The organism is Rhodopseudomonas boonkerdii (assembly GCF_021184025.1).
Classification (GTDB): domain Bacteria; phylum Pseudomonadota; class Alphaproteobacteria; order Rhizobiales; family Xanthobacteraceae; genus Tardiphaga; species Tardiphaga boonkerdii.
Map to the genome: position 1 here is coordinate 743967 of NZ_CP036537.1, position 115343 is coordinate 859309.

General features: G+C 62.6%; 105 protein-coding genes, 2 tRNA genes and 3 pseudogenes (2 of these 110 cut by a window edge). 68 read left to right on the forward strand and 42 right to left on the reverse strand.

The annotated features are described in order from the left end of the window. The 4 genes from E0H22_RS03495 to E0H22_RS03510 all read left to right on the forward strand — a co-directional run. Nucleotides 1-540 carry the 3' portion of a 2-hydroxychromene-2-carboxylate isomerase gene (locus E0H22_RS03495; protein WP_233024356.1) on the forward strand. The gene continues 81 nt to the left of window position 1, outside the view, so 540 of the gene's 621 nt are visible here — the last part of the coding sequence; its start codon lies off the left edge, out of view; its stop codon occupies nt 538-540. A 74-nt stretch (nt 541-614) separates the two neighbouring features. Beyond that, on the forward strand, nt 615-1091 hold the full coding sequence (locus E0H22_RS03500; protein ID WP_233024357.1) for a hypothetical protein: 477 nt from the start codon (nt 615-617) through the stop codon (nt 1089-1091). Between the two features lie 53 nt (nt 1092-1144). After that, a complete protein-coding gene (locus tag E0H22_RS03505) occupies nt 1145-1381 on the forward strand; it encodes a DUF6894 family protein (protein ID WP_233024358.1) in 237 nt (78 codons plus the stop codon). A gap of 32 nt (nt 1382-1413) precedes the next feature. Next, nucleotides 1414-1869 (forward strand): secondary thiamine-phosphate synthase enzyme YjbQ, encoded by a 456-nt coding sequence (locus E0H22_RS03510; RefSeq protein ID WP_430715210.1) that lies wholly within the window; start codon nt 1414-1416, stop codon nt 1867-1869. 68 nt (nt 1870-1937) lie between these two features. On the opposite strand, the gene E0H22_RS03515 is transcribed toward E0H22_RS03510, so the two are convergent. Further along, on the reverse strand, nt 1938-3587 hold the full coding sequence (locus tag E0H22_RS03515; RefSeq protein ID WP_430715211.1) for an MFS transporter: 1650 nt from the start codon (nt 3585-3587) through the stop codon (nt 1938-1940). Nucleotides 3588-4008: 421 nt separating this feature from the next. On the opposite strand from E0H22_RS03515, the gene E0H22_RS03520 reads away from it, so the two are divergent. Next, a complete protein-coding gene (locus E0H22_RS03520) occupies nt 4009-4680 on the forward strand; it encodes a response regulator transcription factor (RefSeq protein WP_233024361.1) in 672 nt (223 codons plus the stop codon). Nucleotides 4681-4695: 15 nt separating this feature from the next. On the opposite strand, the gene E0H22_RS03525 is transcribed toward E0H22_RS03520, so the two are convergent. The 8 genes from E0H22_RS03525 to E0H22_RS03560 all read right to left on the reverse strand — a co-directional run bounded on the left by E0H22_RS03525 (nt 4696) and on the right by E0H22_RS03560 (nt 16627). Further along, nucleotides 4696-8214, reverse strand: a complete 3519-nt coding sequence (locus tag E0H22_RS03525) for a PAS domain-containing hybrid sensor histidine kinase/response regulator (protein ID WP_233024362.1) — start codon at nt 8212-8214, stop codon at nt 4696-4698. A 129-nt stretch (nt 8215-8343) separates the two neighbouring features. Beyond that, a complete protein-coding gene (locus tag E0H22_RS03530) occupies nt 8344-8985 on the reverse strand; it encodes a DapH/DapD/GlmU-related protein (protein ID WP_233024363.1) in 642 nt (213 codons plus the stop codon). Between the two features lie 157 nt (nt 8986-9142). After that, on the reverse strand, nt 9143-9466 hold the full coding sequence (locus E0H22_RS03535; protein WP_233024364.1) for a GlpM family protein: 324 nt from the start codon (nt 9464-9466) through the stop codon (nt 9143-9145). Nucleotides 9467-9594: 128 nt separating this feature from the next. Next, nucleotides 9595-10824 (reverse strand): 5-aminolevulinate synthase, encoded by a 1230-nt coding sequence (hemA, locus tag E0H22_RS03540; RefSeq protein ID WP_233024365.1) that lies wholly within the window; start codon nt 10822-10824, stop codon nt 9595-9597. Between the two features lie 248 nt (nt 10825-11072). Continuing rightward, nucleotides 11073-12143: an MBL fold metallo-hydrolase gene (locus E0H22_RS03545; protein ID WP_233024366.1), complete on the reverse strand. Its 1071-nt coding sequence runs from the start codon at nt 12141-12143 to the stop codon at nt 11073-11075. Between the two features lie 256 nt (nt 12144-12399). Next, entirely contained in the window at nt 12400-13428 is a 1029-nt protein-coding gene (gene bioB, locus E0H22_RS03550) for a biotin synthase BioB (RefSeq protein ID WP_233024367.1), read from the reverse strand. A gap of 124 nt (nt 13429-13552) precedes the next feature. Then, on the reverse strand, nt 13553-15664 hold the full coding sequence (locus E0H22_RS03555) for a methyl-accepting chemotaxis protein (protein ID WP_430715259.1): 2112 nt from the start codon (nt 15662-15664) through the stop codon (nt 13553-13555). A gap of 243 nt (nt 15665-15907) precedes the next feature. After that, complete coding sequence (locus E0H22_RS03560) at nt 15908-16627, reverse strand: outer membrane protein (protein ID WP_233024369.1); 720 nt, start codon at nt 16625-16627, stop codon at nt 15908-15910. A gap of 400 nt (nt 16628-17027) precedes the next feature. Between E0H22_RS03560 and E0H22_RS03565 the strand changes: the two genes are divergently transcribed. After that, complete coding sequence (locus E0H22_RS03565) at nt 17028-17393, forward strand: hypothetical protein (RefSeq protein WP_233024370.1); 366 nt, start codon at nt 17028-17030, stop codon at nt 17391-17393. A gap of 5 nt (nt 17394-17398) precedes the next feature. On the opposite strand, the gene E0H22_RS03570 is transcribed toward E0H22_RS03565, so the two are convergent. Further along, nucleotides 17399-18304, reverse strand: coding sequence for a LysR family transcriptional regulator (locus tag E0H22_RS03570; protein WP_233024371.1), 906 nt, complete (start codon nt 18302-18304; stop codon nt 17399-17401). A 221-nt stretch (nt 18305-18525) separates the two neighbouring features. Between E0H22_RS03570 and E0H22_RS03575 the strand changes: the two genes are divergently transcribed. Beyond that, on the forward strand, nt 18526-19755 hold the full coding sequence (locus E0H22_RS03575; RefSeq protein ID WP_233024372.1) for a YbfB/YjiJ family MFS transporter: 1230 nt from the start codon (nt 18526-18528) through the stop codon (nt 19753-19755). 123 nt (nt 19756-19878) lie between these two features. On the opposite strand, the gene E0H22_RS03580 is transcribed toward E0H22_RS03575, so the two are convergent. Continuing rightward, nucleotides 19879-19953, reverse strand: a tRNA-Thr gene (locus E0H22_RS03580). 259 nt (nt 19954-20212) lie between these two features. Between E0H22_RS03580 and E0H22_RS03585 the strand changes: the two genes are divergently transcribed. The 15 genes from E0H22_RS03585 (at nt 20213) to E0H22_RS03650 (ending at nt 32142) form a co-directional block, all read left to right on the forward strand. Next, nucleotides 20213-20416 (forward strand): hypothetical protein, encoded by a 204-nt coding sequence (locus E0H22_RS03585; RefSeq protein WP_233024373.1) that lies wholly within the window; start codon nt 20213-20215, stop codon nt 20414-20416. Nucleotides 20417-20447: 31 nt separating this feature from the next. Then, nucleotides 20448-22139 (forward strand): FAD-dependent oxidoreductase, encoded by a 1692-nt coding sequence (locus tag E0H22_RS03590; protein ID WP_233024374.1) that lies wholly within the window; start codon nt 20448-20450, stop codon nt 22137-22139. Between the two features lie 12 nt (nt 22140-22151). Beyond that, nucleotides 22152-22460, forward strand: coding sequence for a UBP-type zinc finger domain-containing protein (locus E0H22_RS03595; RefSeq protein WP_233024375.1), 309 nt, complete (start codon nt 22152-22154; stop codon nt 22458-22460). 84 nt (nt 22461-22544) lie between these two features. After that, a complete protein-coding gene (locus E0H22_RS03600; RefSeq protein WP_233024376.1) occupies nt 22545-23048 on the forward strand; it encodes a hypothetical protein in 504 nt (167 codons plus the stop codon). Between the two features lie 252 nt (nt 23049-23300). Next, nucleotides 23301-24590: a UDP-N-acetylglucosamine 1-carboxyvinyltransferase gene (gene murA / locus E0H22_RS03605; RefSeq protein ID WP_233024377.1), complete on the forward strand. Its 1290-nt coding sequence runs from the start codon at nt 23301-23303 to the stop codon at nt 24588-24590. A 126-nt stretch (nt 24591-24716) separates the two neighbouring features. Continuing rightward, a complete protein-coding gene (locus E0H22_RS03610; RefSeq protein ID WP_233024378.1) occupies nt 24717-25160 on the forward strand; it encodes a DUF2948 family protein in 444 nt (147 codons plus the stop codon). 280 nt (nt 25161-25440) lie between these two features. Next, nucleotides 25441-26736, forward strand: a complete 1296-nt coding sequence (hisD, locus tag E0H22_RS03615; protein ID WP_233024379.1) for a histidinol dehydrogenase — start codon at nt 25441-25443, stop codon at nt 26734-26736. Then, the gene (locus E0H22_RS03620) at nt 26733-27230 is read left to right on the forward strand and encodes a UPF0262 family protein (protein WP_233024380.1); all 498 of its coding nucleotides are present in this window, start codon (nt 26733-26735) and stop codon (nt 27228-27230) included. The genes hisD and E0H22_RS03620 overlap by 4 nt, the downstream gene beginning before the upstream one ends. A gap of 3 nt (nt 27231-27233) precedes the next feature. After that, nucleotides 27234-27692 (forward strand): arsenate-mycothiol transferase ArsC, encoded by a 459-nt coding sequence (locus E0H22_RS03625; protein WP_233024381.1) that lies wholly within the window; start codon nt 27234-27236, stop codon nt 27690-27692. A gap of 142 nt (nt 27693-27834) precedes the next feature. After that, nucleotides 27835-28458, forward strand: a complete 624-nt coding sequence (locus tag E0H22_RS03630) for a Maf-like protein (RefSeq protein WP_233024382.1) — start codon at nt 27835-27837, stop codon at nt 28456-28458. Continuing rightward, on the forward strand, nt 28448-28630 hold the full coding sequence (gene yacG, locus E0H22_RS03635; RefSeq protein ID WP_233024383.1) for a DNA gyrase inhibitor YacG: 183 nt from the start codon (nt 28448-28450) through the stop codon (nt 28628-28630). The genes E0H22_RS03630 and yacG overlap by 11 nt, the downstream gene beginning before the upstream one ends. A gap of 146 nt (nt 28631-28776) precedes the next feature. Continuing rightward, nucleotides 28777-28852, forward strand: a tRNA-Phe gene (locus E0H22_RS03640). Between the two features lie 86 nt (nt 28853-28938). Further along, nucleotides 28939-30486, forward strand: coding sequence for a site-specific integrase (locus E0H22_RS03645; protein WP_233024384.1), 1548 nt, complete (start codon nt 28939-28941; stop codon nt 30484-30486). A gap of 144 nt (nt 30487-30630) precedes the next feature. Further along, nucleotides 30631-30891 carry a DUF6538 domain-containing protein gene (locus tag E0H22_RS26015; protein ID WP_430715260.1) on the forward strand — a complete coding sequence of 87 codons (261 nt, stop codon included), beginning with the start codon at nt 30631-30633 and terminating at the stop codon, nt 30889-30891. Between the two features lie 45 nt (nt 30892-30936). Further along, complete coding sequence (locus tag E0H22_RS03650; RefSeq protein ID WP_233024385.1) at nt 30937-32142, forward strand: site-specific integrase; 1206 nt, start codon at nt 30937-30939, stop codon at nt 32140-32142. A 156-nt stretch (nt 32143-32298) separates the two neighbouring features. Here the strand turns inward: E0H22_RS03650 and E0H22_RS03655 are convergent, their stop codons facing one another. Further along, entirely contained in the window at nt 32299-33246 is a 948-nt protein-coding gene (locus tag E0H22_RS03655; protein ID WP_233024386.1) for an ImmA/IrrE family metallo-endopeptidase, read from the reverse strand. Then, nucleotides 33246-33569 carry a helix-turn-helix domain-containing protein gene (locus E0H22_RS03660; RefSeq protein WP_233024387.1) on the reverse strand — a complete coding sequence of 108 codons (324 nt, stop codon included), beginning with the start codon at nt 33567-33569 and terminating at the stop codon, nt 33246-33248. Before E0H22_RS03660 ends, E0H22_RS03655 begins: the two co-directional genes overlap by 1 nt. Nucleotides 33570-33706: 137 nt before the next feature. Between E0H22_RS03660 and E0H22_RS03665 the strand changes: the two genes are divergently transcribed. The 4 genes from E0H22_RS03665 to E0H22_RS03680 are packed head-to-tail and all read left to right on the forward strand — an operon-like array spanning nt 33707 to nt 37637. Beyond that, nucleotides 33707-33949, forward strand: coding sequence for a DUF2188 domain-containing protein (locus tag E0H22_RS03665; RefSeq protein WP_233024388.1), 243 nt, complete (start codon nt 33707-33709; stop codon nt 33947-33949). Nucleotides 33950-33953: 4 nt separating this feature from the next. Beyond that, entirely contained in the window at nt 33954-35504 is a 1551-nt protein-coding gene (locus tag E0H22_RS03670; RefSeq protein ID WP_233024389.1) for a nucleotidyltransferase, read from the forward strand. Nucleotides 35505-35516: 12 nt separating this feature from the next. Continuing rightward, on the forward strand, nt 35517-36608 hold the full coding sequence (locus E0H22_RS03675) for an SAVED domain-containing protein (RefSeq protein ID WP_233024390.1): 1092 nt from the start codon (nt 35517-35519) through the stop codon (nt 36606-36608). A gap of 42 nt (nt 36609-36650) precedes the next feature. Next, a complete protein-coding gene (locus E0H22_RS03680; RefSeq protein WP_233024391.1) occupies nt 36651-37637 on the forward strand; it encodes a hypothetical protein in 987 nt (328 codons plus the stop codon). Nucleotides 37638-37649: 12 nt separating this feature from the next. On the opposite strand, the gene E0H22_RS03685 is transcribed toward E0H22_RS03680, so the two are convergent. Continuing rightward, complete coding sequence (locus E0H22_RS03685; protein ID WP_233024392.1) at nt 37650-38636, reverse strand: hypothetical protein; 987 nt, start codon at nt 38634-38636, stop codon at nt 37650-37652. A 374-nt stretch (nt 38637-39010) separates the two neighbouring features. Here E0H22_RS03685 and E0H22_RS03690 point away from each other — a divergent pair, with 374 nt between their 5' ends. Genes E0H22_RS03690 through E0H22_RS03700 form a run of 3 tightly spaced genes read left to right on the forward strand, consistent with a single transcriptional unit; the run spans nt 39011 to nt 44968 of the window. Next, nucleotides 39011-41398: a tellurite resistance TerB family protein gene (locus tag E0H22_RS03690; protein WP_233024393.1), complete on the forward strand. Its 2388-nt coding sequence runs from the start codon at nt 39011-39013 to the stop codon at nt 41396-41398. Next, on the forward strand, nt 41395-42744 hold the full coding sequence (locus E0H22_RS03695; RefSeq protein ID WP_233024394.1) for an ATP-binding protein: 1350 nt from the start codon (nt 41395-41397) through the stop codon (nt 42742-42744). Before E0H22_RS03690 ends, E0H22_RS03695 begins: the two co-directional genes overlap by 4 nt. Next, on the forward strand, nt 42713-44968 hold the full coding sequence (locus tag E0H22_RS03700; protein ID WP_233024395.1) for a DEAD/DEAH box helicase: 2256 nt from the start codon (nt 42713-42715) through the stop codon (nt 44966-44968). The genes E0H22_RS03695 and E0H22_RS03700 overlap by 32 nt, the downstream gene beginning before the upstream one ends. Nucleotides 44969-45076: 108 nt before the next feature. On the opposite strand, the gene E0H22_RS03705 is transcribed toward E0H22_RS03700, so the two are convergent. From E0H22_RS03705 to E0H22_RS03715, 3 genes are all read right to left on the reverse strand, one after another. Continuing rightward, nucleotides 45077-45856 carry a hypothetical protein gene (locus E0H22_RS03705; RefSeq protein ID WP_233024396.1) on the reverse strand — a complete coding sequence of 260 codons (780 nt, stop codon included), beginning with the start codon at nt 45854-45856 and terminating at the stop codon, nt 45077-45079. An 11-nt stretch (nt 45857-45867) separates the two neighbouring features. Beyond that, a complete protein-coding gene (locus E0H22_RS03710; protein WP_233024397.1) occupies nt 45868-47100 on the reverse strand; it encodes a hypothetical protein in 1233 nt (410 codons plus the stop codon). A gap of 199 nt (nt 47101-47299) precedes the next feature. Next, nucleotides 47300-47872, reverse strand: coding sequence for a DUF4339 domain-containing protein (locus E0H22_RS03715; protein WP_233024398.1), 573 nt, complete (start codon nt 47870-47872; stop codon nt 47300-47302). 156 nt (nt 47873-48028) lie between these two features. Here E0H22_RS03715 and E0H22_RS03720 point away from each other — a divergent pair, with 156 nt between their 5' ends. Next, entirely contained in the window at nt 48029-48289 is a 261-nt protein-coding gene (locus E0H22_RS03720) for a helix-turn-helix domain-containing protein (RefSeq protein WP_233024399.1), read from the forward strand. Nucleotides 48290-48410: 121 nt separating this feature from the next. Here E0H22_RS03720 and rnhB read toward each other — a convergent pair whose 3' ends face one another. From rnhB to E0H22_RS03735, 3 genes are all read right to left on the reverse strand, one after another. Further along, nucleotides 48411-49007: a ribonuclease HII gene (rnhB, locus tag E0H22_RS03725; protein WP_233024400.1), complete on the reverse strand. Its 597-nt coding sequence runs from the start codon at nt 49005-49007 to the stop codon at nt 48411-48413. A gap of 82 nt (nt 49008-49089) precedes the next feature. Continuing rightward, nucleotides 49090-49749 (reverse strand): metallophosphoesterase family protein, encoded by a 660-nt coding sequence (locus E0H22_RS03730; protein WP_233024401.1) that lies wholly within the window; start codon nt 49747-49749, stop codon nt 49090-49092. Nucleotides 49750-49828: 79 nt separating this feature from the next. Beyond that, entirely contained in the window at nt 49829-50179 is a 351-nt protein-coding gene (locus tag E0H22_RS03735; RefSeq protein WP_233024402.1) for a DUF2958 domain-containing protein, read from the reverse strand. A 20-nt stretch (nt 50180-50199) separates the two neighbouring features. On the opposite strand from E0H22_RS03735, the gene E0H22_RS03740 reads away from it, so the two are divergent. Next, nucleotides 50200-51551, forward strand: a protein-coding gene (locus tag E0H22_RS03740) for an IS3 family transposase (protein WP_151612149.1) whose coding sequence is annotated in 2 segments (ribosomal slippage) — nt 50200-50536 and nt 50536-51551 — 1353 coding nt in all. Because the reading frame shifts where the segments join, the coding sequence is not laid out codon by codon here. Nucleotides 51552-51700: 149 nt separating this feature from the next. Here the strand turns inward: E0H22_RS03740 and E0H22_RS03745 are convergent. The 5 genes and pseudogenes from E0H22_RS03745 to E0H22_RS03765 all read right to left on the reverse strand — a co-directional run. Beyond that, nucleotides 51701-52534, reverse strand: a pseudogene (locus E0H22_RS03745) (IS3 family transposase); the annotation flags it as partial. Further along, nucleotides 52476-52613 (reverse strand): annotated as a pseudogene (locus E0H22_RS03750) (IS3 family transposase); the annotation flags it as partial. The pseudogenes E0H22_RS03750 and E0H22_RS03745, both read right to left, overlap by 59 nt. A gap of 829 nt (nt 52614-53442) precedes the next feature. After that, nucleotides 53443-53934: a site-specific DNA-methyltransferase gene (locus tag E0H22_RS03755; RefSeq protein WP_233024403.1), complete on the reverse strand. Its 492-nt coding sequence runs from the start codon at nt 53932-53934 to the stop codon at nt 53443-53445. A gap of 208 nt (nt 53935-54142) precedes the next feature. Further along, a complete protein-coding gene (locus E0H22_RS03760) occupies nt 54143-54382 on the reverse strand; it encodes a class I SAM-dependent methyltransferase (RefSeq protein WP_233024404.1) in 240 nt (79 codons plus the stop codon). A 492-nt stretch (nt 54383-54874) separates the two neighbouring features. Further along, nucleotides 54875-55184, reverse strand: a pseudogene (locus E0H22_RS03765) (DUF736 domain-containing protein); the annotation flags it as partial. A gap of 214 nt (nt 55185-55398) precedes the next feature. Here E0H22_RS03765 and E0H22_RS03770 point away from each other — a divergent pair. Beyond that, nucleotides 55399-56433 (forward strand): IS110 family RNA-guided transposase, encoded by a 1035-nt coding sequence (locus tag E0H22_RS03770; RefSeq protein ID WP_024585279.1) that lies wholly within the window; start codon nt 55399-55401, stop codon nt 56431-56433. Nucleotides 56434-57329: 896 nt separating this feature from the next. On the opposite strand, the gene E0H22_RS03775 is transcribed toward E0H22_RS03770, so the two are convergent. The 6 genes from E0H22_RS03775 to E0H22_RS03800 all read right to left on the reverse strand — a co-directional run bounded on the left by E0H22_RS03775 (nt 57330) and on the right by E0H22_RS03800 (nt 65870). Further along, the gene (locus E0H22_RS03775) at nt 57330-58265 is read right to left on the reverse strand and encodes a DUF2493 domain-containing protein (RefSeq protein ID WP_151612158.1); all 936 of its coding nucleotides are present in this window, start codon (nt 58263-58265) and stop codon (nt 57330-57332) included. A gap of 337 nt (nt 58266-58602) precedes the next feature. Beyond that, on the reverse strand, nt 58603-59649 hold the full coding sequence (locus tag E0H22_RS03780; protein WP_151612160.1) for a DUF7146 domain-containing protein: 1047 nt from the start codon (nt 59647-59649) through the stop codon (nt 58603-58605). 154 nt (nt 59650-59803) lie between these two features. Continuing rightward, nucleotides 59804-61867 (reverse strand): ParB/RepB/Spo0J family partition protein, encoded by a 2064-nt coding sequence (locus tag E0H22_RS03785; RefSeq protein ID WP_430715212.1) that lies wholly within the window; start codon nt 61865-61867, stop codon nt 59804-59806. Nucleotides 61868-61996: 129 nt separating this feature from the next. Next, on the reverse strand, nt 61997-63193 hold the full coding sequence (locus tag E0H22_RS03790; RefSeq protein ID WP_151612164.1) for a DUF932 domain-containing protein: 1197 nt from the start codon (nt 63191-63193) through the stop codon (nt 61997-61999). A 1175-nt stretch (nt 63194-64368) separates the two neighbouring features. Next, a complete protein-coding gene (locus E0H22_RS03795; protein WP_233024405.1) occupies nt 64369-64953 on the reverse strand; it encodes a hypothetical protein in 585 nt (194 codons plus the stop codon). A 545-nt stretch (nt 64954-65498) separates the two neighbouring features. After that, nucleotides 65499-65870 (reverse strand): hypothetical protein, encoded by a 372-nt coding sequence (locus E0H22_RS03800; RefSeq protein ID WP_233024406.1) that lies wholly within the window; start codon nt 65868-65870, stop codon nt 65499-65501. A gap of 285 nt (nt 65871-66155) precedes the next feature. Here E0H22_RS03800 and E0H22_RS03805 point away from each other — a divergent pair, with 285 nt between their 5' ends. From E0H22_RS03805 to E0H22_RS03860, 12 genes are all read left to right on the forward strand, one after another. Next, entirely contained in the window at nt 66156-66578 is a 423-nt protein-coding gene (locus tag E0H22_RS03805) for a hypothetical protein (protein ID WP_151612168.1), read from the forward strand. 21 nt (nt 66579-66599) lie between these two features. Further along, a complete protein-coding gene (locus tag E0H22_RS03810; RefSeq protein ID WP_233024407.1) occupies nt 66600-67199 on the forward strand; it encodes a hypothetical protein in 600 nt (199 codons plus the stop codon). A 189-nt stretch (nt 67200-67388) separates the two neighbouring features. Continuing rightward, entirely contained in the window at nt 67389-68135 is a 747-nt protein-coding gene (locus E0H22_RS03815; RefSeq protein WP_233024408.1) for a hypothetical protein, read from the forward strand. A gap of 72 nt (nt 68136-68207) precedes the next feature. Continuing rightward, a complete protein-coding gene (locus E0H22_RS03820) occupies nt 68208-68900 on the forward strand; it encodes a hypothetical protein (RefSeq protein ID WP_151612174.1) in 693 nt (230 codons plus the stop codon). 68 nt (nt 68901-68968) lie between these two features. Continuing rightward, nucleotides 68969-70240: a hypothetical protein gene (locus tag E0H22_RS03825; protein WP_151612176.1), complete on the forward strand. Its 1272-nt coding sequence runs from the start codon at nt 68969-68971 to the stop codon at nt 70238-70240. A gap of 139 nt (nt 70241-70379) precedes the next feature. Continuing rightward, nucleotides 70380-71228 (forward strand): hypothetical protein, encoded by an 849-nt coding sequence (locus tag E0H22_RS03830; protein WP_151612178.1) that lies wholly within the window; start codon nt 70380-70382, stop codon nt 71226-71228. Further along, nucleotides 71221-71592: a hypothetical protein gene (locus E0H22_RS03835; protein ID WP_151612180.1), complete on the forward strand. Its 372-nt coding sequence runs from the start codon at nt 71221-71223 to the stop codon at nt 71590-71592. Before E0H22_RS03830 ends, E0H22_RS03835 begins: the two co-directional genes overlap by 8 nt. A gap of 17 nt (nt 71593-71609) precedes the next feature. Continuing rightward, nucleotides 71610-73361 carry a type IV secretion system DNA-binding domain-containing protein gene (locus E0H22_RS03840; protein WP_151612182.1) on the forward strand — a complete coding sequence of 584 codons (1752 nt, stop codon included), beginning with the start codon at nt 71610-71612 and terminating at the stop codon, nt 73359-73361. Between the two features lie 138 nt (nt 73362-73499). Further along, a complete protein-coding gene (gene mobF / locus E0H22_RS03845) occupies nt 73500-76130 on the forward strand; it encodes a MobF family relaxase (protein ID WP_151612184.1) in 2631 nt (876 codons plus the stop codon). Then, nucleotides 76120-76386 (forward strand): hypothetical protein, encoded by a 267-nt coding sequence (locus E0H22_RS03850; protein WP_233024409.1) that lies wholly within the window; start codon nt 76120-76122, stop codon nt 76384-76386. Before mobF ends, E0H22_RS03850 begins: the two co-directional genes overlap by 11 nt. A gap of 80 nt (nt 76387-76466) precedes the next feature. Then, on the forward strand, nt 76467-78131 hold the full coding sequence (locus E0H22_RS03855) for a recombinase family protein (RefSeq protein ID WP_233024410.1): 1665 nt from the start codon (nt 76467-76469) through the stop codon (nt 78129-78131). Between the two features lie 199 nt (nt 78132-78330). Then, the gene (locus E0H22_RS03860; RefSeq protein ID WP_151612040.1) at nt 78331-79692 is read left to right on the forward strand and encodes a tyrosine-type recombinase/integrase; all 1362 of its coding nucleotides are present in this window, start codon (nt 78331-78333) and stop codon (nt 79690-79692) included. A 306-nt stretch (nt 79693-79998) separates the two neighbouring features. Here the strand turns inward: E0H22_RS03860 and E0H22_RS03865 are convergent, their stop codons facing one another. From E0H22_RS03865 to E0H22_RS03915, 11 genes are all read right to left on the reverse strand, one after another. Continuing rightward, complete coding sequence (locus tag E0H22_RS03865; RefSeq protein WP_006023604.1) at nt 79999-83103, reverse strand: DEAD/DEAH box helicase; 3105 nt, start codon at nt 83101-83103, stop codon at nt 79999-80001. 11 nt (nt 83104-83114) lie between these two features. Beyond that, a complete protein-coding gene (locus E0H22_RS03870; RefSeq protein WP_151612042.1) occupies nt 83115-83351 on the reverse strand; it encodes a DUF2158 domain-containing protein in 237 nt (78 codons plus the stop codon). A gap of 277 nt (nt 83352-83628) precedes the next feature. Next, nucleotides 83629-84069, reverse strand: coding sequence for a ubiquitination-like system serine protease family protein (locus tag E0H22_RS03875; protein ID WP_006023606.1), 441 nt, complete (start codon nt 84067-84069; stop codon nt 83629-83631). After that, nucleotides 84066-85238, reverse strand: coding sequence for a ThiF family adenylyltransferase (locus E0H22_RS03880; protein ID WP_006023607.1), 1173 nt, complete (start codon nt 85236-85238; stop codon nt 84066-84068). The genes E0H22_RS03875 and E0H22_RS03880 overlap by 4 nt, the downstream gene beginning before the upstream one ends. Further along, entirely contained in the window at nt 85213-85959 is a 747-nt protein-coding gene (locus E0H22_RS03885) for a multiubiquitin domain-containing protein (protein WP_024338476.1), read from the reverse strand. The genes E0H22_RS03880 and E0H22_RS03885 overlap by 26 nt, the downstream gene beginning before the upstream one ends. 81 nt (nt 85960-86040) lie before the next feature. Beyond that, nucleotides 86041-89442: a UvrD-helicase domain-containing protein gene (locus E0H22_RS03890; RefSeq protein WP_006023609.1), complete on the reverse strand. Its 3402-nt coding sequence runs from the start codon at nt 89440-89442 to the stop codon at nt 86041-86043. 1 nt (nt 89443) lies between these two features. Further along, nucleotides 89444-90022 (reverse strand): hypothetical protein, encoded by a 579-nt coding sequence (locus E0H22_RS03895; RefSeq protein WP_006023610.1) that lies wholly within the window; start codon nt 90020-90022, stop codon nt 89444-89446. Next, entirely contained in the window at nt 90019-90876 is an 858-nt protein-coding gene (locus E0H22_RS03900) for a response regulator transcription factor (RefSeq protein WP_151612044.1), read from the reverse strand. Before E0H22_RS03900 ends, E0H22_RS03895 begins: the two co-directional genes overlap by 4 nt. Further along, nucleotides 90873-91952, reverse strand: coding sequence for a nucleotidyl transferase AbiEii/AbiGii toxin family protein (locus E0H22_RS03905; RefSeq protein WP_006023612.1), 1080 nt, complete (start codon nt 91950-91952; stop codon nt 90873-90875). The genes E0H22_RS03900 and E0H22_RS03905 overlap by 4 nt, the downstream gene beginning before the upstream one ends. Then, nucleotides 91949-92842, reverse strand: coding sequence for a DUF6088 family protein (locus E0H22_RS03910; RefSeq protein WP_233024411.1), 894 nt, complete (start codon nt 92840-92842; stop codon nt 91949-91951). The genes E0H22_RS03905 and E0H22_RS03910 overlap by 4 nt, the downstream gene beginning before the upstream one ends. 12 nt (nt 92843-92854) lie before the next feature. Beyond that, on the reverse strand, nt 92855-93484 hold the full coding sequence (locus E0H22_RS03915) for a DUF6088 family protein (RefSeq protein ID WP_151612049.1): 630 nt from the start codon (nt 93482-93484) through the stop codon (nt 92855-92857). 256 nt (nt 93485-93740) lie between these two features. On the opposite strand from E0H22_RS03915, the gene E0H22_RS03920 reads away from it, so the two are divergent. The 24 genes from E0H22_RS03920 to E0H22_RS04035 form a co-directional block, all read left to right on the forward strand. Beyond that, nucleotides 93741-94934: a DUF932 domain-containing protein gene (locus E0H22_RS03920; RefSeq protein WP_233024412.1), complete on the forward strand. Its 1194-nt coding sequence runs from the start codon at nt 93741-93743 to the stop codon at nt 94932-94934. Between the two features lie 151 nt (nt 94935-95085). Next, on the forward strand, nt 95086-96204 hold the full coding sequence (locus tag E0H22_RS03925) for a DUF3800 domain-containing protein (protein WP_151612051.1): 1119 nt from the start codon (nt 95086-95088) through the stop codon (nt 96202-96204). A gap of 187 nt (nt 96205-96391) precedes the next feature. Then, nucleotides 96392-98530 (forward strand): ParB/RepB/Spo0J family partition protein, encoded by a 2139-nt coding sequence (locus E0H22_RS03930; protein WP_006022620.1) that lies wholly within the window; start codon nt 96392-96394, stop codon nt 98528-98530. Between the two features lie 166 nt (nt 98531-98696). Next, nucleotides 98697-99110, forward strand: a complete 414-nt coding sequence (locus E0H22_RS03935) for a hypothetical protein (protein ID WP_006022619.1) — start codon at nt 98697-98699, stop codon at nt 99108-99110. 149 nt (nt 99111-99259) lie between these two features. Next, nucleotides 99260-103573 (forward strand): strawberry notch family protein, encoded by a 4314-nt coding sequence (locus E0H22_RS03940; RefSeq protein ID WP_151612053.1) that lies wholly within the window; start codon nt 99260-99262, stop codon nt 103571-103573. Next, nucleotides 103573-104610, forward strand: a complete 1038-nt coding sequence (locus E0H22_RS03945) for a DUF7146 domain-containing protein (RefSeq protein WP_192799970.1) — start codon at nt 103573-103575, stop codon at nt 104608-104610. Before E0H22_RS03940 ends, E0H22_RS03945 begins: the two co-directional genes overlap by 1 nt. A gap of 309 nt (nt 104611-104919) precedes the next feature. Beyond that, on the forward strand, nt 104920-105843 hold the full coding sequence (locus tag E0H22_RS03950; RefSeq protein ID WP_151612057.1) for a DUF2493 domain-containing protein: 924 nt from the start codon (nt 104920-104922) through the stop codon (nt 105841-105843). A gap of 55 nt (nt 105844-105898) precedes the next feature. Next, the gene (locus E0H22_RS03955) at nt 105899-106381 is read left to right on the forward strand and encodes a hypothetical protein (protein ID WP_024338474.1); all 483 of its coding nucleotides are present in this window, start codon (nt 105899-105901) and stop codon (nt 106379-106381) included. Nucleotides 106382-106559: 178 nt separating this feature from the next. Then, a complete protein-coding gene (locus tag E0H22_RS03960) occupies nt 106560-106727 on the forward strand; it encodes a hypothetical protein (RefSeq protein ID WP_006022614.1) in 168 nt (55 codons plus the stop codon). Between the two features lie 132 nt (nt 106728-106859). Next, on the forward strand, nt 106860-107300 hold the full coding sequence (locus E0H22_RS03965; protein ID WP_006022613.1) for a hypothetical protein: 441 nt from the start codon (nt 106860-106862) through the stop codon (nt 107298-107300). Nucleotides 107301-107881: 581 nt separating this feature from the next. Further along, complete coding sequence (locus E0H22_RS03970; RefSeq protein ID WP_006022612.1) at nt 107882-108205, forward strand: DUF736 domain-containing protein; 324 nt, start codon at nt 107882-107884, stop codon at nt 108203-108205. A 184-nt stretch (nt 108206-108389) separates the two neighbouring features. Next, nucleotides 108390-108644 (forward strand): helix-turn-helix domain-containing protein, encoded by a 255-nt coding sequence (locus tag E0H22_RS03975; RefSeq protein WP_006022611.1) that lies wholly within the window; start codon nt 108390-108392, stop codon nt 108642-108644. 101 nt (nt 108645-108745) lie between these two features. Beyond that, entirely contained in the window at nt 108746-109012 is a 267-nt protein-coding gene (locus E0H22_RS03980) for a DNA -binding domain-containing protein (RefSeq protein ID WP_151612060.1), read from the forward strand. 168 nt (nt 109013-109180) lie between these two features. Next, entirely contained in the window at nt 109181-109432 is a 252-nt protein-coding gene (locus E0H22_RS03985) for a transcriptional regulator domain-containing protein (RefSeq protein WP_233026125.1), read from the forward strand. Continuing rightward, nucleotides 109332-109898, forward strand: coding sequence for a DUF2285 domain-containing protein (locus E0H22_RS03990; protein WP_151612064.1), 567 nt, complete (start codon nt 109332-109334; stop codon nt 109896-109898). Before E0H22_RS03985 ends, E0H22_RS03990 begins: the two co-directional genes overlap by 101 nt. Before the next feature lie 139 nt (nt 109899-110037). Further along, nucleotides 110038-110319, forward strand: coding sequence for a helix-turn-helix transcriptional regulator (locus E0H22_RS03995; RefSeq protein WP_151612067.1), 282 nt, complete (start codon nt 110038-110040; stop codon nt 110317-110319). A gap of 18 nt (nt 110320-110337) precedes the next feature. Further along, nucleotides 110338-111498, forward strand: coding sequence for a replication initiator protein A (locus E0H22_RS04000; RefSeq protein ID WP_151612069.1), 1161 nt, complete (start codon nt 110338-110340; stop codon nt 111496-111498). Next, a complete protein-coding gene (gene parA, locus E0H22_RS04005) occupies nt 111495-112133 on the forward strand; it encodes a ParA family partition ATPase (RefSeq protein WP_151612071.1) in 639 nt (212 codons plus the stop codon). The genes E0H22_RS04000 and parA overlap by 4 nt, the downstream gene beginning before the upstream one ends. Beyond that, nucleotides 112130-112384 carry a ribbon-helix-helix protein gene (locus E0H22_RS04010; RefSeq protein ID WP_151612073.1) on the forward strand — a complete coding sequence of 85 codons (255 nt, stop codon included), beginning with the start codon at nt 112130-112132 and terminating at the stop codon, nt 112382-112384. Before parA ends, E0H22_RS04010 begins: the two co-directional genes overlap by 4 nt. Next, nucleotides 112381-112902 (forward strand): DUF2840 domain-containing protein, encoded by a 522-nt coding sequence (locus E0H22_RS04015; protein ID WP_151612075.1) that lies wholly within the window; start codon nt 112381-112383, stop codon nt 112900-112902. Before E0H22_RS04010 ends, E0H22_RS04015 begins: the two co-directional genes overlap by 4 nt. Then, the gene (locus E0H22_RS04020; protein ID WP_151612077.1) at nt 112899-113444 is read left to right on the forward strand and encodes a S26 family signal peptidase; all 546 of its coding nucleotides are present in this window, start codon (nt 112899-112901) and stop codon (nt 113442-113444) included. The genes E0H22_RS04015 and E0H22_RS04020 overlap by 4 nt, the downstream gene beginning before the upstream one ends. A 67-nt stretch (nt 113445-113511) precedes the next feature. Then, nucleotides 113512-113859 (forward strand): DUF736 domain-containing protein, encoded by a 348-nt coding sequence (locus E0H22_RS04025; protein ID WP_151612079.1) that lies wholly within the window; start codon nt 113512-113514, stop codon nt 113857-113859. 3 nt (nt 113860-113862) lie between these two features. Further along, nucleotides 113863-114636, forward strand: a complete 774-nt coding sequence (locus E0H22_RS04030) for a lytic transglycosylase domain-containing protein (RefSeq protein WP_151612081.1) — start codon at nt 113863-113865, stop codon at nt 114634-114636. A 244-nt stretch (nt 114637-114880) separates the two neighbouring features. Beyond that, a protein-coding gene (locus tag E0H22_RS04035; protein ID WP_151612083.1) for a relaxase/mobilization nuclease domain-containing protein crosses the window boundary here: on the forward strand, nt 114881-115343 show its beginning. It continues 1277 nt past the right edge of the window; 463 of the gene's 1740 nt are visible here — the first part of the coding sequence; it begins with the start codon at nt 114881-114883; the stop codon falls past the right edge of the window.

Below are 115343 nucleotides of genomic sequence, written 5' to 3' on the forward strand. Positions count from 1 at the left end.
AAGACCTATCATCTGAAGGTGAATTACAAGCCGGTGTTCCTGGGCGAATTGTTCGCCGAAACCGGCGGTCTGCCGCTTGGCAAACGGCACCCGGTGCGGCAGCGCTATCGCTTCCTGGAATTGCAACGCTGGCGCGAAAAGCGCGGGCTGGATTTCAAGTTGCAGCCAAAGAACTGGCCGTTCGACGGCCGCCTCGCCGATGGGGTCGTGATCGCAGCGGTCGAAGCGGGGCTCTATCCGGATGCTTTTCTGCGTAAGGCCTATGCGGCGGTGTGGGAGGGCGAGCAGAATCTCGCCGATCCCGCAGTGCTGGCGCGGCTGGCCGATGAGGCTGGGCTGCCCGGCCAGCAGCTGGTGGCGCGTTCGCCTGCGGCGGAAATCTCGGAGATCTATGAACAGAACCAGAAGGATGCGCAGGCGGGCGATGTGTTCGGCTCGCCGGCCTATGTGCTGAACGGCGAGGTGTTCTGGGGTCAGGACCGGATCGATTTGCTTGGCGATGCGTTGAAGTCAGGGCGCGCGGCGTTCAAGCAGCCTTAAGCTCGAACGTCTGGCGGATGAGGCGGCCGTCAGCTCATCCGCCCCACGGCACAGCGAGACAAGGGAGCGCAATGATGCGAACGACACATTCAGCGCCTCTCTTGTGTGCAATCTCTCTGCTCGGCATCAACGGCGCCGCTGCGCAATCGCCGCCTGACAGTGAGAACGGCCGTTACACATTGTCGGCGGTGAAGGATGGCGTGGTGCGTCTCGATACGCGCACCGGCATTGTCTCTAACTGCTCGGATAAAGGCAATGGCTGGGCCTGTTATGTAGTGCCTGATGAACGTGCCGCTCTCGATGCGGAAATCGGGCGGCTGCAGAAGGAGAATGAGGTGCTCAAGGCGCAGCTTGCAGCACGGAATGGCGCTGCGTCCGGCAAGAGTGGGGACGCGTTGCCCAAGCCGCAGCGCGACAGCGAGCGCAAGATCGAGATTCCGCTGCCAAGCGATCGCGACATGGACCGCATGATGAGCAGCATCGAAAAAGCGTGGCGGCGGTTGGTCGAGATGGCGGGACGGCTGCAGCGCGATTACGGCGGCAGGATTTGAACGCTTTGTTTGCGGCGATGTCCCGTGAATTGCAGGATCAAGAGGAGCTTCAGGTGCCTCGATATTACTTCGATCTGATCGATGGCAAGAAGGTGCCCGACACGGCGGGACAGGTGCTGCGTGATACAGGTGTCGCGATCCGTGTCGCCGATAAGCTGGCGCGGGACATCTACAAGATCCGGCCTGAGCTGCGCGACAGGGATTATGCGATCTCGGTGCGCGACGAGGCCGGAGACGAGGTGCATCGTGCCGACGTCGCCGCAGTGAATGCGTCGTACGGGCGCGACTGATCAGGTATGCCGCGACGATGACAGCCCCATCGATGAGCCGTAGTGAGCCCAAGTCCGTCACCGCCGATGCGGTGGCCACGTCGACATTGACCGTGCAGACCGTTGGAGCCGGCTTCATCGATCTGACGCGCGAGGCTGCGAAGTTTCTTGCGGACGTTTTCGCGCGCGATGGTTCGCTCACGCTGTTCGTCCGCCACACGTCGGCGTCGCTGACGATTCAGGAGAATGCCGATCCGTCTGTGCTGGTGGATCTGACGACCGTTCTCGACCGGATGGCGCCGCAGGCGTTTCCATGGACGCACGATGCCGAGGGGCCGGACGACATGCCGGCACATGTGCGGACCATGCTGACGGCGACGTCGCTGCATGTGCCGGTGCTGTCCGGGCGGATGGCCCTGGGCACCTGGCAGGCGATCTATCTCATCGAGCATCGCGCCCGGCCGCATGCCCGGGAGGTGGTGCTGCAATTCGTGGGGAAGGCGGGGTAGCCACTCCGGCAGAGGCAACAAAAAGGCCGCGGATTGCTCCGCGGCCTCGCTGCTTTCGTTGCTCGAGATCAGCGCGTGATATCGACGTCCTTGGTCTCCGGCAGGAAGATCGCGCCGACGACCACGGTGATCGCTGCGAAGATGATCGGATACCAGAGACCGGCATAGATATCGCCGGTGGAGGCGACGATGGCGAAGGCCGTCGCCGGGAGCAGGCCGCCGAACCAGCCGTTGCCGATGTGATACGGCAACGACATCGAGGTGTAGCGGATCTTGGTCGGGAACAGTTCGACCAGCATGGCCGCGATCGGGCCGTACACCATGGTGACGAACAGCACCAGGACGAACAAGAGGCCGATCACTGCTGCGACCTGCGGACGGAAGATGTCGAACGGATGCGACATCTTCACGATCTGCGCGTCACCCGCCTTCGGATAACCTGCCGCCTGCACCGCTGCGAGCACCTGCGGATTCGAGGTCTTGGCGTCGACGTAGGGAACATCCTTGCCGTTGACCACGACCTTGACCGGCGAGCCGGCCGGACCCGCGGTGGTCGCGTACTTCACCGAGGACGAGGCGAGATAGGCACGAGCCGTGTCACAGGGCTTGCTGAAGACGCGGGTGCCGACCGGATTGAACAGATCGCCGCACTGGGCGGGATCCGACACGACCTCGACCTTCACGGTTTCGATCGCCTTTTCCAGCGCCGGATTGGCGTTGGTGGTGATCATGCGGAAGATCGGGAAGAAGGTCAGCGCGGCGATCAGGCAGCCTGCCAGGATGATCGGCTTGCGGCCGATCTTGTCGGACAGGACGCCGAACACGATGAAGAAGCCGGTGCCGAGCAGCAGCGACCATGCGATCAGCAGATTCGCGGTGTAGCCATCGACCTTGAGGATCGATTGCATGAAGAACAGCGCGTAGAACTGGCCGGTGTACCAGACCACGCCCTGGCCCATCACGCCGCCGAGCAATGCGATGAGGACGATCTTGGCATTGCTCCAGTTGCCGAAGGCCTCGGTGAGCGGGGCCTTGGAGCCCTTGCCCTCGTCCTTCATCTTCTGGAACACCGGCGATTCGTTCAGGCGCAGACGGATCCAGACCGAAATGCCGAGCAGCACCACCGAGACCAGGAACGGAACGCGCCAGCCCCACTTGGCGAATTCGGCCTCGCCGAGGATCGTGCGTGTGAACAGGATCACCAGCAGCGACAGGAACAGGCCGAGCGTTGCCGTGGTTTGAATGAAGGAGGTGTAGTAACCGCGCTTGCCGGGCGGCGAGTGCTCCGCCACGTAAGTCGCCGCACCGCCATATTCGCCGCCAAGCGCCAGGCCCTGAGCGAGACGCAGGATGATCAGGATGATGGGGGCTGCGATGCCGATGGTGGCGGCATTGGGCAGGATGCCGACGATGAAGGTCGACAGGCCCATGATCAGGATGGTCACGAGGAAGGTATATTTGCGGCCGACGATGTCGCCGACGCGGCCAAACACGATGGCGCCGAACGGACGAACGATGAAGCCGGCGGCGAAAGCGAGCAGCGCGAAAATGTCGCGGGTCGCCTGGTTGAACATCGGCTGGCCGGTGGCGGGATCGATGACGCCGAAGAACTGGGCGCCGATGACGCCGGCGAGCGAGCCGAACAAGTAGAAGTCATACCATTCGAAAACGGTGCCGAGAGAGGAGGCGAAGATGACGAAGCGTTCGTCCTTCGTCATCCCCGCGGACTTCGCGGATGTAGCTGCCATGGTAGACATATGTGAATCGCTCCCCGAATGTGTTGCTGCAACTCTGTCGCTGCCGGTCTTGCCGACCGTCTCGCTCGCTGCGCTGAACTACGCCAGCCATTGCAGGGAGCGCCGGAATGCACGCTAACATTGCGCGGAAATCCGACCCAATACGACTTTAGACCTTCGACTTTCGGCGTTCCCCCCGGAGCTGTCCATGCGACGTCGCGGGCGAGGGACGGCGAAGGGGAGGATTTTGCGATGCACAACTCCATTCACCATTTTACCGCGTGGCAGCATTGTATGCTTGCATGGGATGTGCGACCGGGTGACATTGCAACCCTCAATGCGCTTTTGGTTTGGCTGCCTACCATGGCGGCCTCTAAGGCGGCTGCTGAAGTGACGGATCTTGATGACGGTACTCGCTCCCACACGTCTCATCATTGCCGACGACCATCCGCTGTTCCGCGGTGCGTTGCGGCAGGCGGTCAGCAGCGTGCTCCCGACCACAACCATCGAGGAGACGGGAACTTTCGAAGACCTCGCCAAGCTTCTGGAAGAGGATTCGGATGTCGATCTGGTCCTGCTCGATCTGTCGATGCCGGGCATTTCCGGCTTTTCCGGGCTGATCTATCTGCGCGCGCAGTATCCGGCGATTCCGGTGGTGATCGTGTCGGCGAGCGACGATGTCGGCACGATCCGGCAATCGCTGGATTTTGGCGCCTCCGGTTTCATTCCGAAGCGGTTCGGCGTCGATACGCTGCATGACGCGATCACGAAAGTCATGGACGGCGATGTCTGGGTTCCGCCGGATGTCGACATGTCTGCTGCAGCCGATCCGGAAATGTCGAAGCTGCGCGATCGTCTGGTGACGCTGACGCCGCAGCAGGTGCGCGTGCTGATGATGCTGTCCGAAGGATTGCTCAACAAACAGATCGCCTATGAGCTCGGCGTGTCCGAGGCGACCATCAAGGCGCATGTCTCCGCGATCCTGCAGAAGCTCGGCGTGGAAAGTCGCACGCAGGCCGTGATCGCCGCAGCGAAAATCGCCGGCGGTCCGTGGAAGCAGGACGTGGCGTCGTAGGATTTTGCGGGGCGCCTACTCCGCCGCCACCATCTGCTGGTTTCGCCATTGCCCGATCAGTGCCCGCAAGCTTGCCGGCTTCACCGGCTTGTTCTGCACGGCAATCCTGTCGTGCCGCGCGGCCGAGCGGACATGCGGGCTGCGATCGGCGGTGATCAGGATCGCCGGGATGTCCTTGCCAAAACGGCTGCGGATGGCGCGGATGGCGGCGATGCCGTTGCCGCGGTCGAGGTGATAATCGACCAGAACGCCGGTGAGGCGGCGGCCTGACGCCTGGATTTCGGCGATCGCTTCCATCGCCGCTTCGGGATCGGGCACGGCGATCACGTCCGATCCCCAGGCCTGCAGCAGCGTCTTCATGCCGTCGAGGATCGCCGGATCGTTCTCGATGCAGACGATCAGTGTGCCGGACATCGGCGCTTTCGCCAGCGGCGTTGAGGTCGTCACCATGGCGGTATGATTGATCGCCTGCGCGATGGGCACCGTGACCGAGAAGAGCGAGCCGCCGCTGCGGTTCGAATCCAGCGCGATGCCATGATTGAGCACATGGGCGAGACGCTTGACGATGGACAGACCGAGGCCGAGACCGCGTGCGATGCGGGCGCCCTGTTCCAATCGATGGAATTCTTTGAAAATCTCGCCGCGCTTGAGAATAGGAATGCCAACGCCGGTATCGTAGATGCCGATCCGCAGTGCCGAGCCGCGACGGTGACAGCCGACCAGCACGCGGCCCTTCGGCGTATACTTGATGGCGTTGGAAATCAGGTTCTGCAGCAGGCGGCGCAGCAGCAAACGATCGGATTCGACGGGAAGCGAGCACGGCACGAAGCGCAGCTCGATGCCTTTTGCCCGCGCGATCGGCGCATATTCGATCTCCAGCGAGCGCATCAGGTCGCCAATGCGGAACGAGGAAATCGCAGGCGTCATCGCGCCCGCATCGAGACGTGAGATATCGAGCAGCGCGCCGAGGATTTCCTCAATCGCTTCCAGCGATTCGTCGATGTTCTCGACCAGGCGTGCGTCTTCGCCGCCACGCTTGCGTTCGACAAGGCTGGTGACATAGAGGCGTGCCGCATTCAGCGGCTGCAGGATGTCGTGGCCGGCGGCGGCGAGGAAACGGGTCTTGGAAATGTTTGCCTCTTCGGCGTTGCTCTTGGCGCGTGCGAGCTCGCTGTTCAGGCGTGTCAGTTCCTCCGTGCGCTCGCGCACACGCTTCTCCAGCGTGGCGTTGGCCCGTTCCAGCGCCTCGGCGGCTTCGAAGCTCGGCGTGACGTCGGTGAAGGTGAGCACCAGGCCGCCGTCCGGCATCTTGTTGGCGCGCACCTCGATGACGAGATGGCGATCCTTCAGCCGTTCGAGATAGGGCATGCCCTCGGTGGTGTAGGCCTTCAGGCGCGTCTGCAGCCTGGCTTCGTAGTCGCCGGAAGGTGGCGCGCTATGGATGTCGATGAATTCGAGGATTTCCCGCAGGGGAATGCCGATCTGCACGATCTGCGGCGGCAAACCGAGAAGCTCGCCGAAGTGCTGGTTGGAGACGATCAGCTGCAGGTCGGGATTGAAGACCACGATGCCCTGGCGCACATGATTGAGCGCGGTCTGCAGGATTTCGCGATTGAAATGCAGCGCCGCATGGGAATCGTCGAGCAGCTTGAGAGCAGCTTTCGCCGACACGGTCCGCTTGCGCAGCAGCAGCGACATGACCACGCGCGACGATGCGGCGCCGATCGAGGAAGCGATCAGGTACTCGGCATGTTTCAGCAGTTCGAAATCGGCAGGCGCGGCCGGATCGAGATCGACGCGGCGACGGGTCGCGAAAGCATCGAACGATTCGCGGGCGCGGGTCTCGCCAATATACTGGGTCACCGTATTCTGGATGTCCTGCACGGTGACCGCAGTGCGCCAGCGCCGGAATGACGGTGTGATCGGCGTCAGTGCGTTGGGGACGAAAGTATCGGCCTGCAAGCGCTCGATGGAGGACGGCGCGCGCATCAGCGACAGCACGATGTAGGCGAGAATGTTGAGCGACAGGCTCCATAACGTGCCGTGCAGCAGCGGCGGAAGATCCGAGCCGAACAGATCCTGCGGCCGCAGCGCCTCGATGCCGAACGGACCGTGCTGCAGGAACAGCACGCCGGCGGTTGTGGTGTCGAGGAAGCTCGGGATGAACAGCGTATAGGCCCAGACGATGAAGCCGACGACCATGCCGCCCATGGCGCCGCGGGCGGTGGCGCGGCGCCACAGCAGGCCGCCGAAAAAAGCCGGCGCGAATTGTGCGATGGCGGCGAAAGAGAGCAGGCCGATGGCGGCGAGCTGGGTGTTGCCGAGGGCGCGGAAATAGAAATAGGCCATCACCATGATGGCGAAGATGGAGAAACGGCGCGTGCGGAGCAGGAAGTTGCCGTAGTCGGTTTCGCTGTTCGGCGGTGTGGCGCGGCGGCGAAGCGCCAGCGGCAGCAGGATGTCGTTCGACACCATGATCGCCAGCGCGACGCATTCGACGATCACCATGGCGGTGGCCGCCGAGAGGCCGCCGATGAAGACGGCCATGCTGAGGGCGTGCGAACCGGCCTCGATGGGCAGCGCCAGCACATACATGTCGCTGTCGATGGCGCCGAACGGAAAGGTGACAAGGCCGGCCAGTGCGATCGGGATCACGAACAGGTTGATCGCGACGAGATAGAGTGGAAACATCCAGCGCGCGCGGGCAACGCCGGCATCGCCGGCATTCTCCACCACGCTGACATGAAACTGGCGCGGTAGCAGCATGATGGCACAGAACGACAGCAGCACCATGGTCAGGAAGTTGCCGGTCGATGGCGCATATTCGATGGCGCGCAACGCCTCCGGTGTCTTCATCGCGCGCTCATAGAGCTCGTGCGGCGAGAACATCACGAAAGTGACGAAGGCGCCGGCCGCGATGAAGACCACCAGCTTGATAATGGATTCGGTTGCGACGGCGAGCATCAGGCCGTGCTGGTGCTCGGTGGCGTTGGCCTGCCTCGTGCCGAACAGCACGGCGAACACGGCCATGGCGAGTGTCACCACCAGCGCCATGTCGCCGACGATGGGGATGCCGGCGATGGCCTTGTCGTCGCCGAGGATGGTCTCCAGCGAGGAAGCGACGGCTTTGAGTTGCAGCGCGATATAGGGCACCGAACCGATGATGGCGATCACGGCGACGGTGGCAGCCACCGCCTGGCTCTTGCCGTAGCGGGCGGCGATGAAATCGGCGATGGAGGTGATGTTCTGCGATTTGGCGAGACCGATCACCTTACGCAGCAGAGGCGCGCCGAAGACGAACAGCAGGACCGGGCCGATATAGATGGCGATGAATTCCACGCTGGTGCGACTGGCGACGCCGACCGAACCGAAGAACGTCCATGAGGTGCAGTAGATCGCCAGCGAGAGCGGATAGATCATCCTGCCCGCGAAGCCGCGCTCGAACAGGCCGAGCCGGTCGCCATAGGAGGCGACGCAAAACAGGAACCCGATATAGAGAAGGGCGGCGGCGATCACGCCCCAGTCGTGCAGCATGCGTAAAGCTCCGTGGGAATTGGAAACTAGCGCGTTGCGGGGAGCGGGGCGACAGGCATTTGGCGGGAGGGTTTATGGGGCGCTTGCTTCACCTCCCCTCCGGCGAGAGGTGTCCGTGCGTCATTACGATTACCGGTCCCATTTCTCGCAGAACGCCTCGATATCGGCGTTCTGGAAGTCGCCCAGCCTTTCGATGATGGTCTCGAACGGCCAGTTCCACCATGCGATGCGGGCGAGGCGGGTGGCGATCTCCGCCGGGAAGCGCGGGCGGATGAGCTTTGCCGGGACACCGCCGACGATGCTGTAGGGGGCGACGTCGCGGCTCACCACTGCGCCGGCCGCGAGCACGGCTCCATCACCCACGCTCACGCCCGGAAGGACGATGGCGCCATGTCCGATCCAGACGTCGTTGCCGATGGTGACGACGTCATCGCGCCAGTTGGCGAAGAAGCCGGCGTCGCGCGTGGCGTCGGCGCTGTAATATTCGGGACAATAGGTGAAGCGGTGCAGCGACGGGCGGTCCATCGGATGGTTGGGTGCGCCGATGCGCACCGAGGCGGCGATGGCGCAGAACTTTCCGACCCGCGCATCGGCCACCGTGCAATTGGGGCCGAGATAGCTGTAGTCGCCGAGCGAGGTATATTCGACATGGGTGTTGTCGAGGATCTCGCAGCAGGCGCCGATCGTGACCTCGCGTGAGGTGACGGTGGGATGGATGAAGGTTTTCGCGAGCTTGGGGGCCTTGGGCGTGTTCTTGGGCGTGTCGGTCATGGGTCTCGATCCGAAAAGCATCGCGTAGGGCGGTTGGATGACAGTTCGATAACGGCTGAGACGGCGCACAGTCGTAGGGCGGATGAGCGAAGCGCAATCCGCCGGCCGAGGTGACAGCTGAAACGCCGCGGCGGATTACGCCTTCGGCTTATCCGCCCTACGGCAGCGCATAAAAGCTGATCATGATCACTATCAGCCACGCTGCGATGCCGGCCGCAATCGCGAGACGGTAGTCCATCGATCCGATGGTCAGGTAGCAAACGCCGAGAAAGGCGAGATAGGCCGGAATGGTCTTGGCGCCGGCAACGCAGGCCTCGCGAAAGCCGGAGGCCTCGCCCTTGGCGCCGACGATGGCGAGCGCGATGATGGCGAAGGTCGGGAACAGCGGCAGGATGCCCGGCAGCGTGTTGCCGCGCTTGGACAGAAAGGCGATCAGCGCCGTGAGCAGGCCGCCGAGAATGCCTTTCCAGATGATGTCCAAGGGGGAGCTTCCTGTTGATGCGGTGATCGTAGCCCGGATGGAGCGCAGCGCAATCCGGGAATCAGAGCATCGGCATATCGCCGGCCCCCGGATTTCGCTGCGCTCCATCCGGGCTACAAGGCGGAGACTTACTCCGCCGCCAGTGCCTTGGCGCGCAGCGGCATGCCGAGCTGGTCCCAGACCTGCAGCAGCGCTTCTGCCAGATGATCGATCAGCACGTCGTCATGGTAGGGCGACGGGGTGATGCGCAGGCGCTCTTCACCCTTGGCGACGGTGGGATAGTTGATCGGCTGGATGTAGATGCCGTGGTCTTCCAGTAAGAGATCGCTGGCCTTCTTGCACAGTTCTGCATCGCCGACGAAGACCGGCACGATATGGGTGTCGGTTGACATCACCGGAATGCCGGCAGCAGTGAGCACGGCCTTCAGGCGCGCGGCGCGGTCCTGGTGGCGTTCGCGCTCCCAGCTCGACGTCTTGAGGTGCTTGATGGCAGCGGTCGCGGCGGAGCAGATCGCCGGCGGCAGCGCTGTCGTGAAGATAAAGCCCGGCGCATAGGAGCGCACGGCATCGACGATGTCGCGGCTGGCCGCGATATAGCCACCGAGGCAGCCATAGGCCTTGGCGAGCGTGCCTTCGAGCACGTCGATGCGATGCATGACGCCATCGCGCTCGGCGATGCCGCCGCCGCGCGGGCCATACATGCCGACGGCGTGAACCTCGTCCACATAGGTCATGGCGTTGTAGCGCTCGGCGAGATCGCAGATCGCAGCCAGCGGCGCCACGTCGCCATCCATCGAATACAGGCTCTCGCAGGCGATGAGTTTCGGCCTGTCGGGATCGGCGGCCTTCAGCAGTTCCTCGAGATGGGCGACATCGTTATGGCGGAACACGATGCGCTCGCAGCCGGACTGGCGGATGCCTTCGATCATCGAATTGTGGTTCAGCGCGTCCGAGAGAATGAGGCAGTTCGGCATCAGCTTGGCAAGCGTGGAGATGCCGGTCTGGTTCGAGACATAGCCCGAGGTGAAAAGCAGCGATGCTTCCTTGCCATGGAGATCCGCGAGCTCTTCCTCGAGCTGCACCAGCGGATGATGGGTGCCGGCGATGTTGCGGGTGCCGCCGGCACCGGTGCCGACGCGGGTCGCGGTCTCGACCATGGCGCCGACCACTTTCGGGTGCTGGCCCATGCCGAGATAGTCGTTGGAGCACCAGATGACGACGTTGCGCGGGCCTTTGGGCGTGTGCCAGACCGCGTGCGGGAACCGGCCGGCGATACGTTCAAGATCGGCGAAGACACGATAGCGGCGCTCGTCATGGAGACGGGAGAGCGCATCGCTGAAGAACTTGCTGTAATCCATCGGAAAAACACCCAAAACGGAACCCGAAACCCAGCTCAAGCTCCGTTTTAGAGCCTTTCCAGACGGACTGTCGAGGCGCAATTGGGCAAATTGCCCAACGGTTGCTCGCTCTCCTTCCCGATGTCCCGGACGCGATGCAATGCGCGGTGTTGCTTTGCAGAATCGGGATCGTAACGAACGCCGGAGCTTCGTGCGGTCCCGGCTAGGATACCGCACCGCGTCCGGGACATGAGAGTTCGGTGACCAGACTAGATCGCGCTAAACCGCAGCAAGCCGTCGCTGCACAGTTCCTGGCTCAGCCGGCCCTCCGCGAGCATATAGTTGACATGGGCGATCAATTCGCCGGCGGCGAAGCCGGTCTGGTGAGCGTCCAGCTTGTGCTTGTGAAACACGACCGGCACGAGCTGCGCTGACGTCTTGGCCCCGGTGCGACAGGCATCCGCGATCATCTGACAGCGTTCCTCGTGATGCTCGGCGAGCTGCCTGATCCTGATCTTGAGGCCGTAGAACGGCACGCCATGACCCGGCAGCACCAGCGCATCATCGGGCAGCGCGGTTGCGATGGCATCGAGCGATGTCAGATAGGCGCCCAGCGAATTCTCATCGGGCTCATGGGCCCAGACGCTGACGTTGGGCGAGATCTTGCTCAGCACCTGATCGGCGGAAAGATAGATATTGTCGGCGGCGCTGTAGAGCGTGACCTGATCGGGCGAATGGCCAGCACCGGTGATGATCTGGAAATTGCGCACGCCAATCGTGAGGGTATCGCCATGGCTGAGCCGCCGATAGGCGGCGGGCAGCGGCACGGTGCGCTTGAGATAGTCCTGGCCGCGGCCGAGCAACTGCTCGGTGATATCGGCATCCATGCCATGGCGCCGGAAGAACTGGCGCATATTGACCAGACGTTCCTCGGTGCGGCGGTTCTGATGATAGACGCCCTGCAGATATTCGACCTGCGACATGTAGAAGGGACAGCCGAAGCGCTGCACGATCCAGCCGGCCTGGCCGACATGGTCGGGATGTGCATGGGTGACGATCACCTTGCTGATGGCGATGCCTTTGAGCGGCCCGTCGAACAGTTTCGTCCATGCAGCAATGGTGGCGTCATTGCCGAAGCCGGTGTCGACCATGGCCCAGCCGTCGCCATCGGCAAGCAGATAGATGTTCACGTGGTTGAGGCGGAACGGCAGATCGAGCCGGATCCATTTGATGCCGGGGGCGATATCGACGACCTGATCAGGGCCCGGATGGCTTTCGATGGGATAACGGAGGTCGTCTGCTGGCTTCGCTTCAGAAGGCTTGGCGCTGGCGTCTGTCATCGTCTTTTTGTCCTTTGCATCCGGCTTAGCGGGCGAAGGACCCCTGCGCCAGCCCCTAATTGGGCGGCGCAGGGCATGGGTGAGGAGCGTTTTTGTGTATCAGCGACCCGTGTCCCGGACGCGGCGCAACGCGCAGCGTTGCTCCGCAGAGCCGGGACCGTAACAACCGCCGTCGTTCCTGATGGTCCCGGCTCTGCGAAGCGGCACTTCGCGCCGCATCGCGTCCGGGACACGATTCGATCGCAGCTAGCTGTCTCTACGCGCTGGCGCGCATGGCGGCCGGCGCGGCTTCCGTGGCTGAGATGCCCGAGGTCATGCCGAGGCGATCCAGAAGATTGGCGTCGCGATCGGTCTGCGGGTTCTTGGTGGTGAGCAGCACATCGCCGATGAAGATCGAATTGGCGCCGGCGAGGAAGCACAGGGCCTGCAATTCGTCGGTCATGTATTGCCGTCCCGCGGAAAGCCGGACCACGCTCTTCGGCATCATGATACGCGCCACCGCGATCATGCGGACGAGGGCGATCGGATCGGGACGCTCGGCCGTGTCGTTGACCGGCACGCCCTTCACCTCGTTCCAGAGATTGATCGGCACCGAGTCCGGATGATGCGGCATGTTGGCAAGCAGCAGCAGCATGCCGAGGCGATCCTCGACCTGTTCGCCCATGCCGATGATGCCGCCGCAGCAGGTCTTGAGGCCCGCCTCATGGGCGCGCGACAGCGTGTCGATCCGGTCCTGCATCGTGCGCGTGGTGATAATCTTGCCGTAGAATTCCGGCGAGGTGTCGACATTGTGATTGTAGAAATCGAGACCGGCGGCGTGCAGGCGTTTCGCCTGATCGTCGGTGAGCATGCCGAGTGTGGCGCAGGTCTCCATGCCGAGCGACTTCACTGCGCTCACCATGTCGCAAACGCGATCGAGATCCTTGTCCTTCGGGTTGCGCCATGCGGCGGCCATGCAGAAGCGGCTGGCGCCGGCATCCTTCGCGCGCTGCGCGGTGGCGACGACGGCGTCCTGGTCCATCAGCTTGGTGGCCTTGAGGCCCGTATCGTAATGCGCGCTTTGCGAACAGTAGCCGCAGTCTTCGGCGCAGCCGCCGGTCTTGATGCTGAGCAGGCTCGCCGTCTCGATATGATTGGGATCGAAATTGCTGCGATGGATGCTTTGCGCCTGGAAGATCAGGTCGGAGAAAGGCAGCGCATAGAGCGCGGCGGCCTCGTGCCGCTGCCAGTCATGGCGCAGGTCCTGGCGCGGCTGATGGATCGATGTGACTGAAGATGTCGGCATGGTGCAGTCCTCGCAGCTGGCGCAGCCCGAGGGTCATGGACTGCGTGGGGAGCAGTCCATGAATTATGTGGCGAGCGCAAGGACGCGCGGCGCGTATTGTCGCACGCTGCGCGCCAAGGCTGCGTCAGGCCGCGCGGATACTGGTCAGGAATTCGTCGATTTCGCCGCGGAGAATATCGGCCTCGCGCCGGAGTTCGCCGGAGGCGCCGAGCACATCCGTCGCCGCAGCGCCGGCCTGAGACGACGCATCGTTCACGCCGACGATGTTGGTCGACACTTCGCTGGTGCCGCCCGCCGCATGCTGGATGTTGCGGGCGATTTCGCGTGTCGCCGCACCCTGCTGTTCCACGGCGGTGGCGATGGCCGCGCTGACTTCATTGATCTCGGTGATGGTCTGGCCAATGTTTCTGATCGCGCCAACCGCAGTAGACGTGACCTGCTGCATGGCGACGATCTGCGTACGGATTTCGTCGGTGGCTTTCGCGGTCTGTTCGGCGAGGCCCTTCACCTCCGATGCGACCACTGCAAAGCCACGGCCGGCATCGCCCGCGCGCGCCGCCTCGATGGTGGCATTGAGCGCCAGCAAATTGGTTTGGGAGGCGATGGTCTGGATGAGATCGATCACCACGCTGATGCGGTTTGCGCTCTCGGCAAGGCCCTGCATCGTGGCGTCGGTGGCACCGGCCTCGCTCACGGCCTTGGCGGCGATCTGCGCTGAGGTGGTGACCTGACGGCTAATCTCGGCAATCGACGATGTCAGCTCTTCGGTGCCGGCAGAAACCGTCTGCACGTTTACTGATGTCTCTTCGGCAGCGGCGGCCACGGCGCTGACAAGGGCGCTCGAGCGGTCGGCCGTGGCCGACATGTCCTGAGCGGTCGTTTGCATGGAGTTGGCAGCTGTCTGCAGCTTGTCGAGCGCGGCGCGAACCTTGCCCTCGAAATCGTGGATGCGCGCCTCGACGCGCGTCGCGCGCTCGGTCTTGGCGAGACGGTCGCGATCCTGCTCGGCGCTCATCTTGCGCGCATTGATCATGTTCTCGCGGAATACCTCCAGCGAGTCGGCCATCACGGTGATCTCGTCCTGCTGCTTGCCGCGTGCGATCTGGGTTTCGAGGTCGCCGCTCGAAAGCGCCTGCATCGCCTTCTGCAGCTGCGCGATGCGGCGCAGGATGTTGCGGCCGACATAGAACCAGACGAACAGGGCCGAGCCGATCAGGGTCAGGCCGCCAAGCGCGAGCATGATCCGCGTCGAGAGCGAGATCGTCGTTTGGGCGTTTGCGGTCGAGGCGTCGGTTTCGGCGCGCACCTTGTCGACCAACATCTTCACGCTGATGCCAAGGCCTGCATTGAGCTTCCGAGTTTCGTCGAGAATGAGTTCGCCATATTCGAGCGTGTCGAGTTCTTTCTGACGAACCTTGAAGACGCCGTTCTTGCCGTCGCCGAGTGCAAGCAATTGCTCGGCGGCCTTGCGCAGATCCGGGATGCTGCTGATCGCACCCTCAAGCGCGGAGAGATTCGTCTTCACCCGCGTCTGTGCGGTTTTGAAGTTGTCCTCGATGGGAGAGAGCGCTTCGCCGGAGCCGGCTGACAGCGCGGCCATCAGATCGGACGAGATCAGGTTGGTGTCGGCAACGACATTGCCGATCTGCACGATGATCCGCGAGGCCTCACCGGAATCCTCGGCCGAGAACACGACGGCACGCAAGGTTGCGTCCATGCCGGCCTGGGCGTCGGCGATGGCCGGTGCCGCCTGCTTGACGAAATTATCGGCGGCGGCGCGTACGGCATTATAGAGCTTGTCGTGCAGGACTGCGGCGTCGATTTTTTCCTGCGTCGCAGCGCCGAGGCTGCGGATGGTGTCCTCGATGTTCTTTACGCTGTCACCGAGGGCGGCCACGACAGCCTTGTCGGCGCCGAGCTGCGCGATGCTGCCAAGCTTCTGTACCGCGACCTTGTGGGTGTCGCGCATGCGCTGCGAGCGCTCCCTCAAGATATCTGCAGTAGGAGAAGCGAGCAGCATCGGCCCCTGGCTGGCCAGACTCTCACTCGCGGTGGCGAGTTCGAGGCTGGCGGTGAGCTTGGGAATGTCGCGACCGTTGAGATCGGTCATCATCTGGCCGAGCTGACCGAGGATCGCTCCGGCGCCGGCGCTGATGAGAATCGCCATGCCGGCTATGACCGTGAAGGCGGCGAACAGGCTGCCGCGAATGCCAAAGCGCGGACGCGACAGGCGCATGCGTCCGAATTTCCCAGAAACCGACTTCACGTTCATGACTCCCCCACGTCCGCGGTAGTGTCAGGCGGAACGCGGTTGGGAGTATGCTGCTACCCAGTTAACATTCGGGTAAATCGGTGCTCCCAGGCTGTCGTGAAGCTTACGCGGTTATCGAGACCTAAACGCGACGCGGAGGACAAACAAAAAGGCCGGCGTTGCCGCCGGCCTTTCCGTTCGTTACGAGCCTGAGATCAGGCGCGAAGCTTAGTACTTCGCGACGACCGGGCCGCCCCAGTTGAAGCGGTAGTTCAGGCCAGCCTTGACGGTGTGCTGGTCGTTCTTGGACGAACCGTAAATAGCCGACAGGGCCGGGGTGGTGATTTCGGTCTTGCCGAAGTCGTAGTACTGATACTCGATCTTGCCCGACCAGTTCTGGGTGAACAGGTATTCGAGACCGGCACCAACGGTGTAGCCGTTGTCCTTGGTGGTGGTGGCGAAGCCGCCAGTGTAACCAACCGGAGCGAACAGGGTTTCGGTGGCGTCCTGATAAGCCCAGCCGCCCTTCACGTAGAGCAGCGCCGGACCCCAGGTGTAACCGATGCGGCCGGTGACCGAGGCCAGACCCTTCTGGTTCAGGTTGTAGCCGAAGCCGGTGCCACCGAACACGATGTTGGTGTTGTTGTTGCCAACCCAGCTGTACTGACCTTCGATACCGATCACCCAGTTCGGAGCGAACTGATAGTCGGCGCCGGCCTGCACGCCGCCCAGGAAGCGACCGTCAGAGTTGTCCGAGGTGCCGCCGAAGCCGCTGTTGCCGTTGAAGGCGCCGCCGACGTGACCGCCGATGTAGAAGCCGGTCCAGTTGTAGATCGGGGCAGCGACGTAAGCCGGAGCCTTGGTGTAGGGACGGGCAGCGAGGTCAGCGGCCGAGGCCGAAGCGCCCATCGCGAGGAGGGCAGCGGTGCCCAGCAGGAACTTCTTCATTTTTTCTTCTCCAGAAAACCGTTTTAGAGCGGGGCGCGCTTGGGCTCCGTCTATGCCGTCGAAATAGACAGGTTTTGCGCAAATTGCTGTCACCCATTCGCCACAGCGGCCTACAACCCGACACGATGAGACGCTGCGCAAAATTATCCTTAGCGACAAATTAATTAAAATTGAAAGAACTGTTAATTTTCAGCGAGTTAACGGGGCTATGCAGGCCGATGCAGCAACCCGTAACGATTTGGTTTCGCTCCAAATAGATTTCTTGTGATCGACGGCGTCGGAATCGCCCCTTTGTAGGGCACCAGCGCGTCGCCGTGGCGGCCGAAACAAACTTCATTCGTCCCGATTACCTCCTGACGCGGTGCCGTTCGGCGCCTGTCCGTCAATGGAAGCGCGTTGGATGCAGGTCGAGCGGATTTTGAGGGAATATGGTCAGTTTCTCCGGCCGATGGCCGAGGCGCCGCGCGACGGGCGACGAATCCTCGGTCGCGCCGCGCAGAGCCAGCGCATGATCTCCTGTTACTGGGAGTTGCATCCGGCAGGGCTGATCGGCCCGAACTGGGTAGAGGAGCGGGACAGCACGGTCGGCTACGTCGATCGTTTTTTCGACGGCTGGATCCGGCTGTCCGACTTCCGTTTGCTGGATGCCAACGCGATCAACCGCCTGCTGGTCGCCTATATCGACGATGCCAGGGCCGTGGATGATCGCGATGCCCTGAGCGTATTGGAGATGACGGGCGATCGTCGGGGCCTGGAGACCGGTTAAAGCGCTCAGACTGCCGCCGGCTCCAGCGATGCAAGGGGCAATTCGTTCGCGCGCGATCGGGTCAGCTGCAGGAACGCCGTCATGGCGCTGGACACGAAGCCATCGTGGCGGCGGACAAACAGTGTTGCGACATGACCTGCGTTAGATGGAAGTTCATGAACGGCGATCCGGCCTGCCTGCCAGGCCGGCTCGACGATCCCCTTGGGGAGCAGTGTCACGCCGATGCCTGCGGAAACACAGCTGATGATGGCTTCCAACGAGCCGAATTCCAGAGGCTTGGCCGTGATCACCCCCATGTCCGCGAGCAGGCTGTCGAGCCGCTGGCGATAGGAGCAGCCGGCCTGGAAGACGATGGTCTTGAGGTCGGCGATAGCCTTGAGCCCGTCGAGGCCGCGAAACTGGCGCGACGTGACGAGCACCAGCTCCTCGGTGAAGACGGTCTCTTGGTGCAGGTCCGGATGGGTCACCGGCCCAGCGACGAAGGCGCCCTCGAGGCGGCAGTTGATGACGTCATCAAGCAATTTGCGCGTGGTCCCGGTGGTGACGGCCAGCCGAACCTCGGGATAGGTCCTGGCGAATTGCGTCAGGAGAGGCGACAGGCGCAATGCCGTCGTCGTTTCCAGGCTGCCGAGATGCAGGCTGCCGTGCGGCGCGCCGTCATCCCTGGCTGCAGTTCGCACATCCGCGAGCAGTTTTGTCAGTCGGGCGACAAGGGGCAGAATTCTGCGACCCGATGGCGTCGTCGAAACGCCCCGCGCATGCCGATGAAACAGGCTGACCCCAAGCTCGTCCTCAAGCGCGCGAATACGGGCGGTGACATTGGACTGGACCGTGTTCAGCTCGGCGGCGGCCCGGTTCATGCTGCCGTGTCGGGACACGGCCTCAAAAATCACGAGATCCGACACATCCATCGCGTATTCCTTTTCAAGATAGCTTGATGCTTGACGAAGCCCGGGTAGCGAGGACGGAAACCTGCTCAATACCCGGCAGCACACTGATTTCCTTGGCACATCCCCGCGTATGTCTGGTCTCTGCTATCTCAAGAGCAGATACCCTTATCGCGTCTAATCGCTTTTTGAGATATATTCTAGGGCCTAACATCTCCAAAACCTATAGGTCTGGAGATCGCGTCATGTCAGGTGCCCGAAGCGAAGCACGCGGGACGTCAACCCATCGCTATCCCGATATGGCCTGGCGCCCCGTTCTATCGGCGTTCTGCGCCAGCCTGATCGGGATCGGATTGGCCCGTTTCGCCTATACTCCTCTACTGCCTGCCATCGTCAGCGCCCATTGGTTCGATGCCTCGACGGCTGCCTATCTCGGCGCCGCGAATCTGGCGGGCTATCTGGCTGGCGCCTTGCTGGGGCGTCGCCTCGCCGTCCGTTGGTCGGTGGTGACCGTCCTGCGGGTAATGATGTTGCTTGCGACGGCCGCCTTTTTTGCTTGTGCCGAGCCGTTGTCATTCGTCTGGTATTTCGGCTGGCGATTTGCCGCCGGACTCGCGGGCGGAGGGCTGATGGTGCTGGCAGCGCCGACTGTGCTGGCACATGTGCCAGGGCCGCGTCGTGGTCTCGCCGGCGGCGTCATCTTCATGGGCGTCGGCGCCGGCGTTGCGGCATCGGGAACGCTCGTCCCCCTGTTGCTGCAGGGTGGTGTCGCCCAGACCTGGATCGGTCTCGGCCTGCTGTCGGCGCTGCTGACGGCCCTGGCCTGGGGAGGCTGGCCGCATGAGAAGGCCGACGCATCGACGCCGATCGACAACGCGCCGGCAGCGGCGGGCCGCGCGCGTTCAATCACGTTGGGCGCTCTTTACGGCGAATACGCCCTGAATGCCGCGGGCTGGGTGCCGCATATGATCTTCCTCGTGGATTATGTCGCACGCGGACTGCATCAGGGCGTCGAGGTCGGTGCCGAATTCTGGGTGCTGTTCGGGATCGGTGCGACCTTGGGACCGGTGGTGGCCGGTCATCTCGCCGACCGCGCCAGCTTTGGCGCGGCGTTGCGCTTGGCGTTCTTCATCGAGGCCATCGCCGTTGCGCTGCCCGTATTCGACCTCGGCCGAGCAGGTCTGGTCGTCTCAAGCGTCATCGTTGGTGCGTTCGTCACCGGCACCGTGCCGCTTGTGCTCGGCCGCATCGGCGAATTGCTGCCGCATCAGCCCGCACGGCAAAAGGCCGCCTGGAGTACGGCGACCGTTGCCTTCGCGATCTTTCAGGCTGCGGCGGCCTACGGACTGTCATTCATGTTCGAGTACAGCGGCGGCGACTACCGGATGCTGTTCGTCCTCGGCGCCTGCGCGATCGCTGCGGCGTTGGCGCTCGACTTGGTGACCGCGGTGTTCACAGCGCGACGTGTGCAGTGACCTTCCTCCTGACGAATGGCAAAAGCTTGTCGCGGACAAGCTGCGCCCGACCCGTCACGGCTCAGCCTCTGCGATCGGACGAGGCCGGTTCTCTCAATGATTTCTGCGGTGCTCGTGAAAAGATGGTGCTGCCAGACAGGATTGAACTGTCGACCTCTCCATTACCAATGGAGTGCTCTACCACTGAGCTACGGCAGCATGCTGGTTGCGGGAATCGACGCCGAAGCGGCCCGCCAAGCGAGGCGTTCTCTGCCACACACTCACCCGGGGTGCAAGCGCGGGACTGCCTCTGGCGGCATCATTATGAAGGATTTGTACGGGATCGCCCCGGTGTCGTTGGTTCCGCTGCCGGCTTTGACGGCAGACCGCGCAAATGAACGTGTTTCGTTCCCGCCGTCGCCGGATGTTAGAAGGATGGTCAGATACCTGAATTCCAAGCCGTTCTGACAGCACTTTCATGGCCGACCGTCCGCCCCACAGCCCGAATGACCGCGAACTGGCCCGGCAGGTACGTCTGCGCCAGGCGTTGCGGGACAATCTGAAAAAGCGCAAGTCGCAGTTGCGCGGGCGTGCCGACCTTGCCGCGGCGGCGGCAGGGGTGGCACACCCCGATACTGGAGCTGACAACCGTTCAGGACAGGATGATCCTGATCGGGAATAGTCGGTGACTTTCAGCGCGCAAGTGAGATTCCATGGACCCGAAAAACATCCCTGAGCACAAAAAGGCGGCGATGCTGACGCCGCGTTACGACCAGACCTTTCCCTCGCTCGCGGCTGTGGAGATCGAGCGGATGCGTCGGTTCGGCGAGGTCGTGCATTACAAGGATGGCGACATGCTGTTCGAGACGGGCAAGCCCGGTCCCGGCATGTTCGTGGTGCTGTCCGGCCATGTCTGCGTCACCCAGCGCGATGGCTTTGGTCGTGTGTCGCCGGTGGCGGATCAATGCGCCGGGCAGTTTCTCGCCGAGATCGGCCAATTGTCCGGCCGGGCGGCGCTGGTGGATGGCCGCGCCGAGGGCGATGTCGAGACCCTGCTGATCCCGCCGGAGCGGCTGCGGGCGCTGCTGGTGGCCGAAGCCGATCTCGGCGAGCGCATCATGCGTGCGCTGATCCTGCGTCGGGTAAACCTGCTGCAGGGCGGCGTCGGCGGGCCGGCGCTGATCGGCTCGCCGATGGCCAGCGATGTGGTGCGGCTGCAAGGCTTTCTCACCCGCAACGGCTATCCCTACCATCTGCTCGATCCGCAACTGGATACGGATGCCGCCGATGTGGTGGCGCGCTACGCGCCGTCGCCACACGAGTTGCCGCTGGTCGTGGTGCCGGACGGCACGGTGCTGAAGAATCCGTCGCTGTCCGAACTGGCGCATGCCATGGGCATGATTCGCCATATCGAGAAGGGCAAGGTCTATGACGTCGCCATCGTCGGCAGCGGTCCGGCGGGCCTCTCGACTGCAGTGTATGGCGCGTCCGAGGGCCTCTCGATTGCCGTTTGCGACTCGCGCGCCTTTGGTGGCCAGGCTGGCGCCAGCGCACGGATCGAGAATTATCTCGGTTTCCCCACTGGCATTTCCGGCCATGCGCTGACCGCGCGGGCGTTCAATCAGGCGCAGAAATTCGGCGCCGAGATGATGATCCCCGTGACGGTGGGGCAGCTCGATTGCTCGCGACACGATGGCTTGTTCGGTCTCGCGCTGGATGATGGCGACGTGCTGAAGGCGCGCGCCATCGTGATCGCGTCGGGCGCGCGTTATCGACGGCCGCAGATCGACCGCCTTGCCGATTTCGAGGGCCGCGGCGTCTGGTACTGGGCCTCGCCGATCGAGGGCCGGCTGTGCAGGGAGCAGGAGGTGATCCTGGTCGGCGGCGGCAATTCGGCCGGACAGGCGGCGGTGTTTCTGGCGTCGCAGGCCGTCAAGGTGCGCATGGTAATCCGCGGCGGTGGGCTTGCCGCGTCGATGTCGCGTTATTTGATCGATCGCATCGAATCGACGGCGAATATCGAACTCGTCTTCAACACCGAGGTTGTCGCGCTGGATGGCGATGCGGAAGCAGGCCTGTCGCGGGTCACGACGCGAAGCCGCCTGTCAGGCGAGAACGAGACGTTCGATATCCGCAATCTCTTTCTGTTCGTCGGTGCCGATCCGGCCACCGACTGGCTGGCCGATTGCGGTGTGGTACTCGATCGCGGCGGCTTCGTCGTCACCGGCGTGCCGGTCAACGGCCGCGCTGTGCAGGCGCTGGAGACATCCGTGCCCGGCGTTTTTGCGGTGGGTGATGTCCGGTCCGGCTCTGTCAAGCGCGTCGGCGGCGCCATCGGCGAGGGCGCGCAGGTGGTGGCGGCGTTGCATGGCTTTCTCGGCGACAGCGCGCGGCCGACTTTGTAGGAGGAACAGGCGATGGCGATCCGTTGCACCCATGTCTCCGGTATCCGCACAGTAACGCCAAGCGCGCTCGGCTGCGAGGAATGTCTCAAGATCGGCAGTCCGTGGCTGCATCTGCGCATCTGCCGGACCTGCGGCCATGTCGGCTGCTGCGATCAGTCGCCGAACCAGCATGCGACCAGGCATTTTCACGCGACGAGGCACCCGATCATCGAGGGCTATGATCCGCCGGAAGGCTGGGGCTGGTGTTACGTGGACGAGGTGATGTTCGACCTGTCGGATCGGATGACGCCGCATAGCGGACCGATCCCCCGTTATTATTGAACACGGCATCCGCAAGTCGCCCAGCCGTTGCCAAATACATGCATCGCACCCTAAGTTAGATCGACTCTAGAGCAGGAGCGCATCATGACTTTGGGATTGAGCGTTGCCGTGGTTACGTTGATTCATGTCGTTATCAGCCTGATCGGAATCGTTACCGGCCTTGTCGCCATGGTCGGTCTGTTGAGGTCTCGGCCGATGCCGGGCTGGACCGGCATTTTTCTACTGACCACGATCCTTACCAGCGTGACCGGGTTCATGTTTCCCGTCGACAAGTTGCTGCCGTCCCATGTGATCGGCATCATCTCGCTGGTGCTGCTGGCGATCGCCTGCCTGGCGCTTTATGGACAGAAGCTCCAGGGACATTGGCGCTGGATCTATGTGGTCACGGCGATGACCTCGCTCTATCTGAATGTCTTTGTGCTGGTGATCCAGAGCTTCCTCAAAGTGCCGGTGTTGCACGCGCTGGCGCCGAGCGTCCCGCCCAGCGAGCCGCCTTTTGCCATCGTGCAGGGTATCGTGCTGGTGCTGTTCGTGGTGGCGACCTTCCTGGCGGCGCGGAAATTCCGGCCGCTGGGCATGAGCCTGTAGTGAGCCTGTAGAATGGCTAGAGCGTAGCGATACCCATCGGTCGGCCGCGTTTGCCATATCGACGGAATGATGGGTTTCGCTCCGGCCCTTCGCGCCTTCGCTTGACCCATCCTCCGGCAAGGACTGGGAATCGGGCCGAATCGGTCCTTTCCTATCAGTCGGTTCCCATCGAAAAGCCGCAAAGGCGAAGCTTTTGCGCGGGTGGGGCCATTGGCCCTATAAAAGGATGTCAGCATTTCAGCGGGAATCAGTATGGATCGCATTCGCATTGTCGGCGGCAACAAACTCAATGGCACGATTCCGATCTCCGGCGCGAAGAACGCGGCGCTGCCACTGATGATTGCGGCCCTGCTGACCGACGAGACCCTGATTCTCGACAATGTTCCGCGCCTCGCCGATGTCGCGCAGCTGCAGCGCATCCTCGGCAATCACGGCGTGGACATCATGTCCGCCGGCAAGCGTCCGGGCGATCATGAATATCAGGGCCAGACCCTGCATATCTCCGCGGCGAATATCATCGACACCACGGCGCCCTATGAGCTGGTGTCGAAGATGCGCGCCTCGTTCTGGGTGATCGCGCCGCTGGTCGCGCGCATGCACGAGGCCCGGGTTTCTCTGCCCGGCGGTTGCGCCATCGGCACGCGTCCGGTGGACCTCCTGAATATGGCGCTGGAAAAGCTCGGCGCCGAACTTTCGATCGATGGCGGCTATGTGGTCGTGAAAGCCCCTGGCGGCCTCAAGGGCGCCGAGATCGATTTCCCCAAGGTCACCGTATCCGGCACCCATGTGGCTGTCATGGCCGCGACCCTCGCCAAGGGCACGACGGTCATTACCAATGCGGCCTGCGAGCCGGAGATCGTCGATGTCGCCGACTGCCTCAACAAGATGGGTGCGAAGATCAGCGGGGCCGGCACCACGCGCATCGTGATCGAGGGCGTGACCAAGCTGCATGGCGCCCGCCACACCGTGCTGCCGGATCGGATCGAGACCGGCACCTACGCCATGGCAGTGGCGATGACCGGTGGCGACGTGTTGCTCGCAGGCGCGCGGCCGGAGCTGCTGCAATCGGCGCTTGATGTGCTCGTCCAGGCCGGTGCGACGGTGACGCCGAACAATGAGGGTATCCGTATTGCCCGCAACGGCGCCGGCATCAAATCGGTGGATGTCGCGACCGCGCCGTTCCCAGGCTTTCCGACGGATTTGCAGGCGCAGCTGATGGCGCTGATGACCATGGCCAAGGGCTCGTCGCACATCACCGAGACGATCTTCGAAAACCGCTTCATGCATGTGCAGGAACTGGCCCGTTTCGGCGCGCGCATTCATCTCGACGGCGAGACGGCGACCGTTGACGGCATCGCCAAGCTGCGCGGCGCACCTGTGATGGCGACGGATCTGCGGGCATCGGTGTCGCTGGTGATCGCTGCGCTCGCGGCCGAAGGCGAGACCATGGTGAACCGCATCTATCATCTCGATCGCGGCTTCGAGCGGCTTGAAGAAAAGCTGTCGGCCTGCGGCGCACAGATCGAACGTATCAGCGGCTGAGAATGTCGTAGGATGGGTTGAGTGCAGGCGCGAAGCGCCGGAGCGATACTCATCGCGTCAGGTGCAAGGGGTGATGGGTATCGCTTCGCTCAACCCATCCTACGGGATCGCGTGCGGGGAAACATCGTGACGGGGCGACGCAAACTCATCGGCATGGATGCGGATGATCTCGCGGTGATTTCTGCGCATGTGCAGGACGCCGAAGTCCGTGTCGCCGACATCGTCTGGCGGCCTGGCGAGAAGCGCCTAGTCATCGGCATGAGCCGGCTCGATTGGGACCAGACGATCGCCGGCACGGTCGAGCCGCGGCGGTTGGTCTCGGCGCTGCGTTTCGACCGTGTGCTGGCCTGCAAGTTCCGCGACATCGATCTTGAGGGGGGCGATGTCGTATTGAAGCTGCTCGGCATCGAGTTCAACGAAAGCGAAGCGCCGGGCGGCAATGCCCTGCTGCTGTTCGACGGCCGCGGCGCGCTGCGGCTGGATATCGAATGCCTGGAATGCGAACTGGCGGATCTCGGGCCGGGAGAGCTGGGCGGGGAAGAGGATGTGGCGTCGGATTTGAGCGCGTAGCGCTTCTTTTCCCTCCCCCAAGCGGCGAAGCCGCGCAGCGGGGAGGGTGGTGAGAAGCGGGTGTTCAGCGAGCTTCGAGACGGGTGGGGGTACTTCCACATACTCGACGTCACGTGGGGCGCCCCCACCCGACCGGTCCAAGGGGGCCGGCCACCCTCCCCGCAAGTGGGAGGGATTAAGAGGCGACGCCGTTCCGCCCCCCCCCCCCAGCCTTGACGCCATCCACCACCCGCGCCATTGAGCAGGGGAGCCTGCGGTCGGGCTTCGCCGGGAAATCAAAATGCCACTTCGCCTTGATGCCGCCAGCGCTGATTTTCCTCAGCGTTTCAAAGCTTTCCTTGCCATGAAGCGCGAGGTTGCCGCCGATATCGAGGCCGCCACCCGGGCCATCGTGGATGATGTGGCCGCGCGCGGCGATGAGGCGCTGCTCGATGCCACCCGCAAGTTCGACAAGCTCGACCTGCAGGCCTCCGGCCTGCGCGTCACTCCGGCCGAAATCGATGCCGCCGTGGCTGCCTGCGACACCGAAACCGTGGATGCGCTGCGCTTTGCGCGCGACCGGATCGAGCTTTTCCACAACCGCCAGATGCCCAAGGACGAACGCTTCACCGATGCCACCGGCGTCGAGCTTGGCTGGCGCTGGAGCGCCATCGAGGCGGTTGGCCTCTACGTGCCCGGCGGCACGGCGGCCTATCCGTCCTCCGTGCTGATGAATGCGGTGCCGGCAAAGGTCGCCGGTGTCGATCGCGTGGTCATGGTAGTGCCGTCGCCGGGCGGCAAGCTGAATCCGCTGGTGCTGGCGGCCGCGCAGCTCGGCGGCGTCTCCGAAATCTACCGTGTCGGCGGCGCGCAGGCCGTGGCCGCTTTAGCCTATGGCACCGACACCATCGCGCCGGTGGCGAAGATCGTCGGCCCCGGCAATGCCTATGTGGCCGCTGCCAAGCGGCAGGTGTTCGGCCGTGTCGGCATCGACATGATCGCCGGCCCCTCGGAGGTGCTGGTCGTCGCCGATGACACCGCCAATGCCGACTGGATCGCCGCCGATCTGCTGGCGCAGGCGGAACACGACACCAATGCGCAGTCGATCCTGATCACCGACAGCGCGCGCCTTGCCGATGATGTCGTCCTCGCGGTGGAATCGCAGCTCACCACTTTGCCGCGTGCCGAGATCGCCCGCGCCTCGTGGGAGGATTTTGGCGCCATCATTCTGGTCGACCAGCTCGATGCCGCAGTGCCGCTGGCCAATGCCATCGCTGCGGAGCATCTCGAAGTGATGACCGCCGATCCCGACGCGTTCGCGGTCAAGATTCGCAACGCCGGCGCCATCTTCCTCGGCGGCCATACGCCGGAGGCGATCGGCGATTATGTCGGCGGCTCCAATCACGTGTTGCCCACAGCGCGGTCCGCCCGGTTCTCGTCCGGTCTCGGTGTGCTTGACTTCATGAAGCGAACGTCGATCCTGAAGTGCGGGCCGGATCAGCTGCGAGCGCTGGGATCGGCTGCGATGACGCTGGGCAAGGCGGAAGGCCTCGATGCCCACGCAAGATCGGTCGGACTGCGTCTCAATCTGCGATGAGTGATTCCCCCTCAGACGATAACGACCCCAACAATCGCATCGTGGCGGTGACGCTCGATGAGGAGTCGATCGGCCGTTCCGGGCCGGATATCGAGCATGAGCGCGCCATTGCGATCTATGACCTGATCGAGGAAAACCTGTTCGCGCCGGAAGGCGCGGCGGCTGGTCCCTATACGCTGCATATCGGCATCACCGGCAGCCGGCTGATGTTCGATATCCGCAAGGAAGACGGCACGCCCGTCGTCGCGCATCTGCTCTCGCTGACGCCGTTCCGCCGGATCGTGAAGGACTACTTCATGATCTGCGACAGCTATTATCAGGCGATCCGCACGGCGACGCCGGACAAGATCGAAGCCATCGATATGGGGCGCCGCGGCATTCATGACGAAGGCTCGCGCACGCTGCAGGAGCGCCTCAAGGGCAAGGTCCGCGTCGATTTCGAAACATCGCGGCGGCTCTTTACGCTGATCTCCGTATTGCATTGGAAAGGTTAAACGTTGTCGGCGCCGCCCCGTGTGCGAACGCCGCAAGCCGTGCTGTTCGCCTGTGGGCAGAACAGCGTCCGCTCGCCGATGGCAGCGAGTCTGCTGCAGCAGATGTTTCCGCAAACGCTTTATGTCCGTTCCGCAGGAGTGAAGAAGGGCGAGCTCGATCCCTTCGTCGTTGCCGTCATGGCTGAGATGGGACAGGACCTGTCGAAGCACCGGCCCATGACCTTCGAAGAACTCGAGGACTGGGAAGGGATGAATTTCGATCTCATCATCACGCTGTCGCCGGAGGCGCATCACAAGGCGCTGGATCTGACGCGGACCATGGCGGCGGATGTCGAATACTGGCCGACCGTCGATCCCACCGACACCCAGGGCAATCGCGAGCAGAAGCTCGCCGCCTATCGTGAGGTGATGGACGGGTTGTTGCTGCGGATACGGAAGCGGTTTTCGCGGCCGAAGCCGTGAGCGTATCATCGCTCCGCGCTATCCTTTGTCGTCGCCCGGTCAAGCCGGTCGCCGGCAGCCGGAGTTCGTGGGCCTCGCAGCGGTTGCCGCCGCGCAGCCCTTCCGATAGTTTCCGGCCGCAATTTCAGGATCATAGCCTCGCATGCTCGGCCGCCCTAAATTCGTTCTCGCCTCCGGTTCGCCACGTCGCGTCAGCTTGCTCAATCAGGCTGGCATCGAGCCCGATGCGCTGCGCCCGGCCGATGTGGACGAGACCCCGGAGCGGGGTGAGCTGCCGCGTGCCTGCGCCAATCGTCTGGCCCGCGCCAAGGCCGAGGCCGCGCTGAAATCCGTCCAGCTCGACGACGAATTGCGCGGTGCCTTCATTCTCGCCGCCGATACGGTGGTGGCCGTCGGCCGCCGCATCCTGCCCAAGGCGGAATTGGTGGATGAGGCCTCGCAATGCCTGCGTCTGCTGTCCGGCCGTAATCACCGGGTCTACACCTCGATATGCCTGGTCACTCCGAGAGAAGGTTTCCGCCAGCGCATCGTCGAAACCCGTGTCCGCTTCAAGCGGTTGAACGAAGACGACATCGATACCTATATCGGCTCAGGTGAATGGCGCGGCAAAGCCGGTGGCTATGCGATCCAGGGCATTGCAGGCTCCTTCGTGGTGAAGATGGTCGGCTCCTATACGAGCGTGGTCGGCCTGCCGCTGTATGAAACCGTCTCGCTGCTTGGGGGCGAAGGGTTTCCGATCCGTTTCGGCTGGTTGAATGCAAGCTAAGACCCAACAGAGCCCGCGTCCGGCAAAGCCCTGTCCGATCTGCGGCGAGCCCTCCGTCCCGGCCTCGAAGCCGTTCTGTTCGGAGCGGTGCCGCGACGTCGATCTCAATCGCTGGCTGTCCGGCAATTACGCGATTCCCGGCCGTCCCACCGACGACGAGGACGGCGAATAGGCCGGTTGTCCGGTCGGTGGCCGCGTCTCGCCGCTGGGCGTTGTTTTGACGGCGAAATTCTCTCTGTAAAATCGCTGTCATGCGGGTGGACAGCGCCGATTTGCCTGACTATAAACCGGCCGCTCACCCCGCCTCGCCGGGTCAGCGCCCAGGTAGCTCAGTTGGTAGAGCATGCGACTGAAAATCGCAGTGTCGGTGGTTCGATCCCGCCCCTGGGCACCATCGGCTTCCTAAGCCCTTGGCGCTAAAGACAATTCAGTGAAAACAATGACTTGAGGGCTACCCGGTAATACACACGGGTGATACACATGCCCCTTGCCATGTCACGTCCTTGGAAGCACCCAAAAACGGGTATCTACTGGCTACGGAAGCGCGTTCCGGATGAGCTCATCACGCTCGTGGGAAAGCGGGAGGAGCTACGTACGCTCGGAACGAAGGACCCCGCGCAAGCGAAGGTAAGGCATGCCGCAGCTCTCGCCGAAATCGAGGCCAAATGGGCCAATCTCCGGTCAGGCCAGAAGAGCCTAACTGAGCGCGAGGCGCATCATCTGGCCGCGCCCTTCTACGACAGGTGGTTGCAGCGGCACTTGGAAAATCCAAGCCAGCAGACTGATTGGCGCGTGGATCTGGGCTCGAAGATTTTCCAGCCTAGCCAGGCCCCGGCTAATTACGACTTCCTGTATGTCCACTCCACAGAAATGGTTGTCGACCGGGACGAACTGCGGGTCCGTGAAATGGAGCGATGGTGCCTGGAGTGGGCAGATAGCTGTGCGTCGAATACCGGCCTTCGCCTGGTTGGGGACGACAATAGGCTATTGGCTCGCGCGATCGGAGCAGCCGTCCAGCGCGCCAGCGTGGTCCTGCAGCAGTTGGCGCAAGGCGTAACTATGGCGCTGCCTATCGCGGCCATCAGTTCCAGTATCGTAGCTCCATCGCCTTCTCGAGAGCCATACGCGTTCGGTGATCTCGTTGATGGCTGGGCCAAGGAGCGCCGGCCTGTTGCTAAGACGCTTTATGAGTGGTCACGCGTCGTGAAACAGTTGGTTGCGTTCTTGAAGCATGACAATGCTCGGGCTCTCTTGGGTGACGATCTGGTTCGTTGGAAAGAGGCGATGCTGAACGAGGGTCTCCGGCCCAAGACAATCCAGGATGCCAAACTCGCACCGGTCCGAGCGATCCTTCAATGGGGCGTCGTCAATAAGAAAATCAGTTCGAATGTTGCAGATGGAATTTCGCTGGACACCCGCAGCAAGCAGAGCGAGAAAAAGCGGAGCTTCACAGACGAAGAAGCCAAGATTGTGCTAACCGCTGCAATGGCGTCGTCAGATCCAGTGAAGCGTTGGGTGCCGTGGATCGGGGCTTATTCCGGCGCTCGCGTGTCTGAGATCTGCCAACTACGCCGCGAGGACGTAGTCGAGATCGATGGCATCTGGTGCATGAAGATCATGCCCGAAGCGGGTTCGGTCAAAACGGCAGGATCAGAACGCATTATTCCGGTCCACCCAGCGCTGGAAAAGAGCGGTTTTCTCAAATTTGCACTCCAGAAAAAGGCCGGCCCGATATTCCCCGAACTGCCCCCGGACAAATTTGGAAGGCGTGGTGGCAATGGCACGAAGGTCATCGGACGTTTCGTTCGGCAGCTCGGCATCACCGACCCTCGTATTTCGCCGAGCCATTCTTGGCGTCACCGGATGAAGACGCTTGGGCGGCGTTACGGCCTTGCCAAGGATATCCTCGAGGCAATGACCGGTCACGGTTCAAAGTCGGTAGCCGACGCTTATGGCGAGTTTCCAGTCGAAGCCCTTTACCGCGAGCTCTGTAAGGTGCCTCAACTAAACGTTGGTGTTGCGAAATAAGCGTTCAGCTACCCCGAATTTGGGGCGGAGGATCCCCCTCTCCGCCAGTCAGCCGAAAACCACGATGAAATCAATAGGCCATTGAAAGTGTTATGCTTTCTGCCGCCCGATTGTTACACACGGGTGGTACACATGGCTCTATCAATGTCTCGTCCTTGGAAGCATCCAGACAGCGGCTACTACTGGTTCCGGCGGCGTGTGCCGGACGATCTCCGTGAGCTTGTCGGTAAACGCGAGGAGCGGTCTAGTCTGGGTACCCGCGATCCGGTCGAGGCGAAGCGCCTTCACGTCTTGAAACTTGCGGAGATCGAAGAGCGCTGGTCAAACCTCCGAAAAAGCCGCCGCTCGCTTTCCGCAGATGAGATAGCCCGGGAGGCTGCTTTGGCTGCCGACGCCGTACGGTGACAGTTAGATCTTGATCCCTATCAGGCGCTTGATTGGGATCTTGATGTGGGAGCAACTCTCTGGACTTCCCATCTGGGGCGCGGCGAACTTTACACCGATGTTCGCGAGGCCTTACCGTCGGCAGATCAGCGCCGCATCAAGCATCGGAACACGTGCTATGCCCTCATTGATCAGCATTTGCAGGGGCGGGGTCTAGCGCCGCCCGAAGACGATCGAGAGCGCTTGGCTAGAGCCTTTACGCTCGAGATGCAGAAACTGATCCAGCAGCATCAGGCCCTCCTTCTTGGGAAGGTTGACGCCAGCCATGAGCGTCAAAGGCCCATGGAGCGGCCGTCTCTGCCCGCTGCAATGCCGCTGTCCTTCGACACCATTCTAAATGGCTGGAAGCTAGAGAAGAAGCCAAACCAAAAGACCGAGTATGTCTGGAAGCGAGTTTTAAGCGAATTCCGTGCGTTTGTTGGCCACGATGACGCGGGTCGCGTGACAGCCGGAAACTTTGTTGAATGGAAAGCAGATTTGCTCGGCAAAGGGCTGGCTGCAAAAACGATCCGGGACGGCAAGCTGGCCCCTGTTCGTGCGATCTTTCAGTGGGCGGCTGACAATCGAAAGCTTGAAACCAATCCCGGGGCTCGCGTTACGATAGATTTGAAAGCAACTGCGTCTGAACGCCGACGTGGCTATTCCGAAGAAGAGGCCGTTCTTATTCTATCGAAGGCCCGCAACGAGACGAACAGCCATCTCCGCTGGGCGCCTTGGGTCAGTGCTTACACCGGTGCACGGATCGCGGAAATTTGCCAGCTCCGAAGCGAGGACGTCAAAGAAATTGGAGGCGTCTGGTGCATTGCCTTCGCAGCTGAAGCCGGGTCGCTCAAGAATGCGAACTCAGAACGAATTGTGCCGATCCATCCTGCACTCGAAGCTGAGGGGTTCCTGAAGTTCGCGGGGCGAAAACCTACGGGACCGCTATTCAATGATTTGAGTCCCGATCGATTTGGCTCTCGCGGCGGCACCGGTACGAAAGTGATTAGCAAATGGATTCGGTCGCTTGGGATCACCGATAAGCGCATCTCGCCTAATCATTCATGGCGACATCGGTTAAAGACCCTTGGTCGCCGATACGGTCTCGCCGTTGACATCCTTAACGCGATGACTGGGCATGGGCGAAAGACCGTTGCTGATACTTACGGTGAATTCCCAACGGATGCTTTGAAGCGAGAACTTCTAAAACTTCCAAGCTTAGACGTTAGTTAGTCTAGAGCAATGTGCTGATTCCTTTCTTGGGCGCCATCGGCCCTCCAGCTCTAGTACCAGAGACATTCAGCGACACCTCGATTTGAGGTTCTGCTCCAAAATCTCGTGGCGACGGACAAAGGCTCCTGCAAGCGAAGCGGTAAGCAACCTAAGTGTTTAGCCGACCTGTCCAGCGTTCTGTCGCGTAACGATGCCAGTCAGCACGTCATACGTGTCGGCCTCCAAAGCCTCATCAGGTTCTGGCGTGGCTGGCGCGCCATCGAACAGCAGAAGAGAAATCGACAGGCCCAGCCGCTGCGAAAATATCGTCAACTCACGGACGGGCTCGCTACTACGTTGGAATCCCCAGACATTTGCTTCCAGGGAAATCGGGGTCTCGGCATTCCCCCTCTGAGCATCTGGTCCGCGGGCAGCGATCGATAGCGTTGGAATTTCCATTCCGCTTGTAATGAATATCCCCGATCTAAGGGCTCGTTCGCTGGCTCGTCCCCAAAGAGCAAACCCGTCACGAGCGACAACCATCGCCGCCCGCTGTTCTGTGAAGTCGATCCATTTGCGCACGGCGGCCAGCAGAGAAACGCCGTAGCGATTGGTGACATGATTCAAAAGCGACCGGGTGATCTCCCTGCCGCTCACTTGCTGGCGGTAATCGTCGATCGGCATCAGCAGAAACGACGCAAAGGTGTCTGCTTCTTCCTCGCGCTCTCTGTCTGCCTCCTTCCACTTGTTGCTCTGCAAAGGCGAGCATTCGAAGTCCAGGCCTGTCGGGCTCGCTCCGTTCGCGTAGTCGGCAACGGTCAATGGCCGACGGTGCATGACGTAGTGCCCGAACTCGTGCGCCAAAGTGAAGCGTTGCCGGCCTGGATATCGCGTCGTCGTATTGAAGAAGATTCGCCACGCCGGCTTCTTCCGGCTGGCGCGCAGCATGCCCTCGAACCCGTCGATTTCGATCCCCTCGATCCGGCTGATGGGATCTTCGAAGTTCTTAGAAACCTCCATGGCAAGGGCTTTGACGTCCACAGGGAAGCGGTCTTCACCAAGAACCGTTCGCAGCAGGACGGAAAAGTCGTTCGCTGCCTTTTTGGGCCGCTTCGAGAAATGCATCAATCGTTCTCATCGTCGAGGATCTTCAGCATCTCGCGCAGGCGCTCCTTGCTTCGTGGATTCATGCGCTGATACTTCCGAAAGAACGCTGTATCGGTTGCGTCCTCTTGGGTCACCGTCTCCACGGCAAGCAAATATTCGACTGTCGTATCCAAGACTTTCGCAATCTGCTGGAGTTTTTCGGCGGACGGCCGGGCAACGTCCTTATTCTCGATCTGCCACATGTAACTCTTGCTGGACTCAACCTTTTCGGCAAGCGCTTCAAGCGTGAGCCCCTTTGCCAGTCGAGCTTCCCGCACCCGTTCGCCTAAGGGGGTTGACATCAATGGCCTCCTCTGCGGGGTAAAGTTCGCTATCACGTCACTTTCTATGCTTGACAGACGCCACACGCAACCCCATCTTCCGTCGAGTTCGCAATCGCGAACTTCGATTCCCTGTTTTGCGAGACAAGGAGAATGTGATGTCCAAAGGAAAGAATACGGGCGGGACCCATCATATCGTTCCGAATCCGGATGGCGGATGGGATGTGCGCCGAGGCGGTAGCGGCCGGTCGAGCGGTCACTTCGATAACAAGCAGGATGCTGTCGATCGCGGCCGCGAGATCAGCCGCAATGCCGATACCGAGCTGAAGATCCACAATCGGGATGGGCGGATCGGGCAGTCGGACTCGCACGGCAACGATCCCCGCAACATCAAAGGCTGACCCAATGAACGCGCCCGTTCTCATGTCAAAGCAAGCAGAGGAACTGCTCGAAGATCTGGCGGAGTCCTTGCAGGTTCCACCTTCTCGATATGAGGCGGCAGAGCGTAGCTACAAGTCGGTAGGGGACTGGCTCCATCGTGAAGCCTCCAGTCTGCGGCTCGCCGACCCTCAGGTCTACGTTCAAGGATCGTTTCGCCTCGGCACGGCAATCCGGCCTTTAGACGAGGATGAGGATTACGACATCGATCTCGTGTGCGAGCTTTCGGTGTCAAAATCCCATCTCAGCCAAGCGCAATTGAAAGCTGCGCTCGGCAAGGAAATTGCCGCTTACGCGGACGCTCATGGAATGCAGTGCCCGACGGAGGGGCGGCGGTGCTGGACGTTGGCCTATGCCGACGGTGCCCAGTTCCATCTCGATACCTTGCCGGCAATCCCGGACGGCCCACGTCAACGGCTGCTTCTTGAGAATCGTGGCTACTCGACGCAATGGTCCGAAACGGCGATCGCGATCACCGACCAAGACCATTATGCGTATCGCGAGATTGCGGATGACTGGCCGCACAGCAACCCTAAGGGTTTCTGCAACTGGTTTCGCTCGCGTATGGCGCTGATCTTCGAAGCGCGTCGGCGCGCTCTTGCGCTTGAGGCCCGTGCCAGCGTCGAGGATATTCCCGAATACAGAGTGCGCACGCCGCTCCAGAACGCGATCCAGATCCTCAAGCATCATCGCGACCGAATGTTTGTCGGCAGAGGCGATGAAAAGCCGATTTCGATCATTCTGACGACGTTGTCGGCGCGTGCCTATCAGCAAGAACCCACCATTTCGGCTGCTCTCTTCAGCATTCTCCGGGGCATGGCGAATTTCATCGAGTATCGGAACGGCGTCGCCTGGATCGGGAACCCGACGGACCCGGCCGAGAATTTCGCTGATCGGTGGCAGAGCCATCCCGAACGCCAAAAGGCGTTCTATGAGTGGCTGAATCAGGCTCAAGCTGACTTCACCAACGCGGCGATCGCTGCCACGAGAGACGCAGCCACGGCCGCACTCGAGCCTCGCCTTGGCAGGCAATTGATTGAAGCGGCGAATGCCCGGCGCGCGGGAGGGAATGCAAAGGGGCTTCTCGGCCGCATCGTGGGAGGTGCCCGTGCTGTCGGACGGATCCTGAATCCGTCGCACAAGCGAGCGGCGCCATGGACTATCCTCGAACAGGGGTCCGTCGACATTGAGCGCGCGACGATGCAACGCAACGGCTTCCGGCCCGAGGAGTTCGTCAGTGACGGAAGCCCTCTGCCAAAGCACTGCAGCTTGCGTTTCGAGGCGGAAACGAACGTGCCCAAGCCGTACAAAGTCTACTGGCAGGTGGTGAACACCGGGCGAGAGGCAACGAATGCAAACGGGCTTCGCGGCGGCTTCGATGAGGGGCTCGTGTCGGTTGGAAAGCTGACGCGGGACGAATCGACAAGCTATTCGGGCACCCACAGCATCGAGTGCTTCATCGTCAAAAACGGCCTTCTGGCGGCAAGGAGCGGCCAGTTCATCGTTAATATTCAGTGAGGCCGTGAGGGGATGTCCGAACTTCTACGACACGCATTCAGAACTTTTATCGATTGGATCTTTCGACGCCGGTCGCCAGCGCTCCAAGTGATGCGCATCGGACTCACATGCCTGACCATAGCGCTAAGCGTTAGCTGGGTGCTCGATGTCTCGATACCCTTCCAGGGCGACAAGCTCGCGTTCAACCTCAATACCGGCGAAGGAGCGCCTGGCCTTGTAGTTGGTGGCGTGGCTCTCCTCGGCGGAATCCTTATTCTCGTGGGGTTGATCTGGGAGATCGTCCGCTACCGAGCGGAACAACGACGGCTATCTCGCAAGAAGGTCATTGTCGTCGAAGCGCGCGGTCTCCGTGACGGCGTGGGCAAGGCGCTTACCGACGCCGTGCCGGCGAACCTCGAAGGCCATCGCGATCCCGTGATCCTTGATCTGCGCCAAGGTGTGGTCGACGGCCAAATCGTGAGTCCACAGGCAGCCGTCGACAAACTCGTTTCCCTTCCCGTCGACCTGGCAAGGCGCGAAGCGGGTCTGGATCGAAGCGACCTGCAGCGCATCTATGGCGGTTTGGCGCCGGTGCCATTGACGTTTCTGACGGGGGTGCTGATCGACGACGAGGCATCGACAATCATCTTCGATTGGGACCGCCATCAGCAAAAATGGCGTCCTTTGGATGCGGCAGACGACCAAAAGCGTTTTGCCATTGATGGAATCGATAAGGTCGCGGCTGGCGCTGAAGAAGTCGCTCTGCTTGTTTCCGTGTCGTATCAGGTTGATGCGATCGGCGTCGGCAAGAAGCTTGACGGCATTGCACAGATATCCTTGTCCCTGGACGGTGGTCTTCCGGACAGCCATTGGTCCGAAGACAAGCAGCGAGCACTGGGTCAGCAGTTTCTCGAAACGGCGATCCGCCTAGGTAACCTGGGCATTCGCCGTATCCATCTTTTCCTGGCAGCCCAGAACAGCGTCGTTTTCCGCTTCGGATGCCTTTACGACAAGCGCAACCTTCCCGAATTGATCGTGTATCAGTACCAAAGAGAAGCCAATCCGCCTTACCCGTGGGGTGTTCTCATGCCCGTCAGCGGACGCCTAAAGCCCGAGATCATCTGATATGAGATCTCTATTGGCCTGAGAGATGATCGGCGAACATCCATGAATGAGCGCGAGGTATCTGAACTCTGGAAGCAAGCTATTCTAGCAAACCTGTATGAGCGGCAGCCACGCCCTTTCGACGTCGCGGTCGATGACGCGAATGCCACCGCAAAAGTGACCGTTCCAGACAAGAACGAACTGTTCGATGCGATCGTGGATGACCTACGACGCGATGGCTTGATCACGCACAGCACGCAACGCGCGCCGGATGGAATGGTCTTCGACGCGAAACTGACGGCCACGGGAATCAAGCACTACGAGAAAACCTATCTCTCGGCCGCGCCACGCAATGTGCCCATTCTCGCCGCGCTGGATCGTATCCGCGACATTTTGATCGGCGTCGCGACCGGTGGGCCAAGAATTCAGCAGGTCGACGCGGAGTACCGCACGCTCTTCGGGGAGCTGAGCGACCAACTCGCCGCTCAGGGCATAGAGAACCCAGTTCCGTTTTCCGATCTTTGGCAGTGGTATGGGCGTTGGAGCAGCGGCGACCTTCCAAGCTATCAGTCACGCCGCCAATTCATTGCCGAGTTGATCGATCCCCTTGCTGCTCGGCTGCGCTCCGGACGGGCGCCCTCTGTCGTTTCTCCTACGGGCTGGAGTCTTGTGGACCAGCAGATCGGCATTGCGCGCAAGACGCTGGAAACCGCCAAGACGGAGGTTGAATATCAGAGCGTAGGACTGGTGTGCCGTGAGGCCCTTCTTTCCTTAGCCAAGGAAGTCTTCGTGGCTGCGCGACACCCGATCCTCGACGGCAAGGTCGTTGGTCCTTCAGACTTCAAGAGGATGATAGAGGCGTATATCGCCGTCGAGCTTGCAGGCGGCGCGGTCGAGGAGCTCCGAAAGCACGCGCGCTCGGCCCTCGATCTCGCCAATCACACGACGCACAAGCGAACCGCTGCTTTCCGAGATGCGGCGATCAGCCTGGAAGCAACAGCATCCGTCGTGAATATTATTGCGATCGTCTCCGGGCGACGTGATCCCTGACTTGTGTGGGCTTTATAGCTTCCGGTCTTCTAGCGGGTCTCCCTCAGTCCACGATTCAACTGTTTCGACATGCGCATCCCAGAATGCAGAGAGCGTCTCGATATCCTGAGGCAGCAGCCACGCCGCCTCCAGATTGTCGAACTGATTGAATTGCGGAATCGGAAGGAGGCCGCTTGACCCCTCCCACAGGATTGGACCGCATATCGCAGCCGCGGCCCGGCAAATGCCCTCATGGCAGCGCGCGAGCTTGTCGAGAGAGAAGCCGTTCTGACCGTCCAACAAAGTACTGCGCGAATGCTCGTCGGCAGCGTGAGCAATGAACTTGTTGCCGAACTCGGCAATGTCTTGCCATCCGCTTTTCGTCAGCATGGCCTCTATCTTGTCGAAGACATCATCAGAGATGACATCACTCCGCGACCGCCGATCGCAGTGGACGCCGGACAATTTGTCGAACCGTTCGTGGACCATTTGCGAGGCTGACCACGCTTGTGGTCCTGAGGTCGCCAACCGCTGCGTATGGGGGCGGGTGCCGCCCCGTTTGATGATGCTCTCCATGTGGGCGCGTTCGCCCGGTTCCGGATCGTATGGGAGGCCGTCATGGGCAACATAGTTCTCGCGCGTGATCATATGTCGATGCACCCTGATATCGTCGAGTACTCGACGCAGTGAGACGATCTGCCTTGCTGACTTCGACGCTGCCTTCTCCATGAGCTTGCGGATTGACAAGGTCTGCACCGCGACGAAACCTTGATCCATGAACTGGGATATGGACCAATTGCGCGCTGACGACTTGTAGCCGCCCAATCGTGACAGTCGCCGGGATTCATTGGCTACTCGGAAAACTGCGTCGTTCCAGAGCATCGCTGTAATCTGCCTCCAGACGGCGTGATCAGGATCGCCGGTGAGCAGATGAAGCCATTCGACGCGTTTCTCTCGATACTCGCGGAGCCGTTCTTTGTGCGCTACATCGCAATCTTCGATACCATACTGGAAATTCATGCTTAACCGAGCCCTCAAGCCCTTCATCCAATCTGGGCCTTATTGGACAATCCGCCCGTGTGTTTGTCATCTGTAGAACGAAGCATGAAAGTGCTCCCAAGCCCGGCTGAAGATAGGAGAGCTCGATCCTGCGTTCCCGCTCCCCGATGACACGCGGAAACGGAAAGCGTAGATGCACCGCGCAGCTATTGTTCGCGTCCTGAAAAAAACTTAGCCTATCGACCATAGGTCTATGGTCTGTCTTCAAGACCTTTAGGCCGGCCCCGCCGGCTATTGCCCGCAAATCCATCACATGGGAGGTTGCCTTTAAGGCATCACGACGTCGCAGGCCGAACTCGGCTGCGACCGGCATCGCGTTCCAAACAGGACAGGCTATGGGGAGAAGAAAGGGCGGCTCTTCGGCGGGGATGGGCCTGCTCATCGTGATCGGATTGGTCTTCGCGGCGCTGAACGCGGCCTACCAGTTCGTGCTCGATCATTTGGCGGAAATAAAGGTCACCGTGACGGTCTCGGGCCTTCTCCTCATCGCGGGATATTTCGTATCCAAGCTGGGGGGCCGCAAGCGCGACGGCGATGTCTCCAACGAAAGGCTCGATGCAGCCGTGCGGGCGGAGCCGCCGATGGGTTTCGTGGCTTCAGAGGCTCGTACGGCCCGACATAAGGATGAGCCCCGGCGCAATGTGCGGTGGGTAGCCCAGAACGAGACCGTCGATATTCAGGGGGCGGTGATTTCCGGCGGAATGTTCTATCTGGGCACGGGCCTACGGTTCGCAGGCCGCACCATCGATCAGTACACCGTCGATCCCGCGCTTCCGATACGAGCCGCCAGGCCCGACACGCTCGGCACATCGATGCCGTATTGGCCGTCATATGCCGATATCCCGGCCGCCTCGAGGCGGGCTTTTTTGGACTGGATGGCGCGAGGGCGGAGCGATCGGACGTACGGGATCGGGCACGTGTTCCTGTATTTCTACGGTCTCGAGCATCGCATGTTCGCGGAAGGCGCTACCGGGGACGCCGCGGAGCTCATCGCCGAAGTGGAGCGGCTCCGGGCGGTTTACGGAGAAAACGATTCCTTTCGAGAATATTCGGACCATTTCCTGGATGCGGCGCGCCTGGCCCATGACGCGCTGCCGGCCCCGCCGGAACCGTCGCCGGAGCGCCCCTACCGATCCGAAATGCCGCTCGATGTGCGGCTGCATCTCGGCCGCCGGCTTTCACAATCGACGACACTCCTGTCGGAGGATTCGTTGTTGTGGATACTGTCTCTCCCGGACGTCTACCTTCGCACGCCTGCGGTACGATGCTTTCCCGAGTTCGCCGCCCTTTGGCACATTCGCTTCACGCGACACTTTCCGGGTGGTTTCCCGGTTATGCCGGGCGATAGGCTCGAAATCGCCTACAGCGCGGCGAGTCGTGCATTCGAGGTGGTGATCGACGGCGCCTACCGGTCGTATCCCGACCCTCTTGAAATCGGAACGTCGCTCGAACCGTTGAGGCAGCTCGTGCAGGAATGTACCGAAGAACTTGAAGGCTTCAGTCGCCTCATTGGGCGGCGTCCCGAAGCGCGTACCTCGGCGCAGGCAGCGCTTTTGCTGCCGGAGGACCTGCTCGCGGAGGGCGGCTTCGAGCCGCTTCGAATCTTCGGCGACCGGCTCACGGAGATGATGGGCGGGCGCAACCAGGCCAGCACCCGGATGGGAAAGCTCCTCGAACTTGCCGCCTTCGACGTGGCGGAGGCCGGCAAGATCACGCCCGGCGTCGCCGACCAGCTCGGCAGGATCCTCGACCGGCTCGACATCGCCATCGAACCTGACCGGCGGTACGGAGGAAGCATCCCGCAGATCGAGGATCAGGTCTTTCTGTTCGGTGCTCCGGGCGGAGGCCCCGTGGATCCGCAGGACGCGCCATACCGGTCGATGAAAGCGCGCGTAGAGGTGGCGGTGTTGGCCGCCGCCGCTGATGGCGAAGCCACCGGCGAGGAGATCCAGCGCGTCATAACGGGGGTCAAGGCGGACAGCGCTCTCTCGGGGGTCCAGAAAGCCCGGCTTATCGCCTTTGCCGTCATAACCTTCAACAGTCCGCCCAAGCAGGCGAGGCTGTTGAAACGTCTTGCCGAGCACAGCGAACCGGAACGGCAGGCCATCGTTGCCGCGGCGGTCGCCATCGTCGGCGCGAACGACAAGGTGGATCCCCAGGAGGTCAGGTTTCTCGAGAAGCTGCACAAGGCGCTCGATCTGCCTCAGGAACAGGTCTATCTCGGGCTTCACCGTGTCGAAAGCGAGATCCCCGACGGACCTGTCGCTATATCGAGCGAACACCGGATTGCCGGCATTCCGCTGCCTTCCGAGCAGCCGCCGCCGGCGCCACAACCGGTCCCCGGCGTTCGGATCGACGCCGACAGGCTTGCCCGGACGAGGCGTGAGACCGCGGAGGTGTCGCGGTTGCTGGCCGACATTTTCGAAGAAGAGTCCGTAGAGACTTCCGAGCCCGCGACCACGATGACGGAACCGTCGGCCTTCGAGGGGCTCGACCGGTCGCACGCCGAGCTCGTCGAGATGCTCGAGCTCAAGGGATCGACTTCCCGCGCCGAGTTCGAGAAGCGCGCGCGTGCCATGAAGCTTCTGCCAGACGGTGCGATCGAGCGCATCAACGACTGGAGTTTCGACCACTTCGACGAGGCCCTGCTCGATGAGGGTGAAGAGATCGCGATCGTCCCGCATCTTCTGGGACGTTTGGCCGAACTGAGAGAGACCGCATGACCAAGGTGCAGAAGGCGATCAAGCCGAGGGAACGTGACACGATCATACAAGCGCTCAGCGCCGGCGTCGTTCCGCGGATCGGTCTGCCCTACATCCAGGTGGGCAGGGCGGCGGAGATTGCCGCACTGTTGCGGGACATCGAACGTATCGCGGATGGGGGGGCGACCGTGCGCTTCATCATCGGCGAATACGGCGCCGGTAAGACCTTCTTTGCGAATCTTGTGCGCCTTATCGCGCTCGAACGTAAGTGCGTCACGGTCCACGCCGATCTCGCTCCCGACAGACGTATTCATGCCAGCGCCGGACAGGCACGCGCGCTCTATTCCGAAGCCGTGCGCAATATGGCGACGCGGACCAAACCGGAAGGCGGCGCCCTCTCGGCTGTGGTCGAGCGGCTGGTGACGGATGCGGTGAAGGAGGCGGGCGAACGTTCGACGCCGGTCGAGTCCGTCATCGACGAAAGGCTTGCCCCGATCCAGGAGTTCGTCGGCGGATACGATTTCGCCACGGTACTGAAGGCGTACTGGCGCGGCAGCGAAAATGCCGACGAGAACCTCAAGATCGCAGCGCTGCGCTGGCTCCGCGGCGAGTACTCCACCAAGACGGAAGCGCGCCAACACCTCGGCGTACGGACCATCGTCGATGACGACAACGTATACGATGCGCTCAAGTCGCTCGCCTGCCTGACCAAGGTCGCGGGATACGCCGGGCTCGTCGTCATGTTCGATGAGATGGTGAACCTCTATAAACTCCAGAGCTCGCAGGCGCGGAATCAGAATTTCGAACAGATACTGCGCATCGTGAACGACGCCCTCCAGGGCAACACGTCGAACATCGGATTCATGATGTGCGGCACGCTCGAATTTCTCTTCGACACCCGCCGCGGGCTCTTCAGCTACGAGGCGTTGCAATCGCGACTATCCGAGAACAGGTTCGCGCAGGGAGCGCTTGTCGATCTCTCCGGCCCGGTGATCAAGCTCCAGAGCCTCACGCCAGAAGACCTGCTTGTACTTCTCTCGAACATCCGGACGGTGTTCGCCGGCGGCGACCCCGCCAAGCATCTCGTTCCGGACGAGGCGCTGACGGCCTTCATGGATCATTGCGACAAGCGGATCGGCGAAGCGTATTTCCGCACGCCGCGGACCACGGTGACGGCGTTCGTGCAGATGCTGGCCGTCCTCGAACAGAACCCCGGCACGGACTGGCGGCAGCTTCTCGGCGACGTGAGCGTCACGGCCGACCCGCATGCCGAGCATGACGAGTCCTCGGACGCGACTGATCGCCCCGACATCGAGACCCGGTCCGGAGACGACGATGACCTCACCAGTCTCCGCATCGGGGCCTGAGGGCGCCTACGAGCGGCTTCATCCCAAGGTCCGCCGATGGATTAGGGACCAGGGGTGGGAGGAGCTGCGTGAAGTGCAGGCGCAAGCCATCGGCGCCGTGCTCGGCAGCGACGGGGATGTCCTCATCGCGGCATCGACGGCAGCGGGAAAAACGGAAGCGGCGTTTCTGCCCGTTCTGACAGCCGTTGCAGAGCGCACCGCGCCGGGTTTCTCAGTGCTCTATGTCAGCCCTCTGAAGGCACTTATCAACGACCAGTTCCGACGGCTCGGAGAGCTGTGCGAAAGCATGGAGATTTCGGTCGTCAAATGGCATGGCGATGCGTCGCAGGCGGATAAGAAGCGGGCGCGCGCGAAGCCGGCCGGAGTGGCGCTCATCACGCCCGAGTCGATCGAGGCGATGTTCGTCAGGCGTCCCGGCGACGTTGGCCGGCTTCTGGCCGACGCCGACTTCATCGTGATAGACGAACTCCATTCGTTTCTTCAGGGACCGCGCGGACTCCACGTCGCAAGTCTGCTGCGGCGCATAGATGCGCTCTCGAAACGGCCGGCGCGGCGCATCGGTCTGTCAGCCACGATCGGAGATCTCGAGCAGGCGCGGGCGTGGCTGCGGCCTTCCGATCCCGAGCGCGTCCATGTTCTGCACCCGCCATCTGACGCGCCCGAGCTGCAGTTGCAGATACGTGGCTATGTCGAGCCCCCGGAAGTGGTTGATCCCGATCACGCCGAAGGCGCAGAACAGGCTTTGGCCGACGCGGAGGCGGAGGTCGGACCGAAGCGCATCGCGCTCGACCTCATTTGCGACCATATCTTCGAACACCTTCGGGGCGCGAACAATCTCGCCTTCGGTGGATCGCGCAGGACGGTCGAGTCCGCCGCCGACCGGCTGAGGCGGCGGTCGGAGAAGCGCAACGTCCCGAACGAGTTCTTTCCCCACCACGGGAGCCTGTCGAAAGTACTCCGGGAAGAATTGGAGGAGAGGCTGAAGGACGGCAAATTACCGACCACGGCGGTGTGCACGTCCACGCTCGAACTGGGCGTCGATATAGGCTCCGTCAAATCGGTCGCGCAGATCGGGTCTCCGCGATCTCTCGCCTCGTTGCGACAGCGGCTTGGGCGGACCGGGCGTCGGCGCGGAACGCCCGCGGTGCTGCGCATCTACGTGCGCGAGCCCGACATCGAACGAAAGTCGGGCATTCTGGACCGCCTGCGCCCCAACACCGTCAGATCCGTAGCTGTCGTGCGGCTTCTGCTGAAAGGCTTCGTCGAAGAAGCGGGAGCCTCGCCGGAAACGGCGTCCACCCTGATCCATCAATTGCTTTCGGTGATCACCGAGCGCGGCGGCATCAAGGCAAAGCCGTTGTTCGACCTTCTCTGCGGCCCGGGCCCGTTCGCCCGCATCGGCTCCGCGGAGTTCGCGATGCTTCTGCGTCATCTCGGTTCTGAAGATGTGGGGTTTCTCGAGCAGGCGCCCGATGGCACGCTTATGCTCGCCCGCAACGGGGAGAACATCGTGCGGTCGCGCAATTTCTTCGCTGTCTTCGAGTCGGCCGACGAGTGGCGTCTGACCGTCGGTGGACGCACGCTCGGAACGCTCCCCATTACTCATCCCGTTCATAAGGAGGGGCTAGTCGTCTTCGCCGGTCGCCGCTGGATAGTCCAGGACATCGACGAGCAGCGGATGACCCTCCACGTCGCGTCGCACCCGGGAGGCGTTGTCCCGCGGTTCGAATCGTCTGCGAGCGAGCCTGCGCACGACAGGCTGATCGCTGAAATGAGGAAAGTGTACCTCTCGACCGACGTGCCACCATATCTGGACGCTGGCGGGCGCAAGCTGCTTGCGGACGGACGAAAGACGTTTCGCGATCTGGATCTCGGCAGGCAGTTTGTTGTCGAGGAAGACCGCGATATTCACGTCTTTCTATGGAAGGGGTCGGCGGCAACCGCGACGTTCAGTGCAGCTCTCGCGATGCGCGGCGTCAGGGCTCAAATGCATGATCTTGGAGTGACGACTAGCGAGGTCGAATTGGACGAACTGCGCGCGGCGCTTCAGAAAATGTCGCAGGCCCGGCTCGATCCTGGCGAAATCGCCGGCTTCGTCGCCAACATCAAAGGTGGGAAGTTCAAGGAGCAGGTGCCGGATCGACTGGCGCGTGATCTGTGGGCAAGCAATAATATCGCTCTAGTGGCTGTAGTGGCGCCGATGGCCGCAACCCTACTCGGATGAAGATGAGAAATGCGAAACCGCAGCCTAATTTTAGCTGCGGTTAGCGGTAATGGAGTAATCGGTCTGTGCTGCTCGCTAAGTTGCTGCGCAAATGTGCGATAGCAGCGTTCATCGATAATCTAAGCCAATTGTTTCATACAACGAGTGAAGCATGGTTTTTTGCTCAGTGACGGTTCTTTCTTCCATATGGATGGCCCGCAAAGCCCAGGTAGCGTCGGCTCGCTGCAAATCGATGATGAAGGGCCGATGTTTTGCGGCATACTCTGCATCTTCCGGATCGTGCGCATCAACAAAACAGAATATTGAGATGCGAGTCGATACCGATTGATCGGTTGCGAAGCACGAATATTCGGCGTTCTCGGCTGTCGATAGGAATTTTTCAATCGATGTTATGTCGCGTGCTCCGGCTGGTGACACGACACGCATACGGTCATTGGTTTGAAGCAGTGTTTGATAGGAGCCGAAGCTTGTGAAGGGATGGTCGATGAAGTTTTCATATTCTTGAAGGCTGAGCTCCTTCCCCTCCACTTTGACGCGTTTGAGATAGAGATCAACGTCACCGGCCTTTCCGTGGAATTCGAAAGAGATGCGGCGCGAGCTGACGTAAGCAGGGCATGAGGAGAAGATCGCAATATCGGCGTTAGGGGCCTGGATCGCTTGCTTGCGCCAAGTGCAGGTGCGGGCGGGGAAGTGTCGTTCCCAGACGGCACGGTCGCCGATATCGATCGGCTGAGTTCGCGGCGCCCACGCCTTTATCGAATGAAAGCTTCGGAAGGATTGCTCCGCTGCAGGATCGCTCTTTGAATCTTCAGCAAGCGCTGATGATGCTGACATCAGCAGGAGGAACGCAGCTATGGAATGTTGGAGAAATCTATTCGTAACTCGCATGTCGTTGTCCCTCAACGACCGGATTGAGTCAGGTACGCATCGACCTGTGCGGTGTACTGAGAGTAAAAGTTCACCACGAAGAAGTTTGGATTGCCGATAGCGATCTGCCGGTTTCGTTGCGTTGCACCCGTCAGTACTAACGCGCTAACTCCGCCAACAATCGGCGATTCGAGGGCGACGTCGATGTTCCGATCCCTAAGGAGACGGCGACGCGCGAAGGTCAGGTTGTAGTCATCGACCTTGATCTCAGCGCTGCTGCCAGAGCCGAGGGCGACGGACACGTTGTTTGCAGTCAGTATTGGGCCACAAAGGAAGGTAGCAAGAGGCACGCCGCCTAGACCGTCTTGGACGACCGCATCTCTGATCTCGGCAGGCACGCGGTGCTTTGACAGAAGCAGGTCGCATTTGGCGTTGCCGCGAGCAGATTCTAGTTTGCCCAATCGACTTTGAATCTCCTGGAAATAAGCATTCTGGTCGCGGAAGGATAAGGTCGGGAGGCGATAGTTATTGTTTGTGGCAAGGGTCCGTAGTCTCTCGCGCGCCTCGTCGCTATCGGGAAGTTCCTGGATTTCACGAATGAGGCCGGGCAACTGCTTTGCAGATTCCTCCTCCTGGCGCCGATCGGTGTTTTCTTGATCGGCTGCTTTCATCAATTGGAAGCGTCTCTCGCAGTTACTGCGGACCGACAGTCGGATGGCGATGTCCCGGTTTGAAACCCAGATGCTGCGACAAAATGTGCGTAGCTCGTCCTGCGTGTCGTAGGCTTCGACCTGCGCAAGCAAAGTGGCTTCAGTCTCGTTTGGCGCGCGAGTGTCCGCGGCTCCAGAGCTCCGTTGAGCAGGCTGCGGTGTGCTGTTTTGCTCCCGTGGCTGGGGTTGTACTGCTGTAACCTGCGATGGCTGTGCCGCGGGGGCAATATTGCGACTCTCGACGCCGCTGGCAAACATTGCGTTTTGTAGCTTTGTCAGACCTTCGAGACGTTGGAGATAGGCGAGCTGGCTTCGGGGATTTTGGCCGGCCTGCGCCGCACAGTCGGAAACCCGTCGGCGCAAGCTGTCAAACGTCAGCGCATCCCATTCGCGGTACGGGACGCCAAATGGCTTTCCATCGGCCGACCAGGATTGTCGTGCGATCTCGGATTGGGCAACCTGCGAGCAGGTGAGATTGGCGATGTCGTTGCTTGATGCGGCGGCCGGAGCCGCTGGGATCAACAGACATGCGGCGGCCATCCAAACCAGTTTCATGCGAATTCCCCTTTTGCCTAAGCCGTTCAAACGCTCCTCGAGAGGACGGCGTCCGCTCAAGTGTGTCGAATAGGCCTCGGCCGCACGTCGGCCCGCAGCGTGCAAACGGCCGGCGAAAAAGGCCGGCCGCTCGACCGCACGGCATCGCAAGACCAGCTGAGTATGACGTGAGTTTTGCGGCTGGGAGCTTGGATGCATGTCACATGACCCGCAGCACGATGCACACGATGAACGATGCCACCCACACGAAGCCGTAGGTCGGTGTTTGTCTCAGGCGTTGCGCTCGCAGGAAGAGATAGACAGGCGCCAAGAGCAGAGCGAACAATGTCATCCAGCCGGAGCTGTAACCGGCGCGCTTGAGCTGTTCTGCATCAACAAGGCAAAGCGTCGCGTTGGCGACGAGCGGAATAAGCCAGATGAGCGGGGCTAGAAATGCCTCGTAGAACGTTCCGTTCGCCGGATGGCTATCCCGGTAATTGATAATAGCCACTTCGACGAACAGATAGACGATCGGTGCAAAGGCGAGCGCCCAAACCCAGCCGTCGTTCACGTGGCTCGCATCGATAGGCGGCGGAACGTCGCTCAGTTGGGCACCGATCTCGGTGGTGCGCAGCGGCTGCCAAGCTGACTGCCCCTGCCGCCAAATCAGGGTCTCGCCGTCGATCCTTTGGGCTGCGAGTAGTTCGCGCAGCTTATCAGCGGGTACAGGACCCTTGCGATCGCCGCCCTGCGTATAGAACCAAGTGTCTTCGCTTGTTGTCGTGTCGGTCATTTGCCGCCCCAGCCTGTACGCGTCCTTGGGCTTCAACGGCCCTGTTAGGGATTCATCCGTCGGGAGCCGATCTTTCGCCCCAGCCTGGAGCGAATTGTTTAAATAGGGACATTATAGTGCGTGTTTTAATGGGCCGCCAAGCCGTTTGTTCTGCCTATGAAGGCAACGGCACTCGTAGCTTGGAATCTGAGGCGACTGCGGGTGAAGCGTAACGTTTCGCAGGAGGCGTTGGCCGTGGACGCCGGTGTCGATCGCTCTTACGTCGGGCGAATCGAGCGCGGGATCGAAAATCCAACAGTTGAAACGCTGGACCGGCTTGCTGCCGCCTTAGAGGTCGTGGTGGCTGAGTTGCTGCTGGCGCCGAAGCAAGGCGAAAAGCCGCCTGCGACCCTACGAAAAGGGCGCAAGAAGAAGTGAGACTGCCGGGAAGGTTGAGGGGTATAGATGCGGCCCGAGCCGAGGAGTTTTGGGCGATTTTGTTTAGCTAAGCGAGCGCTAACCGGCACATCGTCCGTCAGGCAGATCCTACGCTCGGAGCTTAAGTTTTCGCGCAACGTCGGTGGATTATGGAGTGGCCAAGCTCCTGAATTCTCTGGAGATGAAGCTTGGTCCCGTATCCCTTATGCTTCTGGAAGCCGTAGTCCGGGTAGATCCGACTGGTATTTTCCATGAAGCGGTCACGTACGACCTTGGCCACGATTGACGCGGCGGCAACGGACAGGCTGATCTGATCGCCGTGGACGACCGCGCGCGTTGGAATGGGACATTGGATATCGATGGGGCCATCGACCAAGACGAGATCCGGCTGAATCGGAAGGTGGAGAACGGCTCGGGCCAAAGCCCATAGGGAGGCTTGGAGGACGTTATCCCGATCGACGCGGTGATGTGAGGCGAAGCCAACTCCGATGAACGAGGTTGCCCTAATCTGCAGGAACAGCGCCGCGCGCCGTGATGGCGACAGGCGTTTGCTGTCGTCGATGCCGGGGGGAATTTGGTCGGGATCAAGAATGACCGCCGCCGCGACCACAGGACCGGCGATCGCCCCGCGCCCGACCTCGTCGCAGCCGGCGACGATGTTGAGGCACTGCCCATGGGCCTCGGTTTCTAGATCAAAATTCGGTGTGAGAACGTCCATCCCTCGATGAATGGATGATCTCTTGAGGAGATGACCGAACTATAGCTAGCCTTGATCTAAACCCCAATCTTCATGAATGTAGCTACTTGAAGGTGATGAAGTAGAGGGGGGGACGGTGCTCGTCGTCGAAGACAGCAGCCGTAAGCGGCCCTCCATGGCCCGCGCCCGTATCGATATTAAGCCGATAGGGCCGGATGTCGGGGTGACCATCTAGCTGCGGCGAATGTCCGTGGACGATGTACAGCTCGAACTGCTTGGCCGAGGAGAGAAATGGCTCCCTGATCCAGAGGAGGTCGAATTCGTCCTGGGCGGCGAGCGGACGATGGGGATGAATGCCGGCATGGACATAAAAGCGGTGGCGGTCCTGGGTGGAGGTTGGCAGCGACCGAAGCCATCGGATGTGTGCCGGCGGAAGATCGCGCGCTGAAGAGATGTTGTAGCTCTGAAGGGTGGACCTGCCTTGATTGGCCAGCCAATTTTCCAACCAGGCATCGTCATCATAGGCGGCGACCGCCATGTCTTCATGATTGCCTTTAAGGCAAATGACGTGATCGGGACGGGCGCGTTGGAGGCCGATGATATATTCGACCGTCTCCCGGCTCTGGGGCCCACGATCGATATAATCGCCGAGGAAGATGAAGCGCATGGATCTGCCGGCCGCATCGTCGATACAGCGATTGACCAAAGCCTGGAGCTTGGTGAAACAGCCGTGGATGTCGCCGATGCAGTAAATAAGGGTCATGCGGCTATCCGGCGCTTGAAATGTTGGGACTTTGATGGCGGGGGCGGCGGCTTTGCACCACCGCCCCGTGCTTTTGGAGCTAGACCGTTATCCGGCCAGCCGCGCGTGCCTGCGTGACGTATTCGGACAAAGGCTTATCGGCCACGAAGTTGTTGTCGCGTTCGATCCGAAGTCCCATCGGCCCCCGGAAGGCAAGAAGTTCGGCGAGGCTCACATAACCAAGTTCGGGGAAGCCGTGTCCGACGTCGCAGAGCCCATAAAGGCGGTCAGCGTCACCGGGATCCGTTTCGGTAAGGAGCCATGAAGCATTCGCATCAGGTGCGAATAGCCGGACTGCCGGCCGGTGATCGGCGCCGGCATCAAGACTGTTCGGCGTCATCGCCTCTGAGACCAAATGAGGGACTTCACGAAAGGAGGATTTCTGGTTCATCGTAGCCGTCAGGAGCGAAGATGAAGCAGAAATCCGAACTGGGCAAAGCGCCCGCAGAACAAGTGCTAAAAGATATCCGGCGGCAGACGCGTCGGCAGTATTCGGCGGAAGAGAAGATCCGTATCGTGCTGGAAGGACTGCGCGGCGAGGAGAACATCTCCGAGCTGTGCCGCCGCGAAGGCATTGCCGCCTCGATGTATTACGGTTGGTCGAAGGAGTTTCTGGAGGCCGGCAAACGCCGCCTGGCGGGTGACACGGCCCGTTCCGCCACGTCCGGTGAGGTGAAAGACCTTCGCCGCGAAGCCTCCGAATTGAAGGAGGTGGTGGCCGACCTGACCCTGGAGAACCGCCTGCTCAAAAAAAGCATGAACGGGGCTGGGGAAAACGAGGCATGAGGTATCCAGCATCCGAGAAATCCGAAATAATCGCGCTGGTCGAGCAATCGCATCTGCCTGCCAGGCGCACGTTGGAAAAGCTCGGCATCCCGCGAGCCACCTTTTATAGATGGTACGATCGCTATCGCGAGGGTGGCATCGAGGCGCTGGCCGATCACCGCTCCAAGCCGGACCGGGTCTGGAATCGCATCCCGGACGATGTCCGCGGTCAGATCGTCGATCTGGCACTGGAACACCCCGAGCTGTCGCCGCGAGAGCTGGCGGTGCGCTTCACCGACGAGAGAAAATACTTTGTCTCCGAGGCTTCGGTCTATCGGCTGCTGAAGGCGCACGACCTGATCACCAGCCCCGCCTATGTGGTGATCAAGGCGGCTAATGAGTTCAAGGACAAGACCACGGCGATCAACCAGCTTTGGCAGACCGACTTCACCTACCTCAAGATCACTGGCTGGGGCTGGTACTATCTATCGACGGTGCTCGACGACTTCTCTCGTTACATTGTGGCCTGGAGGCTTGGTCCCACCATGTGCGCCTCCGACGTCACGGCCACGCTCGATCAGGCGCTTGCCGCCTCAGGCCTGGACCACGTCAATATAAAGCAGCGGCCACGGCTTCTGAGCGACAACGGATCAAGTTACGTCGCGGAAGATCTGGCCACCTGGCTCAAGGGCAAGGATATGCAGCATGTGCGCGGTGCGCCGTATCATCCCCAGACCCAAGGCAAGATCGAGCGCTGGCATCAGACCTTGAAGAACCGCATCCTGCTCGAGAATTACCATTTACCGAGGGACCTCGAACGTCAGGTCAGCGGCTTCGTCGAACACTACAACCATCACCGCTATCATGAGAGCATCGACAACCTCACGCCTGCGGATGTTTACTTCGGCCGAGCCGAAACCATCCTGACTGAGCGTGCGCGCATCAAACGTGAAACCATTGCAAACCGCCGCTTGCAGCATCGATTGCAAGCCGCTTAAACTTTAACCCTAGATGAGCCAGATCCTCCCTTCTCGAAATGCCTGAGCGGTCTCAAATTATCTGACGACGAACACTCACGATGAAGAACAAGCGATTTGCATAGGTGTGTCGGATTGGTCTGCCCCCATAAGGTGGTCCGGTTTCAGTCTTAATGCATGATCGGCTTTTCGGCTATCGCCTGAACTGATGGTGGAGCCGATCCGCGCGGCGGTGCAGGCCAGACCATGGCCTCCGGCGCCGGTGGTTTGTAGCCGAGCGATGAGTGTGGCCGCTCGGTGTTGTAGTAGCGTCGCCAAGCCTCAATAATGATCTTTGCCTCGGCAAGGCTGTAGAAGATTTCACCGTTGAGCAGTTCGTCGCGTAGCTTCGAGTTGAAGCTCTCGCAATAACCGTTCTCCCATGGACTGCCAGGTTCGATGAACGCGGTCTTCGCACCGACAGCGGCGATCCAGTCCCGCACGGCCTGAGCGATGAACTCCGGGCCGTTGTCGGAACGAACATGACCAGGCACGCCGCGCAGGATGAACAGGTCTGACAGGGCGTCGATGACGTCGGTCGAGTTGAGCTTGCGATCGATGCGGATTGCCAGACATTCCCGGGTGAACTCGTCGATGATGTTGAGCATGCGGAACTTCCTGCCATTGTGGGTCCGGTCCTCGACGAAGTCGTAGGACCAGACATGGTTGGGATGCTCCGGCCGCAGCCGGACGCACGATCCGTCATTCAGCCAGAGCCGGCCTTTCTTCGGCTGCTTTTGGGGGACCTTCAGCCCCTCCCTCCGCCAGATCCGCTCGACACGCTTGGCATTCACCATCCAGCCTTCGGACCGCAGCATCGCCGTGATCCGGCGATAGCCATAGCGGCCGTAGCGTGAGGCAAGACGAATGATGTCAGCGGTCAGCGCCTCATCATTTGCTCTGCCTCCACTCCCGCACGACCTTGGCGATGAACTCCGGGCCGTTGTCGGAACGAACATGGCCCGGCACACCGCGCAGGATGAACAGGTCTGACAGAGCGTCGATGACGTCGGTGGAGTTGAGCTTGCGAGCGAGACGGATCGCGCCTTGGCGCCCTGAATGTATCCAGAGGAATAGGTTACAAACTCTCGAAGGTTCTTGATGTGCGTCGCAAAGCTTTCAGCTGCACCCGATAGTTTCGGATGCTGCTTAGCGATGACAAGTAGCTCCTTTTGCGTCGTTTCCAGCTCGTGCAGCGCCGAGCCGAATTCGTGGGTCATGAATCCAGCGACCACGCCAAGCAAACTCATAACTTCAAGTTGCTGCTCGCGTTCGTAAGTCGCTTCCTGATGTTGAGTTGCGAGCGATTGCGTTTCCGCAAGCGCCGTAACGATTCGGGACTTTTGCGCAGTGGTTATAAGCGGGTTAGCCTCGATCTCCGCGATTGCAGAGCGCGTCTCCCGACGAATGGACGCTAACATTTCCCGATGTTTGGCTTTTTCCTGCTCTTGCTGGGTGCGCCTATCGCTGTAGGCCATAGCCTCTACGGCACCGCGCACCATCGAGCGCAGCTCGTTGAATGCCTCGTTCTCAACGAAGCCCTCTCTATCCGCCGACGCTACAAGGCCGGTGCGCCCCCGGCCCGATGCTTGACTATTACGGGCATCGACCTGAACGAAGCCCACGAGCTGAGCCGACTGAGGTAACCGCAGCATCCAATTTTCAACGGTCGAGGACTTAACCTGAGCGGGCATCGGAAAGTATTTGAGAGCCAGAGGAGAACGCGGCTCCCTCCGCCGCCGTGCCACGTCGGCCTGAAGCTGTAACCAGTCGTCCGAAAGGGACCCGTACGGCTGAACGCGAAAGCTTCGATCGAACACCGCCACGCCGCCATTTTCGAGAACCCAACGTTGCGCGACGCGGCCGTCGACCGTTAACCGAGACGCTCTTGCCCGACATTGTGAACCGGTTTGATGTCCAGCACGAGGTCTTGGAGGGGCATTCCAGGCAACTCGTCAACGTAACGCTTGCGCTGAGGCACGCCTCCCTGCTTCAGCGGCCAGTGGATCCTTCCGGCCGCATCGAGCCGATCAAGCTCGCCATGCGGCACCGCCCAGTGGCGGCCCTTGGCGCTAACGTTGATGCCCCGCCATGGCTTTCCACTCTCGCCGTTGCGCGTCCCGGCGCCTGTCAGGTCGGCTCGTCGCCACTTCCTGCCATCTGGGTCTTCATGCACGAAGAATGAATTGATGTATTCCTGATCGTATGACTGATGAACATCCTCCCACGTGAATTCGTCGGAAGCACTATAAAAGAGGATGACATCGTGAATCGGCCCCCACCGCTTCGCCGAATTGTGGGCGCTCGTTCGCTTCCAAATAATCTCGCTTCGGAACTTGTCTGGCCCAAAGATTCCATCGAGCAAGATTTTCAGGTAGTGGCTGGCGGTCGGATCGCAATGCAAAGTAGAGGGAGCCGGTCCGCTTGAGAACGCGGCGCAACTCTACGAGTCGCTGGGCCATCATCACCAAGTAGGCCATCATATCGCTCTCGCCGGAGAGCGGACCTCAAAAGCAGATACAAACGTTGCGGTTGGCCCGCCGACGTGAGTCATGATTTCGTGGTAGGCAGCCTCAGCTTCTCCCGTGTGCCATGACCAAAAAGTCTAAGAAAGCGCCAACCTGCGCGGAGGTGACCTCTTCAACCGGGCTCTTGAATAGGACGTTATACCGAGCTTGGCTGTTGAACGGCGGATCCAAATAAACAAAGTCAACGCTTTCGTCCTTGATCTGCCGGCGAAGTATTTCGAGATTGTCCCCGAAGAATAATTTATTTGGCGAGGTAGCCGCAACACGTACCGAACTTTTAGCCATAGACCCCACTCCACAATGGGGCAATGAATGCGGTTAACCTGCCAACAAGCGCTTTTACTTTGCCGTAAGGACGACTCTTTTTGACGCGTAAGGTTAATCAATCCTTTTACTTCGGCCAATGGACTATGGATCATGAATGGTTTCGGCAGCTTGTTGCATGTCTGATTGCACTATCCGGTTCGATGAACGCCGTACGCGGCTGCGAGCTTATCCGCAGATGCGCGATGATCGTATCAGCTACGAGCAGTGCCAGGAAAAGCCTGGTAGGTGCATGCCTAGAAATTGGATCGGCGATTGTTGTACGTCGAGACCCAAACTCCTTCGCGAAAACGAATGGAGGGATTAGCGGGCGGACCGCGCGGAAATGCCAGCAGATGCATCCGAGAACAACTCTAGACAGCGGCTTGGCAATTCTTGCTTTTAGCAGTGGAAGACAGGCCCCGTCCGGCGAGTGCCGGGCGGGGCTTCTCGAAGCGGTCTCAGTCGGCGCTCTTTGCGCGGCCGCGACCAGAGAAGCGTGTAGCCTTCGCCGCCTTCGTCATCGAACAGGTTGGCGTAGATCGGCGAGTTGAAGGAGGGATCGTCGAGCTTGAGTGAGAGATAGTCGCGACCCTCCTCAGAGCGCTTCGACCATGCTGCCCCGATCTCGGCCCGGCGCACATAGACGCGGTGGCTCGGAGCGTTGTCGTTGGAGCGATTGGGCTCGGCGACGATGCGGACGCCCCTTGGCCTGCAGGCTCAGCGTGACGATCTCTCCCTGAAAATCGTTACCGACCTTCTTGAACGAACCGATGGTAGCCATATCAAGTCTCCTTGCGTTGTTTCGGACCGCGACCACCGCGGCCTCGATGGCGATGACCAGGCCGAATGACGAGCGGCGACGCACCCGCAAGGGCCGAAGCACCGCGGAGGACGCCATGGCTTGCGACTTTCTTGAATATGTGGACGCCCTTCCCTCGGCCCAATTCAGGCCGAGCATAGATATTGAAGACAGGCTCACTCGAAAGGGACCGCATATGTCGCTGACAATCGGACTGGATATCGCGAAACACATCTTTCAAGTTCACGCAGTCAACGATTCTGGTGAGCCTGTCGTCCGTCGCAAATTGCGGCGGTCCGAAGTGCTGGCTTTCTTTGCGAAGCTCGAACCGGGCGTGATCGGAATTGAAGCCTGCGGTACGGCGCATTATTGGGGGCGAGCACTCAGCGAGCTTGGCCATGAGGTCAAACTCATGGCACCCCACTACGTGAAGCCATACGTCAAGCGCAGCAAGACCGACGCGGCGGACGCCGAAGCAATTTGCGAGGCGGTAGAACGACCAACTATGCGGTTTGTGCCGATCAAGACGACAGAACAGCAAGCCATCCAAATGGTTCATCGCGCGCGATCGATGCTCGTGCGCCAGCGTACCATGTTGGTCAACGCCATCCGCTCGCATCTCGCCGAATTCGGCCTCGTGACAGGACTTGGTCTGGCCAAGACAGCAGCCCTGGTGGCAGAAGTGCTCAAGGCCGGCGAGGATGAATGTCCGATCCCAGAGGTCGCGCGAACGGTCGTCCGCTGTCTGACGCAACAGGTCGGCCTGCTCGACAAGCAGATCCGCCGGCTCGATGTCGAACTCCTCGCTTGGCATCGCAGCAACGCCGCAAGCAAGCTGTTGGCGAGCATTCCTGGCGTCGGCATCGTGACGGCGACCGCGATCGCTGCGACCGTGCCCGATCCGGCTTACTTCGAATCGGGGCGAGCCTTCGCCGCCTGGCTCGGACTTACGCCCAGAGCAAATTCCTCTGGCGGCAAGGATCGGCTCGGCCGGATCACCAAGATGGGCAGCCAATATATACGCACACTGCTGGTCGTCGGCGCCACCGCAGTCGTCAGGTCCGCCCGCATCAAGGATGGAAGTTGGCTCTCGGAGTGGGCGCGATCGCTGCTCGAGAAGAAGCCCGCACGTCTTGTGACCGTGGCTTTGGCCAACAAGATGGCGCGGGTGGCTTGGGCGGTCTTGACACGTGGTCAGCAGTTTAGGCCGAGTCTTGTCGCGGCTGGCTAACCGGTAAGGGAAGCAATTAACGGCTTCGGGAGAGGTGCAAGGGAAGTGATGCAGTCGATCTGACCCACGTATCAGGACAGACCGTTCGCGAGATTGCGCATCATGGCGCGCTTTCTTGAAAGGGACCTGATACGCCGGACTCATTCAGGGCCCGCGGCCGTATGCGCCGTCTTTGAGAGGCCGGACATATGGTAGCACCTGATCGAAACTGCACTTATGCTTCCTTTTTCTTCTTCCCCCGGAGGGGGCGTCCACATATGTCTCGCGAGGAATGGGCTTTAGCCCAGGGGAAGAAAGTCGCAAGACTGGCGTTGCGTCTCAGACGGTCGAGGCGCAGCCGGTCTTCGGCCAGATCAAGCCATCAAAGAGGCGAGGTGTTCGCGTGCTGAACAACATTGAGAGGAGACGTGACTGGCATCGGTCGTACGATACGAGAGGTGGCTTGTTTTCAGGGGGAAGAGAGAGAACATGCAGTAAAGTGGGCGGATCACTCGCTGAACATGAGCGCCTGCGAGCTGGCTCCGATCCAGCACAAAGCGCGCAGAAGCGATAGTCATGGTTACGAAGTGCTGCGAGGAAGGCCCAACTATCGGATCGACCTGATGTCACCGCGCGTAACGTTCGAAGCAATCGATACGGAGGCGAAGGTTGCAGGCTGCTCTGGTCGTGGCCGCGAGCGCAATCGAAGACGCGTTCAAGCCCGATCGGGTCTCGACAGGCGCCTTTCAATGGAGACAGCACTTGGCAATCGCACAGAGGCTTCAATGCAGGCCGTACGGATACAGACGGAGGTCGCGTATGACGGCGATAGTCGGAAGGGTTAAAAAAGCGCCTGATCTTTTGAAGCGTGCTCGCAGTAGCGAGCACGTCATGAGGCGCTAGACGCGATCGCGGCGCTATGCGCCGCTGTCGCCAAATTTCCAGACCGGGATTCCCATCCGCCTCGCCTTGTCGGCGAGATTTTCCTGAATTCCCGTTCCCGGGAACACGATGACGCCGATTGGCATCATCGTCAGCATGAGATCGTTGCGCTTGAATGGTGCCGACTTGGCGTGCTTCGACCAATCCGGCTTGAATGCGACTTGCGGAACCTTGCGGTTCGTCGCCCACTTGGCTGCAATCAGCTCGGCGCCCTTCGGTGAGCCTCCATGCAACAGAACCATGTCGCTGTGCTTGGCGTGAACCTTGTCGAGGCGATCCCAGATCAGATGATGGTCATCGAAGTCGAGGCCTCCGGTCAGTGCGACCTTGGGTCCGACCGGAACAAGCACCTCAGTCTCGGCGCGACGCTTTGCGGCGAGAAAGTCTCTGGAGTCGATCACCGCGGAGGTGACCGAGCGATGGTCAATGAGTGACCCGGATCGCGGGCGCCACAGCGAACCAGTGTGGATTTCGAATTGTGCGATGGCCTGTTCGCGGAACAGCTCCATGCAATTGCGGCGTTCGATCAGGGAAAGCCCTTCCGTGATGAGCCGCTCGAGTTCGACCGACCGCACTTCGGAGCCATCCTGCTCGTGTTGACTTGCGCGCTGTACCTGCTCATTGCTGTCGAGCTGGCGCTCGATCCGGTTGACGGCTCGATGGAACAGATTGACCGTCGACCAGAGCAGGTCTTCCAAGTCCGGCTCCATGCGGCTGTCACTCAGGGTGGCCACGAAGGCATCGAAGATGTCGGCGACAGCGCCGGCGATCGACTTGGCTTCGGGAAGGGGCCTCGGATCGGGTTCGTCGGTGAATGGTCGGTAACCGTAGAGTTGCAGTTCGGTCAGAACGTGGTGAAGCTGGGATGAACCATGCTGCGATTCAAATTCGGTGTCGTCACGATCGGTCATGGGACGATGCCCTCCGTGGATCGGCCGCGACCATCGCGGCCTTCGTGGCGATCACTCAGGCGGCGGGCGGGCCGGACCAGAACCCGGAGCAACGCGGAGGGCCGAAGCGACAGCGGAGGATGGCTGGGCGCGGCTATTTTGCTTCGCGATGCAAAGGCGGGATGGACTGATCGATGGATTTAGGCGGAGACGGCCGCCGGCGGAAAATAGTCGCGCCCTGCCATTGCCGGTCCGGCCCGCCTGCCGTCCGATCGCCCTCTAGAAGGCCGGGCGCGGCCCTCTCACGACGTGGCCTCACCTAGATCGGTTGTCGACGCTGATGGCGAGGCGCAGGCACTCATGCCGTGATCGCGAACGCCGACGGCGAGAATCGGACGACATCCGCAGGCGCAAGCTGAATGCGAAGAGCTGCCCGGAGCTCATTGACGCCGAAGGTGCGCAGATCCTCGTTGAAGTCGTCGAGCCTGGGCGATAGTGGGATCGCCTCGATACCGGCTGCTCTGGCACGCTGTGCCAGTGCGGATGTGACCGCCTCTCCGGCCGCATCGGCATCACGGGCGATATAGAGCCGGCTTAGGCTCGGAGACAGTTGCATGGCGGCGAGATGGTTGGCCGATAGCGCTGATGCCATGGGCAAGCTCGGGAGCGCAAAGCGCAGGGAGAGCATAGTCTCGATGCCTTCGCCTGCAGCGAGCACGTCATGGGTGATGCCGAATCGAACAGCGTTGCCAAGCAAGAGGCCCATCGCGCGGCGTGGCGTGTCGATCGGCGCCTTGCTCCGACCCGAGCGATCGAGCCAAGTGCGGTGAATACCAGTGACGGTGCCGTCAAGCGTGGTGACAGCGGCAATCAGGGCCGGCCATGTCTCCATCGGCAGGTGTTGATTCGGCCTATAGAAGCAGCGCGGGTGGAAGCGAAGGCTCGCGGTCTCATGCAAGCCCAAAATGCCCCGCGTCCGAAGGTATGTTTCTGCAAGCGTGCCAGAAATGGGCATGGACATGGCAAACAGGCGCCGAGCCGATTCAGGCGAGCCCATGGGAACGCGTCGGATCGACGATGTGGATCCCGTCTCAATCTGCGGCAGGCTGAGAAAACGCCGCGCCTCGGCAAGAACATCGCGGAATTCAACAAAGCCGCAGCTTTCCCTGATGATATCGAGCAGATCGCCGTGTTCAGCGGTCGCGGCATCCGTCCACTTGCCGGCCGCTCCCTTGCCCCCATGACGTGAGCACAGCCGAACGAACATGGACCGGCCGCGCGTGTTGTGAACATCACCGACAACCCAATAGCGGCCAACGCGCCGGCCATTGGAAAGATAGCGCCGGCAGACGAGTTCGGCCCGCTCGGCCAGCCGGCGGGCGAGATCGGATGCTTGGGTTGACATAACTGATCCCCACCAAAAAGATGGCCCGCCGCTGACGGCAGGCCTTCGAAATCGGTGCTTGTGCTGACTTATTCGGCCGCGACCAGCGGCTCGTCGGGGAGAGTTACATCTTCGCGCGGATGCTCTGCATCTGGCATGGCCGCTTCGCATTTGCTCACTGGCGCGTCCTCCCCCGAAGCGGCGGGGAAATCGGGCCAGATTCAGGCGAAGATGATGTCGCGCTGGAGGGGCGACCAGGCGTGCGCAGCGGCTCCGGAAGCCAACCCGAGCCAGTAAGGAGTTCTTCCGCCCTCTCCGCCATCTCGCCCTTCTTCAGGTGCTCAATGAGTTGAGCCGCGGTCTCTCCCTTGACTTCTCGGACGGCTTGCAAGATGCGCGCCTTGGTGACCCGCCCGAAATAGTTGTCGACGGTCGGCGACCAGCCGGCGGCGGCAATATCGAGCCCGATGGCCTCAGCGAGGCGGTCGGCGTGGTCCAGCGCACGCGGGCGCCGATTCGAGGGCTCGTACACCGCATTGACGCTCAGCGCGATGCAATGTGCGAACAGGGCATCGCGGCTGTCCCGATCGAAGCTCGTGAGCGCGTCCCAGAGCTCGGCCGATTCACGCGGCAACTGCGCCGACCACTGCCGGTGCCTCTGGTCGACGGCTTTGGCGATCGTGGCATCGCCGAGGCCTGGCGCCTGGCTGCCGAAGACGACGCTCTTCGCATCCACGTCGAGGCAGGACTCGGGCGTGTAGCGGTAGAAGAGCTTCAGGCAAAGCGCGTGCAGTGCCGCCAGGAACGCAACGTCCGGGTCCCCTGCGAGCGCGTCGCGCAAGGCCAGAGTGCGGTACGCTGTGAGTTCGGTCATCAACCGGTCAGGGATCGGCTTGATGCCTTCCTCCTGATCGGGCGCCTCGGTATTTGCCGAGGTGCATGTCTGCCCTTCGGTCGTATCTCCGGAGGCAGAGGTTGCCGCTGGGGTGGCACTCTGCTCGGCCTCAGCTTCTCCCTCCGCCTGCGGAATTGCCGGCTCATCCTCGGGACGGACATAGCCGCGCTCGACCCGAAGCGCGCCAGACGCGTCGATGCTGACGAAGGCACCCGCGCGCGCGATTTCGTCAGGATCGTACTGGACGGGCCGCTCATCGAGTTCGTCAAGGGCCGTCTCGATCTCGCCAAGGCGCTGATCGCCCCCTTCAGGAAGGACGTCGATCTCGGAATGGTCCTGCTCGAGACGCTCATACTCGGCGTGCAGCGCTTCAGCCGCCGCAACCTCCTCGTCGGTCATCGCAACGGCCTCGCCGGCGATGCGGCGTAGACCATAGATGTGGCCGTAAGGAAAATCGACGGCAACCTCGACCCATTTCCAGCCTTCGGAGCGGATGTTGCCCGCCTCACGCTCCAGCTTCTCATCGACGAGCCTGTCGAGCAGCATCGGCTCTTGCAGCCAACCGCCGTCATCCTGCTGAAAAAGATCGCGGATGATGTCGCCGCCTGCGGTCTCATAGGCCTCGATTCCGACGAACTGGGCGCGCTTGTCGGAGGCGCGCACGGCGCCTTCGGTCAGCAGACGCCGGATGTAATACGGCTCCTTGTTGTGCGAACGCTGCACCGCCTGCCATACCTGCTGCTGGCGCTCGTGGTCCGGATTGACCGCAAACGCCATCAATTGGTCGAGGCTCATGCCGTCTTCGGCATAGACGTCGAGCAGCGCTGGCGAGACGGCGGCGAGCCGGAGCCGTTGCTTGACCACCGACACGCTTACGAAGAAAGCGGCTGCAACCTCCTCCTCGGTCCTCCCCTTCTCGACGAGATCGCGGAAGGCGCGGAACTGATCGAGGGGCTCAAGTGGGACCCGCTGGATGTTCTCGGCGAGCGAATCCTCCTCGGCGAGGCCATCGGTCCGGATGACGCAGGGAACCGGCGCGTTGCGCGAGAGCAGCTTCTGCTTGACCAGCAGTTCGAGCGCGCGATAGCGCCGCCCACCGGCCGGGATTTCGAACATGCCGGTTTCGGCGCCGCCATCGTCGAGAACCGGCCGGACGGTGAGGCTCTGGAGCAGCGTGCGCCGAGCGATGTCTTGCGCAAGCTCCTCGATCGAGACGCCCGCTTTGATACGTCGGACATTGGACTGGCTCAGCACCAGCCGGTTGAAGGGGATATCCCTGGACTGACTGAGGGTGATCTTGCGAACGGATTTTGCCATTGACGTTTCTCCTCGACGGGCGGTCAAGAACCTCTCTCGACCTTCTGCCCGTCACGAAGCGAAGCGCCGCCCTCTAACTCTGAAGGGCGGCGCCAGCCGGAGAAACCGAGAGCCGAGGCTCATCACACGCGCACCACTGGGGCGGCGCGATCGGTCTTAGTTAGCACGATCGAGCAACTTCTTGGCCTTCGCCTCGAGGTCCAACCGGCCGTCCTGGTGCGGCTTGTCGCGTGCCACCGCGGTGATGCCTTGCACGAAGTCGAAGACACTCTCGGGTTTGCGGCCTTCCTCGGCAAGCACCGTCTCAATGATCTTCGCCGTCTCCGACTTGCCAAACCCCCGCTTACGAAGAAACTCGGTGCGCTCCTCATCCGTGCGCGCAACAATCCGCTCTCGCGCCGCCCTGATGCCATTGACGAAGGGTGTCGGCGAGGAGTTGGCGAAGCGAGCGAGCGCCGGCGCAGCCTCGTGGGCGAAGCGGGTAGCCGCGAATTTGGAGTGACGGATGGTGATCTCCTCGAAATCTTCCACACCCCAAAGATTGCGATTCTGGCACACGGCGCGAAGGTAGAAGCTTGCGATCCCAAGCGTCTTGGCACCGACCTCAGAATTCCAGCAATAGAAGCCGCGGAAGTAGAGGTCGGGCGAGCCGTCAGGCAGCTTGCCCGCCTCGATGGGGTTGAAGTCGTCGACCAGGAACAGGAACACGTCCCGGTCGGAGGCGTAGAGGGTGGTGGTCGCTTTCGTGATGTCAACTCGCGGATTGTAGATGCCGGTCGACCAGTCGAGCACGCCGGGGACCTTCCAACGCGTGTCGCCGGTGCCGTTCCCGGCAATTCGCTGCACGGCGGCCACAAGCTCTTGGTCAAAGATGCGGCCGTAATCTGGGCTTGTGACCGCCCGTAGTTCAACGCGGCCCTCCTCGACTTCGAGCGTCTTGATCAGCTCTGCTCGATTCGAGGTCAGTCCGTATTGCAAGTTGATGGCCGCGAGTGGCGCCGGAAGCTGCCGCAAATACGCGGATGGCGCGCCCACCATCGTTGCGAGCTGACCGAAGCTCCAATGGGTTGGCGACAAAGGTGCGCTCTCGCCCGGCAACATGAGCGTCAGCCGCTCCGCGTTATCGCGATTGGCTTCCACCCGGATCGCCTCGCTTTCGACTGTCCGGGTCCGGCTTCGCTCGGCGCGGCCCTGAACGGCGGCGTGAAGCTCGGTGAGCGACAAGTACCGCTCGTCCGCCGGCCGGGAGAACCATTCCGAGGAGACGCGACCGACGCGCTCACCGCGGCTCACATCCACCTTATAACCGCCATGCTCATCGCGAGCGGCGTGCAGGACATTCAGTTGCGTCATGGGATATCTCCACGACGGGCGCCGCGAGACTCTCTCGGCTGTCAACCCGTCACAGAAATTCCGGCCATACTCTGACTCTGAAATGACTGAATTTTGATAGGATATGCGCGATCGAACTTTGGCTCGAATGAGTGCATTCTCCTACGGAAGCAGGCGGACCAGGGTCGCTGGCGCTCCGAATGCCTCCATAGCGATGGACCCTATGACCCCGATGCCCGAGGTACATAGTGAAACGGATCATAGCCCGCCTTGTTAAGTGATCGGCAAAAGAGGACGAACTCTCGCTTCGATAGCATCTTGAACCTTGGCTTGATTGCGCATGATCAAGTGAGGCAAGTTCGAACCAGATTGCCGAGCGAGCGCCGGCGTTAGCGCGGCGTGCGGCTGATCGATGCGTAGGATCGGACTCCACCTGCTCAGGCATCGTTCCACCAGCTCGTCGACGATATCGTTTCTCACTTCAAAGAGATCCTCCCATGCCGAGATCACAAGCGTACTGTCGCCGGCCCTCTTCAAGAATTTCGTTAGTTGCGGACGTCGGACATCGTCGGTCTCCAATAAGACTCTTGAGACGCAAGGTGACCACTGAGCCCCTCGAGGCTGACGCAAGAACGGCGAAAACCATTTTGGGTCTGCCGTCTCAACAACGCTGAAAAATGCTTCAATCGCCCCGATGTGCCTGCCGTTGTCCTCGGCATCCCGCTTGTGGCGTACGGACTCTCTTCCCCTTGCCTTTACGTAGCCGATAAAGGGTACAGCAATTCCCACAACTGCCTCATCTCTGATTGATGACGTTTGCGCCGGCGCCGCCGCGGAGCACCAGCCCAGAGAAGGCATTAGCATCGGTCAAAGGTAACGATTTCGTTGAATGCATCTGCTGAAGCGATGCATTGGTTAATTACTTGGCGATAGAGCCCGCCACTACTTCGATCTTTGAGGGTTGCGAGATGGGAACAACCGGCGCCCAGGTCAAGCTCGAAGACGACTAAGAAGCAGGTATTCTCACATGGCTGTGTTGCCACTCCAAACAGCAGTGGCCAGGCGATAAATTGTGGATTCCCGGCAAACTGAATTGTCTAACCTGCAAGGGGGCACCGGCCCGCGTCCGGTGCCCCCTATGGTCCCGATGATCTGGAAGTCCCAAGGGCTGGTGCGTGGGAGCCCGGGGCGCGGGTCTAGTTACCCGTGCTCTTGAGCGCGTACGTGGCCGCGCTCCATTTTCCGATCGGCAAATTGCGGATCAAGACGAAACCTGCAGCGCGCGTTCCCGTCAGATTGGCGACGAACGTCGCGAATTTCTGGCGGGTTGTGCCGTGGCCTTCTGCAAGCTGGCGCAACTTCAGATCAAGCTCGCTCACGCGAACAGCGCGGTCGCCATAGAGCCGGTGCCATTCCTGGAAGAATTCAAGGAGCTGGAGGCGATCCGGGTCGTCACGCTTGGCATCCGCAATCCGGCCGACCGGATCAGGACAACCCAGTGCAAGCAGCGGATCGCGGCACCACTCGGCCCACTGTTCGAAGCTTCCGAGCTCGAGACCCGGCTTGGGGCGGTTCTGACGGCCCCACCGCCAGATCGTCAGTGCGGCAGCGAGCAGTTCGCCGCGCTGCCGGTCTACCATCGCGGAAAAATTTCCATCGAAGGCTCGACGCTCGGGATCCTCGCATCCGGCGTCCAGATTGACGAACAGAAATCGGCGCGCCAGGTCTTCGGCGACCCGGACGGCGTTGCCCGTGATCGCCAGAAAGACGTTCGTCGTCACCGTGACCATCTTGGTATTGATACCGAACGGGCGGATGGAGCAGGGATTTTTCCGTGGCGATCTGAGCCAAAAGGTTCGATTTCAGAGTCTCCGAGTTGACGTTGTCCAGGAAGATAACGGGATCGGCCTCGACGAGCGAAGCGGTCAGGCGCTTCTCCAGCTCACTTTGCGCGCCCGGACTCGTGAACGGCCTCGGCACCGTGTTGTAGGCGATGCGCGCGATGGATCGGACGAGCTTGCCCTTCCCGGTGCCGGCGCCGGAGAGCTGCGGCGAGCGGAAAACAAAGCCAGGGGCCAACGGCAGACTGGGTCGGCAGACGGCCGTAAGCACGGCGCAAAGGTGACTTGTCTCGTCGATGCCCGGCGGCTTCGACAGATCGATGGCACTCGTGCTCGCCGAGCGACTCACCATGCATGCATCGGCGAAGGGGAATGTCGCGAAGGCGCTGCGCAAGATGCGGAGCGCCCTCTCTGCCTGCAGTCTCGACGGACGCTCTGGGATGCCGGGCGCATCGATACCTGCGCACCAGTGGCCGGTCTCAGGGTCATAACCCTGAGCGACTCGGATATTGCCATCGTCCGAGAGGATCGGAGCGGCGGCAGATGCCGTTCAATTGGCCGACTGTCCATTTGTCGTGGAGATTGAGGTACAGGCGTGCAACGCGGTCCGGCAGCGTCACCGGCTCAAGCACAATCTCACCCTGAATGATCTTTTGAAGGACCGGCCGGCAGACGCGGTGGCCATGATTTACCACGTCATGAACAGTGATCGGCCGGGCGGTTGGTCCGCGCTCTGACTCCACCACCTTCACCAACGCCTCGGCCCTCTGAAAGAAGGTGTCGGCCGCCGACAGCCGGTCAGCCAACCGTGCGGCGGCGGCCGGCAGATCCGCCCGATCGATAATCAGGTCGGGCAAGCCGAACGGGTGCATTCTTTGGAGATGTGGGCGTTGCGCTCTCCTGTTTGCGCTTATTCATCGAGACGGCTTTCGACATTGGTCTCGCTTTCACTGCTGCTGCGGCTGTTCGGCGCAGCTTCAGGGCGACTCGTACACGCAAACGCGGCGGAAACTTCCCGGGCCCCCCCCCGGAAGTTTGCGCACGACGATGAACTACGCTTGCCGCCGGTGACGGTGTGCGGCCGTCGTCTCCGCGAGTACCGATTGACGCCGCGTCGGCGGCCTAGACACAGGACTAGTCACATGGACATGAACTTCGACTCCGATCCCGAGCATGGCAAGCGATCGGACGAGCCGGAGCCGCGCATCTCGAAGGCCCGCCTGAAGCGGGACGGCTGGCGGGAGGTGCGCGCGTTCATCGAGCCGATCGAGTCGTTGACTGGCTCGACGAACGAGAAGCGTGAGACTCGGACTGACGCCGAGCGAAAGGCCGATCAGCGCCAGCGTCAGCTGGCCGACGGCCTGAAGCAAATCAATGTCGTCGCCCCGGAAGATAACGACGCCCGCGTCCTCATCATGCAGGTCGCGAAGGCTATCAGTTCAAAGGTGGTTCGCCGCGACATCGCTGCCATTCTGGCCGACCGCGATCTCGTGAAGATCGGTCGCAAGGTGAGGCGGCTCCGTGGCAATGCGGCCGACCAGGTCCGCGCGCTGCTGAAGCTTTAGACCACATAAGGAGCTATGACGATGAGCAAGCTGTACTACGCTGAACCGGAGCTTCGTGAATCCCAGGAACTGCGCGATCTTTTCCGTCTCCCGGTCGGGTTTACGCCGGACACGCCCGGCGCACGCCTGGCGATGGCGGTCGACCACTACACCACCGAGGCCTACACGCGGAGATCTGATCGCGACGCCGCCTGTGGCGTGACCGCTCATCCGGATATCACGTATGCTGCAGTAGCGGCATCCTCCGTGAAGAAGACTGACGAAATCGGCTGCGGCTATGCCATCCATCACCCCGATTTCGAGAAAGTGCTTGATCCGATCTTCTCCCGGGCGGTCAAGCGGCTGATCGCCAACATGGCCGCTGCTGACCAGAAGGCAGAAGACCCGATCGCCACGGAAGTCCTGTCCATTGCACGGACTTGCTACAAGATCGAAACCATCGGCGAGCGCGACATCATCCGCTTCCGGCTCGCATGGAACGCCTTTCGAAGAGAAGCCCGATCGCACGACGATCGAACAGACGTGCGCCTTCCTCGAGGACAGGCTCCATCTTGCATTCTTGCCGACGCCGCCGCGGCGCAAGGCTCATTAGGACAAGCGGCAAACAGCGAGCGCAGCTGAGCAGGCTCGACAACAACAGGACACTCACAATGAGCGATTTGATCCCCGATCAGACTATCGTCCAGGCTCGGCTGTTGGACTTCTGGCCGATTCAGGCGAAGGGGCGCGCAGCTCTCCCGCCCTGCCTGGAACCTGTTGTACGGATCGGGACACCTCAGGCTGACCTACGCCCAGATGGAGGATTGGGTGTTGGTGACGCCCGAGTTAATCCGGATCGCCGTTCCTGAGATCGCAAATATGGATCTCTTTCGCAACGGAATGGGCGTCGGCGGCGCTCTGCGCAAGGCCCTGGTTGATCTGCGCTGCGCCGCGATCGCTGATCGTGGAATCCTCACTGCGTGCGGCGAGGTCAAGAAAACTCTGCAGAGCCTCGCCGAGCAGCCGGACGGCCGTGGCGCCGATCCCGTTGACAACGAATTCGATGATCCGGTGATGCAGCCGTACGATCGCTGGTGGTATGGCGTCGAGCGCAACGGAAACGAAGCCTCCGTCGACAAGCCGCAGGTGTTGGCGTTCCCGATCACGCACGTCAATCGTGCGAGGGAGCGCAATCCCAACCTCGTCATCGATGAATTGTATGAGCTGCTGGCAAACGGCCTCAACCCGGTGACGGCGAGCATCGGCGTGCCCAAGCACAGCTCCGACTATGCGGGGGTGCGCGCCGAATGGATCGAGATCGCGATCGAGTCTCTCGTGGCGAGCATCGAGGAGGCCGTGAAGGGCTGGCCGGTCCTCCCGGGCGAGCCGTTCCAGCAGATCGTTTGTGTCGACGGGGACGCTTTCTTCATCACGCTCGACACCATCGAAGGCGTGACCGTGGCCTCGGTGACGGCATCCAGGTCCGCGCTGGAGGAGTTCAGCCTGGAAGTCCACAGGGTTGGGCACGTCCACCTGGCACGCGGTCTGGCGATGCTGCACCGAGCCTCGGTGTCCTGAGTGACTACGACTAGCCCCAAACCCGCCGACGCTGCGGCTGCCGAGCACAGACACAAAGTAGGAGTAGGCAACATGGCAAAGAGCAGCCCGGAGTGGCGTGAACCGACGGCCGATCGCAGGCAGCTCGATCGCTCAATGGCCCGCGAGAGCGAGCTCGCGTCGCGGTACCGTCACATCCGCAGCCATATGAACGTGACGCAAGCGCTGGAAAAGCTTGACGGGATCGAGAACGCAGGATTCCAGGACCTGCTGGCGCAACTCGCCGATCTCAGTGTGGTTATCGGCGCCGACGCCGTTCTCCCCAGGCACCTGGCGCGCCGTCAGGAAAGATTTGGGTTGACGCTGGTCGTTCCGGGACACGAGCCGCTGATCTGGCTCAATCTGCTCAAGCACGACAACGTCGCCGGTCTCGTCGACACCGTTGTCCACGAAGCTGTTCATTCCACGATCCGGCATCTCGGTCGTCTGCCGCGTACGCCGGAGCCCGACGAAGCGATTGCTTCCTATGGTGAGGAAGTCGTCGCCCTTGCCGGGGCGAACCTCATTCTGCGGAGGATCAAATTTTCCGCGCGTCGCGAAATCGCGCGGAACATGATTGCGCTGGCCAATTGCAAGACGGTCCTCGGCCAGCTCGGATGCAGTGAGCGGTTCCTGCGCGACCGGATTGCTGAGGCGGAGGTTGCCGCATCCTTCCTCACTGATTTCGGCATCGATGTCGCCGCTCCCACCCTGGAAGCGATTCAGTCGCGCGCCGGCCGCAAGTAGGCAGTCTGCGGACGGACGAACTGAGAACAATCGATACACAAGCAAGTACCTTTGAGGAGCAGCATCGCGTGAACAATCTCCCGAGGATCCTCCAAAAGATCGAGAGGTTGGCCGCCGCGTGCCGCGCAGAGGTCGAGGCCTCTGATCGTCCGATCGACGCTTTGCCCATGCAATGGGTGTTGCCGTTCTTTTTCGTGCACCCCGACCATGCCGCGGAATGGTGGCAAAGCGTTCGTCCAGAGGTCTGGGAGCGGATTCATCGTCTAAAACAAGAGCCGGAGCGCCTGATCATTTCGGAAGCGGAGTTGCAGAGGACGCCGTTCGCGTTGTCGCACGCGGAAATGCAACAGTTCCGCACTGGGCCGCTACTTCGGATGTTGTCGCTGGTGGACTTGCGACTCGCTCGACAACGCGGCGGCCGGCTCAAGCGTGAGGTCGAGCTCACCGTTCGCGAGGCGTTGGAATTCGAGGTCTTTCGGCGAGATCCGGAAATCGGTGCCCTGCTGTCCTGCATGCACGCGCAGTTCGATGGCGCTGAGGTGTCGGTGGTCAAGGGCGCCGGCTTGAATACGCTTGCAGAGCTTGCCTGGGTGCCCGGGATCCCGACCAAAGGAAAGGCGGCAGACGACGGCCTCAGCGAGGAAGATCGCCGTCTTGCGCTGTTCGAGACGCTGAGGTCGGAAGGCGAAAAGCTCGCGGTCCGCTGGCTCCCGGGCCTGACCGACCCAGCCCAGGCAGAAGCAGCCGTCATCGGGCAGATTCGCGATTGTGTTGACGGCGCCCGCTGGTCGCGAGCGGAGTTCGAGGATGCGATCAAGGCTGCGGCGAACTGGGTCCACACGCTGGCGAAGGCGTGCTTTCATACCAAAGAGGTCGCAGAAGAAAAGCACCAGCTCGCCAAGCGCGCGAAGGACGTTGAAGCGTTGAAGCGGACGCCGAAGGGCAATGATCCCTTCCACCGAGAGCCGATGACGCTCCAGCAGCATGAACTGTTCATCAGAAACGAGTTTTCGGCGGTCGAGCTGGCGTTCATTGCGGTGGCCGCCGATGTCGATCCCAATCTCGTCGCTGTCAACCACATGCTCGCGACCCCGGAATTTCGGCTTGCTCGCAAGCTGGGCCAAATCGGCCGCGGGCATCAAGCCGTCTTCGACCCCGAAGAGGTCAAGGACCTGGACGAGCTGATCTTGGGCGAGAAGGGCCGTGCCGAGGGCGCGATGTACCGCGATGTTCACCGGTATTTGGCCAAGTGCGTCCTCGACATCCTGGTACTGCCTGAGGGGAAGGATCGGCTGAGCAAAGCGATCGCTCACGGACAGAATTTTACGCCTCTGGACTAGGTCCGGCTCTGAGGTTGCGACAGCGGAAGGTCGAATTCCTGACCTCCCGCACAATTCGGTCATTCATTTCCGAGACGGGTACCGGGCGCGCGGGCTCCTCTGACTATGGATCGCTGAAGATCCCAGCCGAGAGGAAATCATGTCGAAGAAGATGCGTAATTCCGGTGAGAGCGCGGCGCTGCCGCTGAAGTTGCCCGCAGCCACGATCATCACGCAGGACAAAGGTGGGGATGGAAAGAGCCTGGTCGGCCACGCGCTGTCGGAGCGCGCGCGGATTGCCGGCATCCCCACCGGGATCGTTGAGGTCGACACCCAGGGAAAGTCGCTTTCGATCCTGGGGTCACAGGTCGTGTCGATCGCGACCGACGTCAAGCTGGCGCGCCGCGATCCCAGCGCCGCACTGCGCGCTCTGACGCCGCTGTACGACGTCCTCGAGATGATGGCCATGGCGGGCGGCCTCGGCGTCGTCGAGTTCGGCGCCAACGAAGCTGCGCGCGGCGCATTGTGGGCGGGGATGGTGGACCTACAGGAGGATCTCTCGGCGCTCGGCGTCGAGGTCTTCGTGATCACGCCGTTCACCGCCCAGGCTGAGTCGATGCGTCGGGGTGCGAAGTCAGCTTCGAGCTTTCTCGAAGTACTCCCCAACGCTCGTCTGGTTTTGATCGAGAACCAGCGCGATGGCGCCGTGAGCGATCTGCATCCGGCGAGCGATGCCGCGGAGGCATACCGCACCTCGATCATGCCCCTCGCCAAAAACGCGATCACCCTGCGCATGCCGATGATCGAGGCCGGCAGTTGGCGTCCCTTTGAGGCGCGCGGCGCGCGCCTCGTTGATGCGGTGACGATGCCGATCGACGAGATCATGAGGGTGACGGGACTGCCGCGGCCCGAGGCCAAAATGATCCGCGGCGATGTCGCGGCCTGGTGCTCGGAAATGTTTGCCGAGTTCGACAAGCTGATCGCGTTCGAGGGCGGCAACAATGGCTAGCGAAGCCTTCGAGGAAGTGGTCGCCACGGCCACGGCGGATGCTTTCGCCAGCCGCAAGGAACTCGGCTGCAACTACGCAGCCGAGTTCCGAGAGGATCCGGAAAGCTTCGATCCGCGCAAGCTCATCCCACTCGGCAAGGAGGGCCTGCTGTCCTTCGTCACGACCGTGAGCGTACCGACGCGCGGCATCGACACGACGATCCAGCCCGAGGTCGAGGTCGAACTCACCGAGCAGACGTCGGCCGATCTCGGCTGGCGCGACAAGCAGACCGTGCCGCTCCCGTTCGAGATCTCCGCCCTGCTGTTCGGCGCCTTGGCGGGAATCGGAATCGTGTTCGGTTTGGCAATAGCACTGACCATCTGACAGCGAGAAAATCCATCATGAACAATCCCATCCGGCTGTTTCAGCCCGCCCTGCTCGTGGCGCTCGGCGCTGCCCTGATCACGCTCGTCGCGGGCGCGATCTCGCTCTTTCTCATCGCGCCGCCAACCGTCGACGTGCTGTTCCACGGCAACGTCAGCCTCGCCAGCGACGTCGCCTTTCACGAAATCCTTCAGAACCTTCGGGGCGAGAGGTGCGGCCATTCGAGCTGGCCGATCGTGTGCCGGCTTGACTGGATCCAGGCGATCACAGCGCAGTTGCTGGAGTCACCGATCGGAGCCAGGCGGCTTGCCACTATCGCTCTTGCGGTTCTGGCGGCAAGCGGCTTTGCCTTTTGCTTCGCTTATGCTGATACTCCGCCGATCGAGAACCTCACAGTCACGCGCGGCCGGCGCATCGAGACCGGACCTTATGCGTTCCGCGCGCTGCGCCATGCGGTTCATCGTCACGGCCCGCCGCAGGCGCATGATCTGTGGCTCCTCCCGCAGGTGCAATTGAATGCGGCTTCCGCAGCGCGCAACCTCTTGTTGGTCGGCACGCAAGGGTCGGGCAAGACCGGCTTGTTGCGGGCATTTGCCGAACAGTACCTCAATGATCTGAGCGGCCGGACATTCGTGTTCGACGCGAAGGGGGACATGCTGGCCGGCTTGCCCGTGGATTCGATGATCCTGGTGGCTCCGCAGGATGCGCGCGGGTGGGCGATCGACATCGGCCGCGAGATTACCAATCCTCTCGTCGCACGGGAATTCGCGGCGAAATGCGTCCCGGTCTCCGAGCAGGATCCGATGTGGGGCCATGCGACGCGGAGCCTCCTTGCCGATATCATCATGGCGCTACGCGCGCGCTCGGGTGATGCCTGGGGCTGGAGCAACCTTGCCGAGGCAGGACTTTCCTCGCTGGCAGATATTCGCCGGATGCTGCTCGAGAGCGGCGGGAAGAGCGCTGCACTATTGAATTTCGGCGACGATCCTGAAGAAAACCGCACCGTCATGTCAATCCTGATCACGCTCTGGGTGACGGTTTTGAGCGTGATAGAGCCGCTCGCGCGCGCCTGGTCGGAGGTCGACTCATCGCGGCGGTTCACCGTGCGCGACTGGCTGGCGCCAGGCTCCCAGCTCCCGCGCACGCTGCTTCTGCAGAAGTCGGGCGAGTATGCCGAGCTTTCTTCCACGGTCGGCAGCTTCTTGGCGGAGCGGGTGGCCGCCGGGGCGCTCGTCTCCACTCGCCGTCGCGCCGGCACGGAGCACCTGACCATGCTGCTCGATGAATTCCCGGAGGTGCCAATCGAGCGTCTGCCGCGACTGCTCGCGCTTGGGCGCGAACTGCATGTGAACACGATCGCCACCGTGCAGGACCTCGGTCAGATCACCGCTATGTTCGGTCAAGAGCAAGGCTCAGTTGTCGAAGCGCGCTTTGGCATTCGATTGGTTCTTCGTCTGGAGCCGGGCGAAACCGCACAACGGATCTGCGAAGTCTGGGTCGGACGCCGTCAGGTCCGCAGGCGCCGCGATGCAACCGTGGAGGAGTTGGCCCGAGGGATCACCAAGCCGATGGAGACCGTTTGGGACGATACGATCACGACCGACTTCCTCTCGGATGCGCTCGGCGTGTTCGAGATGTCAGCCGGGAAAACGATCCGCGTCCTGGTGACGGGCTTTCCGACGCTCGCTGTCGTCGACGTCCCGCTGACGACCTGGGCTGATCGGCGCGAAGCGCACATCCCGGCACCCTGGATTGCCGACGCTGGATGATGCGGCGGCAAGGAGGAAAACGGGCATAACAGCCGATCGAAGGTCGAAATCAGCTGATGAGCAAAAAGCTCATTCATTTCCGAGACCCCCATTACCACGAGCTTTAATTGGAAGGCCTCCCATTCGGAGGTCTTCTTCGTGGTTGCAACCTGGAATCCGGCAGCAAGCGCCAGCTACTACACGCGCCAGACCGAGTATTACCTCGGCGACGCCGAACCTGCGGGCCTCTGGTACGCGCCGGCGGGTGATTTTGGCGTTGTAGACGGCGCGCAAGTCGAGCGCGAGACCTTCGAGCAATTGTACAATGCCGTCGACGCGGATGGGCAGCCCCTGCTGGATAACATCCGCCGCCATAAGGAGCGGACAAGCGCGTTCGACGTGACACTCAGCGCGCCGCGCTCGGTATCCCTGGTCTGGGGGCTGGCAACGCCCGAGACGAAGCGTCTCATCGAGGCTGCGCAGCAGCGAGCCGTCAGGGCGACGCTGAGCATGCTGGAGCGCGAGGCGACCTGGGCACGCCGGGGCCGCAATGGCATGTCGCTCGAGAAGGTCGCACTCACGGCCGCCACGTTTCAGCATGGCGAAAGCCGACCTTCAAAACACGCCGACGGGCGCATATTCGCAGATGCAAATTTGCATACGCATTGCGTATGCATGAACATCTCGACCCGCCAGAGCGACGGCACAATTGGAGCTCTTCACTCCAAGGTGATCCGCGACTGGAAGATGGCGGCCGGCGCGACCTATCACGCCGCCCTCGCACATGAGCTGACGACGCTCGGCTTTGATATCGATCGTGTCGGCAAGAACGGCATCTTCGAAATCGCCGGCGTGGATGGTGCCACGATTACGTATTTCAGCGCGCGTCGTCAGGAGATCGAGGAGGAACTCGCTGAACATGGCGTCACCAGCGGCGAGGCCACCGCACTGGCCGCCGCCATCGCCAAGGCGACGAGAAGCAGCAAGCGGGAGAGTGTAAGTTTCGGGCGCGAGGATGTCTGGCGCGACGCCGCGCAATCGCTGGGCCTCGACACCGGATCATTTTCCGAAAGCTTGAGGGCCCCCTCGAAGGCGCGTAATCAGGAAGCCGACGAAGGGCTGCTCTCCGACCGGTTGGCCGCCCTGCCGGCGATCCTCACCGAACGTGAGAGCGTGATTGAGCGGCGCGAGCTCCTGCGTTCCGTCGCTGCCGCCCTGGTCGGCACCGGCTTGCCAGCCGAGCGCGCCGAAACTGAACTCAAGCGCCTGCTGAGCCAGGGAGCCTTTCTGGAAATTGGGCATGATGCCCTTGGCCTGCCCTGCTATTCGACGCCGGAGATGCTCGCGATCGAGCGGGAGGTCGTCGAACAGGCGCAACGTCTCGCGAACCAGTCCTGGCACTTCGTCGATCAGAAATCGCTGAGGGACCGTTGCGGAGCCTTGGGGCTCACCGCCGAGCAGTCGGAAGCGGCGCTCGCCGCAACGACAAGCTCGGCGGTCGTTATCGTCGAAGGCGCCCCTGGGGTCGGCAAGTCCACACTGCTCGCGCCAGTCTTGCAAGGATACGCGAAAGCCGGATGTCGGGTGATCGGTGCCGCTTCCGCATGGCGAATCGCCAACATGCTCCGGGATGACCTCGGCATCGAAGCCCGGGCAACGGCCTCCTGGATCGCGCGGCTCAAAGCCGGCGAGAAGGTGCTCGACAAGCAGACCGTCCTGATTGTCGATGAGGCCGGCCTGCTCTCCTCGCGGGACATGCACGCGCTGCTTGGCGCCGTCACCGAAGCTGACGCCAAGATCATCCTCGTGGGGGATCGGCAGCAGCTCCAGGCGATCGGCGCCGGTCCTGGCCTAGATCTGGTGGCGCGCGCCGTTGAAGCTGCGCGCGTCAACAACATTGTTCGTCAGCGCGAGGCATGGGCGCGGGAAGCCATCACGGCCTTCGGCGCCGGCCGGGCGGAGCCCGCGCTTGATGCGTTCGCAGAACGCGGTCTATTGATCGAAGCGGACGGCGCCAAAGCAGCGATCACCGAGGTGCTGGATTCGGCAGAGCAAGTTCATGCACGTGACGCCGCGGCCTCGATCCTGATCCTCGCCAAGTCCAACGCCGCAGTGGCCGCGATCTCTCAGGTCGCTCGCGAGCGCCTCAAGCACAGCGGCATCATCCAGGGCCCCGAGGTTAGCTTCGCCGCGGCCACGCCGTCCGGCCACTCAACGCAGATCGCGTTGGCGGCCGGGGACAAGATCAGGTTCCTCGTCCGCGATGACGAACTTGCGGTAGTCAATGGTTCGACCGCGACCATCGTCAAGGTCAGTGAAGCCGCTGTGCCCCTTGGAGATGCAAGTCGCATCATCATCGAGGCCGAAATCGAGGGTCGGCGAATTGCCTTCGATCCGATGCAGCTTGCCGACGCGCAAGGACGCCCCCGCCTTGGTTGGGCTTATGCCTCGACTGTCTACGGCTGCCAGGGCCTCACGGTCGATCATGCCGTCGTGCACCTGGATCACAGCTATAATCGTCATGACATCTACGTGGCGGCAAGCCGCGCGCGGGAGCGGACGACGCTCGTGGTCGATGCCAAGAGCATTGACCGGCGCCTCGCCTCCGAGCTGCCCTTCGATCAGCAGCGTGATGATGTGGTCTTTTCGGCGAGCCAGCGCCAGAACTGGCTCGCCGAACGACTGTCGCGTGCCTCGCCCAAGATTTCCACGCTCGATATCATTGAGGGCTCGCAACCGCTGACGGAGAAGGATCGGCATCATCGGCGGGAGCTCAGCTATGAGCTCTAAGCCGATGGCGGCGCGGTCGCACGTCAAGCTGCGGACGAGAACGGTGGGCGCATACGTTCATGCTCGCGCGGCTACTCCTGATGTTGTGCCGAAGAAGAGAGGGCGCCAACAGCCGCAAGCCGAGGACTTTCACGTGACGCTTGATCTGCCGCTCTCGCCGCCGATCCAGGACCGCGAGTTGCGCGCGATTGAGATCTTGCTTGGCCGAGAGCTCCAGGATTTGCTCGCTATTGTTGAAGATTCTCTGGGAAAATAGCCGTTGACAACCCCTCTGGTGAGATTCACGAATCGAGCGTTGAGAACGCCGTCAACATCAAGTCTCAGTAGAGTTCTGTCATGAACAAGCACGTCTTTCACAATTCGGTTTCCAAGCAGCCTGACGCGACCAAGCGCGTTGCGACCTATTACAGGGTCAGCACTGGGCGCCAGTACGCCAACGAAGCGTCGATTCCGAGCCAGCGGAAAATTACGGCAAGCTTCGCCGATCAAAACGGATACGTCATCATCGAGGAGTTTGTGGAAGCAAAGACCGCGACCGATGATCGCCGGCCCGTGTTGCAGGACATGATCGAGCGCGCCTGTGCGCCCGATCATCCCTACGACGCGATCCTCTTTTATGCATTCAACCGTTTCTTCCGCAACGTCGCCGAGATGGAGCTGACCATCCGCAAATTGCGGAAGCACGGCGTCGACGTGGTCTCGGTCACTCAGCCAACCGGCGACGATCCGAGCCAAATTTTGGTGCGGCAGATCATCGGAGCCTTCGACGAGCATACATCTAGAGAGATATCAAAGAATACAACACGCGCTATGCGCGAGTCGGCGAAACAGGGGTTCTGGAATGGTGCCACGCCGCCGCTGGGCTACAAGATCGTCGAGGCGGAACGCCGCGGCCAGAAGATCAAGAAGAAGCTCGATATTGATGCCGTCGAAGCCGAAACGGTTCGGCTGATGTTCAAGCTTTATCTTGAGGGCGACGGCAAGACCGGCCCGCTTGGCGTCAAGGAGACGACGAAATGGCTGAACAGCCATGGCTACCGCACCCGCCGGGGCGCCACATTTGGTGTCGGGCCGGTCCACAAGATCCTGACCAACAGCTGCTACGCGACCGGACAATGGCCGTATGGCGTGCGCAGCTCGCGCGATGGCAGGAAGTATGACCCTTCGACGGTGATCCAAATTCCCGTGCCCGTGCTGATCGAGCAAGGCGATTTCGATCGCGTGCAGGCGAAGCTCGCTCGCAGCAATCCCAAGACGACGCCGCCGCGGGTCGTGAACGGCCCTTCACTGCTGACGGGTATCGCGGTCTGCGCCTCCTGTGGTTCCGGAATGACCCGGACCGGGACGACCAATCGACAGGGACGGTCGTACTCGTATTATTCATGTGCAGGTTGCCAGCAGAAGGGCAAGTCGGTTTGCAAGGGTCGGCACATTCCGGCGGCGACCCTGGACGAAATCGTCTTAACCAACCTCAAGCAGTGCGTCCTGGCACCCGACCGTATCGCCGACCTCCTGAAATCACTGATCGAGCGTCAGGCGGCAAAGAGCGAGTCCGCGGACGGCCGCCTGCTGGGTTTGCAGAAGGAATTGACCGACTGCGAAGATCGCATGAAGCGGCTTTACCGCTCGATTGAAGACGGCATCGTTGAGCTCGATGATATTTTGCGAGAGCGCACCGCCGCTTTGAAAGCTCAACGGGACCGGGCCAAGGCGGCGCTCGATCATGCCCGCGCCCAATGCGGCATGGCAGCCGCCGTCAATGCTGAGAAGATCGACGCATTCGCCCGGTTGATGAACGCGAAGCTCGATGCGGGCGACACCAACACCCGCAAAGGCTATATCCATTCGATCATCGATGCGGTCGAGGTCGACGACCAAACGATCCGGATCATCGGCAGCAAGGATATCCTCCAGGCGGCCATCGCGGGCAAACAGACCGAGAACGGAAATGTTCGTGGTTTTGTACGCAAATGGCGCACCCGACACGATTCGAACGTGTGACCTTTGCCTTCGGAGCAATTTAGCCTGCCTATCCTAAATGCACGACAGGGCACGCTACAATGCGATATGTAACTGAAGGTACTAGACAATTCGTATTTCCGCGCCGAACTGTCTATCCAGAATTTCGCTCCGATATCCATCCGGTTGCTTCCGTGGTGCTTCCGCGGAAGCAGCCCCTCACTAGCGAGGGGAACACCTCATGGCAAAGCTGACCAAGCGGATCGTGGACGCTGCCGATGTTCGCGAGAAGGACTATTTTATCTGGGACGACGAACTGCCCGGTTTCGGCCTCCGCGTGTTCGCCTCCGGCAAGCGCAGCTACCTCATCCAATATCGCGCTGCTGGACGCACGCGACGCTACACCATCGGCCTGCATGGCGTGTGGACGCCGGAGACAGCCCGGCAAGAAGCGAAGGTCCAACTCGGGCGCGTCGCGCGCGGCGACAACCCTTCCGAAGAACGTCAGCTCGATCACAAGGCCATCACGGTCAAGGAGCTTTGCGCCCTCTATACCGCTGATCTGAACGCGGGCCTCATTCTGGGTAAGGGCGGGCGACCGAAAAAGCCCACCACCATCGTCACCGACACTGGCCGTATCGAGCGGCACATCATCCCGCTGATCGGCGCGCGCCGGGTCAAGGATCTCACCAAGGCCGACATCAACAAGGTCTTGAAGGACATCATGGCCGGCAAGACGCGCGTCGCCGTCAAGACGAAAAAGCTGCGAGGAAAGGCCATTGTTCGTGGTGGCGCGGGCACCGCCACGCGCACCGTCGGCCTATTGGGCGGAATCCTCACCTACGCTGTCGATGCTGGGATTATAGAGGTCAATCCGGCGCACGGCATCAAGAAGCCCAAGGACAATGTTCGGAATCGTAGGCTGACCGAGGCGGAGTATCGCACCCTCGGGCAAATGCTTCGCGATGCCGCGGCGAACGAAAAATACGCCATGACCGTGGACATCATCCGGCAGATCGCGCTCACCGGCTGCCGCCGCTCGGAAATGATCTCGCTAATGTGGATCGAAGCTGACACCGACGCGAGCTGCATGCGCCTGGTGGACAGCAAGGAAGGTGAGTCCATTCGTCCAATCGGATTGCCCGTCGTCGAGTATCTGGAGGAACGGCGCAAGACCGCAGCGGGCACCTATGTCTTCCCAGGTCAGGGCGAGGACCATGCGTTCGGCAGCTTCCCGAACCATTGGGAACAGATTTTCAGCGACAGTCCGCTCGCCGGCGTCACCCCGCATGTCCTGCGTCACAGCTTTGCCAGCATCGCCAACGATCTCGGTTTCACCGAGGTGACCATCGCGGCGCTCGTCGGCCACTCCAAGGGCTCGGTGACGAGCAAATACATTCACACGCTCGACACTGCGCTCATCATGGCCGCCGACACGATCTCCGGTTACATCCAAGGGCTACTCGAGGGGATCGAATTCAAACAGACGGCCTACGCATTGGATCGTGATTCTCGTCGAGCTGCGCTTGACCTCTTCCTGACCAAAGCGGTTGGAGAGCCGGGGAACGAAGCCGAGGACGAGGAGCGTCGCTTGGCAGCTTGAGGCTTGCGATCAGCCACTGGTCGGCGAGCAATTCATCGCCGCCCACGATGCAGTCGAAAAAGCTTTTTGAAGAAATCGACGATCTTCGGTTTGGCGCCATCGGCGACCAGGTCATTTGCTCCGAACCGGCAGACCATCCTGACACTCCTGCACACCGAGCGCAGCCGTAGCGGCGCGTTGTCTCGTTCGACCGCTTGATCGCCCGCTGCCGCATTGGCTCCGCCAGCATTGGAGACTTTCTGAGGCAGGAACGTCTCGCAGAGGGGGCATCTGACGCAATCGCCTCACGCCCCCGTTGCGCGCAATTTAGGGCACATATACTTCAAGGATCGGGGCGGAAGGCGCTACCGCTTCGGCCCGACGCTTGGCAACGCGCTTCGCCGCATCGCGGACAAGTGCAAGCTTGCGCCTGTCCTTGTCCACGCATGCCAGAATTTGGTCATCAGTTGCGGCGTCGATCTGTTCGGGCTCACAGAGCTGCGCGGCGGCCAAGCGGCAATAGTCGCCCCGCAGCAAATCGGCTCCAGCGAATTGGGCGAGGTCGACGGCGGCGCTGGGCACGCCATATGTCAACCGGATCGCCAGACGTCTCACACGGTCACCGAGATCGAGCGTGGGGTGCAGGATCTCGGCGACGCGAGCCGCGACCGGCATCAGATCGCAAGTCCGCGCTGCGACCGCGCGTATGGGGCCGGCGGCGCCGCCAAACGCACCACCGAACTGCGTCAGCACGCGCTCGATCTCGCTCATGGCACGACCGGACACGAACAAAAGACAAGCGACCGCCTTCTTCGCACGCAGGGTCGCCTGATGATCTTCTGTTGTCCCGCGCTGAAGCGCGTTCAGGACGTGCCACGGCACATTCTGCCTCTGCAGCTCGTTGGGCCATAGCTGAGGCTCTTTCTGCGTGCTTTTTCGGTTGATCGGAAAAAGGAGTTGATCGACCTCGACCGTCGTTTGAGCTGCGGCAATCAGGACGGGATCGCTGATTTCTTGGGGCTGAAGCGAGCCGAGGCAATCTACGAGCGCGACGATGGACCCGACCTCTGCCGCGCTTTCGCCAGCGAGACGGCCCAGCTTGGTCAATTCATACGCGCCTGTAGCGTTCTTCTGCACCAGGCCGTGGCGTTCCAAATCCGCTAGGGCCGAAAGCAGATCCGGCCGGCTCCACTGCCACGCGCTATGGGCGCGCCGGGCTTGGAACGCGCCGAAGCTCGATTCCAGAAATTCGACAATCTCCTCGCTCGGCACGCCTTCGCCGGCCGCTCGTTGTGCCGCGACTAGGACGCGGATAATCAGGGAGCGTGGGTCGGTTGTACCGTCGAGGAAGCGGGACACCAAGTCTTCCGGCTCCGCGGTCACGTATCGCGACCACAGATCATGCTCGGCGCGCGGATCGAGCGCCAGCAGATACGAAGCTCCCTTCTCGGCGAAGCCAAGCCTTCCCGCGCGACCGACTAGGTTCTTGTATTCGGCTACCGAATAGGGCTCGTCGCCGGGATGATTCAAGCCGGCGATGATGACCGATGACGCGGGCGTGTTCACGCCCATCGCCAGCGTCGTCGTGGCTGCGATGACGCGCAGGCCCGAGCCGCTACGGCGAAATTCTTCCTCGATGACGCGCCGCTCTTCGCGGTCGAGATCCGAGTTGTGGAAAGCGACGCCGCGCCCCAGCGCGCTCCGCAAGTCGGCGCTGGCCTGCGAGGGATCGCCGCCGGGCATCTGCGTCAGCGCCTCGGCAGCCGGAGGCAATCCGAGCGACTCTGCGAGATAGTTGGCGCAGCCGCGGGCTTCGCCCTTGGTTTCGCGAAACACGATCACCTGCTGGCCTTCGGCGACAAGCTTGCGCACCAGCGGGATGATCCAATCCTGGCTGGATCCTTTGCCGCCGACAAGACGCCGAACGAGCGGCCCCTCAACCTGCTCATTGCCATTCTCCGGGTCAAGAAAGCGGAAATGCCCGGTGCCGAGCAACAAGCCCTCCTCAAGCGGAACGGGCCGCTCCGTGCGCCGCAAGAGCCGCGCGCCGAGCCATTGCTCAAGGCCGTTCGTGTCCCCGATCACAGCCGAAAGCGCGATCAGTTGGGGCTCGATCCCCTCACGCCGGCGCATCCGGATGAGCGTCAAAATGAACTCCAGATTCGCGCCGCGGCCACGGTCGGCGATCATCTGCGCTTCGTCGATCACGATCGCGCCGACCTGCGCCAGCACATGAGGGAATGTCAGCGCGATCGCGGCGAACTTCTCATAGGTCAGGAGACCGACATCGTATTGGCCCCGCAGCAGAGGCGCGATGTCGTCCGTCTCGCCCGTCGCTTCCACCGTGCGGACCCCGAAACCGCCATAGACGCTCTCGAAGTGCCGCCGCTTGTCTGCCACAAGGGCCTTAAGCGGCAGCAGAAACAAAGCCCGTTTGCGATCCAGCACGTTCCGGAGCGCCGCGAGCTCGCCCACCATCGTCTTGCCCGAGGATGTCGGGGCCGACACCACCAGGTTCTCGCCGTCCAGCACGCCGAAGTCGGTGATGGCGGAGATCTGAAGCGCATTCAAGGACGGGATCGCTCCAGCCCAGGCGGTGACAAGCGCGTCGGGGAAACCGGCCGACGAGAGGCTGGCAAGATCGGACGTCACCTTGGCAGGCAGACGCGCCGGGAAGGCCGCCCGATACTTAGCGCCCGGCACGAACACGGGCCACGCGACATCGCCGTCGATGCTCCCGCGCATGGTCGGGTTCTGCTCTTTGCCGCCCTGCAGCGCGGCCGCCCGGACGCGGCTCGTGACATGCTCGAGGAGGCGGTAGAGCGAGAGCTTGCCGCCGCTCACGACTTCCTCGGCGCCACATAGCGCCTCAAGCAGAAAGTGGGTCAGAAAGCCGTGCCCGAACCGGCGGTGCTCATAGGCGGGCTCGGTCGCCGCGGAGGCGGTGAAGATGATCCGACCAGCGCCGCCAAGCTGAGCCAGGCGCGCTTCGGCGGACAAAAGGCTGCGCGGCTTCGCATCGACGTGCAGAACCTTCGCCCCAATGCCGCCGGAAAAACAACAGTCGAGGAACAGGATCAGGCGCTTTGCCGGTATCCGCGAGAACCATTCCTGCAACAGCTCGAGCGGGATCGCGGAGCCGGCGAGATCATCTGGATTCGCGTCGTGGGTGACGAGCTCATGTGTCTCCGACCCATGGCCGGAGAACGCGATCACCACCGTATCCTCGGGGCCGCAGCCGGCCAGGTCGGCAAATGCGTCCTCAATCCGCTGCCGCGTGGCCTCCGCATCTGCCAGCAAGACTGTGCTACCGCCCAGCGTGTCGAAGAACAGTGCCTCCAGCGCCGTCGCGTCGCGACGCGCGCAGGTCAGCTCATCAATGCCGGTCGAGCTATAACGGTCGATGCCGATGAACAGGCCGCGAAACGGCATGAGGCACCACGCTACGCCCGAACGACGCCGACGGAGAACGCGGCTCGTGGCTTCTCAGCCTTCTCCAGCACGACCGGCGCGAACGTGTCTTTCCGCGCGACCTGCTTGTTGCCCACCTTCTCGAACCAGACACACCAGACGGCATCCTCCTCCAGCATGGCCGTCTTCCCGACCAGCTCGACCGTCATGATCGGCCCGCCTGACTTCACCCGCACAAGATCGCCGGGCTTGAATTCGGTAGCATCCATTCTCCACGCTCCTTCTCGATGCCTATCTGTCCTCGCCAGGCACCGGAGGAGGTCGCAAGAAGCTCGCCCACGTCCCCACCACCATGAGTGGAGACGCGCACGTGCTAGGAGATCGCCCCATGCCTAACATCAATATATGGTGTGTCGGTCATTCCTTGCACAAGGATTTCGGCGAAGACCGTGTAAGCTCCTGATAGATGTTCTTGATTTGTCTCTTAGGGCTGCGCTGCGTTCCGAAGCGGGATAGCCCGACGGCAACCTGCCGTCGGGCCTATCGTCACGATCTGCCAGATAGCCAACGCCAGGCGCGGCGCCAGAAGCCGGGAGCCGCCTTGACGGGAGCGGGCTGAACGGCAAGTTCGATCGCTGGCGTCTGCCCGTAGAAGCGCGCTTTGGCAGCGCGGTCACGACGACGCTCGGCTTCGACCTGCTCGTCACTCCAGGGGCCGGCCTCGATCACCTTGCTGCGGTCGATCACATAGTGTGACCGGCATTTCAGCGTCCAATTGCCGATCGACGGCCGCAGGGAGACGGTCTCGCCATCGAACGTCATCTTCCAGTCCGTCGGCGTGAAGGGGGCGACGACCTCCTCGCCGCAACCGCAGCAGCAGCTGTGGGCTGATGTGGCATATTCCATCGAAACATAGAGAATGCCTGCCTCAAGGCGCTCAGGGATGTGTTCGACGAAACGATGTTCGAGTCGCTTGTGCCGTATCACGCGAGATCCCCGTTGATCAGCATGTTGCCGTCGGTGGTGTAGGTGCAGTGATGCTCGCGCTCGAGGTCGCGGTAGAAGCCGCGAATCTTCTTCCACTTGACGACCGCGAGGACAGCATTCAGGGCGTTGAGATCCGCGACCTGGATGTTGGAGGCGTAGATGTCCTTGGCGCCGCCGCCGACGAAGGAAATGCGCTGCCGCGCGTGATCGCGCTTCTCCGGCGTACTGGCGGTGACGCGCAGGATGCCGCCCAGCGACCCCTCGTCGAGCTCGAGCCCCATGCCAACATCGACGAACGCGGCGCCGATCGCCTCGAGCTTCTCTACGATCAGCCGCTTAGCGTCACCCGCATCGAGGGACAGGAACGCGAAGGTGACGCCGTCGAGAAGGTGAATGTTGTCGACGCCGAGCGCGACATCGTGCGCCACGATGTTCCGGTGCATCCGGCTGTAGATGCGCTTCAGGTATTCGACCTTCTTGGGCGCTTCCCGCAATTCCTCCAGGCTCGGAGCGCCCGGCGCGCGAAACGCGTTATGGGTCAGGAACTCGTCGCTGTCGAACAGCCGGATTTCCCGGACAGGCGTCTTGGCGACGAAATCCAGGATGTAGCCGCCGGTCCCCCCGACGCCGATGATGGCGACCCGCTCGTTGACGAGTCGCTCGGTCAGGACGCCGATCCCGACACGGTCGGAGGCGGTCTCGACATAGTTGAAGACGCTGTCCTCCTCCTCTTCCGGTTCGCGGAAGGTGCGAGGCGTCGCGCCGGACTTCAGCACTGCGGCCGGGCCCGCGAGGATATTCGCGTAGCTCGTCATCTTGTGGTGGTAGTCCGAGTAGCCGCCGTCTGGCTTGCTGGAGAAGCTGTGCGTCGCCTTCAGGCCGTGGCCGAGATCGAAGGCGCCGGCCGCATGCGAGATGCCCTGGATGGGCCTGCCGTCGGCGTGGCACGGGAAATCGCCGTCCCAGTGGATGACATGGGTGTCGGGCGGGCGCGTCTGATCTCCGGCCAGCGTGAGGCTGGAGATGAGGGTGCCGATGCGCACCTCCCGGCGCGCATCGACATACGGCACCTCGCGCATAACGAGATACCCGCCCTGCTGCTGGACGAAGTAGCCTTCGTCCCGCAGCCGCTTGAGGTCCGGATTACGACTGAACAGTGCGCGTGACATTGAACACCGTGCCCTTCTTCTTGACGTCGACGGAGCCGCCAACCCCGAGCTCACCGGCGGGCGGCGTCGACGCCGCGTGCCGGTAGGTCATCGAGAAGACGACGTTGGGTTCGTGCTGGCCCGGGAAGGCGAGCTGGACGATCTGTTCGAACGTCACCGTGCGGGCGTTCACCGTGCGCGGCCGCGAATTGACGATGATCTCGAACGTCAGCCGCGCGGTGATGAACCGCTCGATGCCGGGCTGGACCAGATCGATCAGCTCGCCATGCTCGATCAGGCGATCTTCACCGCCGGGAACCTCGAGGAAGACGGCCTCCCCCTCGCCGGGCTTGGCGAGGCCGTAGAGCACCGTGCCGCTGATGACCGGCTTGCCCCAGAGCAGCTCGTGGTCGTTGAGGGTCAGCTTGAAGTCGCGGTCGGTCTGGAAGGCGATGAACCGCTCGGCGCCGCGCTCACGCAGGTCGAACGGCTCGTTGAGCCTCACATCCTCGAAATCGCCCGAGGGCAGGATCGCGATGAGGCTGTAACCGTCCCGCGGGTCGAGTGCCGCGGCTTCCAGCAACTGGCGGCCGAGCGGCACGGGATCGCTCACCACACGGGACTGGAAGTTGAGATCGCCCTGCGCGAGGAGAAAGCGATACCCCCGCGCCGGACGCAACGCCCGGCCTTCGCGCAGGGCGTCGCCGAGATCGTCGTAATCAAGAAGTTCTTCGGTGTTCATAAGATTGGGTCCTTAGGTTCGGCCGAGGCAGCGCCGCGGCTCTAAGGGTCCAATCGGAGCGACGGAGGCCGACCGGTAAGGTCAGACGAACTTTTTTTGCAAGGGGCCGTCGGGGGTCTGCCCGCAGATGAAGAAGGCCGGGCAGTTCGGGCAGGTGCGCGACGAAACCTCGGCCGGAAACCGTCCGGCGCGGATGTCGCCGAGAAACTTTGCGAGCTTGTCCTTGCGCCCCTTCAGCTCCCGATCGGACAAGGCAAGCGCATGTGCCTCGCCGTCGGAAAGATGGACGAGCTCTGCGACCGCGCCGGGAAAGGACTGCCTGACCGCCAGCATCAGCGCCGCCGCGCCGACATCCTTGCCCTCGGCCGACCGCATGTGACCCGTGCGAATGCGGCGCACGGCGCGGATGCCGTCCGGCCGCACCAGCACCTCGTCCGGCCGAACGATGATCTCCTCGCCGCCGAAACTGAGGCTGAGCGCGACCGGCGCTTCGGGGACTGCTTCGGCGCGGTTCGCCAGGAAGAAGCGCAGCATTGCCAGCGCCAGATCGCGGAATTCCGCGCGATAGCCGTGCTCGCCGAGCCCCTCGCCGGCGAGCGCCGCATCGATGCGATCTTGCAGCGCCTGCTCGGACACGGGTCCATCCGACGCGATCACCGCCTCGACCACCACGCGAACCGCCTCATGCAGATGCATGAAGGCGGTCGCGGTTCGCCGGCCGCCGACCTGCAGGACATGCGTGTAGAAGAAGCGACGCGGGCAGGATTCATAAAGAGCGATCTGCGGGGCGCCTAACCGCAGCCGTCCGTCGACCACCAAATCGATATCCCGAGCTTCCGCGGCCACGGGAAGCGGCCGTGCCGGCACGAGCGAACGGCGTGTTAAGGTCGCCCCGAGACGGTCGAGGAATGGCGAAAGCGGTCGGTTGTGGCCGTTACTCTTCTCGGTCGGCGCATAAAGGATCAGGCGATCGCGGGCGCGCGACTGCGCCACGTAAAATAGGCACTCCTGCTCCTCGGCCTGACCTGCGCGGAACGCCTCCAGCGCACTGCCCTCCGCCCCCGCGATCATCCCGTCGGGCGCCGGACAGGGCGGCGCCGGCGGCGTGCGTGGGATCGTGTCGCTGTTAAGCCCAGGAATATGGACGCCACCGAACTCTAGGCCCTTGGCGCCATGGATGGTCATCAGCCGCACGGCGTCGAGATGCTGGGCGGCCGCCGGCAATTGGCGCAGGTCGCGGTCGTCGCCGAGCCGCACGAGCCTGCGCACACGATCGAGCAGGCGCGTGATGGGCAGCCCGCGTCCGGCCGGTTGTACCCGCACAAAGTTGAGGAATTGCCAGATCGCGATGCCCCGTGTGCGGTCGGCGAGATCCTCCGACGCGCCCAGGCGCGCGGCGATGCGTGTGCGATCGAGCAACAGCGTCGCGAGCACGGTCCAGGGCGAGGCCGTCTGATCGAAACCATCGAGCGCAGTCGCGAGCTTGGCAACGGTCTGCCGCCCCCTGTCGCTCAAACCGGGGATCGCCTCGCCATGCCGCAGCCAGCCCGCCGGCGCGTGCTCGGCCGCCCGCAGATGGTCGAAGACCGCGACCACATCGGCAAAGGAGGTGGCGAAGTCTCGCCAGCAGGCAATGCGCACCAGGCCCATGGCGCGCCGATCGACTAGGATCGAGAGGAGAGCCAGGAGATCCTTGACCTCACCCCGCTCGAACAGACTTCCCAGGAAGAGGACCGGCACGCCGAGCCGTTCCAGGTCCTGCCCGATCGTCGACAGCTTTTCGTTGCCGGTGCACAGGACCGCCTGGTCACGATAGGCGTAGCCGTCACGCCGCAGCTCCTCGATAGCGTCGGCCAGGGCGACCTGCTGCTGCTCGGCGCGCTGGACCGTGCGCAACTCGGGCCTATGTCCATTGGCGTCGCGGTCCGCGTCGAGGCCACTATCCGCATCGCCGGCGCGCATCGTGATCGCGAAACTGGAGAAGCTGGCGACAATCTCCGGCACCGAACGATAATTACGCTTCAATCGACCGCGATTGCCACCGGCGAAGTCCTCCTTGCCGAACCGGGTTATGTTGAAGGATGAGGCACCGCGAAACCGGTAGATCGACTGCTTGGCGTCGCCGACCATCCAGAGATTGCGGCCGTCGGGCCGCAGTGCGCTCAGCAGCCGCACGCTGCTGCGGTTCACGTCCTGATACTCATCCACCAGGACATGATCATATTGCGCCTGCAGCGCCGCGCAGATGGCCGCCTCCTTTTCGAGCAGTTGCACCGGCAAGGCGACAAGATCGCCGAAGTCGATGCAATGCGCGTTGCGCTTGAGCTGTTCGTAGGCCGCGTAGACGCGGGCAACCTCGCCGGCGCGTTCCGCCGCCTCGCGCGCATCCGAGTCCTGGGCTTTCGCCTGCATGGCGTCGGCGAGCGCGGCGTAGGTTTCGGCGTCGACCACCTCATCCTTCGCCCGCGATACGGCGGCCAACATGTCGGCAATGATCTGGGTCGGATCGTAAAGATTGCGGTAGTACGCGAGCCTAAGCCGCGGGAACTCCCCCTCGAGGAGTTCGACCGCTTCGGTCCGGTCCATCATCCGCGGGTCCTTCGGCAGGCCGAGCTCCGCATGGAAACGACGGATGATATCGAGGCCGAAGGCATGGAACGTGCCGATCCACATCGCGGCCGCAGCCTCGGGCCGCTTGCGCGCGATCCGCTCGGCCATCTCGCCCGCTGCCTTGTTCGAAAAGGTCAACAGCAGTATGCGCCGTGGATCGACGCCCTCGCCTAGAAGGCCCTCGACGCGCGCGATCAGCGTCTGCGTCTTGCCGGTGCCAGGCCCCGCCTCAAGCAGATAGGCTTCGCCGCGATGCGCCGCAGCGGCCGCTTGCAGCGGATTGAGCGGCCGTTCGACATGCGCCGCAGTCGCGGCGGGAGGCACGGGCGGCAGCAGCAAAGCATCGAACAACTGCTGCGCGACGACCTCGAACGGCGCGCCGAGCTTCGCGGCGATGGCGGACGCGGCGAGCCCTTGGTCGACATGGAGCGCCCGCGCGACGGTGCGCGGAAGCAGCAGTTCGCGCGCGAACAGGTCCATCTGGACTTCGCGGCGTTGCCGGCGTCCATAATCGACAACCCGATCCATTCCGACTGGTGAGGGCTCGGCCGGGCGTGCCGGATCAATCATCGGCGCCGCTTCGCCACCAGGATCGTCGCCCAGCTCGACATGGCCGATCTCATGCGCCACGAGGAAAGCTTGCTCGAACGGAGAGCCCATATTCTCGTGAAGAATCAGATCGTCGGCGGCGACGAAAGTCGCGCGGCCGCCATTGAGGACGGCTGCGCCGGCGGCAGTCCGTTCGACATCAATCCCCCGCCGCTTGGCCTCGGCGACAGCAAAGTCATAGGGCGACCAGGGATCGGCGCCGGATGCAACGAGGCGAGCGTGAAGCTCGGCGGCGACTTGCCTGGCGAGCTCCACACTGTCCATGTCAGTCCGCCTCCGCCAACAGCCGGGCGCGCTTCTCGGCCGGGACGCCGGCATCGATCAGCACTTGCTCGAAGGTGACCTGCTCGCCGGCCACCGGTTTGCTGTCGGCCTTATAGCTGCGCGCGACAATCAGGTGCGCTGGCCCCCAGGACGACTCCAACTGTGCGACAGAGCTGCGCATCGCATCCGCCAATATCGCCAGGAAGCGTCGCGGGATACTGACGAGAGAGACCCGCCGTTCGCGCAGTGCGGTCACGACCTGCCGGGGCACGTCCAGACGCTGCGCGACGGCGCGCCAGTCATCGACCGTCAGCGCCGCGAAAGGGTCGGCTGCTGCCGCCGGCATAACCTTCGCGTGTTGCGACCAGGCAGCGTCGATCAGCGCCCGATCGGTAGCAGAGAGGGGTGCGGCATCTTCATAAGCCTCGCGGCTGAGTTCGCGCGAGAGGTCGATGAGCTCCCCGGCATATTCCGGGTATAGCCGCAGATAGCGTTCCAAGGTCGACCGGCCAGGCTCGCTCTCGACCGCGAACGCGTCGAGCACGGCCTCGCGGGATGGACGTCCGCCGCCGGGGCTCACCGCTCTTCTCCGTCGGCCATGGCAGCTCGCAGGGCGGCGAAGGCCTTGTCGCGGTAGGTTCGGACGGTCTTTTCGGAGCGGCCCAAAGCCTTGGCGATGGTCATGACGTCCGGCTCCTTGGAGTCGATGGGGAAGCCCTGTCTCAACATGTGAATGATCCTGCTTTGTTCTGTCGGTAGAGCTTCAATCGCCGCATCCAGGCGCGACCGGTAAGACGGGTCGTCGAAATCCGACACGGCGAAGGGATCGTGGGTCCCTGCGGCCGCCTCGACCTCCGGTGACAGTTCTCCGCTCTCCTCGTCATATTCGAGGGGCTGGGAACGGTTTTCGTCGCGCCAGGCCTTTTCCTGCGCATCGCGCCGCAGGCTCGCTAGCGCGCCATCGAAGCGCACCTCGAAGTAGTCGACCTTTTCGTCGTAGGCGGCGCGGTCCGCCGAAAAGAGCTCGACGAACCGGCCGAACACCTTGTCGCGCACGACCCCGCGCGTCAGCGATTCCGTCTTTCCATCGGAGCTTTCCGCCCTGGGCAAACTGCGCAGCACCCGTTCGGTCAAGATCCGATAGAGGCGCTCGAACCACACCTCGTTGTTGTCGCGACGGCTCGCGCGAATGAAGTAAACGAGACATTCGCTCGGGACGTAGCCCGGGTCCGAGCGCTTGGTGATTTCCGCCCTGGCGATCAAGCCATCACGCGGCAGGACTGCCAATTCGGCGATGAGGGCTTCTATCTTCGGGTCGCGCTCGTAGAGTTCGCCGCTGAGGCGGCGTTTGCGCAGCGGGGTTACGATCGCTTCGCCCGCGCCACGCGCGTCTGCCTTTTGCCCGGTGTCGAAAGCTCCCTCCAACTGGTTCATCGCGCGGCCCCGCCTCCCGTATCGCCCTTCTTGTTGAGACGCGTCTCGAGCGAGCCGATGCTGTCGAGCACCGCCTCGAAATCCGGTGGATCGCCAAAGATCATGCCCTGCATGGCCCTGTAGTCGACGCGCAGTTGCTCGATCATCGCGTCATGCGGGGCGAGTGCAAACGAGCCAGGCGCAGCGCTCGCGAGATCGAAGTCCGGTCGATTGAAGAACATCCGGGCGTGCGCGACGCAATCCGCACCGAGCGCCGGATCAGCGATGGCGGCGGCGCCGACGCGGGCCGCGGCGAGCTGGTGCAGGTCATAATAGTGACGGGAAACGCGTTGGCCGCCCCCGCGCAGCTCGCCGCGCTTGTCGAACCAGCGCCGCAGCCCATGGAGGATGACAACCTTGTCCCAGAAGGTACGTTCCGGATCGACCGTGCGGACGGCCGGCACGGTCAGGTCGAGCGCCGGCAGATCATCATCGACATAGGGTTTGATCGGCACTTCGCTGTTCGGATCGAGCGCGGATTTCGCGCCCGACTCGATCTTGATCGCTGCCCGCACATAATCCGATCGCGGCGTCGCCGCGGGATACCAGATCAGAAGCGTCTGCCCGTCGGGATCAGCGTCATCGGCTTCCACTCGGGCCGCGCCGGCATCGAGGCCGGCAGCCTGAAGCCGGTCCTGCAGGATCTGCGTCAACTCAGCCCGCAGCGGGCCGTTGATGTAGGCTTGGCAGGCGTCCTTGATCGCATCGAGGCGCGCCCGGCGCTTTTTGCTACTCAGCGCTTCGAGCTCCTCGATGGTCGCCGGCTCGCCGATGTCGTCCCGAAACACCGTGACATCAATGTCTTCGGAGAAGCGATTGATCAAACCAAACCCTTTGGACAGGGAGGTTCCACCTTTGAAGAGGAGGCGGGGTCCGCCCTCTTTCAAGCCATTGAACAAGGCATCCAGCGTCCAGCAGACCCAGAAGTCCTTCTCGATATTCTGAGACGCCGTGCCGAGGCGTAGCGCCGTCGTATCGAAGGCGCTCAACATCGCGTCCGACCCGGCCGCGAGAACCTCGTCGAAAGCCGGATTCATGTCTTCACCGCCCGGGCTGCACCGCGCTTGGCAGTTTGTGCCTTCTGCGGGGAAAGCGGCTTTCGCTTGGGCCGGGCGACGGCAGCATGACGCTGATCATCGGCATCGTCCGCCGTTCTTTGTTGATGACGATCATGATCAGCATCATCACGATCATCATCGACGTGCCGACGACGAACGCCGGCGTCGCTTTCAACGAGCGGCTTGAGAAACACCCACATCCATGTCGGAAGAGCTGTCATACCGGCAGTGAGATCCGCTTTGAGGGGCGGTCCCACCGTGGGATCTTCGAAAAGATTGGCGAGCTTGCGCCTAACCTGATCACTTTCTCCTTCACGAACCATGAGATCGCGCAGCCAGTGAAGCGCTTGGACGACGCGCATCGCTGGTCGTCCGGCCCAGAATAGCTTGCTGGCCGCGGTTGGACGGAAGGTGATCGTTACGTTGCCGAGCTTGATCGCGCGGCGCCGAGCGTCGGTGTGCACCACGATTTTGGCGGGGACGGCGTCAGTTAGGCCCAGATCGTTCGCCGCGGTCATGCCGTCGACAAGCATCCGGGTTTGGTCACGTCGCCCGACGGCGTCGATGACTGAGCGCGGATCAGGCGGATTGGGTTTCTGGGTGAGTTTGTTGAAGCCAGGCTGATCGTAGAGCCCACGATCAATCCGCCTAAGGATTTCGACCTTCGTCAGCCGCTGCAACGCCTTATCGACCGCGTCCCGCGAGGCGAGATCGACGAAGTCACTGGGCGTCCAGACCTTGCGTGGCGCATCCGCACGGATGCGCTCGAGCATGGCTTTCTTCAGATCGGGCGAGTCGGTGTTCATGTCCGAAAATTGTAGTCCTTTTTCGGACGCGAACCAAGTGGATTGTCCGAAATAAATATACAAATTTCGGACAATCTAAATAGGTAGGCCGCCCACCTGAGAATGGCTCCTTCGGCCGTATGCAACTTTGCCGACCGTCCTGGCGAGCCAGCTCGGTAGCTGGGGCGCGACCGCGACGAGTTCGCCGAACGTGGAAGACGGCAACTTGCGCTTCAACGTCATCAAGGCGGCTTCTGCCTTTTCCGGCCCCAGCCAGGCGAGCGCTCGCACCGCCTGTCCGGCGGGCCGATCGGCCAGCGCCAACTGCCAGCGCGGCGCATGCCGCAGCTCGACGACCTGCTGGCCCAGATTCATCGTCCGGCTACGGCCCGATGTCAGATAGACCGACCGGACCGGCACCTGTGTCGTGAGGCCGAGCGCGTTAGCGGCCGCGGCACCGTTCGACACGATGGTTTCGCCGCGCTGGAGCGCGAGGGCTTCGACGGCCTTCTCGACGGAGGGCGCGCGGACGCCGAACCGACTCGAAACCGGGCGCAGATAGACGCCGCGCCCGGCACGCATCAGCCGGCCACGTTCAGCCAGTCGCGACAAGGCTTGATCCACCGCGGCGCGATTGCCGAGATGGAGCAGGCTCTTCGCCGCGATCGGAGCGCCCTCGGGCAAGCCCTCGGCGTGCGCCAGAATCTGTTCGGTCAGTCGTTGCACGGCACTTTTCCTGTCAGAAATATATGCGGTTTTCTGACAGTTTTCAATCTCCCCCAAACCGACTGGAAGGGCCAGCGATTGAGAGGGGGCCTGGAGGGGAAAGCCTTCCCCTGCGGCCGAGCCCAGGGTCTCGGCCGACCGCTTCTGCGGGGAGACCCCGCAACGCCCCCATTAGAGTGAGAGTGTGGACCGGATTTCCGTGACGGGTTGAGGGTCGGGAGAGAGTCTTCCGGCGCCCGTCATGGAGTTTGATCCCATGAACATGCAGGTTCTCGATGCCCGGCGCGACGTGAGTGGCGGCTGGAAGGTGGACGTCAACCGCGGCGAGCGCATCGGTCGGGTTTCCTCGGAGTGGTTCTCGCGACCCGACGACGAGCGCTATCTCTCGCTCGCCGAACTCGGCCGGACCGTCCGCGAGCGCACCGAGCGCAGCCGAACGCGCGTTGTCGAATCCGCGCTTATCCATGTCGAAGCCAGCCGCACCGATCCCGAACGGCTTGCCCTGATCCTACCAGGCGCCGACAAGCCCATCGCTCCGACGCACTGGAGTTTCGGTCAGCTCGCGAGCCAGGTCGGCGCGCCGGCCGCCTATCTGCGGCAGCTCCCCGCCGCGCTCGCCGGCATCAACCTGCAATATGGGCTGACCGCCCACCGCGCCGAGCAGATCAAGACCCTCGAGACCGACGACGGCCGCGTCGAGCTGCGCGCCGTGACCGGCCCCGACTACGGCCGGATCTACGACCACGAGCTGGTCGAAGCCGTGCAGCGCATCGCCGGCAACGGCACCGGCGACACCCGTTGGAAAGTGCCCGGTGTCCTCGACTGGTCGACCGGCGTCTATAATCCGCGCGTCGACATCACCAAGGACACCACGACGCTCTACGCTTCCGATCGCGACGTCTTCCTTTTCCTCGTCGACGATCTGAATCCGATCGAAGCCGGCAAGCTCGCGGATGGATCGCCCGATCTCTATTTCAGGGGCTTCTATGCCTGGAACAGCGAAGTGGGCGCCAAGACCCTTGGTATCGCGTCCTTCTATCTCAGGGCCGTGTGCCAGAATCGCAATTTGTGGGGCGTCGAAGATTTCGAGGAGATCTCCATCCGCCATTCCAAATACGCCGCTTCGCGCTTCGCCCATGAGGCGGCGCCGGCCTTGCTCAGCTTCGCGGACTCCTCACCGCAGCCGTTCATCACCGGCATCAAGGCGGCGCGCGAACGCATCGTCGCGCACAAGGACGAAGAGCGCACCGAATTCCTGCGCCGCCGCGGCTTCTCGAAAGCCGAGACGGGCAAAATCATCGACGCGGTGCTGGCCGAGGAAGGCCGCCCGCCGGAAAGCATCTTCGATTTCGTCCAGGGCATCACCGCCGTCGCGCGCGACAAGCCCCACCAGGACGCGCGGCTCGAGCTCGAAGGCAAGGCCAAGAAGCTGCTCGATCGCGCCGCCTGATCCCCGCAATGCCGGAGATGCGGTTGTCCGTGTCTCCGGCTTTGCGTCCCCTAGCCATACTGTTTCCGGGCTGTCTTGTGGCCCAGATCCAGGTCACCTATTCAGTGGTGCGGCATGGAGCACAATCGCCAAACGAGCGACTGGATACAGAATGGTAGAGCAGGCGCCTGCGGAATATTACATCGATGAAAGCGGCAATACCGGCGACCTGAGCACGGTCAAAATCGACTCCTACTTCGTCGAACAGCGCATGTTCGCCTTGGCTGCATTCGGCTGCACGCTCGACCAGGACTTCACCGATAAATTGGGCGCACTAAAAAAGGCGCACCGCATCCAGTCGTCGGAGCTCAAATCAAAACAGGCTTATGACAAGCCGCGCTTCATCTTTGATCTTCTGGACCTCCTTGAGACGCGCCGCGCCCCAATCTTTATCGAGCTTGTCGACAAGCACTTCTTCGTTGTCGTGAACATCATCGAGCGAATGGTGGTGCCCTATGTGGGGGAATGCGACACTCAACCTGGCGCCCTTTGGATGAAGGGCGTTATGGCGAACTACATGGCGCTATATGCACCTCCCGAGCTGGCTCACGCCTTTGCCGCATGTTGCCAAAGCAGAGACCACGCGGAAATACGCGAACTTTACAAGCAAATAATTCGGTGGGCGCAGGGAAGCGGAGTTCCGCCTACTGACGTGGCGGCGGGGATCATCCGTTTTGCGCGCGACAGCTTGAAGGACTTCCGCAAGCTGCCGAAAGCCAAGGCCGTCGAGCGGGCATTACCGATTCCCGACAAGAATCCCGCCGGGAAGCTGCTCTGGGTTCTGCCGAACCTGACATCGTTCACCAACATCTACGCCCGGATCAATCGCTTCGCGCGAAAGCAGGTTTCCGGCGTGACGCTGTTCCACGACGAGCAATTGCAGTTCGGAGACATTCTTCTGCACAACAAGAAGCTCGCAGAGGACCTGGCGCAGCTTGGCGTGAAATTGCCCCTGCAGACGGCCGACTTCGAATTCTCGCAGGCGGCCGACCTGCAATTCCAGCGATCGCACGATTCTATCGGCATTCAGGTCGCCGACGTCCTCGCCGGTTTCATCGCGCGATATGTACAGGACGCTGTGTGGGGCGGCGCCCCCATGCATCCTGACAAGGTAGCGATTTTCCGCCGCCTCGTCGCAACAGGCGACCGCAGCTTGGGTTCGGGTGTCAACTTCGTCGCGCCCGACAACATGATCCGCTTCCTCGGCATCGAACCGCGCTCGAATTTCTAGGGCGGCATCAAGCCGTCATGGGCGAATACGAAGGACTGGCGCGGGATCATCGCCGGTTCTGGCAGTGACCTTACCGATGGCGTTTGATGGTGTCGCTGCCCTCCTAGAGTGAGAGGGCGGTGCTTCGCTTCGTGACGGGTTTAGGGTCGAGAGAGAGGCTTTCGGCGCCCGTCGCGGAGTAAGTCTCATGGCAACTGCCATTCAGAAGATCACCCTGTCGTCGGCGCAGGACATCCCCTTCAACAAGCTGGTGCTGAGCCAGTCGAACGTCCGCCGCGTCAAGGCTGGCGTCTCGATCGACGAGCTGGCCGAGTCGATCACCCGGCGCGGTCTCATCCAGTCCCTCCACGTCCGGCCGGTGCTCGATGCCGACGGCCAGGAAACCGGCATGTACGAAGTGCCGGCGGGCGGGCGTCGCTTCCGCGCGCTGCAGCTCCTCGTCAAGCAGAAGCGCCTCACCAAGACCTCCAAGGTGCCGTGCGTGGTGTCGGACGCCAATGCCGACATCCTCGTCGACGAGGTGTCGCTGGCCGAGAATATCGAACGCGCCCCGCTGCATCCTCTCGACCAGTTCCGCGCGTTCCAGGCGATGCGCGAGAAGGGCATGACCGAGGAGGCGATTGCGGCTGCATTCTTCGCGTCCGTCCAGGTCGTGAAGCAGCGGCTTCGCCTCGCGGCCGTCTCGCCGTCATTGCTCGATATCTATGCCGAGGACGGCATCACGCTCGAACAGCTCATGGCCTTCACCGTCACCAACGATCATGCGCGTCAGGAGCAGGTCTGGGAGTCGGTTCGCAATAGCTGGCAGAGGGAACCCTACCAGATCCGGCGCATGCTGACCGAGACCGCCGTCCGCGCATCCGACAAGCGGGCCGTATTCGTCGGCATCGATGCCTATGAAACCAACGGCGGCTGCGTGCTGCGCGATCTCTTCCAGGATGACGACGGCGGCTGGCTGCAGGATCCTGCGCTGCTCGATCGCCTGGTCGCCGACAAGCTGAAAGCCTCCGCCGAAGCGATCGCCGGCGAAGGCTGGAAATGGATCGAGGTGGCGATGAGCTTCCCCTATGGCGCCACCCACGGCCTGCGCGAGATCGTGGGCACGCCGCTCGACCTGACGGCTGACGAACAGGCGACCATCGAGGCGCTCAACGCCGAGTGCGCCAAGCTGGAGGCCGAATATGAGAACGCCGACGAGTTGCCGGACGAGATCGATCAGCGCCTTGGCGAAATCGAAACCGCGCTCGCCAGCTTCGACGAGCGGCCGGTCCACTACGAACCCGCCGACATCGCGATCGCCGGGGTCTTCGTCAGCCTGGACGCCGACGGCACGCTGTCGATCGACCGCGGCTATGTCCGACCCGAGGACGAGATCGCCAACCAGGCGGGCGATGGCGAGGGTGAAGAGCAGGATGGCGGCGACGATGACGCTGACTATCCGGCGTCGCCTTCGGTCCAGCGCGCGGTCATCACCATCTGCGGCAAACCTGCCGAGCCCGAGGAGGAGGACGAGGACGACACGATCAAGCCGCTCCCCGATCGACTGATCACGGAGCTGACCGCCGATCGCACCCTCGCGCTCCGCGACAAGCTCGCCACCGATCCCTCGGTCGCCTTCGTCGCCGTCCTGCACAAGTTCTGCCAGGACGTGTTCTACGGCGGCAGCCAGTACGGCTTCGCGATGGAGGTCAGCGTGCGGGGCACGACCTTCCATTCGCAGCCCGAAGGGCTTCGTGACAGCGTCTATGCCAAGGCGATCGAGGCCCGGCACGATAGCTGGCGCAAACGGCTCCCGGCCAAAGTCGCTGATCTCTGGGATGGGCTGGCCGCACTGACTGGCCCCGAACAGGCCGAACTCTTCGCCCATTGCGCTTCGTTCGGCGTCAATGCGCTTTATGAGCGGGCCGATCGCTACGGTGGCCGTGTCTCGGCGCATAGTGTCGAACAGCGCATCGCCGAAGCCGATCGCCTGTCGCTGGCGGTCGGGCTCGACATGGCCGAAGCCGGGTGGCGGCCGACCGTCGCCAACTATCTCGGCCGCGTCACCAAGCCCCGCATCCTCGAAGCGGTGCGTGAAGGCGCCGGCGAGCGCGCCGCCCAACTCATCGCACATCTGAAGAAGGGCGACATGGCGACCGAAGCCGAACGTCTCCTCGCCGAGACGGGCTGGCTGCCCGAACCGCTGCGCAATTCCGGCGCCGATGCCGAAAGCACCGAGGCGGACTCTGGCGAGGGCGACGAGGCGTTGCCGGACTTCCTCGACGGCGATGACGAGGAGACCAACACCGATGATGAGGAGGAACGGCACCTCGCCGCCGCGGAGTGACGGCGGTCCTCATCTGACTTGACGGGCCCGGCGTCCCTTCGGGGGCGTCGGGCTTTTTTCATGCGCGCCGATCGAGAGGGAGAGTTTGGCCCGGACGTGGCGAGCCGGACATGGAGGAGAGAGCGCCTGCCGGCTCTCCCGTTCCCTGCTCTCCGGGAGTGGCCTCATGGCCGACTATTTCACCCATTTCTCATGCCTGCTCGATGTCGGCACGCCCGAGACCGCTGCCCGCGCGCTCGATCTCTACAACCAACTGTCCGAGGACGGAGCATCCGAGGAACCGCCGTCCGATGGCTTCCTCCTGTCCATCCAGCCCGAGCATGGCGGCTCCAAACTCTGGATGCGCGACGATGTCACCGGCGATCCCGAACGGCTGATCCAGTTCGTCATACGCTGCGCCGCCGAATTCCACCTCACCGGCCGATGGGGCTTTCAGTACGCCAACACCTGCTCCCGGCCGCGTCTCGATGGCTTCGGTGGCGGCGCGCATGTCCTCGATCTCGCGACCGGCGAAACTGTGGCGTGGATCTATACCAACGGTTGGCTCGCCGAGGTGATCGATGGCGGCGATGGTGCCTGACATCATCGAGACCATTGTCTGTCGCTTGATGGCGCGGCCGGGCCGCGCCCCTTGAGAGCGAGAGGAAGGCCGGGACGGGTTTGAGCCCGTCCGGTCCGAGAGAGAGCGCCGGCGGGCTTTCCCGCTCCGCTCTCCCGAGGACGTCTCCCATGAATGCTCACACCCTTGCGGCGGCGCTGCCGACCGCCGCCGATCAGCCGACCGACGCTGCCGCCATCCATGCCGCGGCACTTCTCCTCCTTCCTCACATCGAGCGCGGCGAGCGCATCGACGCCGCGGTCTTGCGCACCGCCATGGAGACCGCCTTCGGCGCGTCCGATACTGCCGGCGCCTGGGACTGGAAGGACGCCTATGACGCCTGCGAAGCCGCAACCGTCCTCATGCTCCGCAAATACGGAAAGGCGCTTTTGCGCAAAGCCGGGTCTCCGGCTGCGGCGGTTCCTCTGTTCGGCAAGATCGCGGGACTTCTGCCCACCCACACGCGCCGCTCCGAGGAGGCGCAGGCCTTCCAGCAATTCTCGACGCCGATCCCGCTCGGCCTGGCCGCGATCACTGCGGCCGCCATCACACCCGCCGATCGCGTGCTCGAACCATCGGCCGGCACCGGCCTGCTCGCCATCCTCGCCGAGATCGCCGGCGGCACGCTTGTCCTCAACGAACTCGCCGAAACCCGGGCCGCACTCATCTCCTCCCTCTTTCCGGCCATTCCCGTGACCCGCTTCGACGCAGCCCAGATCGACGATCATCTCGACCCGGCGACCGTCCCAACAATCGTGGTGATGAACCCGCCATTCTCGGTCCTCGCCAATGTCGAGGGGCGTGTCGCCGACGCAGCCTATCGCCATCTCGCATCCGCGCTCGCGCGGCTCGCCGATGGCGGGCGCCTGGTCGCGATCACCGGCGCGAATTTCGGCCCCGACATACCGGCCTGGCGCGACGCCTTCGTCCGCCTGCAGGAGAGGGGCCGCGTCGTGTTCACCGCCGCCGTCCATGGCTCAGTCTATGCCAAGCACGGCACGACCGTCGAAACCCGGCTGACCGTGATCGACAAGATCCCGGCCGACGAGCCATCCGCATTTCCGGCGTCCCCCGGCACCGCTCCCGACATCGCCACGCTGATGACGTGGATCGCCGAGCATGTGCCGCCGCGCCTGGCTGTCGCGCCTGCTGTTCAGGTCATGCCGACCGGCGCCACGCCGCGCACCGTTCGCGGCTATCTCGCGCGCACCGCGGCGACATCGGCGACCCGCGTGGGCCTCGCCGATCCCGAGGGCGTGCCGCTCGCCTATGAGACCGTCGACTGGACCCCGGCCGAGGGCGCCCGCCTCAGCGACGCGATCTACGAGCAATACGGATTGCAGACGATCCGTATTCCCGGCTCTCAGGCCCATCCCACCAAGCTCGTGCAATCCGCCGCCATGGCCTCGGTCGCCCCGCCCAAGCCGAGCTATCGGCCGACGCTGCCAGCGACCATCATGGACTCGCTCTCAGACTCCCAGCTCGAAACCCTGATCTTCGCGGGCGAAGCCCATTCCGATTTTCTCGCAGGTTCCTGGACCATCGACGACACTTTCGATGTCGTGGCGGCCGCCGCCGATGATGCAAACGGCGTCGTCCGCTTCCGCCGCGGCTTCTTCATCGGCGACGGCACCGGCGTCGGAAAGGGGCGCGAGTCGGCCAGCATCGTGCTCGACAACTGGATGCAGGGCCGGCGCAAGGCGGTCTGGATCTCCAAATCCGACAAGCTGATTGAGGATGCGCAGCGCGACTGGTCCGCACTCGGCATGGAGCGCCTGCTGGTCACGCCGCTCTCGCGCTTCCCGCAGGGCAAGCCGATCACGCTGCCGGAGGGCGTCCTATTTACAACCTATGCCACGCTGCGCTCCGACGACCGCGGCGAGAAGGTTTCGCGGGTCAAGCAGATCGTCGAATGGTTGGGCTCCGATTTCGACGGAGTGATCATTTTCGACGAGGCGCACGCGATGCAGAACGCTGGCGGCGGCAAGGGAGAACGCGGCGATGTCACGCCCTCGCAGCAAGGGCGCGCAGGGCTTCGCCTGCAACACGCCTTGCCCGATGCTCGCGTCGTCTATGTCTCGGCGACCGGCGCCACCACGGTCCAGAACCTTGCCTACGCGCAGCGCCTGGGCCTGTGGGGTGGCGACGATTTTCCCTTCTCGACCCGCGCCGAGTTTGTCGAGGCGATCGAGGCCGGCGGCGTCGCGGCGATGGAGGTGCTTGCCCGCGACCTTCGCGCGCTCGGCCTCTACACCGCCCGATCGCTGTCGTTCGACGGCGTCGAATATGAGCTGGTCGAGCACGAGCTGACCGCCGAGCAGCGGCGCATCTACGATGCTTATGCCGGCGCCTTCGCCATCATCCACAACCATCTCGATGCGGCCATGGAGGCGGCCAACATCACCGGCTCGACCGGGACATTGAACCGCCAGGCCAAATCCGCCGCGCGCTCCGCCTTCGAAAGCGCCAAGCAGCGTTTCTTCGGTCATCTGCTGACCTCGATGAAGACGCCGACGTTGATCCGCTCGATCGCGGCGGACCTGGAGGCTGGGCATTCCGCGGTCATCCAGATCGTCTCGACCGGCGAGGCACTGATGGAACGGCGCTTGGCCGAAATTCCGACCGAGGAGTGGAATGACATTCGCGTCGACATCACGCCCCGCGAATATGTCCTCGATTATCTCGCCCATTCCTTCCCGGTGCAGCTCTACGAGCTCTTCACCGACGGCGAGGGCAATATGTCCTCGCGTCCGGTCTTTCGCGACGGCCAGCCGGTCGAGAGCCGCGAGGCGGTCGCCCGCCGCACAGAGCTGATCGAGAAGCTGGCGAGCCTTCCGCCGGTCCCTGGCGCGCTCGACCAGATCGTCCAGCACTTCGGCGCGGACATGGTGGCCGAGGTCACCGGCCGCTCGCGTCGTATCGTGCGCAAGGGACAGCGCCTTGTGGTCGAGACCCGCGCGGCGTCCGCCAATCTCGCCGAGACCCAGGCCTTCATGGACGACATGAAGCGCGTGCTCGTGTTCAGCGATGCCGGCGGTACGGGCCGCAGCTACCATGCGGAGCTGTCGGCGCGGAACACGCGGCTTCGCGTCCACTATCTGCTTGAGCCGGGCTGGAAAGCCGACGCCGCGATCCAGGGCCTCGGCCGCACCCACCGCACCAACCAGGCGCAGCCGCCGCTCTTCCGTCCGATCGCGACCAATGTGAAGGCGGAGAAGCGCTTCCTATCGACCATCGCGCGCCGGCTCGACACGCTCGGCGCGATCACGCGCGGCCAGCGCCAGACCGGCGGCCAGGGCCTGTTCCGGCCCGAGGACAATCTCGAGAGCCACTATGCGCGCGATGCCTTGCGCCAGCTCTATATCCTGATCGTGCGCGGCAAGGTGGAGGGATGCTCACTCCAGCGGTTTGAGGACACGACCGGCCTGAAGCTGATGGACGACAACGGCATCAAGGACGAGCTGCCGCCGATCACGACCTTTCTTAATCGCCTCCTGGCGCTCACCATCGACCTGCAGGACGTCCTGTTCGCCGCCTTCGAACAGCTCCTGACCGCCAAGGTCGAGGGCGCGATCGCCGCCGGCATCTACGACATCGGACTGGAGACGCTGCGCGCGGAGAGCTTCGTCGTCACCGATCGCCAGACCATCTACACCCATCCCGGCACCGGCGCGGAAACCAGCCTGCTGACCATCCAACAGCGCGAGCGCAACCGGCCGATGACCGCCGAGGAGGCGATGGCTTGGCTCGACGATCCGGCCGCCAAGTTGCTGGTCAACGAGCGCTCCCACCGCGCCGCCGTTCAGCTTCCAGCGCCTTCGCTGATGCTCGACGACGGGGAGATCGAACGCCGCGTGCGGCTGATCCGGCCGATGGAGCAGCATCACGCCTCCATCCGCATGATGGACGAAAGCCATTGGATCGCCGCCAGTCGCGCCGAGTTCACCGCCGCCTGGAACGCCGAGATCGCGGAGGTGCCAGCCTATTCCGATTCCACGATCCACATCGTCGCTGGCCTGCTGCTGCCGATCTGGAAGCGGCTGCCCAACGAGTCGAGCCGTGTCTATCGGCTCCAGACCGATGACGGGGAACGGATCATCGGCCGCCGCGTGTCGCCCGCATGGGTCGCCAACGCCACGACAGTCGGAACGACGAACCTGTCCGCCGACCATGCCTATGCCGCGCTCATCGAGGGCAAGACAATCCTCGATCTCGCCGAATGCCTCCAACTCCGCCGCGTGCGCGTCATGGGCGCCGATCGCATCGAACTCTCCGGCTTCACCGACGCGATGCGCGAGCGCCTGCGCGCCTTTGGCCTCTTCAGCGAGATCATCTCGTGGAAGCTCCGCTTCTTCGTGCCCGTCGGCGCGGACGGCGCGACCATCATCGGCAAGCTGATCGACACCTACCCGATCCAGCGCGTCGGCGAGCGGGAGGCAGCGTGATGGCCCGTCTCGACGCATCCGATCTCGCACAACGTCTCGGCCGACAGGCCGAGGCGGTGTGCCGCCGCTATCTCAGCAATGGCCACCGTCAGGGCAACTACTGGCAGGTGGGCGACGCCCGCAACACCAAGGGCCGCTCGATGTACGTCCGGCTCAAGGACTCGCCCAAAGGCCCCGCCGGGAAATGGACTGACGCCGCTACCGGCGAGCATGGAGACCTCCTCGACGTGATTCGCGAGAGCTGCGGCCTCATCGACTTCAAGGATGTCGCTGACGAGGCCCGGGTCTTCCTCAGCATGCCGCCGCCGGAACCGGAGCAGTCCGCGTTCCAGCCCCTGGCGCCTGCACCGCATGGATCGCCCGAAGCCGCTCGGCGTCTCATCCGCATGTCGCAGCCGATTCCAGGCACGATCGTAGCGGCGTATCTGCGGCAACGCGGCATTACGGATCTCCGGAGAACCGGAAATCTGTATTTCCACCCGCGCTGCTATTATCGTCCTGACGAGCACGCGCCGACCAAGACATGGCCCGCCATGATCGCGGCGGTCACCGACCTTGCCGGCAGGATCACCGGGGCGCATCGCACCTGGCTCGACCCCCAGCGCTTGGACAAAGCGCCGCTCGACACCCCGCGTCGGGCGATGGGCGATCTCCTCGGCAACGCGGTCCGCTTTGGCGTCGGTGGCGAGGTCATGGCGGCCGGCGAAGGCATCGAGACGGTCCTTTCGGTCCGACAGGTCGTGCCCAACATGCCGATGCTGGCGGCGCTCTCCGCAGCACATCTCGCCGCCATCCTGTTCCCTGACACGCTGCGGCGGCTCTACATCCTGCGCGATGATGATCCGGCGGGCGATAGTGCGCGTGATAGCCTGATCGAACGGGCGAACGCGGTCGGGATCGAGGCGATCGTCATCTCGCCGCAACTCGGCGACTTCAACGAGGATCTGCGCACCCTCGGATTCGCGACCCTCCGCGGCCAGATACGGGTGCAGCTCGGGCCGCAGGACGTCGCGCGCTTCATGGCGCTGGCGGCATAGTCGGTAAGGAAGCGGCAACGGCCCCGCCGCCGTACTCGCTCAGATGCAGGGGATCGGAGAGGACCGCGCCTCGGCCTTCGAGAGGGCGATCGGCCCACAGGCTGGCCGGCGCGGCAATGGCTGCGGCCGACTATTTTCCGGCGCGGCCCCAAGGGGCCGCTTTCCATCGCGAGGCAAAATAGCCGGCCTCCACCATCCTCCGCTGACGCTCCGGCCCCTCGCTTGCGCTCCGGGTGCAGCGCCGTCCCGCCGGTGGGCTTCGTCGCCATGAAGGCCGCGACGGTCGCGGTCCAACCGACGGAGCATCCGATGCGCGATCACGACGACTACGAACCGCACCACGAATCCTCACCGACCGACCACGTCCTCAACGAATTGCAGCTCCACGGCTACCGGCCTTTCGCCGACGAACCCGATCAGCGGCTTCTGCCGGACGGCAACGAGGTCGCGGGCGCGATCGCCGACATCTTCGACGCCCTGATCGTGACCCTGGAGGATACGCGCCTCGAACCCGACCTCGACGATCTCCTCTGGTCGACCGTGAACGTCTTTCATCGCGCCACCGAACGGATCAACCGCGAGCTCGACGACAACGAGCAGGCCCAAAAGCGCTCCCAGCGCGAACAGGACGGCAGCGAAGTGAAGTCAGTCGACCTCGAGCGCCTGATCGCCGAGGGCAAGACGCTGGTCGAACGTCAGACCGCCTTCGAACTGATGCGCGACCAGGCCGCCGAGCACTACGAACGCCAGGTCGGCAAAGCATGGCTCCCGCGGTCCGGATCGAAGGTCAATCATCGCAACCTCACCTCGGCGATGATCGACAGCCGCGACTTCATCATGGCGAAGAAGCGTGCCGAGCAGGAAGTGCTCCTGCCGCCTGGCCCCAAGATCGCCGTCACCGGCGGGCTCGATTTCGACAATCATCGTCTGATCTGGGCCAAGCTCGACCAGGTCCACGAAAAGCACCCCGACATGGTGCTGATCCACGGCAAGTCGCCGAAGGGTGCCGAGAAGATCGCTTCTCTCTGGGCCAGGAATCGCAATGTCCCACAGATCGGCTTTGCACCCGACTGGACGAAGCACGGCCGGGCAGCACCCTTCAAACGCAATGACGAGATGCTGCAAATCCTGCCGAAGGGCGTGCTGCACTTCCCCGGCACCGGCATCAATGACAACCTCGCCGACAAAGCCAAGAAGCTCGGCATCCCGGTGTGGAAATTCGGCGGCGCGTAAGCGCCGCCGCATCGGGCACCTGCTAAACGGCCAAGCCTATGGCATAACGCAACGAATGCAGCGACTGAAGCCACTCCCGAAACCGGCACGTTCGGACGCCGTTCTCGCTGCGGTTTTCCTGGAGAATGCCACCGTGAAGGCTGCAGCCGCCGAATGGGCGGCGGATCAAGGATTCGACAATCAAGCCCTTCATGCGATTGCAATTGCCATCGAACTCCTCCTCAAATCCTATCTGCTTAACGTCGCGACCGATGATGTTTGGAACCGCGCGAACATCGGGCACGATCTCGCCAAGGCACTCCATTATTCGGCTCAAGCCGGCTTGGTGCCTCCTTCACGCATCGAGTGGATTATCAGCCACCTCCATCCGCATTTTCAGCGTGGCGGGTTTCAGCGCGAGCCGTCGAGGAAATGGCCACCAGGCTTTGCGGATGACGCAGGTGAGGTCGCACGGCAGCTCGCGCAGACAGTACGGCTTCACCAACGTCACGGCCACATCGACTCGGCTCCCAGCCCGGAGAAGACCACTCCCCGCTGAATGGCGCTGGTCCTTGGTCCAGCCGATGGCCTGACGCCATCAACCCGTAAAGGGTCGGACTACGCATAGCGTGCCGCCGCGCCGGCGTTGCCTGCGCGGTGATTGCGGCCATCGGCCGAACACATCGGGCGCCTGTCAGCGGGGGGATGGTCCTCCGCTCGAAACAGGAGCCGGATCGATGTCCTTCCCCGACGCACACGCCTTCGCCTTCAGCCTCGCCACCACGCTGATGGCCGTCATCGTCATCTTCCGCGCGGGCGACGGCACTCTCTCGGTGACACCCGCAAACGAATACGACGGCGACGTCTCGGAGATCGTCCACGAGGTCGATCCCTTCGCGCCATGACGGCGCGCCACCCTTCCAGGCGACGCGGAGACCCCTGCGGTTTCCGCTCCCGACGGAGCACAGCTTTTGCTATGCGCCGTGGTGGTGGTGGAAGGCGCGACCGTCAGAATTTGCTCTTTCGGAGACACCACCATGATTATCCTCGGCATTGTCCTATCCTTCGCAGCCATCGGCATCTTGTGCTGGTTGCTGTTCACGCTCGCGGTGTTCGCACTGCCATTCTTCGCGGGCGTGACCGCCGGCACCTGGGCCTATGACACTGGCGCGGGCTGGCTCGGCGCCATCCTTATCGGCATGCTCGGCGCCGGCCTGACGTTGGGCGTGGGGCAGCTCTTGCTTGGAATTGTCCGCCCGCTCTGGGCACGCCTGCTGATCGCGCTGGCATTTGTCGCACCCGCGGCGATCGCCGGCTTCCACGCCACGCATGGCATCGTGAAACACACCATGCCGTCGGAGACCTGGCAGCTCGTGTTCTCCGTCATCGGTGCGGTCGCGGTCGGCGTCACCGCGTTCGCGCGCGTCGCTGGGATGGCAAGCACCGGCCCGTCCAGCCAGGGCATTGCACCAGCCTGACACCACGACGGAACCGTCGCCGGGACGACCAGTCGGGGGTTTCAGCCCTCAGCGTTGTGCAGTTGGAGAGGGAGCCGCGTCACCGGAACCTGACTGAAGCCCATCGTGCGGCCGCCTCAACAGCGCCCGGATTTCTGCTCGGCGCCTCTGTGCGCGGGAACGGTGCAACACGAAGTCGAGGGCGTCATCTCCACTGGCCGACTTCGAAACGAAAGCTCGACCCTCGCCTGTACAAGGGGAGGACGGGTCGCAGATGATCTTCAGCTTGCGCCGTCTGCTGGTTGCGACCGGGTCGCCATGATCTTCCGTTCCTGATTGTCTCCAGACCGCTCCGAACGGCCTCTCCAATGGCCTGATCTGACCGAAGGACGGCTGCGCCTCGACCGCCTATGCCGCAACGGCGCGTCCCGACTTTCTTCCCCTGCCGGCCAAGGCCGTCATTCCTCGCGAAACAACAAAGTCGTTCCTGCCATCCTCCGCGTTGCTCCGGTCGCAAGCGATGCGGCGTCGGTCGCCTCCGGCCTGTCGATCGCCATCGAGGCCGCAATGGAGCGGTCCCGAAAACGAAACGGAGACTTACAATGGCGACCATCGGCACCTTCAAGAAGACCGGCTCGAACGAGTTCACCGGCGAAATCGTAACCCTCAGCGTCCAAGCCAAGGGCGTGCGCATCGTCCCCGACACCCGCGCCACCGGCGAGAACGCCCCCAGCCACCGGGTTCTGGTCGGCCGCGCGGAAATCGGCGCCGCCTGGTCCAAGCGCTCCAACGAGGGCCGCGACTATCTGGGCCTCAAGCTCGACGATCCGAGCTTCAACGCCCCCATCTACGCCAACCTCTTCGACGACGAGGACGGCGACACCCACTCGCTGATCTGGTCCCGCCCGACCCGCCGCGGCGACTGAGCCCCGAGCAAGGCCCCGGCCCAACAGGCCGGGGCCTTTCCACTGCTAGCGCGAATCACTTCGGCCGCCCGGCGAGGGCACCGCCAGCCCTGAGACGCCGATTACCCTCGCAATGGGCGCAAAGAACGACTATTATAGTCGTAGTTCTGGCAAGCGTGTGTCCGTCGGTGGGAGGTGATCATGCATGATCACCGCCCGACAATCGCGGGCCGCACGCGCGTTGCTGGGGTGGACACAGGAGACGCTCGCTGACAAGGCCCGGACATCGCTAACCGCGCTCAAGCGCCTTGAGTCCGAAAGTGGATTAGAGGTGTACGAGTCGACGCGCGATCAGGTGCGAAGGGCGCTTGAAACAGCCGGTATCGTCCTGCTTTCCACCGACAAGGGCGAAGGAGTGCTGCTGCTCCATGAGCGGGACGACCGGCCGACGAGGCGTTAGCAGCGCCGTGATCGCGTGGCACACACCATCCATCGCACGTTGTCACAGTAATGCCGGGCACGAGTGTTAACGAATGCTTTCCGCGCGAATATAGTCGCCTGATGGAATCCGCGATGCCGCCGTTTCTCGACGCGCCCCCGATCAGCCAGACCCTCACGGCCTATGACCGCGAGCATATGGTTCTCTATCTGCGCCTGCTCGATTCCTCGCGCGACGGAGCTGATTGGCGCGAAGCCGTCCAGATCCTCTTTGGCCTCGATCCGGCACGTGAACCGCACCGGTGCCGCCAGATCCATGACACGCATCTCGCCCGCGCCCAGTGGATGACCGAGCACGGCTATCGAGACCTGGCACGCTCGGCACCGTGATCGCCGCGATGCCTTTTCGGCACCACCCTTTGCCGGTCCTCTGACTTCCACTGAACAACCCAGCCGGGAATCCTGACTCTCCCACAAGTTCAACGACTAGGGAGGATCGTGATGACACCAGATGCTTCCGGCTGGCGCTCCTCGGAACGCTATGCCCATGTCGCCGACATGACCGCGTCCGACGTCGCGTGGGAATGGCTGCGTCGCAATGAATCCTACGATAGAGATTTTCAAGCGCTCAGCGACAACGAAAGCGAGCTGGGCGCGCTGACCGACAGGATCGGGCAGCGGTGGGGGTTGCGATTTCCCGGTAGACCCGATGCAGGCACCACCCGAAGCGCGGGTGATCTGGCTTCCCCAGGAAGACACAAGCGCCATCGTTCTTGGCGCACCTCCCGATATTCCATCCGCAAGCGCTGACCCCCAACCGACGCTCGACGCCGCCATCGGCATCGACGCCGGCAACGAGACCCATCTGGCTCTCGATCTCGGAAACGGCCAGCGCGTCGCGCTTGTTCATCCCTCCGCGACACGACCCGCGAAACCCTTCGGCGCCTTCATCCCGCTCGGGCAGGAAGGCTTCGACCGGCTCGAATCGGTCGCCCGCTTGCTCGCCGCCCTCCATGGTCGCGCCATACCGCCCGACACCCGACTGACACGGCAGCAACGCGCGCGGCTGTGCCGGATGCTGCAAGCCTTCGACGGTCATCGCGCGGGCGCGACCCAGCAAGAAATTGCGCAGGTCATATTTCGGATCGGCGCTCTCGGTCGCGATGAGTGGCAGGCATCCTCCGCCCGTCACGCCGTCAAATCCCTAATTCGAGATGCCCGTGCCATGATCGTGGGCGGCTATCGCACGCTGCTTCGTCATCGCCGGCAATCCTAGCTGGCCGTCATTCGGCTCTTGGTGGGCGAATTTAGGCCCCCCTGAATTCGCCCTGCATCTCGCCGGTCCTGCTTCGCCAACGTGGCCTTCGTTACCCGCCGCTGCCCGGCGGTCCCAACGAACCCACGGAGGCCCTCTCATGCGACCTGATCTCGCCCTTCTCCCGCCGCGCTTCCTGCGCACCAAGGAAGCCGCCGAATTTCTCAGCCTATCGGCCCGCACCCTCGAAAAGCACCGGACCTACGGCACCGGTCCGGCCTATCGCAAGCTCGGCGGCCGCGTCGTCTACGCCGTCGACGATCTCGAGGCCTGGGCCGAGCGCGGGGCCGTCACCTCCACCTCCGATCCGCGCGGCAGCGTGCTTCCGGCCAAGCGCCACACGCCCGCGCCGCCGGCACATGCCGGACGATACGCACGCTGACCGTCCCCGGATTCCCGAATGGCGGCGCGACACCAGTCCCTCTCGGAGCGCGGGCAGCTCGATCTGTTCCGTGCGCTCCCCGGCGAGTTCGCAGCCCGAGACGCGCAGGATCTCATGGCTTATCCGTTTTTCTCCCTCTCCAAGTCCCATCGCGTCACCCCAATCGACTTCGCCGCCGGCGATGTGTCGATCCGGGTGGAAGCCGTGCCCGATCACGGCATGGCGACCATCTGGGATGCCGACATTCTGATCTGGGCTGCGAGCCAGATCGTCGAGGCGCGTGACGCCGGCCTGCGCACCTCACGCCTGATGGCCGCCACCCCCTATGAGATTCTCAAGTTCATCGGCCGTGGCACATCCTTACGCGACTACCAGCGCCTGAAGGCCGCGCTCGACCGCCTGCAATCGACGACGGTCAGCACCTCGATCCGCCAAGCCGCCGAAGGCCGGCGTCACCGCTTCTCATGGATCAACGAGTGGAAGGAGCGCACGAACCGGAACGGCAAGCCGGACGGGATCGAGATGATCGTGCCCGACTGGTTCTATCAGGCCGTTCTCGACGACGCGCTCGTGCTGACGATCGACAGGGCCTATTTCGATCTCACGGGCGGACTTGATCGCTGGCTCTATCGCCTGGTGCGCAAGCACGGCGGGCGACAGCGCAATGGCTGGCGGTTCGACTTTCGCCACCTCCACCAGAAATCCGGCGCGCTGTCGCCGTTCAAACGCTTCGCCTTCGAGTTGCGCGACATCATCCGCCGCCAGCCGCTTCCCGGCTACACGCTGTTTCTGGAGATCGAGGCTGGCGGCCGGACGTTGCTCGCTTTCGAGCGGACGCCGCCCTGTGGAAAAGCTGTGAAAGGCTTCGTGCCATCGGGAACCCGAAAGCGCGTGCCATCAGGAACCGGTCCCTCGTGCCAACGGGAACCGAAACAGGGCCTAACCCATGACAGCAGAACCGAAAATCGCGCCCCTAACTTAGAATCTAACAGAGAATCTAACTTTGAAGAGCGCGCGCGGGAGGTGGAAAACCTCGTGCGGCAGACGGCGAACGCACTCAACGTCGCTGGCAAACGGCGCACAAGCAGCACCGCTCTCACCAACACCGACACAGCGAGAAACAGGTCCTCCGACGCTCCGCGGCTTCCCTTCGGTCCACGCTCGGGAGGCCATCGATGATCGTGGCGCTCCTCAATCAAAAAGGCGGCGTCGGCAAGACGACGCTGGCGCTGCATCTCGCCGGCGAATGGGCCGGTAAGGGAAAGCGAGTCACGCTGGTCGATGCCGATCCGCAGGGCTCTGCGCTCGACTGGTCGCAGCAGCGCGCCCGCGAACACGCGCCGCGCCTGTTCGGCGTCGTCGGCCTGGCGCGCGACACGCTCCATCGTGAGGCTCCCGAACTGGCGCGTGACGTTGATCATGTGGTGATCGACGGGCCGCCGCGCGTCGCCGGGCTGATGCGCTCCGCGCTGCTCGCCGCCGACCTGGTATTGATCCCGGTGCAGCCGTCGCCGCTCGACGGCTGGGCATCGGCCGAGATGCTGGCGCTCCTGTCGGAGGCGCGCATCTATCGGCCGGAGCTTCGCGCCCGCTTCGTCCTCAATCGCTGCGGTGCTCGCACCGTGATCGCCCGCGAGACGGCCGAGACGCTCGCCGATCACGATCCGCCAGTGCTGCGCACGGCGATCGGACAGCGCGTCATCTACGCCGACGCCGCGCAATCGGGCCGGCTCGCCTTCGAGATTGACGACAACGGACCCGCCGCGCGCGAGATCGCGGCGCTCGTCACCGAGATCGAAAGGATCGCGCCATGAGCGAGCGATCCGAACGGCGCGGCTTCGCAGCGCGCCCAACCAATCCTGACGCCTGGATCAAGGCGGCCGATGCCCCCGCGGCGCGCGCGGCGGACGGTGAAGCCTTCACCGCCCGCATGACCATCGACGTCACGCCCGACCTGCGCGGACGGATCAAGATCGCCGCCTTCCGGCGCGGCGTCACCGTCGCCGACATGCTGCGCGATCTGCTCGCGCGCGAATTCCCACCGACCGAAGGAGACCCTTCATGACCGGCGCCGCGGCCCCCCGCATGCGCGGCGGCCTGACGCCGGCCACGCTCCCACAAGACAATCTCACCCATGTCGAACTGACCTGGGTCGAGAAGAAGATCGAGAACTGGATCCGCTTCGGTTCGCACGCCCACGAACAGATCCTCGATCGGCGCCGGCGTGTCCTATCGTTTCGCCCTGACACCGTCTTCGCCTTCGTCCGCTGGGCCTCGAATGACTTCGGCACGATCATCTCGCGCATCGACATCGTGCATACGGTGTCGCGCGGCGATGCGTACCAGACGCTGCCCTTCGTGCGGCCGGGTGGCGACATCCTGCTGAAGGCCGAGAGCTGGCCCAAGGTCGAGCGCGTGCTGCAGGCGATCGACGGGATCGAGCGCATCGGCATCGATCCCGAAGCGGTCTCGCCCGATCATTGGCGTCACGTCCACAATCGGCTGACCGCCGGACACGAGCCGCGCGCCTACACGCTCGACCATCATCGCGCGTTCTTGGCTCGCCGGAGGGCCGAGCCGTGAGCCGCGCTGGGCTTCTCCTCGCGACGACACTCGCCACGCTTGGCGTTGGCTATCCCGGCCTTACGCCGATGCCGATCAAGCTGATCTGGAACGCGTCGGCGAGCGCGCCGATCGGCCTCTATTCGATCGACTTCGACGGGCCGTTCGACGTCACCGATCTTGTCGCAGTCGATGCACCCGAACCGCTCGCGACCTTCCTCGCCGAGCGCGGCTATCTGCCCAAGGGCGTGCCGCTGATGAAGCGCATCCTCGCCGTCTCCGGGCAGACCGTTTGCCGCTCGAACCTCACCATCACGGTGGACGGTGTCGAGGTGGGCGCAGCGCTCGAACGTGATCGCGCCGGCCGCGATCTTCCCGTCTGGCAGGGCTGCCGCCGCGTCCAGACCGGCGAAGTCTTCCTCATGAACTGGCAGGTCCGCGACAGCCTCGACGGCCGCTACTTCGGCCTGGTCTCCACCGACCAGATCATCGGCCACGCCGTCCCGCTGTGGACCGACGAGGACGGCGCCGGCCGCTTCGCGTGGCGCGCACCGACACGTTGACCGCTTCCCGTCGGCGGGAGCGGTGCTCGCCGATGGCATTCCCACCCCCACCGCGAAGGAGACTGACATGCCCCAGATTGGCGAATTCACGCGCGACGAGACCGGCTTCATCGGACATCTCGGGACGCTCTTGCTGCATCAGGACATCATCATCGTCGCGGCGGAACCGTTCGACGCGGAGAACGCGCCGGATTATCGCGTTCACCTCTTCGACGGCATGAGCAACGAAACAGGCCCGGAGATCGGCGCGGGCTGGAAACGCACCGGCGAGAAGGCCGGCGAATATGTCGCGCTGCTGATCGACGATCCGACATTCCCGCATCCGATCCGCGCCAACCTGTTCCGCGACGACGATCCCGGCAACGCCTGGTCGCTGCACTGGTCGCGTCCACGCGATCGTGGCGAGAAGGATTGAGCGATGCTTGCTCGCCGCCAAACGACGAGCCGCTCGAGTGCGTCCGGGCCGCTTTGCGCTGCCCGGCGCATGGCTCTCCTTCTCCTTTCCGGCCTTACCCTCGCGAGCGTCACGCCGTCGGTCACGATGGCGCAGCGCGCTCCGATCGTCCGGCCGTCGCCACGCGATCCCTATGCCGATCACATCGCCGAGGCATCTAAGCGTTTCGGCGTTCCGATCGCATTGATTAGGGCGGTGATGCGTGCCGAAAGCGCCGGCGATCCGCGCGCTTTATCGCCGAAGGGCGCGATGGGCCTGATGCAGATCATGCCACCGACCTGGGCGGGCTTGCGCCTTCGCCACCGTCTCGGCGTCGATCCTTACGATCCGCATGACAACATCATCGCCGGCGCCGGCTATATCCGCGAGCTGTTCGATCGCTACGGATCGCCCGGCTGGATCGCGGCCTACAATGCCGGGCCTGGTCGTTACGAGGACTCGCTGAGGGGTCGTGCGCTGCCCGCGGAAACGCGCGCCTATGTTGCGAGCGTCATGCCGTCCGTCGCCAGCGGTGATGCAGCCGGTCCAATCGTGGTCGCAGCGCTAGATCCGCTCGCCTGGACACGCGCGCCGCTGTTCATTGCACAGCCGGACCGCAGACCAGCGACCGATCCCGTGCCGGGTGAGCGCGCTTCCGATGCTGCGATGACGTCATCATCCGTGCGCGATGTTTCCGCCATCGAGCCGCAGTCGGGCGGGCTATTTGTCCCGCGCTCCGGCGGGAGGAATACGCCATGAGCAGCCCGGTTCCGGATCGCACGATAGCGGGCTCCGGCGTGACATGGCGTGCGTGGAGGCTGGAGGCAGGCAACACGACCGGACGATGGCGAGATAAAAAGCCGCGAGGTGCGGCGTCGGTCGGTTGTGTTGTTTCAATAGGTTATGAGACGATTTCGCGATGTGCGGGGTTTATGCGCACCTCGCGTCAATGCTGGTTTCGCCGCGATTTCATGCCCTTGGCGCGATGTGTGGGGGCTCGGCCATGAGCGGCGACGACGATTTTCGCATCCGGCCTGGCCGTATCCGTTCCACCAGCGCGCAGCGGGCCCGACCCTTCATCGCTCAGGCGCTCGCTGCCGCGCAGAAGGCCGGCGCACGTATCTCGCGCTCCGGCCGGATCAGCTCCGGCAACCGCTCGACCTTCGGGCGCGGCCGGACGGCGAGCGTGCGCGCCAATCGACTGCTGACGGGACGTTCGCGCATCGTCGTCATCAAGACCAGGCTCGTTCGCCATCACGCGCGCGCCGCGCCACTTGCCGCCCATCTCAGCTACCTGCGCCGCGAGGGCGTCACCCGCGACGGGGAGAAGGCCCGGCTGTTCGGGCCGGAGACTGATGACGTCGACGGCCGCGGCTTCGCCGAGCGATGCCAAGACGACCGGCATCATTTCCGCTTCATCGTATCGCCGGAAGACGCGGTCGACATGGCGGACCTCAAATCCTTCG

Coding starts and splice junctions, on each gene's coding strand:
- E0H22_RS03500 (WP_233024357.1), top strand. CDS start 615: ATGCGAACGACACATTCAGCGCCTCTCTTGTGTGCAATCTCTCTGCTC.
- E0H22_RS03510 (WP_430715210.1), top strand. CDS start 1,414: ATGAGCCGTAGTGAGCCCAAGTCCGTCACCGCCGATGCGGTGGCCACG.
- E0H22_RS03515 (WP_430715211.1), bottom strand. CDS start 3,587: ATGACGAAGGACGAACGCTTCGTCATCTTCGCCTCCTCTCTCGGCACC.
- E0H22_RS03520 (WP_233024361.1), top strand. CDS start 4,009: ATGACGGTACTCGCTCCCACACGTCTCATCATTGCCGACGACCATCCG.
- E0H22_RS03525 (WP_233024362.1), bottom strand. CDS start 8,214: ATGCTGCACGACTGGGGCGTGATCGCCGCCGCCCTTCTCTATATCGGG.
- E0H22_RS03530 (WP_233024363.1), bottom strand. CDS start 8,985: ATGACCGACACGCCCAAGAACACGCCCAAGGCCCCCAAGCTCGCGAAA.
- hemA (WP_233024365.1), bottom strand. CDS start 10,824: ATGGATTACAGCAAGTTCTTCAGCGATGCGCTCTCCCGTCTCCATGAC.
- E0H22_RS03545 (WP_233024366.1), bottom strand. CDS start 12,143: ATGACAGACGCCAGCGCCAAGCCTTCTGAAGCGAAGCCAGCAGACGAC.
- bioB (WP_233024367.1), bottom strand. CDS start 13,428: ATGCCGACATCTTCAGTCACATCGATCCATCAGCCGCGCCAGGACCTG.
- E0H22_RS03555 (WP_430715259.1), bottom strand. CDS start 15,664: ATGCGCCTGTCGCGTCCGCGCTTTGGCATTCGCGGCAGCCTGTTCGCC.
- E0H22_RS03560 (WP_233024369.1), bottom strand. CDS start 16,627: ATGAAGAAGTTCCTGCTGGGCACCGCTGCCCTCCTCGCGATGGGCGCT.
- E0H22_RS03565 (WP_233024370.1), top strand. CDS start 17,028: ATGCAGGTCGAGCGGATTTTGAGGGAATATGGTCAGTTTCTCCGGCCG.
- E0H22_RS03570 (WP_233024371.1), bottom strand. CDS start 18,304: ATGGATGTGTCGGATCTCGTGATTTTTGAGGCCGTGTCCCGACACGGC.
- E0H22_RS03575 (WP_233024372.1), top strand. CDS start 18,526: ATGTCAGGTGCCCGAAGCGAAGCACGCGGGACGTCAACCCATCGCTAT.
- E0H22_RS03585 (WP_233024373.1), top strand. CDS start 20,213: ATGGCCGACCGTCCGCCCCACAGCCCGAATGACCGCGAACTGGCCCGG.
- E0H22_RS03590 (WP_233024374.1), top strand. CDS start 20,448: ATGGACCCGAAAAACATCCCTGAGCACAAAAAGGCGGCGATGCTGACG.
- E0H22_RS03595 (WP_233024375.1), top strand. CDS start 22,152: ATGGCGATCCGTTGCACCCATGTCTCCGGTATCCGCACAGTAACGCCA.
- E0H22_RS03600 (WP_233024376.1), top strand. CDS start 22,545: ATGACTTTGGGATTGAGCGTTGCCGTGGTTACGTTGATTCATGTCGTT.
- murA (WP_233024377.1), top strand. CDS start 23,301: ATGGATCGCATTCGCATTGTCGGCGGCAACAAACTCAATGGCACGATT.
- hisD (WP_233024379.1), top strand. CDS start 25,441: ATGCCACTTCGCCTTGATGCCGCCAGCGCTGATTTTCCTCAGCGTTTC.
- E0H22_RS03620 (WP_233024380.1), top strand. CDS start 26,733: ATGAGTGATTCCCCCTCAGACGATAACGACCCCAACAATCGCATCGTG.
- E0H22_RS03630 (WP_233024382.1), top strand. CDS start 27,835: ATGCTCGGCCGCCCTAAATTCGTTCTCGCCTCCGGTTCGCCACGTCGC.
- yacG (WP_233024383.1), top strand. CDS start 28,448: ATGCAAGCTAAGACCCAACAGAGCCCGCGTCCGGCAAAGCCCTGTCCG.
- E0H22_RS03645 (WP_233024384.1), top strand. CDS start 28,939: ATGCCCCTTGCCATGTCACGTCCTTGGAAGCACCCAAAAACGGGTATC.
- E0H22_RS26015 (WP_430715260.1), top strand. CDS start 30,631: ATGTCTCGTCCTTGGAAGCATCCAGACAGCGGCTACTACTGGTTCCGG.
- E0H22_RS03655 (WP_233024386.1), bottom strand. CDS start 33,246: ATGCATTTCTCGAAGCGGCCCAAAAAGGCAGCGAACGACTTTTCCGTC.
- E0H22_RS03660 (WP_233024387.1), bottom strand. CDS start 33,569: ATGTCAACCCCCTTAGGCGAACGGGTGCGGGAAGCTCGACTGGCAAAG.
- E0H22_RS03665 (WP_233024388.1), top strand. CDS start 33,707: ATGTCCAAAGGAAAGAATACGGGCGGGACCCATCATATCGTTCCGAAT.
- E0H22_RS03670 (WP_233024389.1), top strand. CDS start 33,954: ATGAACGCGCCCGTTCTCATGTCAAAGCAAGCAGAGGAACTGCTCGAA.
- E0H22_RS03675 (WP_233024390.1), top strand. CDS start 35,517: ATGTCCGAACTTCTACGACACGCATTCAGAACTTTTATCGATTGGATC.
- E0H22_RS03680 (WP_233024391.1), top strand. CDS start 36,651: ATGAATGAGCGCGAGGTATCTGAACTCTGGAAGCAAGCTATTCTAGCA.
- E0H22_RS03685 (WP_233024392.1), bottom strand. CDS start 38,636: ATGAATTTCCAGTATGGTATCGAAGATTGCGATGTAGCGCACAAAGAA.
- E0H22_RS03690 (WP_233024393.1), top strand. CDS start 39,011: ATGGGGAGAAGAAAGGGCGGCTCTTCGGCGGGGATGGGCCTGCTCATC.
- E0H22_RS03695 (WP_233024394.1), top strand. CDS start 41,395: ATGACCAAGGTGCAGAAGGCGATCAAGCCGAGGGAACGTGACACGATC.
- E0H22_RS03700 (WP_233024395.1), top strand. CDS start 42,713: ATGACCTCACCAGTCTCCGCATCGGGGCCTGAGGGCGCCTACGAGCGG.
- E0H22_RS03705 (WP_233024396.1), bottom strand. CDS start 45,856: ATGCGAGTTACGAATAGATTTCTCCAACATTCCATAGCTGCGTTCCTC.
- E0H22_RS03710 (WP_233024397.1), bottom strand. CDS start 47,100: ATGAAACTGGTTTGGATGGCCGCCGCATGTCTGTTGATCCCAGCGGCT.
- E0H22_RS03715 (WP_233024398.1), bottom strand. CDS start 47,872: ATGACCGACACGACAACAAGCGAAGACACTTGGTTCTATACGCAGGGC.
- E0H22_RS03720 (WP_233024399.1), top strand. CDS start 48,029: ATGAAGGCAACGGCACTCGTAGCTTGGAATCTGAGGCGACTGCGGGTG.
- rnhB (WP_233024400.1), bottom strand. CDS start 49,007: ATGGACGTTCTCACACCGAATTTTGATCTAGAAACCGAGGCCCATGGG.
- E0H22_RS03730 (WP_233024401.1), bottom strand. CDS start 49,749: ATGACCCTTATTTACTGCATCGGCGACATCCACGGCTGTTTCACCAAG.
- E0H22_RS03735 (WP_233024402.1), bottom strand. CDS start 50,179: ATGAACCAGAAATCCTCCTTTCGTGAAGTCCCTCATTTGGTCTCAGAG.
- E0H22_RS03760 (WP_233024404.1), bottom strand. CDS start 54,382: ATGGCTAAAAGTTCGGTACGTGTTGCGGCTACCTCGCCAAATAAATTA.
- E0H22_RS03770 (WP_024585279.1), top strand. CDS start 55,399: ATGTCGCTGACAATCGGACTGGATATCGCGAAACACATCTTTCAAGTT.
- E0H22_RS03775 (WP_151612158.1), bottom strand. CDS start 58,265: ATGACCGATCGTGACGACACCGAATTTGAATCGCAGCATGGTTCATCC.
- E0H22_RS03780 (WP_151612160.1), bottom strand. CDS start 59,649: ATGTCAACCCAAGCATCCGATCTCGCCCGCCGGCTGGCCGAGCGGGCC.
- E0H22_RS03790 (WP_151612164.1), bottom strand. CDS start 63,193: ATGACGCAACTGAATGTCCTGCACGCCGCTCGCGATGAGCATGGCGGT.
- E0H22_RS03805 (WP_151612168.1), top strand. CDS start 66,156: ATGGACATGAACTTCGACTCCGATCCCGAGCATGGCAAGCGATCGGAC.
- E0H22_RS03810 (WP_233024407.1), top strand. CDS start 66,600: ATGAGCAAGCTGTACTACGCTGAACCGGAGCTTCGTGAATCCCAGGAA.
- E0H22_RS03820 (WP_151612174.1), top strand. CDS start 68,208: ATGGCAAAGAGCAGCCCGGAGTGGCGTGAACCGACGGCCGATCGCAGG.
- E0H22_RS03830 (WP_151612178.1), top strand. CDS start 70,380: ATGTCGAAGAAGATGCGTAATTCCGGTGAGAGCGCGGCGCTGCCGCTG.
- E0H22_RS03835 (WP_151612180.1), top strand. CDS start 71,221: ATGGCTAGCGAAGCCTTCGAGGAAGTGGTCGCCACGGCCACGGCGGAT.
- E0H22_RS03840 (WP_151612182.1), top strand. CDS start 71,610: ATGAACAATCCCATCCGGCTGTTTCAGCCCGCCCTGCTCGTGGCGCTC.
- E0H22_RS03850 (WP_233024409.1), top strand. CDS start 76,120: ATGAGCTCTAAGCCGATGGCGGCGCGGTCGCACGTCAAGCTGCGGACG.
- E0H22_RS03855 (WP_233024410.1), top strand. CDS start 76,467: ATGAACAAGCACGTCTTTCACAATTCGGTTTCCAAGCAGCCTGACGCG.
- E0H22_RS03860 (WP_151612040.1), top strand. CDS start 78,331: ATGGCAAAGCTGACCAAGCGGATCGTGGACGCTGCCGATGTTCGCGAG.
- E0H22_RS03865 (WP_006023604.1), bottom strand. CDS start 83,103: ATGCCGTTTCGCGGCCTGTTCATCGGCATCGACCGTTATAGCTCGACC.
- E0H22_RS03870 (WP_151612042.1), bottom strand. CDS start 83,351: ATGGATGCTACCGAATTCAAGCCCGGCGATCTTGTGCGGGTGAAGTCA.
- E0H22_RS03880 (WP_006023607.1), bottom strand. CDS start 85,238: ATGTCACGCGCACTGTTCAGTCGTAATCCGGACCTCAAGCGGCTGCGG.
- E0H22_RS03885 (WP_024338476.1), bottom strand. CDS start 85,959: ATGAACACCGAAGAACTTCTTGATTACGACGATCTCGGCGACGCCCTG.
- E0H22_RS03890 (WP_006023609.1), bottom strand. CDS start 89,442: ATGGACAGTGTGGAGCTCGCCAGGCAAGTCGCCGCCGAGCTTCACGCT.
- E0H22_RS03900 (WP_151612044.1), bottom strand. CDS start 90,876: ATGAACCAGTTGGAGGGAGCTTTCGACACCGGGCAAAAGGCAGACGCG.
- E0H22_RS03905 (WP_006023612.1), bottom strand. CDS start 91,952: ATGAATCCGGCTTTCGACGAGGTTCTCGCGGCCGGGTCGGACGCGATG.
- E0H22_RS03920 (WP_233024412.1), top strand. CDS start 93,741: ATGAACATGCAGGTTCTCGATGCCCGGCGCGACGTGAGTGGCGGCTGG.
- E0H22_RS03925 (WP_151612051.1), top strand. CDS start 95,086: ATGGTAGAGCAGGCGCCTGCGGAATATTACATCGATGAAAGCGGCAAT.
- E0H22_RS03930 (WP_006022620.1), top strand. CDS start 96,392: ATGGCAACTGCCATTCAGAAGATCACCCTGTCGTCGGCGCAGGACATC.
- E0H22_RS03935 (WP_006022619.1), top strand. CDS start 98,697: ATGGCCGACTATTTCACCCATTTCTCATGCCTGCTCGATGTCGGCACG.
- E0H22_RS03940 (WP_151612053.1), top strand. CDS start 99,260: ATGAATGCTCACACCCTTGCGGCGGCGCTGCCGACCGCCGCCGATCAG.
- E0H22_RS03945 (WP_192799970.1), top strand. CDS start 103,573: ATGGCCCGTCTCGACGCATCCGATCTCGCACAACGTCTCGGCCGACAG.
- E0H22_RS03950 (WP_151612057.1), top strand. CDS start 104,920: ATGCGCGATCACGACGACTACGAACCGCACCACGAATCCTCACCGACC.
- E0H22_RS03955 (WP_024338474.1), top strand. CDS start 105,899: ATGCAGCGACTGAAGCCACTCCCGAAACCGGCACGTTCGGACGCCGTT.
- E0H22_RS03960 (WP_006022614.1), top strand. CDS start 106,560: ATGTCCTTCCCCGACGCACACGCCTTCGCCTTCAGCCTCGCCACCACG.
- E0H22_RS03965 (WP_006022613.1), top strand. CDS start 106,860: ATGATTATCCTCGGCATTGTCCTATCCTTCGCAGCCATCGGCATCTTG.
- E0H22_RS03970 (WP_006022612.1), top strand. CDS start 107,882: ATGGCGACCATCGGCACCTTCAAGAAGACCGGCTCGAACGAGTTCACC.
- E0H22_RS03975 (WP_006022611.1), top strand. CDS start 108,390: ATGATCACCGCCCGACAATCGCGGGCCGCACGCGCGTTGCTGGGGTGG.
- E0H22_RS03980 (WP_151612060.1), top strand. CDS start 108,746: ATGGAATCCGCGATGCCGCCGTTTCTCGACGCGCCCCCGATCAGCCAG.
- E0H22_RS03985 (WP_233026125.1), top strand. CDS start 109,181: ATGACCGCGTCCGACGTCGCGTGGGAATGGCTGCGTCGCAATGAATCC.
- E0H22_RS03990 (WP_151612064.1), top strand. CDS start 109,332: ATGCAGGCACCACCCGAAGCGCGGGTGATCTGGCTTCCCCAGGAAGAC.
- E0H22_RS03995 (WP_151612067.1), top strand. CDS start 110,038: ATGCGACCTGATCTCGCCCTTCTCCCGCCGCGCTTCCTGCGCACCAAG.
- E0H22_RS04000 (WP_151612069.1), top strand. CDS start 110,338: ATGGCGGCGCGACACCAGTCCCTCTCGGAGCGCGGGCAGCTCGATCTG.
- parA (WP_151612071.1), top strand. CDS start 111,495: ATGATCGTGGCGCTCCTCAATCAAAAAGGCGGCGTCGGCAAGACGACG.
- E0H22_RS04010 (WP_151612073.1), top strand. CDS start 112,130: ATGAGCGAGCGATCCGAACGGCGCGGCTTCGCAGCGCGCCCAACCAAT.
- E0H22_RS04015 (WP_151612075.1), top strand. CDS start 112,381: ATGACCGGCGCCGCGGCCCCCCGCATGCGCGGCGGCCTGACGCCGGCC.
- E0H22_RS04025 (WP_151612079.1), top strand. CDS start 113,512: ATGCCCCAGATTGGCGAATTCACGCGCGACGAGACCGGCTTCATCGGA.
- E0H22_RS04030 (WP_151612081.1), top strand. CDS start 113,863: ATGCTTGCTCGCCGCCAAACGACGAGCCGCTCGAGTGCGTCCGGGCCG.